Source organism: Lentzea sp. NPDC036949, from assembly GCF_055608075.1.
In genome coordinates this window covers 57,672-168,979 of the sequence record NZ_JBVJRA010000004.1, presented here as the reverse complement: position 1 = coordinate 168,979, position 111,308 = coordinate 57,672, and the positions used below count along the sequence as shown (strand labels likewise).

The following is a 111,308-nucleotide window of genomic DNA, read 5'->3' as shown; positions in this document are numbered from 1 at the left end:
GTCGGCCCCGTGCTCGGCCTTCGTGACCTCGTTGGTCTGCGAGTTCCACGACCAGGTGGTCTTGCCGTCGTTGACGATCGTCTGCTCGGACTGGCCCGTCGGCAGGGCGAGGCGGAACTTCTCGTCCCCGTCGGTCCAGATCCGCGCGGTGTGGTTGCCGTCGGCCAGCTGCGGGATCTCGGCGATCGCAGGCAACCCGAGCTTGTTCTCGGCCTGCACGGTGCCGCCGAACGCGGCCGGCTTCGTCGTCAGGACCTGCTCGACCAGCGCTTCCGGGGTGATGGGCGGAAGCGTCGGCGGCTGACCTGCGCCTGCGGGCATGGCGAGCAGGCTGAGGCCTGCCGCGCCGGTGACCACCGTGGCCGCTGCCGCGGCCAGGGTCACCTTTCGCTTGTTCATCGCTGTGGTCCCCTCCTCCATGGGCTTGTGGGACCAGCTTGCTGGGGGCGAGCTGAGATGGTGCTGAGACTAACGTCGTCGCTGGTCGGCGGCATCGGGACGCGGCGTCGCACCGTGCCCGGCACCGGTCCGCTGAGAGTCGGCTGAGACCGTGCGAGCGACCGGGGTGGCGTGGGTGCATGCTGATCTCGTGAAGCCTCGAGTGCTGGTCGTGGACGACGAAGCCGGCGTGCGCCGGGCGTTGGAGCGCGGGTTGTCGGCCGAGGGCATGGAAGTCGTCACGGCCGCGGACGGGCCGACGGCGTTGCGGGTCGCGTTGACCGGGGCGTTCGACGTGGTGCTGCTGGACATCATGTTGCCGGGGCTGTCGGGGTACCGGGTGCTGCAGCGGATGCGGGCCGACGGGGTGCGGACGCCGGTGCTGATGGTGTCGGCCAAGGACGGTGAGGTCGACCAGGCCGACGGGCTCGACCTCGGGGCGGACGGGTACCTGGTGAAGCCGTTCAGCTTCGTGGTGCTGGTGGCGCAGGTGCGCGCGTTGCTGCGCAGGGGCGGGGGTGCGCGCCGCAGGCTGACGCTGGGGGAGCTCGTCATCGACCGCGGGTTGCGGGAGGTGAGCTGGGCGGGGCAGGACGTGTCGCTGAGCCCGCGGGAGTACGCGGTGCTGGACGTGCTGGCGTCGCGGGCCGGGTCGGTGGTGACGAAGGACGAGCTGCTGCGGACCGTGTGGGGCGATGAGCAGGCGGCCACGCGCAACGCCGTTGAGGTGTACGTGGGGTACCTGCGGCGGAAGCTGGAGGCGGTCGGGGCCGGGGAGGTGGTGCGGACCGTGAGGGGGCACGGGTACATCGCGTCGACTCCGGACCTGGACAGCGCGCTGGGGAACAGGTGAACCCTCGTCGCTGGTGGTCGCGGCGCAGCCTGCGGTTCCGCATCACCGTGGTGGCGACGGGGGTGGCGCTGCTGTGCCTGCTGGCGCTCACGGGGCTGGCGCCGTCGTTGATCGGGCTGGTCCAGCTCACCGCGGTGGACCGGGAGCTGGCGCAGGAGCCGCCGCGGGTGCTGGACCTCGCGGGAACGCCGGTGGACGGCAAGCCGGAGCTGCCGCTGACCGGGCAGGACGTCCGCGCGTTGAAGGCGGGGGAACCGGTGCTGCGGCTCGACGGGGCGTCCGCGTACCGGTGGCGGGGGCAGGTGGTGTTCCTCGGCGACGGGACGCCGCGGCTCGAGGTCTACGGCGACAAGCTGCTGGGGTACGAGAACGCCAACACGGTCGGCACGCGGTGGCTCGCGGTCGCCGCCGTGCTGGTGGCCGGGCTGGTCGGCACCGCCACGTGGCTCGCGGTGCGGTCGTCGCTGCTGCCGGTGGAGCGGATGCGGGTGGCGGCGGGGGCGCTGCCGCACGGGGAGCGGTTGCCGGTGCCGCCGTCGCGCGACGAGCTGCAGGCGCTGGCGCAGGCGCTGAACGCGTTGCTGGCGCGGCGGGACGAGGCGTCGGACCGGTTGCGGCGGTTCACCGGGGACGCGGCGCACGAGCTGCGGTCGCCGGTGGCGTCGGTGCGGGCGCAGGCCGAGGTCGCGGTGGCGCACCCGGACCCGGACTTCTCCATCGAGGTGCTGGAGTCGGTGGTCGAGGAGTCGATCAGGCTCAGCCGGCTCGTCGACTCGCTGCTGATCCTCGCGCGGGCGGACACCGCGGCACCGGGACGGGCCGAGGCGGTCGACCTGGTGCTGGAGGCGGAGGCGGCGATCTCCCGGCTCGACACCGAGCTGCTGGTGCGGCTGAACGCGCCGCCCTCGGCGTGCCTGGTGTCGGCGACGCGGTCCGAGGTCGAGCTGGTGCTGGACAACCTGCTGCGCAACGCCGGGCGGTACGCGTACTCGACGGTCACCGTCACGCTGGCGCCGGTCGGGCGGGACGTGCGGCTCATCGTCGACGACGACGGGCACGGCATCCCCGCGGAGCACCGGGCGAAGGTGTTCGACCGGTTCTACCGGGTCGAGGAGGACCGCGGGCGGGCCTCCGGCGGCTTCGGGCTGGGGCTCGCGCTGGTCGCGCACCTCGTGCAGCGGCGCGGCGGGACCGTGCTCGCGGCCGAGTCACCGGCCGGTGGCGCGCGTTTGGAGATCCGCTGGCCGTCCTGGTAGTCAACGCGGGTGCCTGAGTTGCGAGCGTCGGCGTTGGTCGACGCGCCCGTCGCGGTGGTCGCCGGTGCCCTGCTGGACACCTCGTTGCTGACCGGTCTCGGTGTGAGGGTGCCGGGGCCGCTGCTGTGCACCGGGGACGTGCTCACCGGGCCGTTCGGGGTGAAGCTCACCGTCACGCGCGCCGACCTGTCCGGGGTGTCGGCGGCGGGGGCGTTCCTGGAGCTGCACACGGACCTCGTGGTCACCGGTGCCGGGACGATGGTGGTCGACCGGGTGGGCTGGACGACCGTCGGCGGCGCGGTCGGGCGGTTCGCCGACGTCGTGGTCGGGCGCGGGATGGCGTTGCGCCTGCTGGAGAAGCGGTCGGCGGCGCTGGCCAGGCGGTGCGCCGAGCTGGTGGCCGCGCGGGTCGTCGTCGGAGCGGCCGTCGTCCGGGGCGGACGGTTGCTCGCGCAGCAGCGGTCGTACCCGGAGGGCCAGGCGGGGCAGTGGGAACTGCCCGGTGGCCGGGTCGAGGACGGGGAACGGCCGGAGGACGCGCTGGTGCGCGAGTGCGTCGAGGAGCTCGGTGTGCCGGTCGTGGTCGGCGACCGGGTCGGACCGGACGTGCCGCTGAAGCGGGACCTCGTGCTGCGGATCCACGCCGCCCGGCTCGACCCCGCGGGCGGTGAGCCGGAGGCGTTGGAGCACAACGCCGTCCGGTGGCTCACCGCCGACGAGCTGCCGGGACTGCCCTGGCTGCCGGCGGACCGGGTGCTGGTGCCGGCCCTGCTGGACCTCCTCAGCTGAGCCCGGACAACCGCAGCGCCGCGTCGAGGCGGGGCTGCGCGCGTTCACGGGCCCGGTCGGCACCCGCGCGGCGGATGCGGTCCAGCTCCGCGGGGTCGGCGAGCAGCGCGAGCGTGCGGTCGCGGACCGGGCGCAGCTCCTCGACCACCGCCTCCGCCACGGCCTCCTTGAGCTCGGAGAACCGGCCCGTGAAGTCCTCCGGTTCCGCACCGGTGCACGAGGCGAGGACGTCGGTCAGGTTCGCGATGCCGTCGGTCGACGACACCGCGCGCCGGATCTTGCGCCGCACCAGGTCCGGTTCGTCGAGCACGAAGACCACGCCGGCCGAGCTCTGCGCCGACTTGTCCATCTTGCGCGCCGGGTCGGACAGGTCCTTGATCCGCGCGCCCACCTTCGGCACCACCGCGGTCGGCACGACGAACACGTCGCCGTAGGCGTGGTTGAACCGCCGGGCGAGCGCGCGGGCCAGCTCGACGTGCTGGAGCTGGTCCTCCCCGACCGGTACCTCCGCGGTGCCCTGCAGCAGGATGTCCGCCGCCATCAGCACCGGGTAGGTGAGCAGGCTCAGCCGCACCGACTCGCGGCCGAGCGACTTCTCCTTGAACTGGATCATCCGCGCGGCCTCGCCGTAGGTGCAGGTGCACTCCAGGACCCAGTTCAACGCCCCCAGCTCGCGGATCAGGTCGGACTGCACGCAGGTGCTCTCCGGTTCGATGCCGCACGCGATCAGCACCGCGAACTGCTCCCTGGTGAGCGATCGCAGCCGTTGCGCGTTGTGCGAGGACGTCATCGCGTGCAGGTCGCTGATGAAGTAGACGTCGTCCTTGGTGCCCTCACGCGCCCACGTGCGCAGCGCCCCCAGGTAGTTGCCCAGGTGCACCTGGCCGGACGGGGTGATGGCCGACAGCCTGATCATGGTCGGGTCCCTTCGAGGTTCGGGACCGCCCGCACGGAACGCATGAAAAAGCCGCCCCTGCCGGGCGGCCCGTGTTCGCGTCAGCGCACAGCTGTTACGGCCGCCTGGAAGCGGCCCGCCAGAACGCGTTCATCGTGCGCATGCCCGGCAGTATAGGACTACCGTTGCTCCATGTTCATAGTGTTGCTGGAGTACGCCGCGCCGCTGGAACAGATCGACTACGCCCTCCCCGACCACCGCGAGTGGGTCGAGGAGCAGTACGAGCGGGGGCTCTTCCTCGCGTCCGGGCGTCAGGTGCCGAGGACCGGGGGCGTGATCATCACACGCCCGATGCCCCGGGGCAGGCTCGAAGCGCTGCTCGCCACGGACCCGTGGGCCGAGCAGAAGTTGGTGAAGTACAAGATCATCGAGTTCGAGGCGACGCGGACCGCCGACGAGCTTGCCAAGCTGAACGAGGCCGTGCTGCCGGCCGGTTAGCCCGGCCGACCGGCCACCCACCCGATCGAGGCGTCGAGCACCCGGTCGCGGGTGCCGCTCGTGCCGGGAACGGCCTCGCGGAGTGAGCTTGCGCACGTGGAACGGCCCGTCCACGCGTGGACGGCAGGCGGTCTCACGCCGCCTTCTGGGCCTTCTTGGCGGCCTTCGCCGCCTTCTTCGCGGCCTTCTTCCTGGCCTTGTCGCGCTCCTTGAGCAGGAAGGGCACCGGGCAGCGCTTGCACTGCGGCTTCGACCTGCAGCACTTCTTCTTGAGCTTTTTACCCACGTGTTGAACTCCCCCTCACTCCTGCCGCTACAGTAGGTGAGGCTCACTTCACTGGCACTCTTGTGTGGTAATGCCGCCCCGGCCGGTACTCTGGTGTACGGCTGTGCGCATCGACGTGTCCGGCGCGAGCCCCCTCCACGACTTTCAAGCTCTAGGAGTTCTGCGTGCCCACGGCCACCGCGTCCGCCCTACAGACGCGCACTGACCTGCGCAACGTCGCTATCGTCGCGCACGTCGACCACGGCAAGACGACTCTCGTCGACGCCATGCTGCGCCAGTCCGGCGCCTTCTCCGCGCGGGCCGAGCTGGTCGACCGGGTCATGGACTCCGGCGAGCTCGAGCGCGAGAAGGGCATCACCATCCTCGCGAAGAACACCGCCGTGCGTCGTCACACGCCCGACGGTGACGTGATCATCAACGTCGTCGACACCCCCGGCCACGCCGACTTCGGCGGCGAGGTCGAGCGGGCGCTGTCGATGGTGGACGGCGTCGTGCTGCTCGTCGACGCGTCCGAGGGCCCGCTGCCCCAGACGCGCTTCGTGCTGCGCAAGACGCTGGCCGCCGGCCTGCCGGTGATCCTGCTGGTCAACAAGGTCGACCGCCCCGACGCCCGGATCTCCGAGGTCGTCGAGGAGGCCCACGACCTGCTGCTCGACCTGGCCACCGAGGTCGGCGCCGACGAGTCCGTGCTGGACCTGCCGGTCGTCTACGCCTCCGCGCGTGCCGGTCGCGCCTCGCTGACCCAGCCGGAGGACGGCGGCCTGCCGGACGAGGAGAACCTGGACACCCTGTTCCAGGTGCTGATGGAGCACATCCCCGCGCCGCACGTCGACGTGGACGGCCCGCTGCAGGCGCTGGTCACGAACCTCGACGCCTCGACGTTCCTCGGCCGCATCGCGCTGTGCCGCATCCACCAGGGCACGATGCGCAAGGGCGAGACCGTGGCGTGGTGCCGCGAGGACGGCGAGCCCGTCAAGGTCCGCATCACCGAGCTCCTCATCACCGAGGCGCTGGACCGCGTGCCCGCCGAGTCGGCCCGCGCGGGCGACCTGGTCGCCATCGCCGGCATCGCGGACATCACCATCGGTGACACGCTGGCCGACGCCGAGAACCCCGAGGCGCTGCCCCGGATCACGGTCGACCAGCCCGCCATCTCGATGACCGTCGGCGTGAACACCTCGCCCCTGGCCGGTCGCAACGGTGGCACCAAGCTCACCGCCCGCGTCCTCAAGGCGCGGCTCGACGCCGAGCTCGTCGGCAACGTGTCGGTGAAGGTCCTGCCGACCGAGCGCCCGGACACCTGGGAGGTGCAGGGCCGCGGTGAGCTGGCGCTGGCCATCCTGGTCGAGCAGATGCGCCGCGAGGGCTTCGAGCTGACCGTCGGCAAGCCCCAGGTGGTCACGCGCACGGTCGACGGCAAGGTCCACGAGCCGTTCGAGCGCCTGTCCGTCGACTGCCCGGAGGAGCACCTCGGCGCCGTCACGCAGCTGCTGGCCAACCGCAAGGGCCGCATGGAGAACATGTCGGGCCACGGCACCGGCCGCATCAAGCTCGACTACGTGGTCCCGTCGCGCGGCCTGATCGGCTTCCGCACCGAGTTCCTCACCGAGACCCGCGGCACCGGCATCGCCAACGCCGTCGCCGAGGGCTACGGCCCGTGGGCGGGCGAGATCCGCACCCGCCACAACGGCTCCCTGGTCGCCGACCGCGCCGGCTCCATCACCGCCTACGCGATGATCCAGCTGGCCGACCGCGGCACGTTCTTCGTCGAGCCGGGCGCGGACGCCTACGAGGGCATGGTCGTGGGCGAGAACCCGCGCGCCGAGGACCTCGACGTCAACGTCACCCGCGAGAAGAAGCTCACCAACATGCGGTCCTCCACGGCCGACGTGATGGAGACCCTGGCCCGTCCCCGCAAGCTCTCGCTGGAGGAGGCGCTGGAGTTCTGCGCCTCCGACGAGTGCGTGGAGGTCGCGCCGGAGGTCGTGCGCGTGCGCAAGGTGACGCTGGACGCCAACATGCGCGGCCGTGAGCGGTCGCGGCTGAAGCAGCGCGGCTGATCTTCGCCCGGTCGGTGGGCGGTCCGGCTCCTGCCGGGCCGCCCACCGGCGTTTGGCGGCCGGTCGGGCCCGCCTGACCGGTGAACCCGCCCGAACCGCCCACCGGGGTGAGCCGTACTACCCGGCAGCGACGCAACCCCGCCGCGGACCGGGACGTCCTCCCAGTGACGCGGGTGACAGGTACACCGGGTTGCCCGCACGCGTTCACACCACTTCTGGCAATGTGAGGACCCATGAGGCGTCTCGGGGGAGTGCTGGCAGCCGCCGTCCTGTGCGGCGCTGCGGCCTGCACGAACGCGCCTCCGCCACCGCTGGTCCCCAAGTCCGAGGCCCCGGTCATCACCACGACGGGACCGAAGGTCAAGGAGGTGGTGGTCGGCGTCGACGACGTGGCCGGCGGCTACAACCCGCACGCCACCGCGACGCAGAGCCAGATCACGACCGCGCTCAGCTCCCTGCTGCTGCCGTCGGTGTTCCGCAGCGGGCCGAACGGTGCGCCGGAGCTCGACCGGAACCTCATGGTGAGCGCGAGGGTCACCAAGGCCGAGCCGTTCACGGTCACGTACACGATCCGCAAGGACGCCTCGTGGTCGGACAGCGCGCCGATCGCGGCAGAGGACTTCTACTACCTCTGGCAGCGCATGCGCAGCGAGCCCGGCGTGGTGGACCCGGCCGGCTACCGGCTCATCGACAACATCAGCGCCCGCGAGGGCGGCAAGGTCGTCGAGGTCGCCTTCGGCACGCCGTACCCGGGGTGGCGCAGCCTGTTCGGCAACCTGTTGCCGGCGCACCTGCTCAAGGACGCTCCCGGCACGTGGTCGAACGTGCTCGCCACCAACTTCCCGGCCACCGCGGGGCCGTTCGCCGTGCGGAGCCTCGACGAGCCGCGCGGCGAGGTGATCCTGGAGCGCAGCGACCGGTACTGGGAGGTGCCGACCACGCTCGACCGGCTCGTGCTGCGGCGGGCCACGCACAGCGCGATGGCCGAGTCACTGTCCAAAGGCGACAACCAGGTGGTGTTGCTGCGAGCGGACGCCGCCGACGTCAACCTCATGAGGACGGTCGCCGGTCTCGACACGAAACCCGTGCCGCGCAACGAGGTCGTGCAGGTCCTGTTCAGGCCGGCCAGCCAGCAGCTCGCGGATCTCAAGGTGCGCAAGGCACTCGTGGCCGCCCTCGACCGGGACGCGTTGATCGCGAGCGGTGCGCAGAGCGGGCCGAGCGCGCAGCTGCGGGCCGACTCCTACGTCGTGCCGCCGAGCCGCGCCGGGTACCGGCCGGTCATCCAGGGCAACACGCTCGACCCGGCCGCGACCGAGCAGCTGCTCACCGAGGCGGGGTACGCCAAGGGCGCCGAGGGGTGGACCAAGGCGGGCAAGGCGCTGAAGCTGCGGATCGCGGCCGCGGACGGGATCGAGCCGTACGTGACCGTCGCGAACCAGGTCAAGGCGCAGCTCGGGGCCAGGGGGATCGCGGCCGAGGTGGTCACGCCCAAGGCCGACGAGCTCTTCACCGTCCAGCTGCTGCAGAAGGACGTCGACGTCGTCGTCGGGCCGCGCGTGGACGCGGGCGACTCGGCGGCCGGGCTCGCGAGCCAGTTCGGGTGCACCGGGGACGCGCCGGACGGTGCCACGCCGAACCCGGCCAACGCCGCCGGGTTCTGCGACCCGGTGCTGCAGGCCGAGATCGACGCGGCGCTGGGCGGCAAGGTGCTGCTGGCCGACGCGCTCACCCGGATCGAGCCGCAGCTGCAGGCCCAGGCGGTGGCGCTGCCGCTGTTCCAGGTGGCCGACCTGCTCGGGGTGCTGCCGACGGTGTCCGGCGTGGACACCGGAGCGCCGCTCGCGGGTGTGCTGAGCGGTGCGCCCGAGTGGCGCCGCCTCGACACCAAGTGACGGGCCGCCCGGCCGTCCGGCCACACCGCGCACGGGATCGTCGTCGAGCAGGTTCAACCGGTGGAGAAGTGGGCACCCTCGCTGCGGCCGCTGAGGAAGTCGATCTTCGAAACGGGCTCGTCGTGCCGGGAAAACGGCCGGGTGGGCCCAATTCCGCGTTGGTACGTTCGGTCGCCTTCGTTGACAGAATTCCCTGTGCCCGGTTAACGAACGCCTTCGCCCGGTAATCGGGCCATTGCATTGGGCTACAAGGCGTCACCATTGGGTCACGATCGCCCTCCCAGGTAGTGACCGCCGCCTCAACGGGTTCTTACGGTGCTGCCCACGATGTGCCGGTTCGGGGCGCGTATGGCACATCACGGTCACGGGTGTGCACACCGGATGAAGGTGCGGCCGCCCAGTGCTAGGAGGGCACGTGTCGATGAGGAAGACCAAAGCACTGCCGGCGATCGCGCTGATCTCCAGCGCGGCGCTCGTGCTGGGTGCGTGCGGTGGTGGTGGCGGCGGCAACACGGACGCGAACGGGAACGACGCGACCGTCGCCGAGATGGCGACCGCGCGCGGCGAGTCCGGAGACGGCTACACCGCACCGGACACGAAGTCCAGCGAGCAGGTCGTCGTGTCCACGGACAAGCCGTACACGACGTACAACAACGCGACGGAAGACGGCAACAACTCGTACAACACGTTCGCGCTGGTGCTGGTCCAGCCGGGTGCGCACATCCTGAACGGCAACAACAAGGTCATCCTGAACAAGGACGTCATGGACGGGGTCGAGCTCACCTCGAAGTCCCCGCAGACGGTGACCTGGAAGCTGAAGAAGGGCGTCACCTGGTCCGACGGCGAGGCGTGGGACTGCGACGACTTCTACCTGGCCTGGTTCTCGGCCAGCACGAAGGCCAAGAAGGCCGACGGCAGCAAGTACTTCAAGCCGGCCGGTACCACGGGCTACGACCTGATGACCGGTTCGTGCAAGGACGACCAGACGTTCGTGGGCACCTTCGACAGCCCGTACCCGGACTACGAGGGCCTGTTCAACAGCGACGTCCTGCCCGCGCACATCCTGGAGAAGGGTGCCGGCGTCGCGGACGTCACCAAGCTGACCGCGACGAGCGACCCCGCCGAGCTCGAGAAGGCCTCCGCTTTCTGGAACGAGAAGTGGAACGGCTTCGACAAGGCGCTCATGCCCGGTGCGGGCCCCTACATGCTGACGAGCTACGAGGCCAACCAGTCGGTCACGCTGGAGCGCAACCCGAAGTGGGCCGGCAAGCCCGGTGGTCCCGCCAAGATCATCCTGAAGGCGATCCCGGACCCCGTCGCGCAGGCGCAGGCGCTGGAGAACGGTGAGGTCTCCGTCAACTCCTTCGCGCAGCCGGACGCGAACGCGGCCACCAAGCTGAAGAGCCTGAACGCCCAGGGCGTCACGTTCGGCGCGGGCCCCGGCCTGTCGTTCGAGCACCTGGACATCCAGTTCAAGCACCCGGCGCTGTCCAAGGAGGAGATCCGCAAGGCCTTCTTCATGTGCGTCAAGCGCCAGGACATCATCGACAAGCTGATCTCCGAGGTCCAGGCCGACGCGAAGCCGCTCGGCAGCCTGATCTTCTTCCCGAAGGACGAGGGCTACAAGGACGTCTACGGCGAGAAGGCCAAGGGTGACGCGGCCGCCTCGAAGAAGATCCTCTCCGACGCGGGCTGGACGCAGGGTGCGGACGGCGTGTTCGCGAAGGACGGCGTCCGCGCCTCCTTCCGGATCAGCCACACCGACATCCCGCGGCGCAAGCAGACCGTCGAGCTGATCCAGGGCCAGTGCAAGGAAGCCGGCATCGAGGTCAAGGACGACACCGACCCGAACTTCCTCGACGAGCGCGTGTCCAACGGTGACTACGACGTCGCCCTGTTCGCGTGGTCCGGTGACCCGTTCAAGAGCTCCAAGAAGTCGATCTACGAGACCGGCGGTGGCCAGAACTGGCAGAACATGAGCGTCCCGGCCGCGGACGAGGCCCTCAAGACGGCCGTGTCCCAGACCTCGATCGCGGACTCGCTCAAGTACTTCCAGAAGGCCGACGAGGAGATCGCGAACGCGTACGGTTCGCTCCCGCTGTTCCAGATGCCGAACATGTGGGCGTTCAAGGGTCTCGACCGCGTGTACTTCCAGAGCTACTACGGCGCTCTCTGGAACGCCAACGAGTGGCAGCCCAAGAACTAGACGGGCCTGAGCAGTACACGAGGCTGAACTGAGGGGACGGGGCCGGGCCTACAGGTCCGGCCCCGTTCGCCTGGGTTCCCCGCACGCCACCACCGCGCGTACATTCCGCGCTGCGGGGTTCCCGTGCCCGGCCTCACCCCCCGGCAGCCGGGTGCCGCCCAACAGGAGCTTGTCGTGATTCGCTACATCATTCGTCGTTTGCTCATATCCATACCGATCCTGCTGATCGGTAGCTTCGCCTGCTACGTCCTCGTCGCCACGGCGGGCAACCCGCTGGCGGAGATGCGGTTCCGCCCCGGTGTCACCGAGGCCGACATCAGGGCCGCCGAGATCTCGCTCGGTCTCGACAAGCCGATCGTCGTCCGCTACTGGAACTGGCTCACCGACTTCCTGTCCGGTGACTGGGGACAGAGCATCGCACTCGGCCAGGCGAAGCAAGCGGTTTTCCCGGCGGTCACCGACGCGCTGTGGACCACCGGGCGGCTGGTCATCGGGGCCGAGCTCCTCGCGCTGACCCTCGGCGTCTCGGTGGGCGTGCTCGCCGCGGTGAAGCAGTACTCGATCTTCGACTACCTCGCCACCAGCACCGCGTTCCTCATGTTCTCGATGCCGATCTTCTGCGTCGCCGTGATCGTGAAGAACTACGGCATCCAGTTCAACAACGTCCTGGAGTCGATGGGGCTGGACCGCTGGCTCACCACCGCCGGTCCGCGGCCGGGTGGCTTCAGCGGCGACCTCGGCGACGTGATCTTCAAGTACACCGGCACGTTCCTGTTGCCGACGGTCGCGCTGATGCTGATCAGCTTCGCCGCCTACAGCCGGTTCGAGCGGGCCTCCATGCTGGAGATCCTGCACTCGGACTTCGTGCGCACGGCGCGGGCGAAGGGCATCTCGCAGAGCCGGGTGGTCTTCCGGCACGCGTTCCGCAACGCGCTCATCCCCGTCGCCACGCTGTTCTCGCTGAACTTCGGCGCGGTGCTCTCCGGCGCGATCATCACCGAGACCGTCTTCGGCTGGGCCGGCATGGGCACGCTGCTCGTGAACTCCGTGCGCCAGTTCGACCCGGCGATGCTCATGGGCTGGCTCGCGGTCACCGCGACCCTGATCGTGCTGTTCAACCTGGTTGCCGACGTCGTGTACGGCATCCTCGACCCGAGGATTCGCCTTGGCTAACATCAACCTGGCGTCCGAGGGCGGCGTGGTCAGCTCCGCGCCCGAGGCGGGCGCCCACGAGTTCGACTCGGCGAAGACCCGCACGCAGGGGCAGCTCGTCATCCGCCGCTTCCTGCGCCACCGGCTCGCCATGGTGAGCCTCGGCGTGTTCGTCTTCCTGGTGCTCTTCGCGTTCGTCGGCCCGTTCATCTGGACCTACGACTTCGAGGACGTCTCCAGCAGGTCCTACCAGCCGATGAGCGGCACCCACCCGCTCGGCACCACCCAGGTCGGCAAGGACATGCTCGCGCTGCTCATGCGCGGCACCGGCTACTCGCTGCAGATCGCGCTGATCGTGGCCGCGCTGGCCACCGCCATCGGCGTGACGTTCGGCGCGCTCGCCGGCTACCTGCGCGGGTTCGTCGACGCGGCGCTGATGCGCCTGGTCGACCTGCTGCTGATCATCCCGCAGATCGCGGTCGCCGCGATCGTGGTGAAGGGCTTCTCCGGCAGCTGGTACGTGGTCGCGCTGGTGCTCGCCGCGTTCGCGTGGATGCAGATCGCCCGCATCACCCGCGGTGAGACGCTCTCGCTCGCGCAGCGGGAGTTCGTCGAGGCGGCCCGCGCCTGCGGTGCCACCACCCCGCGCATCATCTTCAAGCACCTGGTGCCGAACATGATCGGCAGCATCACCGTGAACGCCACGCTGGCGATCGCGGCGGCAGTGCTCACCGAAGCCGCGCTGTCGTTCCTGGGACTGGGCGTCCAGCCCCCGGACACCTCGCTCGGCGTGATCGTGCTGGAGAACTACGGGCAGTTCCTGAACCGGCCCTGGCTGTTCTGGGGTCCGTTCATCGTGCTCGTGTCGCTCTCCCTCGCCGTCAACTTCATCGGTGACGGCCTGCGCGACGCGTTCGACCCGCGGCAGACGAAGGTGCGTGCCTGACCATGACCACTGTTCCCGAACTGACCGAGGACTTCCTGCCGGCCGACAACGGGTCCACCGCACCGCTGCTGTCGGTGAAGGACCTGTCGGTCACCTTCCCGACCGACGACGGCGACGTCCGCGCCGTGCGCAACGTCTCGTTCGACCTCAACGCCGGTGACGTGCTGGGCATCGTCGGCGAGTCGGGCTCCGGCAAGTCGGTGTCGTCCATGGCGATCATGGGCCTGCTGCCGGGCAGCGCGCGGATCGAGGGCTCCATCCGCTACCGCGGCCAGGAGCTCAACGGCCGCACCTACAAGCAGATGCAGCCGTTCCGCAGCAAGCACATCGCGATGATCTTCCAGGACCCGATGACGTCGCTGAACCCGGTCTACAGCGTCGGGTGGCAGCTCGCCGAGACCTACCGCGCGCACCACGACGTCTCGAAGAAGGCGGCGTGGGCGAAGGCGGTCGAGGCGCTGGAGCTCGTCGGCATCCCGCAGCCGGACAAGCGCGCGGCGCAGTACCCGCACGAGTTCTCCGGCGGCATGCGGCAGCGCGTGGTGATCGCGATGGCGATCATCAACGACCCCAGCGTGATCATCGCGGACGAGCCGACCACCGCGCTCGACGTGACGGTGCAGGCGCAGATCCTCGACACCATGCTGCGGCTGCAGGCCGAGACCGACGCGGCGATCATCATGATCACCCACGACCTCGGCGTCGTCGCCGGCATGGTCAACCGCGTCCAGGTCATGTACGGCGGCACCGTGGTGGAGTCCGGCCCGGTCGACGACGTGTTCGAACGGCCGCGGATGCCCTACACCGTGGGCCTGCTGGGCTCCGTGCCGAACCCGGCCTCGCTGGGCAAGCGGCTCACCCCGATCAAGGGCGCGCCGCCCTCGCTGGTGAACCTGCCGACCGGCTGCTCGTTCTCCCCGCGCTGCCCGCTCGTCACCGACGTGTGCCACGAGTGGGAACCGCACCTGGAGGAGGCGGGCCGGCCGGACCACCGCACGCGCTGCCACCGCTGGGAGCACCTGGCGGCCCACGAGCAGCCGCAGAGGCTGTTCCTGCACGACGAGATCGGCACCGTGGAGAACCCGGCGGTCTTCGCCGCGGCCAACCCCGACGAGTCGCTCGAAGTCACCGCCGTGCACGGAACCCTGCTGGACGAGGAGTCGAAGTGACCACCCCGCTGTTGGAGGTCACCGACCTCGTCAAGGAGTTCCCGGTGCGCGGCAAGGGGATCATCCCGCGCAACGTCGGCACCGTGCAGGCCGTGTCCGGTGTGTCGTTCACGCTGAGCCCCGGTGAGACGCTCGGCCTGGTCGGCGAGTCCGGTTGCGGCAAGTCCACGACCGGGCGCGCGATCCTGCAGCTGCACAAGCCCACCTCGGGCTCGGTGAAGTTCGAGGGCCGCGAGCTGACGTCGCTCAGCACCAAGCAGCTGCGGCCGCTGCGCAAGGACATCCAGATCGTCTTCCAGGACCCGTACGCGTCGCTGAACCCCAAGTGGCAGGTCAACGACATCATCGCGGAACCGCTGGTGATCCACGGGGTCGAGGGCGGCGTGCAGCGGCGGGTCAACGAGCTGATGGAGCTCGTCGGCCTGAACCCGGAGCACCGCAACCGGTACCCGCACGAGTTCTCCGGCGGTCAGCGGCAGCGCATCGGCATCGCCCGCGCGCTGGCGCTGAACCCGCGCTTCCTGGTGCTCGACGAGCCGGTGTCCGCGCTGGACGTGTCGGTGCAGGCCGGTGTCGTGAACCTGCTGGAGGAGCTGCAGGAACGGCTCGGGCTGGCCTACCTGTTCGTCGCGCACGACCTCTCGGTGGTGCGGCACATCTCGGACCGGGTCGCGGTGATGTACCTCGGCAAGATCATCGAGATCGGCGAGCGGGAGGCGATCTACACCCGCCCGATGCACCCGTACACGCAGGCGTTGCTGTCGGCGGTGCCGATGCCGGACCCCAAGCAGGAGCGCAAGCGTCAGCGGATCGTGCTGACCGGTGACGTGCCGTCGCCGGTGAACCCGCCGTCGGGCTGCCGGTTCCGCACGCGGTGCTGGAAGGCCCAGGACATCTGTGCCACCGAAGAACCGAAGCTGGAAAGGCGAGGTGCGCCGGACGGAACGTTGTCCGCCTGCCACTTCGCTGAGGAAAAAACGGTCGTGTGAGACCGATGTGAAGGCCACCTTCGTCCCTGGACAAAGGTGGCCTTTACTCTTTTCTGGTGACGCTGACTGCCCCACCACGGTTGCTCTTCGTGCACGCCCACCCAGACGACGAGAGTCTGTGGACGGGCGGCACCATCGCGCGCTACGCCTCGGCCGGCGCCCACGTCACGGTGATCACGTGCACGCTGGGGGAGGAGGGTGAGATCATCCCGCCCGCACTCGCCCACCTGGCCGCCGCGGAGGCCGACCAGCTCGGCGGCTACCGCGTCGGGGAGCTGAGGTCCGCCTGCGCGGCACTGGGCGTGACCGACCACCGGTTCCTCGGCGGCATCGGCAGGTGGCGCGACTCCGGCATGGTCGACGTGCCGTCCAACGCCCACCCGCGCGCGTTCGTCCAGGGCTCGGTGCAGGAGCAGGCCGCGCAGCTCACCGACGTGCTGCGCGAGGTGAAGCCGCAGGTCGTGGTGAGCTACGACGCGTTCGGCGGGTACGGGCACCCGGACCACATCCGCGCGCACGAGATCACGATGGCCGCCTGCGCGCAGGTCTCGGACGTCGAGCGGGTGTTCTACGCGGTGACCTCGCGCGACGCCACGGAGGCGGGCGTCGCGGCGCTGTCCGCGGTGCCGGAGGCGTTCCGGCTGCCGGAGCCCGGCGAGCTGCCGGTGACGCCGGACGAGGACATCACCACCGTGATCGACATCTCGGAGCACCTGATCGCGAAGCGCCGTGCGTTGCGCGCGCACTCCACGCAGGTCAGTGTGTGGGACGAGGGGTACGCGTTGTCGAACGGCATCGCCCAGCCGCTGGTCGGCAACGAGTACTACGTGCTCGCCAAGGGACCGGCGGACGGCGTCGCCGCGGATCTGTTCGGAGGACTGGGTGAGCGCTAGCTGGCGAGTGGTGTTGCTGCTGCTCCTGTGCGTCGAGGCAGCGGTGCTCGCTGTGCTGGAAGTGTTCTTCCTGCTCGTCCGGTTCGACGGGACGCTGCTGCCGGACCTCGGCGCGTGGCCGTTCCCGGTCATGGTCGTGGTGGCGGTGGTCACCACGCCCGTGCTGGTCATGTGGGCCGCGGCGCTGTCGGACCGGGTGTCCGCCGCCGCGGCGCCGCTGCTGGTGTGGTTCTTCACGATCTTCGCGCTCGCCTACCTGGAGCCCGGCCGGGTCGCCCGCGTCAGCTTCCTGCTGGGCGACTGGCGCACGCTGCTGCTGATCGCCGGCGGCGCGCTGCCGGGCGCGGTGGCCGTGAGCGCGGCGATGGCGCGCAACGCGGCCAACCGGCCCGGTCTCTACGACCCCGCGGGCACCCAGTAGCGGTAGCGGTGGTGCTCGGAGCAGCCGAGCTCCTCGTACAGCCGGATCGCCGCGGTGTTGTGCTCGGCGACCTGGAGCGCGCACGTCGTGGCGCCCTCGGCGAGACCCCACCCGGCCAGCTCGCCCATCAGGCGCGTGGCCAGACCGCGGCGGCGGTGCTCCGGCCGCACGGCGAGCCGGGCCACGTGCAGCACGTCCTCGACGACCGCCCCGCGCACGGCGGCGACCACGACCCCGTCCTCCTCGACGCCCGCGAAGCACACCCGGCCGGTGCCGAGCACGTGCCGCATCGCGGCGGTCACCTCGGATCCGGCCGTCAGTTCCCACCATCCGGGAAGATCGCGGCTTTCGGCGGCACCGTCGGCGAACTTCTCCAGCGGACCCGTCATGACCAGCGACTCCGCCCCGCCGGGGTGGTCGAGGTCCACCCGCCAGCCCGCGTCGGTGATCGCCCGCTCGTGACCGCTGCCGCGCACGACGTGAGCAGTGGGTTTGATGCCGTGCGCACGGGCGAACCTCTCGACGGCCGACAGCGCCGACGGAACCGGTGCACCGGGATCGCCGCAGGTGAGCGTGCTGTTCGCGCGGCCGGTGAAGCCGGCGGCCGCGCGCATCAACCAGTCTCCAAGCCGTTCTTCTGCCACCGCGGGCCATGCTCGCGCGCAGAGCGATTCCAGGTGATCCACTGTGTGCACGGGTCCATCCTCGTCTCAGGGAGCGAGCCGGGGTGGGTGGTGTGACGTGGCGCACCAGGCAGCTAAGGCAAGCCTGACCGGGTGATACTCGAACGTGCCGCGTACTCTCCGGCTTGCGCGGTGTGGACCAGTGAGAAGCAGGAGAGCGCAGTGACCTATGTGATCGCCCAGCCGTGCGTGGATCTGCTCGACAAGGCGTGCATCGAAGAGTGCCCCGTCGACTGCATCTACGAAGGCGACCGGATGCTCTACATCCACCCCGACGAGTGCGTGGACTGTGGCGCGTGCGAGCCGGTGTGCCCAGTGGAAGCCATCTACTACGAGGACGACGTCCCCGACGAGTGGAAGGACTACACCAAGGCGAACGTCGACTTCTTCAACGAGCTCGGCTCACCCGGTGGCGCCTCGAAGGTCGGCAAGGTCAGCGCCGACCCGGAGTTCGTGAAGGCACTCGCACCGCAGGCTGCTGAGGGGCATTGATCATCCAACGCCGAGGTCCGGGCCTGCCGGACTTCCCGTGGGACTCGCTGGCCGGCCACGCCGCCAAGGCGCGCAAGCACCCCGGCGGTGTGGTCGACCTGTCGGTCGGCACACCCGTCGACCCGGTTCCCGCGGTGATCCAGTCCGCGCTGTCGTCCGTCGCGGACGTTCCCGGCTACCCGACCACCCACGGCACGCCCGAGCTGCGCGCCGCCTTCGTGGCGGCCGTGCGGCGGCGCTACGGGATCACCGGCCTGTCCGCCGACGCGGTGCTGCCCACGATCGGCTCCAAGGAGCTGGTGGCGTGGCTGCCGACGTTGCTGGGCGTCGGTCCCGGTGACGTCGTGGCCGTGCCGTCGGTGGCGTACCCGACCTACGAGGTCGGCGCGCTGCTCGCCGGTGCCGAGGTCGTCCGGCTGGCCGACGACGAGCGGCCTCCGCCCGGCACGAAGCTGGTGTGGCTGAACTCGCCGTCGAACCCGACCGGCCGTGTCCTGTCGACCGAACAGCTGCGTTCCGCCGTCGCCGCCGCGCGCGAGGCCGGAGCCGTTGTCGCGTCGGACGAGTGCTACCTCGCACTGCCGTGGGACTCCGCGCCGGTGTCGGTGCTCCACCCGTCCGTCGTGGACGACTTCGACGGCGTCCTCGCCGTGCACTCGCTGTCGAAGTCGTCCTCGCTGGCCGGTTACCGGGCCGGGTTCGTCTTCGGCGACCCCGAGCTGGTCGCGGGCCTGCTGGAGCTGCGCAAGCACGCGGGCATGATCGTGCCGCGGCCGGTGCAGGAGGCCATGCGCGCCGCCCTGGAGGACGACGCGCACGTGGCCGAGCAGCGGGCCAGGTACCAGGCCCGGCGCGAGGTGCTCAAGCCCGCGCTGGAGGCGGCCGGGTTCACCGTGTCGCACTCCGAGGCGGGGCTGTACCTGTGGTCCTCGCGCGACGAGGACGCCTGGGAGACCATCGCCTGGCTGGCGGACCGGGGCATCCTGGCCGCACCGGGCACGTTCTACGGTCCCGCGGGTGCCCGGCACGTGCGGATCGCGCTGACGGCCACCGACGAACGGGTCGCGGCCGCCGCGGAGCGGTTGAAGGCCTGACCCGGCGTTGCCGGCGCGGCGTCAGGGCGTCAGGGGCGTCAGGGCTTCAGCGCCGACCACACCCGGCGGGTGAACTGGTTGGGCGGCACCGCGTCCGTGGTGAGCCGCACGCTCGTGCTGATCTCCTCGCCGCTCAGGCCGAGGCCCAGCACGAGGTGCCAGTGCAGGTCCCACAGGTCCTGGAAGGCGTCCAGCTCCACGTCGGTGTCCGCGCTGACGTGGAGCACGGCCGGTTCCGCGACCCGCACGACCCGTTCGACGGCCCGCACGTCCCTGCTGTTGGTGCGGAAGCTGAACCCGAGGTCGACGGTCTCGCTGTCCAGCCCGTACGTGACGTAGGAGTGGCAGCGGTGGTGCGGCAGGCTCAGCGGCTGGTTCGTCTCCAGGTAGAGGTCGCCCTCGAACCGCAGCGTCGGCGAGTGCTGGCTGAGCGTCGCGCGGGCGCTGACGAACTCCCAGCCCGGCATCTCCAGCCTGGGCAGCAGCAGTTCCAGGATCTCGCCGCGGCGTGCTGACCGCGTGCGTTCACCGGAACGCCACGGGATCTCCCGGCTGTAGGGCTCCTTCTTCGTGACGAACACGTACGGCGCGTTGTCGGTCTGCAGGGACAGCACGACGACCGTCCGGCGCGGAGCCCAGTCGAACGCGACGGTCGTGAGGCCGGGCGCGACGCCGTCGAAGTGGCTCTCCACCTTGGGCCACCAGCTCGACAGCTCCTCGGCCGGCGCGCCCTTGACGTAGCGGCCCTTCTCGTCGACACCGACCACCCACATCGCCTCGGAGCCCCTGGCGGCGTTGCAGAGGGCGGCGATCTGCCGTGCGGCCTTGCCGTGGTCGACCGGCCACTGCGTCTTGAACTCGACGAACGAGTCCTCCGACTGCGCACCCTGCAGGGCACGCTCGATGGCGGCGCGAGCGTTCAACTCGAGTCGCTGTTTCAGCACGTGCACCTCCTGCGGGTCGAGACGGCAAGGGCCCAGCCTGCCTGCGCAGACCGGGCCCCGGACACCTGGTTTCCGGTCAGTCGTTCGCGTGCAGCGCGGCGTTCAGCTCGACGCCGGTGCCCTTGCGCGGTTTCACCTTCACCACGCCGTCGGTGGAGTCGCGCAGGAACAGCAGGTTCGACTGCCCGCTGAGCTCCACGGCCTTGGTGACCGTGCCGTCGGGCAGCGTCACCTTCGTGCCGGCGGTGATGTAGAGCCCGGCCTCGACCACGCAGTCGTCGCCGAGCGAGATGCCCAGGCCGGCGTTGGCGCCCAGCAGGTTCCGCTCGCCGAGCGAGATGACCTGCTTGCCGCCGCCGGACAGCGTGCCCATGATCGACGCGCCGCCGCCGACGTCGGAGCCGTCGCCGACCACGACACCGCCGGAGATGCGGCCCTCGACCATCGAGCTGCCGAGCGTGCCGGCGTTGAAGTTCACGAAGCCCTCGTGCATGACCGTGGTGCCGGACGCGAGGTGCGCGCCGAGCCGCACCCGGTCCGCGTCACCGATGCGCACACCGGACGGGACCACGTAGTCGACCATGCGCGGGAACTTGTCGACGCCGTAGACCGTCACCGGCCCGCGGACGCGCAGGCGGGTGCGGGTCTGCTCGAAGCCCTCGACCGCGCACGGGCCGTGGTTCGTCCACACGACGTTGGTGAGCAGGCCGAAGATGCCGTCGAGGTTCGCGCCGTGCGGCTGGATCAACCGGTGGCTGAGCAGGTGCAGTCGCAGCCAGACGTCGTAGGTGTCGGCCGGGGCGGCGTCCAGGTCGACCGCCACGCGGACGCCGACCACCTCGACGCCGCGCTCGGGGTCCTCGCCGAGGAGCTTGGCCGCGGCCTCTCCGAGGGCTGCCGCGATCTCGGTGGAGGCCAGCCGGGTCGTGCCCAGGTCCGGCGTCTCCTCCAGGACGGGCGACGGGTACCAGGTGTCGAGGACGGTGCCGTCCGGGGTCACAGTGGCCAAGCCGATGCCGTATGCGGTGCTCACGGAGACCGAGCTTAGTCCTGGTGGGACGGGGCCGGGTTCCGCAGGTCACCGCCGGTGGCGGCGGTCGTGCTCAGTCGGGGACGTCGGCTGTGAAGTAGAGGGAACCGAGGTCGCCGCGCGTCGCGATCAGGGCCTCGTTGCACTTCCACTGCCGGGCGTCGGTGCTGGACACGTTGTCCACCGCCACCTCGCCGCAGCGGTTCGCCTCGAAGTCGCCGACCGAGGTCCTGAGGCGGGGCAGCACCTCGTTCACGCCGGGCTCGACCTCCTTGCCCTGCAACGACCGGTCGAGCGCGCGGGTCATGCCGCCGACCCGGGAGACCCACGCGGCACACTCGGCGGGGGTGCCGCTGTGCTGGGAGCCGCACGGGGCGGCGAACAGCGCCCTGATCTCGCCGCACTGCTGGTCGCACGCCGCGGGCGCCTCGCCGCAGCCGGTCGCCGTCAGCACGAGCGCGGTGACGAGGAGTGTGCGTTTGGTCACGCACCGCACGCTAGCGGCTGATCGGGCAGGCGCGAAACGCGCGGCGCTAGGGTGGCGGTCGTGTCCGACACCCTTGACCTGTTCGCCGACCCGATCGAGCTCACCACCGCGCTGGTGGATGTGCGCAGCGTGTCAGGGGAGGAGGACGAGATCGCCGATCTGGTCGAACGCTCGCTGCGGCTGCACGCGCCGCACCTGGAGATCACTCGATCGGGGAACGCCGTGCTGGCGCGGACGAACCTCGGCAAGGACAAGAGGATCGTGCTGGCCGGGCACCTGGACACCGTGCCGGTCAACCGGAACTTCCCCAGCCGCCGCGAGGGCGATGTGCTGCACGGGTGCGGCACCGTCGACATGAAGGGCGGCGACGCGGTCATGCTCGCGATCGCCGCACAGAGCCGGAACGCGCGCCACGACCTCACGTTCGTCTTCTACGACTGCGAGGAGATCGAGGCCGAGCGCAACGGGCTCACCCGCATCGAACGGGAGCTCGTCGAGTGGCTGAGGGGCGACCTCGCGATCGTGTGCGAGCCGTCGAACGGCACGGTCGAGGCCGGCTGCCAGGGCACCATGCGCATCGAGATCAGGACGACCGGCAAGCGCGCCCACACCGCGCGGGCGTGGATGGGGCAGAACGCCATCCACGGGCTCGGGGAGGCGTTGAACCGGCTCGCCGCCTACGAGCCGCGGCAGCCCGAGATCGATGGCTGCCGCTACCACGAGGGACTGCAGGCCGTGAAGATCAGCGGCGGGGTCGCGGGCAACGTCGTGCCGGACGAGGCGGTGCTGACGGTCAACCACCGGTTCGCGCCGGACCGGTCGGTGGAGCAGGCGGAGCAGCACCTGCGGGAGGTCTTCGCGGGTTACGACGTCACGGTCACGGACTTCTCGGGCGGCGCGTTGCCGGGGTTGCACGCCCCCGCCGCGCAGGAGCTGGTGGCCGCCGCGGGGGGCACGCCGGTGGCCAAGCTGGGGTGGACGGACGTGGCGCGGTTCGCGGCGCTGGGGATGCCCGCGGTGAACTTCGGGCCGGGTGACCCGACGCTCGCGCACACCCAGGAGGAGAACGTGCCGGTCGAACAGATCACCGGGTGTTTCACCGTGCTTCAGCGTTTTCTGCTGGCCTGATCATTAGGATCATCGGATGACGGAAGAGAAGAACAGCAACGGCGCGGTGGACGAGCATCCCAAGGAGAAGCAGCGCGGGCCGGTCGTGCTGCGCCGCGACCAGAAGGACGAGCTCACCACCACCGACCAGCGCCTGCTCGACTCGCGCGGGCCGTCGGACTGGGTGCACACCGACCCGTGGCGGGTGCTGCGCATCCAGGCCGAGTTCGTCGAGGGCTTCGGGGCGCTCGCCGAGGTGCCGAGCGCGGTGACCGTGTTCGGGTCGGCGCGGACCGGGCGGGACCACCCGGAGTACCAGCTCGGGCGCGACCTCGGGAAAGCGCTGGCGGAGGCCGGTTTCGCGGCGATCACCGGTGGCGGTCCCGGCGCCATGGAGGCGGTCAACCGCGGGTGTTCGGAGGCCGGCGGGTTCTCGGTCGGGCTGGGCATCGAGCTGCCGTTCGAGCAGGGGCTCAACCCGTGGGTCGACCTCGGCGTGAACTTCCGCTACTTCTTCGTCCGCAAGACGATGTTCATCAAGTACTCGCAGGCGTTCATCTGCCTGCCGGGTGGTTTCGGCACGCTCGACGAGCTGTTCGAGGCGCTCACCCTGGTGCAGACGAAGAAGGTCACGAAGTTCCCGGTCGTGCTGTTCGGCAAGAGCTACTGGCAGGGCCTGTACGACTGGATCCAGAGCTCGGTCCTGGAGGGCGGCAAGGTCGGCGAGAAGGACCTCGCGCTGCTGCACCTGACCGACGACATCGACGACGCGGTGCGCGTGGTCAAGGAAGCGCACAAGGCATGGGCGGACGCACACTGATGTACGTGGCTGTGTACTGCGGCAGTCTCGCCACCGTTCCCCAGAGCTACGTGGACGTCGCCGCCGAGGTGGGCAGGCAGATCGCCGCACGCGGCTGGAACCTCGTGTGGGGCGGCGGGCAGACCTCGATGATGGGCGCGGTCGCACGGGAGGCGCGCGCCGGCGGCGCGAGCACCTACGGCGTGATCCCGAAGGGCCTGGCCACCAGGGAGATCGCCGACACCGACTCGACCGAGCTGCACGTCGTCGACACCATGCGCGAGCGCAAGCGGATGATGGACGACAAGGCCGACGCGTTCCTCACGCTGCCCGGCGGCATCGGCACCGCGGAGGAGTTCTTCGAGGTGTGGACGGCCGGGGTGCTGAGGATGCACGACAAGCCGGTCGTGCTGCTCGACGTCGACGACCACTACAAGGGCCTCGTCGAGTGGCTGACCGAGCTGCGGGACAAGGGTTTCGTCTCGCCCGCCGCACTGGCCTCGCTGGTCGTGACCGGCGACGTGTCAGCGGCTCTCGACGCTTGCGTCCGCTAGTCCCCTGACCCTGGCCAGGAACTGGGCCTCCGGCAGGAGGTCCGGCAGCGGCCGGTACGGCGTGACCGCCACCGCGAACCGCTTGCCGGACACCACCCTGCCCTGCCAGGAGCCCGCGATCTCGCCGTCCACCAGCACGGCGCCGCGCCGGCCCAGCACGCGGAAGACGTCCTTCTGCGCGGCCTTGTCCGGCAGCAGCAGGTCGCGGTCGCGCGCCTGCAGGTAGGGGTCGGTCGGCGGCAGGAACCTGACCTCCGGCGGGTCGGCGGCGGCGATCTCCACACCCTCCGGCAGCCACGCCTGCTGCCCCTCCACGGCCACCTCGACGAGGTCGTCCGGCCACCTCTTCTTGACCTCGCGCACGGTCGTGCCGAAGTAGGAGGCCACTTCGGACGGTCCGGCCGGGCCGTGCAGCGCCAGGTAGCGGTGCACCAGCTCGTCGAACCCGGCGGTCTGCCGCGGCACCCCCGGCCAGCCGTGAATCCGTTCGAACGTGGCGGTCTTGCACTCGGGCAGGATTCGCAAACCCGCGGGCAGCGCGGCGAGCCGGAAGATCGGGTCGCTGACGTGCGCGGTCCCGCAGCCCCGGCAGTCCTCGACGGTCTGCTTCGGCGCCAACGGGGTCAGTGCCGCGCTGACGTCGCCCTTGGTCATCGGCTTCGTCACGATCGACCGCATGGCCGTGGCGACGTGCCGCAACGCCGCCAGCAGGTCGTCGACCTTCGGCCGGGAGGCGCGGGCACGGGCGTCGGCGTCGCTCCACGGCCACAGCGCGCGGGCGAACGCCTTCAGCTCACCGGCCCGGTGCAGGTGCGGGGCACCGCGCACCGACCACGTGACGGTGAAGTCGTCGGTGGCCGGCGCGGTGAGGCGTGCGGCGAGGCTGAGCAACGCCGAGCCGGCGGTGTTGTCCTGGACGCCCAGGGAGAACACCGCCAGCTCGGCCGCGTCGCCGACGCGCCGGTCCAGCTCGTGCTGGTGGATCCGGTGGAGGAGCACCTGCTGCCGGGTGAGGTCCACCCGGACATTCTTACGCCTTCGGCACGGTGAGGCTCGACGGTCCGAAGGTGACGGTCGAGCCGCGGGTCGACTCGCTGAGGTACCGCGGGTCCACGGTGTCGACCACCAGTGCCAGCCGGTTGCCCGCGCCGACGTTCCACACCGTCGGCTCCAGCGGCACGTCCAGCGTCTGCGTGCGGCCGGCACCGGTGACCTTCACCGGCTTGTGCGTGACCAGCGCGCCCAGTCCGAGCGGGCCGACCTCGTACAGGTACGCGAACAACGTGGTGACCTCCGCGCTCGGCGTCACCGTCAACCGCAGCTGCGGCGTGCCGGCGAGCGTGGCACCGGCCGGGTACTGCGGCCCGTACCAGACGCCGGCGACGTTGCGGTCGACGAACGGCAGCGAGACGCCGGTCGGGATGTTCAGGAACCCTTGCAGCGCACCGGAGAGCAGGATCGTGCCGCTGTCGGCGACGGTGTTCCAGCCGGCGTGGATCCGCTTGCCTTCGAGCTGCACCGTGTCGGCGGCCCCGTCCGGCCAGGCGCCGAACTTCCTCCACGTGCCGCCGTTGTTGGGCTTGAGCTGCACCGGCTGCTCGGCATCGATGCCGTTGGCCGTGCCCTTCACGTACCGGTCGAACCAGCGGCCGACCGACTCCCAGATCTCGTTGGGCAGACCGGCCGCGCCGAACAGCTCGGCGGTGGCGTGGTCACCGGGCGAGAGCATGAGCCGCTTCGGCCCGGTCAGCCGCGAGTAGAGGTCCGCGACCTGGCCGGGGGCGAAGATGCCGTCGTTCCAGGCGTTGCCGAGCAGCACGGCGGTGCCGTTGGCGTTGAGCTGCGCGATCTTCGAGGCGGCTGACCGGCCCGCGGAGATCGGCACGACCTCGTGGAACCGGCCGTCGCGGTAGGCGTCCTCGGCCTCCAGCAGAACGGGACCGGGGCGCCCGGTGGCGTGGCCCGCCGCCAGCAGGACCTCGACGGCCTGCTTGTTCACGGTGTCGTTGGGGTAGAGCGAGCGGGCCAGGTCGGTCCACGTGCTCAGCGCCGCTGCCGCCCTGATCCGCCGGTCGTTCGCGGCGGCGAGCAACGACTGCCCGGCACCGTAGGAGATCCCGGCCGCACCGACCTTCGTGCCGTCGGCACGGGCGTGGGCGATCGCCCAGTCGATGACCTTGCTGACGTCACCGACGGTCTCCGGACCGGCGATGTCGATCTCACCGCCGGAGTCCCAGAAGCCGCGGCTGGTGTAGCTCACGACGACGTAGCCGGACTCCTTGGCGAGCTTGGCCGCGGCACCGACGTACTCGATGTTCGGAACCGACCAGCTCGACGGCATCACGAGCAGCGGGAACGGCCCGTCACCCCGGCCGGTGGGCTCGATGACGAAGGCCTTCAGCGCGGTGCCGCCGACGCCGGGGATGGTGCGGTAGGTGATCTGGTGTCCCGGCGCCGCGATGGCCGCCGGTGCACCGAGCAGGGTGGTGAGGAGTGCCAGGAACAGAACAAGTGACCGGCGCACGCTGGTCCTCCTTGACCATGACGTAGATCACACAGGGTTGCTGTTCGGGAGTAAAGCAGATGGCTACTCGCGAGTAGCAAGAAGCTGTGAGTCAGGTCACTGTTTACGCTGGGTGGCGTGAACCGATTCCGCGTCAGTGAGCTGCCGAAAGACCGGGTGCTGGTCGTTGCGCATCTGACCAGCGCGAATGCCTTGGAGCAGGCGGTCGCCGACGGTGCCGACGTCGTCGAGTTCGACGGCGAGCTGGAGCTGCCGCCGCTCACCGGGACGCTGGACGTCGTGACCGTCCCCGCGGGCGACGAGGACTTCACCCTGGCGGCCGCGACGGTGGCCGCGCTGTCCGGAGCACGCGCCGTGCGGGCGTCCGACGTGCGGCAGGCGAGGAAGGTCGTGGAGATGGTCGCGAGCGTGGCGGGCACCCGTCCGCCGGCCCGAGCGGTGCGGGCGCTGGCCTGATGCTGCCCTCCGTCGAAGCCTGGTTCGGCACGCACACCTGGCAGCAGCCCCCGTGGACGGTCGACGAGCTGGTGGCGCTGAAGCGCGGGCGCACGGTGTCCGTGGTGCTGCCGGCGCTGGACGAGGAGGAGACCGTCGGCGCCGTCGTCGCGATCGTGCGGCCGCTGCTCGGCACGCTGGTCGACGAGCTGGTGGTGGTGGACTCCGGGTCGACCGACCGGACCGTCGCCGTGGCGGCGGAGGCCGGGGCGCGGGTGGTGCTGCGCGAGGACGTCGTGCCGTGGCTGGAACCGGTACCCGGCAAGGGCGAGGTGCTGTGGCGCTCGCTCGCGGCGACCACCGGCGACCTCGTCGTCTTCCTGGACTCCGACCTCGTGGACCCGGAGACCGCGTTCGTCACGGCATTGCTCGGGCCGTTGCTGCTCGACCCCGGCGTGCACCTGGTGAAGGGCTTCTACCGGCGGCCGCTGCGGCTGGAGAGCACCGGCGGCGGGCGCGTCACGGAGCTGGTGGCGCGGCCGTTGCTGAACACCCTGCGGCCGGAGCTGTCCGGTGTGGTGCAACCCCTCGGCGGCGAGTACGCGGCGACCCGCTCCTTCCTGGAGTCCGTGCCGTTCGCCGCCGGGTACGGCGTGGAGATCGGCCTGCTGCTGGACGTGCACCGCCTGCACGGGCTGGCCGGGCTGGCGCAGGTGAACCTGGGCGTGCGCAAGCACCGCAACCGGTCGCTGCTGCAGCTCGGCGTGATGTCCGCGCAGATCATGGGAACGGCGCTGGCCCGGTGCGGGGTGTCCGCGGACTCCGGGCCGTTGACGCAGTTCGTGCAGGTCGACGGCGAGTGGCTACCCGACTCGACCGACGTGGTCGTCGCGGACCGGCCCCCGATGGTGCACGTGGTCGAAGAGCGCTAGCTGCTCCTCGCGGTGCGTCACGACGAGCGCCGTTCCCCGGCAGTGGCCGAGCACCTTGCCGAGCACCCGGTCGGCCTGCTCGGGGTCGAGGCCCTCGGTCGGCTCGTCCAGCAGCAGCACCTCGGGTCGGGCGAGCACCGACCGGGCGAGCACGAGCCGTTGCCGCTGGCCGCCGGAGATCTCCTCACCGCGTTCGCCGACGACCCGGTCCCAGTCGAGGTCCAGCTCGGCGATCTCGGCGGCCCGGTCCAGTTCCTCTTGAGTGGCACCGGGTTTGGCCAGCAGGACGTTCGCGCGGACCGTGGTGTGGAAGACGTGGGCGTCGGCCAGCGCGCCCGCACTGGGTTCGAGCCGGCGCGCGACGGCGTTGAGCAGCGTGGTCTTGCCCGCCCCGCTCGGGCCGACGACCGCGGTCTTCCCCCGCAGCACCGGCACGTCGGCGGGTTCGGAGGGCTCGGGTTCGCCGGTCGGTTCGGGGGCGGGCCTGCTCAGCGCGGCCAGCGGGACGGTGATCTCGAACGTCGCGATGGCGGCCATGACCAGCCACGCGGGTTCGTGCTGCGCCAGCACCAGCAGCGCCGCGCCGAACTGGACGGCGATGGCGAGCGGGGTCAGGTCGCGGGCGCGTTCCTCGCGGGACAACGTCTTCGCCGTCCGGGCCGCCACCGCGAACCGGGCGTCGTAGAGGCCGTGGGCGATCAGCTCCTCACGGCTGTGCACCAGTTCGGTGGTCTGCTCGGTGAGCAGGGCGCGCAACGGCGTCAGGTCCTCCGCCCGCCGCGTGGCGAGCCAGGGGAGCAGGCCGAGGTTCACCAGCAGACCGGCGACCAGCGGCACCGAGAAGCCGGAGACGACCACCACGACCACGCCGGCGAGGACGGCGGTGCACCACGGCAACGTCGTGCGGAGCCGGGCGTCGAGCTGCTGGTCGACGTTCGTGACGATCCGGGTGAGCGCGGTGCCGGACGGGACGTGCCGGCGCGCCACCAGGTCGTCGTAGACCCGGCCGCGCAGCTCGACGGCCTCGCCGAGCACGGCCCGGTGGCTCGTGAGGCGTTCGAGGTAGCGCAGTGCGCCCTTGGCCAGCGCGAGCGCCCTGACCGCGACGATCGCGACGGTCAGCGCGTGCACCGGCGGGTGCTCGGCGGCCCGCAGCACGAGCCACGTGGCGGTCGCGGTGAGGCCGACGCCGGCGAGCTCGGCGAGGGTGCCGACGACGATCGCGAGCCTCACACCGCCACCACCCTCGTGACCTCGGCGAGCAGCGCCGGCCGGTGCGCCACGACCACGGCGGTGCGGCCCCTGGTGAACTCCCTGACCGCTGCGAGCACGAGCGCCTCCGTCTCCGCGTCGAGGTGCGCGGTCGGTTCGTCCAGCAGGAACAGCCCGGCGTGGCGCCGGTCGAGCGCGGTGGCGAGCGCGACCCGTTGCTGCTCGCCGGAGGAGAGGTCCTTCGGCACGAGCGTGGGGCGTTGCGGCACCCACGACAGCGCGGCGAGCCATTGCGCGTGGTCGATCTTCGCGAGGTCGACACCACCGACCAGCACGCGGCCCTCGTCGGGTCGCACGAACCCCAGCAGCAGCCCCAGGACCGTGCTCTTGCCGGCGCCGCTCGGGCCGACCAGCGCGATCCGCTCGCCGGGGGAGATCCGCAGCGAGAAGTTCCGCAGGCTGCGCACGCTCACGCCGTCCAGCACGATCTCGGCGCGGGCGAGGTCCGGCGGCGCCACCCCGGTGTGCTCGGCGCGGACCGGGACCCGGTCCAGCACCGCACGGCCCTGCGCGCCGGCGTGGTACTGCGCACCGGCCGCGCGCAACGGCAGGAACGCCTCCGGCGCCAGGAAGAGCACGAGCAGCGCGGTGTGCAGCGGCACGCCGCCGCCGAGCAGCCGCAGCCCGACCGGCACGGCGACCAGCGCCACCGCCATCGTGGCCACCAGCTCCAGCACGAACGCCGACAGGAACGCGACCCGCAGCGCCGACATCGTCTCGGTCAGGTGCCGGGCGGCCAGTGCGCGCACGGTCGCCGACTGAGCCCGCGCCCGCCCGAACGCCCGCAGCGTGCCGATGCCCTTGACGACGTCCAGGAAGTGCCCGCCGAGCGTCGCCAGCGCGTCCCACTGCCGTGCGGTCCGCTCACGGGTGTGCGCGCCGACCAGTGCGCCGAAGACCGGGACCAACGGCAGCGTGACGAGGATCGTGAGCGCCGCCGCGAGGTCCGCGAACGCCAGCCGGACGACCACCGCCAGCGGCACCACGACGGCGAGGACCTGCTGCGGCAGGTACCCGGTCACGTACGGCGTCACGTCGTGCACGCCGCGCGTGACCAGCGTCGCGACCTCGCCGGCCCTGGTGCCGGGGTCGCGCAGGAACGCCTCCCGCAGCCGGGTGCGGGTGCGTTCGGCGGCCCGGTGCGCCCACTCCCGGTGCCCCCACCACACCAGCACCCGCGCGCCGACGACCAGGCACAGCAGGGCGTACCCGGTGCCGCCTGCCAGCACCGACGCGAGCAGCTCCGCCTGCGCCAGCACCAGGAACGGGACCGGGATCAGCGCGAGGAGATGGCGACGATCGACCACTGCACAACCACCACCAGCGGGATGACCGGGACCGCGACCCACGCGAGCAGGCCGAGCGTGTCGGCGTGCGCCATGAGCCCGGTCGTGTCGACACGGGTGAACGCGAGCGGGATCGGCAGCGCGCACAGCAGTGCCGTCACCGGGAACAGCCGCCGGTGGCCGCTCTGGAACACCCACCCGTGCACCGCGAACAGCACCGGCATCACCAGCGCGACGGGCCACGGCGCGTCGAGCAGGTGCGCGAGGAACAGCCCCCACCCCACCGACACCGCCAGCGCGCCGGTGAACACCAGCCACCACCACAACCGCAGCTGCACCGCGGCCATGAACAGCACCAGCCCGGCCAGCACGAGCGTGAACACGCTGTGCGCACCGGACAACAGCTCGCCCTCCAGCCGCGGGAACGCCGCGAACAGCACCCCGACCGCGGCGACCAGCCACACCTCGTTGCCGAGGAAGAACGGCGTCATCCTCCGCAGCACCTCGTCCCGGCGGCGGAACGGCAGCAGCAGTCCGCTGCCGTAGTCGAAGCCCGCCAACGCGAAGTAGCCGGCCGTCAGCGTGCCGAGGACCGTCAGCCACAGCGCTTCCATCAGAGCGTCACCACCAACGGCGAGACAGGGGCGGGCGTCGTGTCCGGACCGCGGCGGACCGCGCGTGCGATCAGCGTCCAGTCGACGACGGCCAGCACGGCGAACAGGGACGTGAAGACGATGAGGGACAACAGGACCTGCCCGGCGTCCACGTGCGACACCGCGTCCTCGGTCCGCAGCAGCCCCTGGACGAGCCAGGGTTGCCGGCCGACCTCGCGGAAGACCCACCCGAAGACCGCCGCCGCGAACGGCAGCGGGATGCCGACCACCATGAGGTGCAGGGGGAAGCGCAGGCGGATCACCGCGTCCCGCAGGAGCAGCGGCAGCGTGAGCCAGCTGACCGCCGTCAGGACCATCCCGATGATGATCATGAACCCGAGTGGCGCGCCGAGCCACTGCGCCGCGTCGGCCTTGCCCGGCTGGTACCGCGCGATGACCGGGAACTGCGCGAACCCGGCGCCGATCAGCGACGGCGTGGCCAGCGCGGTGCTCACCACGCCCAGCCGCAGCGACCGCCGGAAGAAGTCGGTCTCGGTGGTGCGCCGGAGGAAGTGGCAGGCCGACACGCCGGTCACGAACACGCCGCCGGTGGTGATCGACGCGAAGACGACGTGCATCAGCGCGCTGGTGAACGTCGGGTTGGTGAGCAGGGCCGAGAAGTCGTCCAGCCGCAGCACGTTCCCCTCGACCCGGTAGCCGACGGGGTGCTGCAGGAACCCGTTCGCCGCCATGATCCAGAACGCCGACGCGAACGCCGTGAACGCCGTCAGCCAGAGCAGGCTCAGGTGCACCCACCGGTTGAGCCGGCCCCAGCCGAAGATCCACAGGCCGAGGAACGTCGACTCCAGGAAGAACGCGACGAGCGTCTCCAGCGCGAGCGGCGCCCCGAACACGTCGCCCGCGTAGGTCGCGAGCCCCGACCAGTTCAGGCCGAACTGGAACTCCATGACGATGCCCGTCACGATGCCCAGCGCGTAGTTGATGACGTAGACGCGGCCCCAGAACCGCGTCATCCGCTCGTGCACCGGGTTCCCGGTGACCGCGTACCGGGTCTGCATGACCACCAGCAGCGTCACGAGCCCGAGCGTGAGCAGCACGAACAGGAAGTGGAACGACGTCGTCAACGCGAACTGGAGACGGGCGAGGTCTGCTGCGCTCATGAGTAGGGACGCTATATGTAGCGTGCCTACAGCAAGGCGGATCTGCCGCAACATCAGGGACATCTCAGGGCTCCCCGGAGGCGGCGCATCAGTAGAGTCGCTACTCATGAAGCCCGACGCGCTGCGTGGCCACCTGGACGCGTTGCTGCTGGCCACGCTCGACGGCGAGCAGCTGCACGGCTACGCGATCATCGAGGCGTTGCAGCAGCTCAGCGGCGGTGCGCTGGACCTGCCCACCGGCACGGTCTACCCCGCGCTGCGCAGGCTGGAGCGGGCGGGCCACGTCACGAGCGACTGGAGCACGGTCGGCGGGCGCAAGCGGCGGACCTACCGGCTCACCTCGGCCGGCCAGCGGGCGCTGAGCGCCGAACGCACCGCGTGGCGGGAGTTCACTACGGTCATCGACGGGGTGCTGGGAGGTGGTGGCGGGTGGGCCCGGACGTGATCGACCACCGCGTGATCGACCGGTACGTGACCGACCTCGGGTCCCGGCTGCGTGGCTCGAAGCGGCAGGTCCGCGACCTCCTCGCGGAGACCCGCGACAGCCTGTCCGACGCCACCGAGGCCCACGTCGAGAGCGGTCTCACCGAGCAGGAGGCGCAGCGGCGCGCCGTCGCGGAGTTCGGGCCGGTCAAGGAGATCGCGAACGAGTACCAGGCCGAACTGGCCGTCGCGTACGGCACGCGGACGCTCATCTGGCTCGCGATCGTGCTGCCGTTGCTGCACATGGCGTGGGAGCTCGTCCGGATGCTGCTCATCGGGCCGTGGCAGGACTTCGGGACGGTGCCGCCGCAGTGGTACCTGTTCATCGCCAAGGCGAACGACCTGGCCGGCGGTGTCGCGTCCGGGATCGCGCTGGTGGCCCTCGTGCTCGGCCGGGTCCTCGCGCGCACGTGCGACACGAGGCTGCTCGCCCGGCTCGGCGCGGGCGTGGCGCTGGGCGCGGTCGGCATGGTGCTCGCGGGCAACCTCGCGATCATCGCGGCCACCGCGCACCTCGACCCGGCGCGGCTGCTGCAGTCGGTGCCGATGAGCGTCGCCAGCCTCATCACCTGGACCGTGATCGTCCGGCTCGGTCTGCTCGCTCGCCGCTGCCTGAGCTGTGCCACGATCGTCGCGTGACCAACGCCCTGATCTACCTGATCGTGATGGTGGCCGTCGCGGCAGTGGTGTTCCTGCTCGCGGCGTTGGTGTTCGGGCGCGGCGAGGAGCTCGCCCCGCTGCCGCCCGGCGCCTCGCCCACGCGGCTGCCGGCCGACGACATCACCGCGGAGGACGTCCGCGAGCTGAAGTTCCAGCAGGTGTTCCGCGGCTACAAGATGAGCGAGGTCGACTGGGCGTTGCAACGGCTCGCGACCGAGGTGGAGACGCTGCGGGCGCGCGTGCGGGAGCTGGAGCCGGAGAGCCATGAGCGAGCGTGAGCGTTGCCCGTGGGGCGGCTCCACGCCGGACTACGTCGACTACCACGACACCGAGTGGGGCGTCGAGCTGCACGGCACGAACGAGCTGTACGAGCGGATGTCGCTGGAGGCGTTCCAGTCCGGGCTGTCGTGGATCACGATCCTGCGCAAGCGGCCGGCGTTCCGCGCCGCGTTCGCCGGCTTCGACCCGGAGCTGGTCGCCGGTTTCGGACCGGCCGACGTCGAACGGCTGATGGCCGACGCCGGCATCGTCCGCAACCGGATGAAGATCGACGCGGTGGTCCACAACGCCCGCGTGATCACCGAGCAGGACCTCGACCTCGACGCGCTGCTGTGGTCGTTCGCGCCGCAGGACCACGTCCGCCCCGCCACGATCACCGACGTGCCCGCGATCACGCCCGAGTCCAAGGCGATGGCCAAGGAGCTCAAGCGCCGCGGCTTCAAGTTCCTCGGCCCCACCACGTGCTACGCGCTGATGCAGGCCACCGGCATGGTCGACGACCACATCGCGACCTGCTTCCGCGCCTCCTCCTGAGGGCATCTGCAAGTACTGCCAACTGCGAGTTGGTGGTACTTGCAGATGCCGGAACAAGCAGGGGTCAGCGGCCGGTGAACTTCGGGGCGCGCTTGGTCACGAACGCGTCCACGGCCTCGCGGTGGTCGGCGGTGGCGCCGCAGTCGGCCTGGGTGCGGCGCTCGGCCTCCAGCGCGTCCTCCAGCGTGCCGTCGGCGGCGGCCGCGAGGGCTTCCTTGATCTTCGCGTAGGCCGTCGTCGGACCGGCGGCGAGCTTCGCGGCGAGCAGGTGCGCGGTGGAGAGCAGCTCGGCGTCCGGCACGACCTGGTTGACCATGCCGATCCGCAGCGCCTCCTCGGCACCGACCGGCTGCGCCAGCAGCATCATCTCCATCGCCCGGCCGTGCCCGATCAGCCGCGGCAACGTCCACGAGGCACCCGAGTCCGCGGTCAGCCCGACGTTCGCGAACGCCATCAGGAACTTCGCCGACGCGCCCGCGATCCGCAGGTCGGCCGCGTAGGCGAACGACGCGCCCGCGCCGGCCGCGCTGCCGTTGACCGCCGCGATCACCGGCTTCGGCATGCCGATCAGCTCGCGCACGATCGGGTTGTAGTGCAGCTCCACGGTGTGCAGCGGCGCGGGGTCACCGGCCTGGAGCAACCCGATGTGCTCCTTGAGGTCCTGGCCCGCGCAGAACGCCCGGCCGGCGCCCGTGATCACCACCGCGCGCACCGAGGAGTCGGCAGCCGTCTCCTTCAACGCCTCCAGGAACGCCACCTTCAACGCGACGGTGAACGCGTTGAACGACTCCGGGCGGTTGAACGTGAACGTGCGCACTCCGTCAGCGTCGTCGACGAGGAGCTCGGACACTCGGGACCTCCATCAAGCAGTGGAAACGTTGCGGACCGGGCGCAGGCACTCGTCGACGAAGCGGCTCGTGCCCGGTGCCAGCCGCAGCGTCTGTTCGTCGAAGAACGACGCTGCCGCCCGGCCCGGCCAGTCCTGGGGCAACAGTTCAGCAGGAAGACCGGGATCGCGGAACAGGAACTTGCGCCACGCGTGCAGCAGCTGCTGGGAGGCGGCGAAGGCGGCCGCGTCGTCCGATTCGTCCACAACGGACACCACCGGTTGCCAGTGCGCGACGAACGCGGCGTAGTCGCGGCCCAGTCCGTCCAGGTCCCAGGCCCTCGCCGCGAGCTCGGCGTCCGCGCCGTCGTGTGAACCGTGAAAAGTTCGTGCGGGAACTTCTCCGGCGGCCAGCACGTCGGCCAGCTCCGGCGAGGGCCGGGGTGCGATCCACGTCACCGGGCCGAGGGCGCCGTAGCCCAGCAGCTGGAGCTCGGAGGCCAGGTGGTCGCGCGAGTCGCGGCCGGGCAGCTCCTCCAGTACCACGACGTGCCAGCGACCGTCCCAGGTGGACGGCCGGGTGCGGTAGATGCGGGCAGCGGCCTCGTCGAGCCGCCGTTCCCCGCGGGGTGTCATCGCGTAGCCGGGCCCGTCGGGCAGCCGCACGGGGTGCAGCCAGCCCTGCCGGACGGTGCGCGAGACCGCCGTCCGGACGGCGGGCGCGGCGAACCCCAGCGGCTCCAGCAGCCGGACGAGGGCGGCGATGGTGGCGGCACCACCGCGTTCGCGCAGGTGGCCGCCGTAGACGTCGAATAGCGCGGAACGGGCTCGCACCCTGTTGAGTCTGTCACGCCGCGCCGTGGAGTGCCGAAAGTGTTGCGCGGTCGTGAAACCGGGTACTGACCAGGGACAAGTGAAGATCCACAACTGTCACCCGGACTCGCCAAAAGATCGGTTCGGTTTCGCCCCTGAGTCGCGATAGGGGAGAATGGAGCAGATCCGGCCTGGCCGGACGGGGAAGAGTTGACGGAGGGAGCACGCGATGGCGGCCATGAAGCCCCGGACCGGCGACGGTCCCCTCGAGGTCACCAAGGAGGGACGCGGCATCGTCATGCGCGTGCCGCTCGAGGGTGGTGGGCGCCTCGTCGTCGAGATGTCGGCGGACGAGGCCAGCGCCTTGGGCGACGCGCTGAAGGCCGCCGCCGGCTGAGGCACCCGGCGAGAGAAGCACGTGAAGCCCCGGTTTCCACAGTGGAGACCGGGGCATCGCTTGTTGCAACCAGGGGCGGGGGCGAACGGCCGCGCCGCTGGGTGAGAATGAGCGGTCCCTGATGCACAACGAGAGGTCCAGGTCGTGGGGTCGACGGTTCCGGCAGTGCCAACCAAGCTCGTGGACGTCGAGGTGGCCGTGACGCCGCGGCGCAACGTGCCGGCGGTCGTGCTCGCGGGCACCGGTCCCGCGCTCGGTCCGGGTGGCGAGGGCATCGACACCGCCGACCTGACGGGCAAGGCCGGCGAGGCGGTCCGCCACCGGGCCACCGGCACGTGGACGCTCGGTGTGGGCACCGGAACGCTCAGCGACTACCGCACGGCCGGTGCGGCGCTCGTGCGCGCGTTGGGCGGTGACGACGCTCCCAAGACCGCCGACGTGCTGCTGACCGCCGACTTCGACGCCGACAAGGTGCGGGCGTTCGTGCTGGGCGCGGCGCTCGGCGGCTACCGCTTCAAGGTCACCGGCGAGGAGGCGCCCCGCCGGGTCGGCTCGCTCCGCCTGGTGACGCCCGACCAGGGCTTCGAGGAGGTCCTGACCTCCGCCGCGCTGAAGGCGCACGCGCTCGCGACGGCCACCGCGCTGACCCGCGACCTCGCGAACACACCGTCCAACGTCAAGGACCCGCGCTGGCTCGCGACCACCGCGGCCAAGCTCGCCGACCGGGTGCCCGGCCTGTCCGCCGTCGTGCGCGACGAGAAGTGGCTGGCACAGCAGGGCTTCGGCGGCGTCCTCGCCGTGGGCGGCGGCTCGTCCCGCCCGCCGCGGCTGGTCGAGCTGACCTACGACGGCGGCACCGGCCCGCACCTGGTCTTCGTCGGCAAGGGCATCACGTTCGACACCGGCGGCATCTCCGTGAAGCCGGCCGACGGCATGCACCTCATGCGCACCGACATGGCCGGTGGCGCCACGGTGATCTCCGCGCTGCTGGCCGTGGCCCGGCGCGGGTTGCCGATCAGGGTCACCGGTCTCGTGCCGTGCGCCGAGAACCACGTCTCCGGCTCGGCGTACCGGCCGGGCGACGTCGTGCGGCACTACGGCGGCGCCACCACCGAGGTGCAGAACACCGACGCCGAGGGCCGCATGGTGCTCGCCGACGCGATGGCGTACGCGGTGAAGACGCTCAAGCCGGACCTCGTCGTGGACGTGGCGACGCTGACCGGTGCCATGAAGGTGTCGCTCGGCCTGCGCACGGGCGGCCTGTTCACCGCTGACGACACGCTGGCCCGCACCGTGGTCGACGCGGGTGCGCGGGTGGGGGAGAAGTGGTGGCGGATGCCGCTGCTGGAGGAGCACGTCGAGGCCGTGACCAGCGAGATCGCCGACTACCGGCAGTGCCCGCCCGGTCCCGGCGGCATCACCGCGGCGCTGTTCCTGCAGAAGTTCGCGGGCGACGTGCCGTGGGCGCACCTCGACATCGCGGGTCCGGCGCGGTCGGAGAAGGTCTACGAGGAGGTCGTCGCGGGCGCCACGGGCTTCGGTGCGCGGACCCTCGTCGAAGTTGCTGAACATTTTTCGCGTTAGTAGCCGATCGGACCGTTCGAGACGGCGGTGCCTCACGGCATGATGTGAGCTCCTTCACAACGCCGTAGAGGAGCGCTCGTGTTACTCCGCCTGGCACTCGCCGTCTCGTTGCTCCTGACCGCGCTGACCCCCGCCGTGGCGAGCACGCCGTGGTGGGAGCCGGTGGCCCGGCCCGCGCAGGACTCGCAGATCGGGGTGACCGGCGAGCCGTTCCGCGGGACCGACGGCCAGGGCCGGGTGCGCGGCCTCGTCGACGCGCACAACCACCTGATGACCAGCGAGGCGTTCGGCGGCCGGCTGATCTGCGGCGCGCCGTTCGCCGAGGGTGGCGCGCCGGAGGCGTTGCGGGACTGCCCCGAGCACCACCCCGCCGGGCTCGGCGCGATCTTCGAGGCCGTGGTGACCTCGGACCTCGACGGCCACGACCCGGTGGGCTGGCCGACGTTCCGCGACTGGCCGTCGTACACGACCGTCTCGCACCAGCAGAACTACTACGCCTGGCTGGAGCGGGCGTGGCGCGGCGGCCAGCGAATCCTGGTGACGGACCTGACCAGCAACGCCGAGCTGTGCGTGATCTACCCGTTCAAGGACCGGCCGTGCGACGAGATGACGTCGGTGCGGCTGCAGGCCAAGCGCACGTACGAGCTGCAGGACCACGTCGACCGGATGTTCGGCGGCCCCGGCAAGGGCTGGTTCCGGATCGTGACGACGTCCGAGCAGGCGCGGTCGGTCGTGGAGCAGGGCAAGCTCGCCGTCGTCCTCGGCATCGAGACCTCGGAGCTGTTCGGCTGCCGCCAGCTCCTGGACCTCCCGCTGTGCGGCCGGGGTGACATCGACCGCGGTCTCGACGAGGTCTACGCGCTCGGCGTGCGCAGCGCGTTCCTGTGCCACAAGTTCGACAACGCCCTGTGCGGCGTCCGCTTCGACTCCGGCGTGCAGGGCGGCGTGCTCAACGCCGGCCAGTTCCTGCGCACCGGCACGTGGTGGCAGACCGAGCGGTGCAGGGGCCCGCAGCAGGACAACCCCATCGGCTTCGCCGGCCCGAACGCCCTGATCCCCGCCACCGTCGTCGCCCCGGCGTACGACCCGGACCGGCGCTGCAACGTGCGCGGCCTGACCGCGCTGGGCGAGTACGCGGTGCAGGGCATGATGCGCAGGCACATGATGATCGAGGTCGACCACATGAGCGTGAAGGCCGCCGGCCGCACGCTGGAGCTGGCCGCCGCCGCGCGCTACCCCGGTGTCCTGTCCAGCCACGGCTGGATGGACGCGCAGTGGACCGAGCAGGTCTACCGGCTCGGCGGGTTCATCGCGGGCTACGAGAACGACCCCGACAGCTACGTCGCCCAGGCCGCCGCCACCGAGGCCCTGCGCCGCAGGTACGACGTGGGCCTCGGCTTCGGCTCCGACTTCAACGGCGTCGGCTCCCACCCGGCTCCGCGCACCGGCGTGATCTACCCGTTCCGCAGCTACCCGGACGGCCCGCTGGTGGACCGGCAGCGCACCGGCGAACGCGTGTGGGACGTCAACACCGACGGCGGCGCGCACATCGGGCTGCTGCCGGACTGGGTCGAGCAGGTGCGGCAGCTCGGCGGCGACCAGGTCGTGGCGGACCTGCTGGGCGGGGCGGAGTCGTACCTGCGCACGTGGTCGGGGACTCAGCGCTGGACCTCGTGAGTGCGCAGGGCGTGCTCGCGGAACGCCCTGACCGCCGGTGGCAGCGGCTGGTCCGTCAGCCACGACAACCCGAACACCCGGCTCGACCGCGGCGTCAGCGGCAGCTCCCGCACGCCTGCCGGTGGCGTGAACTCGGGGTGGGGCAGCAACGCCACCCCGAGTCCCGCCGCCACCAGCCCGCGCACGGTCTCGGTCTCCTGCCCCTCGAAGGCGATGCGCGGCGTGAACCCGGCCGCCGCGCACAGGTCGTCGGTGATCTGCCGCAGCCCGTAGCCGTGCTCCAGGACGATGAAGTCCTCGTCCCGCAGGTCCGTCAGCCGCACCGCCCCGCGCGCGGCCAGCCGGTGCGCGGCGGGCACGACGACGATCAGCTCCTGCTCGAACAGCACCACCGAGGAGAACTCGGGGCCGGACGGCGGCGGGGCGACCAGCGCGAGGTCGATCTCGCCGGAGACGAGCTTGTCCACCACGCCCTGACGCGCGTCCTGGACCAGGCCGAACCGCACGTGCGGGTGCTCGGCGCGGAAGCCGCGGACCAGCTCCGGCACCACCGAGCGGCCGAGCATGTGCAGGAACCCGAGCACCACGCGGCCCTTCTCCGGGTCGAGCTCCTCCTCGACCTCGCGCAGGCCCGTCTCCAGCGCGGCCAGCGACCGGGTGGCGGCGTCGGCGAGCAGGCGGCCCGCGCGGGTCAGGCGGACGCGGCGGCCGGACCTGACCACGACGGGGGCGCCCAGTGCGTCACCGAGCTCGGCGAGCCAGCGGCTGACCGTGGGCTGCGGCAGGCCGAGGCGCTCCGCGGCACGGGTCACGTGCTCGTCGGCGGCAAGTGCTTTCAGCACGGCCAGCTTCGGAGCCAGCTCCAATTCGTCCACGGATTGATTCTGACGCATTTCCGTATTGGACGGATGCTTTAGCGTCGGAAGCATGACCAGGCTGACCGCGTCCATCGCCGCGTCCGGACTCGCGAGCTTCGCGCTGCTGTACGCGCCGCAGCCGCTGCTGCCGCTGATCGCGGACGAGTACGGGCTCGGGCCGGGCGGTGCGTCGCTGGCGATCTCGGCGTCCACGCTGGCGCTCGCGCTGGTGGTCGTGCCGGTCGCGGCGCTGTCCGAACGGATCGGGCGACGGTCGGTGATCGTCGCGAGCGTGCTGCTGGCCGGGCTGGTCGGGCTCGCGCTGCCGTTCGCGCCGAACTACGACGTGTTCCTGGTGCTGCGCGTGCTGCAGGGCGCGGCGGTCGCCGGGGTGCCCGCAGCGGCCATGGCGTACCTGGCCGACGAGCTCGACGGCGGCGGCGGCCTCGGCGCGGCGATGGGCGCGATGATCGCGGGCAACAGCGCGGGCGGCATGCTCGGCCGGCTCGCGTCCGGACTGACCGCGGACTGGCTGGGGTGGCGCGGCTCGCTGCTGGCGGCGGGGGTGTTCGGGCTGGTGGCTGCGGCCGTGGTGGTGTTCTTCCTGCCGCCGGCGCGCACCCGGCCGAAGCGGGCGCCGCGGGCGTTGAAGGCGGCGCTGCGCGACCCGGTGCTGCTGTCGCTCTACGCGGTGTCGGTGCTGCTGGTCGGGTCGTTCATCTCGTTCTACAACGTCGTCGGCTTCCAGCTCGGCGGGCCGACGTGGATCGAGTCGCTGGTCTTCCTCTTCTACGGCGTCGGCAGCGTGGCGTCGGCGTTCGCGGGCCGGTTCTCCGACCGGTTCGGCCGCGGCAGGGTGCTGCTCGCGTGCATCGGGGTCCTCGCGCTGGGCGCGCTCGCGAGCCTGGTGTGGGTGCCGCTCGGGCTGGCGGTCGTCACCGGCGGGTTCTTCGCCGCGCACGCCACGGCCAGCGCCTGGGTCGGTGCGCGCGCTCCGGAACACGCCCGCGGCCAGGCGTCCGGGCTGTACCTGCTCGGCTTCTACGTGGGCAGCAGCGTCGGCGGAACGGCGGGCAGCACGGCGTTCGGCGAGTGGGGCTGGGGCGGGCTGGTCGCCGTGGTCGTGGGCTGGCTGGCGCTCGCCGCGATGCTCGCTCAGAACTCCAGCGCGAGCGTGAGGCGCGCGTCGACCGGCACCAGCGCGACCTTGCCGAGCCGGGGCAGGTCGGGGTTGCCGTCGACCAGCCCCACCGAGACCGAGCGGGTGTCCGCCGGGATCTCCACCACGACCGCGAACGGCAGCGGGCCGCCGTCGTAGCGGGCACCGACCTGCGGTGCCGCCGAACCGTCCGGCAGGGTCACCGTGACCAGGTCCTTCGTCAGCAGGCCGCCCGCGGTGTCCGGCACGTCACCGGTGGCCTCCAGCCGGACCTCCAGCAGCGCCTTGTCGGGCGCGGAGGCCGTGGCGACGTCGTACTGGCTCGGACCGAGCTTCACCGGGCGCTGCCGGCCGAGCTTGACGCCGGTGACCTTCATGCCCATGGCGTTGCCGCCGAGCCGGAACTTCTGCGTCTGCTCGGCGAACTGCGCCGGACCGGCCGCGCGCAGCAGCACGGCGGGCGGGTTCTCGGCGCGCTTGCCGGACGGGACCTCGACCCGCTGCTCCAGCGACTTGGCGCCGAGCGTGCCCAGCGCGAGCGTCTCGGTGCCGGCCTGCGGGTCGGGCACGGTGTAGACGACGAACACCGAACCGTTGGCCGGCAGGCGGTCCTGCGGCAGCACCTGGCGCTTGCCGGGCAGCTCCAGCGCGAGCTCGGAGGGCTGCGGGGCGAAGCCCTGCCAGTTGGTGCGCAGGTAGCCGCTGTCGGTCTCGTTGAGCTTCTCGACCTTCATCCGCAGCACGCGCAGCCGGGAACCCGGCTCTGCGCGCACGGTGCCGTCGGAGGTGTGCCACAGGTCCGGGTTCGCCCAGCCGGTCACGGCCGTGGAGAGCAGGTCGTCGCGCACCCGCACGTCGACGTTGCCGAGCCCGAGGTCGGAGTTCGACCGCTTGCCGTCGTCGGGCAGCACGGCGAGGAAGTCCCTGCCCGCGGTCAGGTCCTGCTGCTTGGCCGGGTCGAACTGCTTGCCGTCGGTGCGGATCAGCGTGCCCACCGGGGAACTGCGGTTGCCGCTCTCGGGCACCTGCGGCGACTGGACCTCGAAGCGGACCTCGTCGTCGGTCTTGCCGACCTCCTTGAGCGGCACGGGCACCCAGTCGGTCGAGGCGCCGGTGCCGGGCACCTGCACCGGGCCGCACCACAGCCGCCGGTCCACCTCGGAGTCGACGCCGGTCTTGGCGAACCAGCAGCTGACCGCCGCGGCACCCGCCCGTGCCACGTAGCCGTACTCCAGCGTGAACGAGATCTGCGCCTCGGCCTCCGACTGCAGGTCGGAGGCGCCGGCGAGCTTCTTGCCGTCGACCGTGAGCGTGGGAGCGGGCGGGGCCGCCTTCGGTGCTGACGCACATCCGGCCGCCGCCAGGACGACCGCCAGACCCAGCACCGCACAACGCACAGTCCTCGCGCCCCTCACCAGTTGGAACCAAAAGTCACTACTGGTTAAAGGCGGCGTTCACACTTCAGGGTTGCCCCGGACGTGTGTGGCTCAAATCACACTGCGGTAGACCTCGACCGTCTGCTCCGCCATCGCGGCCCAGGAGAATTCCTGCTCAGCCCGCTTGCGGCCAGCCGCGCCGAACCGCTTGGCCCGCTCCGGGTCGGCGATGAGCGAGTTGATCGCCTCACTCAACTGCAGCCGGTAGGTCGACGGGTCGTGCTCGTCGTAGTGAACCAGGAGCCCGGTCTCACCGTCCGCGACGACCTCGGGGATGCCGCCGACGTCGGAGGCCACGACCGCCGTGCCGCACGCCATCGCCTCCAGGTTCACGATGCCGAGCGGCTCGTAGACCGACGGGCACACGAACACCGTCGCGTGGCTGAGGATCTGCCGGACCTCCGCGGGCTGCAGCATCTTCTGGATCCAGAACACGCCCTCGCGTGCCGCCGCGAGCTCGCTCACCGCGAGCCGGGTCTCCTCGGCGATCTCCGGGGTGTCCGGCGCGCCCGCGCACAGCACGATCTGCGCCTCCGGCGAGATCTGGTGCGCAGCGGCGACGAGGTGCCCGACGCCCTTCTGCCGGGTGATCCTCCCCACGAAAGCGACGATCGGCTTCGTGGGATCGATCCCACGGGACGTCAGGGCGTCCGTCTCGGAGACCGGGTGGTAGGCGACGGAGTCGATCCCGTTGCGGACGACGTGGACCTTCGCGGGGTCCAGCGCCGGGTAGGCGTCCAGGACGTCCGCGCGCATACCCTCGCTCACCGCGATGACCGCGTCGGCGTGCTCGTAGGCGGTGCGTTCCGCCCACGACGAGATCCGGTACCCGCCGCCGAGCTGTTCGGCCTTCCACGGCCGGCGCGGCTCCAGCGAATGCGCGGTCACCACGTGCGGCACCCCGTGCAGCAGCTTCGCGAGGTGGCCGCCCATGTTGGCGTACCAGGTGTGCGAGTGCACGAGGTTCGCCGTGGACACCGCCGCCGCCATTTCGAGGTCGACGGCAAGTGTGGTCAACGCCGCGTTTGCGTGCTCCAAAGAATGGGGAGGGTTGTGCGCCGTGGCGTCTCCCCTGGGCGCCCCGAAACAATGCACGTCGACATCGACCAGCTCTCTGAGGTGCGGCACGAGGAATCCCACGTGCACACCAGCGCCGCCGTAGACCTCCGGCGGGTACTCCCGCGTCATGAGCGCAACTCGCACGCACCCACCGTAGATCACAGCGCGACACGGTGGGACGAACTGCTTTGCGTCTGGTTCGCGGACGATCGCCCGGATAGGGTCACGTGTTGTGAAGGGGCAGCCGCACGTCCTCGGAATTGTGCTTGCCGGTGGTGAAGGCAAGCGCCTGTGGCCACTGACGGCAGACCGCGCGAAACCGGCCGTGCCCTTCGGGGGCAACTACCGGCTGGTCGACTTCGTGCTGTCGAACCTGGTCAACGCCGGGCTCGCGAAGCTCTGCGTGCTGACGCAGTACAAATCGCACTCACTGGACCGCCACATCTCGACGACGTGGCGCCTGTCCAATGTGCTCGGTCAGTACGTGACGCCGGTCCCGGCCCAGCAACGCCTGGGCCCGCGCTGGTACACCGGCTCGGCCGACGCGATCTTCCAGTCGCTGAACCTCGTCCACGACGAGAAGCCGGACCACGTCGTGATCTTCGGCGCGGACCACGTGTACCGGATGGACCCCGGCCAGATGATCTCGCAGCACGTCGAGTCGGGTGCCGCGGTGACCGTCGCCGGCATCCGCGTGCCGCGGACCGAGGCCAAGGCGTTCGGCTGCATCGACTCCGACGCCTCCGGCAAGATCACCCGCTTCCTGGAGAAGCCGTCGGAGCCGCCGCACGTGCCGGACGACCCGGACGTGACGTTCGCGTCGATGGGCAACTACGTCTTCACGACCGAGGCGCTGCTCGACGCGCTGCGCGGGGACGCGTTGAACCCGGACTCCGACCACGACATGGGCGGCGACATCATCCCGATGCTCGTCGACCGCGGCAAAGCGCACGTCTACGACTTCCAGGACAACGAGGTGCCGGGCGCAACGGACCGCGACCGCGGCTACTGGCGCGACGTGGGAACGATCGACGCCTACTACGACGCCCACATGGACCTGGTCTCCGTCCACCCGATCTTCAACCTCTACAACCAGCTGTGGCCCATCCGCACGGCGACGCCGCCGCTGCCGCCGGCCAAGTTCATCGCGGGAGGGTCCGCTGAGGACTCGATGGTCGGCCCCGGCGCGATCATCTCCGGCAAGATCCACGGCTCGGTGATCTCGTCGGACGTGGTGGTCGAGGTCGGCTCGGTCGTGCAGGGCTCGGTGCTGCTGCCGGGCGTGCGGATCGGCAAGGGCGCGGTGGTCCGGCGGGCGATCCTGGACAAGAACGTCGTGGTGCCCGACGGTGCGCTGATCGGCGTGGACGCCCCGATGGACCGTGAGCGCTACACCGTCTCAGCAGGCGGCGTCACAGTCCTAGGCAAGGGCGTCCGCGCTTACTAGCCCCACACCCTTCTTCTCTTACACACCCCTTGCATGCGCCGATAACCCGCGCACGCGCGGATCGCACGAAAGGTCCCCGCGTGCGACAGGAGCGCACGAAAGGGCCCCGCGTCCCCTTCCAAAAAGGCATGCGGGAGTCCCGCGTTCCCCTGGAGGGCACGTGGGGGCCCCGCGTGACCGTCCTAGGGGCGGCGGGCGGCGACCAGGAGGCCGTCGCCCAGCGGCAGGATGACTGGAACGAGGCGCGGGTCCTCCCGGCACGAGCGCGCGATCTCGCGCATGGCCAGGGTCGACTCGTCCTTGACCTTCGGGTCGACGACCTTGCCGTGCCAGAGGACGTTGTCGAACGCGATGACGCCGCCGGGCCGCAGCATCCGCACCCCGTGTTCGAGGTACTGCGGGTACTCGGGCTTGTACGCGTCGACGAAGACGAGGTCGTAGGCCGCGTCGGTGAGACGGGGGAGGACCTCCAGGGCCTTGCCCATGATCAGGCGGGTCCGCGACGGTGAGATGCCGGCGGCGGCGTACGCCTCGCGGGCGGCGCGCTGGTGTTCGGGGGCGACGTCGATGGACGTCAGCACGCCGGACCTCGGCATCCCCGACAGCAGGTAGAGGCCGCTGGTGCCGGCGCCGGTGCCGATCTCGACGACGGCCTTCGCCTGCAGGGCGGCCGCGAGGAACCTGAGAGCGGCTCCGCCACCCGCGCCGATGGGCACGCAGCCCAGTTCCTCACCGCGTGCGCGCGCGGCGAGGTGCACGTCGTCCTCGGGGAGGTACTGCTCGACGTACTCCCGCAGGGCCGATTCCGGTGTCACAAGGACGAAGGCTAGTGCCACTTGTGCCCAAAACGGGTGAACGCCGCCCGAACCGAGATTCTCAGGGTGCTCTCAGCCAGCTCTCACGATCGTTTAAACCGCGCGGGAGAAGGTACAGGGGCAAGAAGCCAGGCTCTGGTCGGGAACAAGCCGGACCCGCCGTCCGTTGAGCCGCACAAGGGTCGCCGGGCGGCCCACATGGAGGTGCCGAAACACCTGATGCGCACGCAGTCGAGTTCGCCGGAGGCCGTCGCGCCCATCGAGACGGCCGACTGGACGCCGCCCTCGTGGGACAGCATTGTCCGCGAGCACGCGGACAGGGTCTACCGGCTCGCGTACCGCCTGACCGGCAACCAGCACGACGCCGAGGACCTCACGCAGGAGACGTTCATCCGCGTCTTCCGCTCCCTGGCGTCGTACAAGCCGGGCACCTTCGAGGGGTGGCTGCACCGCATCACCACCAACCTCTTCCTGGACATGGCACGCCGGCGCAGCCGCGTGCGCATGGAGGCGCTGCCCGAGGACAACGACCGCCTCGAGGGTGACGACCTGTCCCCCGAGGAGATCTACGACGAGAACCACCTCGACCCGGACCTGCAGGCCGCGCTCGACGAGCTCCCCCCGGAGTTCAGGGCCGCCGTCGTGCTCTGTGACGTGGAAGGACTCTCCTACGAGGAGATCGGCGCCACTCTCGGGGTGAAGATGGGTACCGTGAGGAGCAGGATCCACCGGGGCCGCCAGGCCCTGAAGGTCGCTTTGGAACGCCGTCGTCGGGAATCGTTGCTGGAGGACTCTGCATGACCGACCTCCGTGGTTGGAGCCTGCCTGAGCAGCACCTGTTGCCGGATGCCGTGGTCGCGTTCGTGGACGGAGAGCTGTCCTCGGTCGCACACGAGCGAGCCTCTGCGCACATCCAGCGCTGCGGCTTCTGCGCGTTCGAGACCTACACGCAGCAGCAGGCGCGCGCAGCCGTGCGCACCGCGTCGGCGCCCACGGCGTCGGCCTCGCTGCTCGACCGGCTCGGCGCCATCCCGCAGGAGGTCGAGCTGCCGTCCGCACCGGACGGGCTCGCGATCACCGAGGACGGCCAGTTCGTCGCCGTTCAGCGCACCGACAAGCCCGCGTTCGGCTCCGGTCCCGTGCTGGGGTCGTCCAAGCCGCTGGGCAGCCAGGGCTGGTTCACCGGCCGCAGGGCCCGCCAGGGAGCGGGCGTCGTCGTGAGCGGCATGCTGCTCGGCGCGCTCGCGTTCGCCACCCCGGACGGCGAGCCGAAGCTGCCCGCGCAGCCGGCGCCCTTGATCCACCAAGACCTGACCGGCGCGCTCGTCGGCACCCGCTGACAGCTATTTCACCGCTCGTCAGGCAGGCTGTGGTTCAGCACTCCTAGCGGAAAACTCGGGGAGAGATGAGCCAGCAGTCGCCCAACGGCCAGACGCCCACACCTGTGTCCGGAGTGGACGACGGAGCACACCGCAGGCTGCGCCCGCGACCGCTCGTGCAGCCGCCGGTCGACCCCACCCACGCCACCGCCTTCGGCCGCCCCGCCGGTGTCGACGGCGCGTTCGCCGCGCGCACCGTGCAGGTTCCCCAGGTGCAGTCCGCGCCACCGCCACCCGAGTCGCTGGCCACCGCGTTCGGCCGCCAGGGCTCCGGTGAGCTGTTGCAGCGCCCGCCCGGCCACCAGCCGCACAGCACGCCCGACCCCGACGTCGACCCGGTCTTCTGGGACGGCAAGCCCGCCGCCGACCCGTGGCGCGACCCCGCCGCCGGTGCCGTCATCGGCCCGCCCGCCGTGGGCGAGGACCCGCCGGGAGAGCCGGAGAAGGCCCAGGAGCCCGGTCCCCAGCTGAGCGTCCCCGAGCTGCTGTTCGGCCGCCGCGTGAAGCCCACCGCCCTCGCCCTGCTGATGGTCGCCGCCCTGTTGGTCGGTTCCGTCGGCGGCCTCGTCGGCTGGCTGATCGGGCGCGCCGGCAACCCGCTGACCGACTCGACGGTCACCCTCGCCGAGGTCTCGGAGGGCAAGGAACGCCCGGCCGGCTCGGTGTCCGACATCGCCAAGCGCGTGACCCCGAGCGTCGTCTCCATCGAGTTCAAGGGTGCGAACGTCGCGGGCGTCGGTTCCGGCGTCGTCATCGAGAGCGGCGGCTACATCCTCACCAACGACCACGTCGTCGCCCCCGCCGCCGCGGACTCCTCGGCGAAGCTGAGCGCCGTGTTCACCGACGGCACCCGCGCCGCGGCCCGCGTCGTGGGCCGCGACCCGAAGACCGACCTCGCCGTCATCAAGGTCGAGGTGACGAACCCGACGGTGCTGCAGTTCGGCAACTCCGACGAGCTCCAGGTCGGTGACTCCGTGATCGCCGTCGGTTCGCCGCTGCAGTTGTCGAACACCGTCACCGAGGGCATCGTCTCCGCGCTGCACCGCCCCGTGACCGCCGCGGGCGAGAACGGCGGCCCCCAGGTCACCTACGACGCCATCCAGACCGACGCGGCCATCAACCCCGGCAACTCCGGTGGCGCACTGGTCGACTCGCGCGGTGCCCTCGTCGGCATCAACTCGTCGATCCGCACCGAGACCGGCGGTTCGGTCGGCCTCGGCTTCGCCATCTCCGGCAACCAGGCCCGCAAGATCGGCCAGGAGCTCATCCGCAGCGGCTCGGTCAAGCACGCCGACATGAACGTCAACGTCAAGTCGGTCTCCGCCGAGACCTCCGAGGGCGCCCAGGTGCAGAACGTCCCCGCCGGTGGGGCCGCGGCCACCGCCGGCATCCAGGAGGGCGACGTCATCACGAAGGTCGGCGACCGGATGGTCCGCAACGCCGCCGAACTGGTCGTAGCGGTCAGGGAACACGAAATCGGCGAAACCGTGCAGGTCGTGCTGGCGCGGCAGGGCCGTGAGCTGAAAATCGACGTCACGCTCAAGTCCGACTGACAAGTAGGCTGGGACCCGTGTTCGACAGCATCGGATGGGTCGAGATCCTCATCATCGTCGTCGCGGGTCTCTTCATCCTGGGCCCCGAACGCCTGCCGTCCGCGGCGGCCTGGCTGGGCAAGACGGTCCGCCAGGTCCGTGAGTACGCGACCGGCGCACGCGAGCAGCTCAAGCAGGAGATGGGCCCGGAGTTCGAACAGCTCCGCAAACCCCTGGAGGACCTGCGGGAGCTGCGCAACTTCGATCCGAAGCGCGCGGTGACGAAGCACCTCTTCGACGACCCGGAGCCGACGACGAAGGCGAACGGCTACCCGACGCCGCCCACTCCTCCCACCCCTGAGCAGCGCCCTCTGGCCCCCGGCGAACGCCCGCCGTTCGACCCGGACGCCACCTGACCCGAGAACGAACGAGGGGCCCCGCGTCACCGGTCCGGTGACGCGGGGCCCCTCGTCCTCGTTCTGCTACCGCCCGGCGGGCGAGACGTTCAGCAGGCGGCCGGCCAGGCCGCGGGAGCGGACCGAAAGCTTCGTCGCCACCTCGGTGAGGACCTGCGCGGCCGCCGAGTCCGGCACGGCCTGCACGATCGGGGTGCCCGCGTCACCGTTCTCCCGCAGCCGCGGGTCCAACGGGATCTGGCCGAGCAACGGCACGTCGGAGCCCACCGCACGGGTCAGCGACTCGGCGACGGCCGCACCGCCGCCCGCGCCGAAGACCTCCATGCGGGAGCCGTCGGGCATCTCCAGCCACGACATGTTCTCGATCACGCCCGCGACCCGCTGCCGGGTCTGCAACGCGATGGAACCGGCGCGTTCGGCCACCTCGGCGGCGGCGGTCTGCGGGGTCGTGACGACCAGGATCTCGGCGTTCGGCACGAGCTGGGCCACGGAGATGGCCACGTCACCGGTGCCCGGCGGGAGGTCGAGGAGCAGGACGTCGAGGTCGCCCCAGAACACGTCGGCCAGGAACTGCTGCAGCGCGCGGTGCAGCATCGGGCCGCGCCACACCACCGGGGTGTTGCCGGGGGTGAACATGCCGATCGAGATGACCTTCACGCCGTGCGCCTGCGGCGGCATGATCATCTTCTCGACCTGGGTGGGACGGCCGTCCGCGCCGAGCATGCGGGGGATCGAGTGGCCGTAGATGTCGGCGTCGACGATGCCGACGGACAGGCCGCGCGCGGCCATGGCGACGGCCAGGTTCACGGTGACCGAGGACTTGCCGACACCGCCCTTGCCGGACGCGACGCAGTACACGCGGGTCAGCGAGCCGGGCTGGGCGAACGGGATGACCGGTTCCTCGGTGCCGCCGCGCAGGGTCTTGCGCAGCTCGGTGCGCTGGGCGTCGCTCATCACGTCGAGGTCGACGCGCACCGACGAGACGCCTTCCAGCGCGGACACGGCCGCGGTGACGTCGGCGGTGATCTTGTCGCGCATCGGGCAGCCGGCGACCGTCAGGTAGACCCCGACCACGACCGAGCCGTCCGCGGCCACCTCGACGTCCTTGACCATGCCGATCTCGGTGATCGGACGGCGGATTTCGGGGTCCTGCACACCGGAGAGCGCCTTGCGGACGTCCTCCGCGGTGGGGAGGGGCTGCGTGGTGGTCACCGATCCATGCTACGTCCGGTTCACGCCCGTCCTACCGGCCGGTCACTTTCCAGCGCAGGCCCAGGTCGTAGCGGGAGGAGCGCTGTCCGTAACATCGACGTCCGTGCCGGAATCGGGTAGTTCCCGATTGCCCACCCGCGTCGAGCTCGGGGTGTGGCGATCGTTCCTCCGCGCGCATGCACGGATCACGCGGGTCCTCGAGACCGAACTGATTGCTGAGCAGCGCCTTTCTCTCGCGGCGTACGACGTGCTGGTTCAACTGGCCGAGTCGCCCTCCACGCGCATGCGCATGACCGAGCTCGCCGACGCCGTCCTGCTGTCCCGCTCCGGCGTGACCCGGCTCGTGGACCGGCTGGAACGCGCGGGGCTCGTCGGGCGGGAACGCGCCGACGGTGACGGACGCGGCATCGTGGCCGTGCTCACACCGCTCGGTGCCGAACGCCTCCGCAGCGCCTCCACCACCCACCTGGCGGGCGTCGCCGAGCACTTCGGCGAGAGCTTCGGACCCGGTGAGCTGGAGGCCTTCGGACGCACCTGCGACCGGCTGGCCGCGGACGACGTCTTCCCGTGATCACCGTCGTGGGACTCGTGCACGTCGAGGCCGGCCGCCTCCTCGTTGTGCGCTCACGCAACAAGAAGGCCTTCTACCTCCCCGGCGGCAAGATCGAACCCGGCGAGACCCCGGCCGAGGCGCTGCGCAGGGAGGTCCGCGAGGAGCTCGGCATCGACCTCGACCGCCCCGAGGTCCTTCAGCGCTACGTCGCCCCCGCGTACGGCGAGGGAGAGGGCGCGATCGTCGACATGACCTGCTTCACGGCGGAGCTGCTCGGCACACCGCAGCCGACGAGCGAGATCGCCGAGCTCACCTACGTCACCCGCGACGAGTACCGCGCGCACGCCGAGACGGCACCCGCGATCCACGACGTGCTGGCCGACCTGGTCGAGGCCGGGCACGTCAGGCCGTGAGCAGCGGCTGGTCCCGGTCGGTCGTCACGGCCTGACCTTCTTGCGGTTGTCCTGCTCCTTCACCAGCTTCTCCAGCTCACCGCGGATGAAGTCGCGCGTCGCCACCTCGCCGAGGGCCAGTCGCACCGCGGCCAGTTCGCGCGCCAGGTACTCGGTGTCCGCCTTCGTCTGCGCCGCCCGCTTGCGGTCCTCCTCCAGCGACACCCGGTCCCGGTCGTCCTGCCGGTTCTGCGCGAGCAGGATCAGCGGTGCGGCGTAGGCGGCCTGGGTCGAGAACGCCAGGTTCAGCAGGATGAACGGGTACGGGTCCCACCGCAACGACACCGCGACGAGGTTCACCGTGATCCAGACGACGACGATCAGCGTCTGCCAGAACAGGAACTTGCCGGTGCCGAGGAAGCGCGCGAGCCGCTCGGAGAGCTGTCCGAACGTGTCGGGGTCGATCGAGAACCGGAAACCCCTCGGTTCGCGCGGCTGGTCGAGCCTGCGGCGGGGCAGTACTTCAGGCATGGCTCAGTCCCGTCTCGCGCCAGTTGTCCGGCAGCAGGTGGTCCAGCACGTCGTCGACGGTGACCGCGCCGAGCAGGTGCTCGGTGTCGTCGATCACCGGTGCGCACACCAGGTTGTAGGTGGCGAAGTAACGGGTCACGTCGCTCAGCGAGGCGTTCGGCGACAACCGGGCCAGGTCGGTGTCGAGCACGCCGGCGACGAGGTCGAACGGTGGTTCGCGCAGCAGCCGCTGGATGTGCACGCAGCCGAGGTAGCGGCCCGTCGGCGTCGCGGAGGGGGAGCGGCAGACGAAGACCATCGACGCCAGCGCCGGCGTGAGGTCGGGGTTGCGCACCCGTGCCAGCGCCTCCGCGATCGTCGCGTCCGGCGTCAGGATGATCGGTTCCGGCGTCATCAGACCGCCCGCGGTGTCGAACGAGTACTCCAGCAGGCGGCGGACCGGTTCGGACTCCTCGGGTTCCATGAGGTCGAGCAGCCGGTCCTTCGTCACCTCGGACAGCTCGGCGAGCAGGTCGGCCGCGTCGTCCGGGTTCATCGCCTCCAGGACGTCCGCGGCGCGTTCCTCGTCCAGGTGCGACAGGACGTCCTTCTGGTCCTCTTCGGACAGTTCTTCGATGACGTCCGCGAGCCGTTCGTCGTCGAGGGCGTCCGCGACCTCGTGGCGGCGCTTGGGCGGCAGCTCGTGGAGGGCGTGGGCCACGTCGGCCGCGCGCATGCCCTCGAACACCGCGACGAGCTGCTGCGCACCCTGCGGCTGGCCGGCGAGCTGGTTCACGCTCAGACCGCTGACGTCCTCCCACCGCCACACCTGCACCGGTCCGCGCCGGCCGAGGCGTCCGGAGCGCCGGCGGACCGCGACCTTGACCATCCGCCAGTCACGGGTGCGGGTCAGCTCCATCGCGGCGTCGGTGACGGTCGCGGACGAACCGTCCTCCAGCTCCACCGTGGCGTCCAGCACCTCGCCGATCACCAGGACCTCGTTGACCCGCTGGTGGAACGGCCGCAGGTTCACCGACCCGGTCGCGAGCGTCACCGCGTTCGGCTCGACCGTGGTGACCCGCAGCATCGGCACGAAGATCCGCCGGCGGGTGGCGAGCTCGACGACCATGCCGAGCACCCGCGGTGGCTGCCGGTCGATGCGGAGGCTGATCACGACGTCCCTGGCCTTGCCGATGGGTTCGCCATCGGGGCCGAAGACGGGGAGTCCGGCCAACTGCGCGATGTAGACCCTGTTCACAGCCACCACGACAGCGAGCCTAGATCAGGACCTGACCGCCCACTCGGCGATCTCGGCGCAGATGGCCGCTTGGTCCGGCAGGTCCTCCTCCAGGCACCAGATCCAGTTCGCCACCGCGCGCTGCAACGTCCAGTCGCGGGCCTTCGCCACGTCCAGCTCGCCCGCGTCGCACAGCGCGAGGAACCGGCCGGTCAGCCCCCTGCGCCCGTCCAGCTCGCCGAACCTGTTCCACAGCAACGGGATCATGCAGTACTCGGGGTCACCGGACAGCGGCTTCGGGTCGATCACGAGCCACGGTTCCCGGTCGCCGCGCAGCACGTTCCGGTAGTGCAGGTCCTCGTTGACGAGCGTCGTGCCCATCGGCCGGGTGCCCGCTTCCCCGGCCGCGTCGAGCAGCCTGCGGGGAACGGCCGGGTGCTCCTTCAGCGTGTCCGTGAACCGGCGGAAGCCCGCGGGCGCTTCGAGGTGCCGGTGGCGGCGCAGCAGGTCGCCGATCACGCCGACGGCGAGGTCGGTCGGTTCGTCGTCGAGCGAGTGCTGGTCGAGGCGTTCCAGCAGCAACGCGCCGAGTTCCGCGTCGTGGCCGAGCAACCGGACCGCGCCGTTGCCGTCGTAGAGCCGCAACGCGATCGGCTCGTGCTCGGTCTCGCGGTCGACCCACGTCAGCTTCAGCACGGCCGGGTGCCCGTCCGGCCGGCGCACCGGGAGCACTACGGCGCAGAACCCGTTCATCAGCGCGCCGTCCGGGGTGAGCCGCCAGCGCGCGCACGCCTTCGTGGCCAGTGAAGGCAGCTTCGCGACCCACTCCGGCGCGCCCTCGCCGAGCTCGAGCCCGAAGCCCTCCGGCACGGTGATCACGCGCCGAACTCCAGCCGGTACACCGCGTCCCACTCGGGTTTCGTGTTGAGCCGCGCGGTCTTCAGCGCCTGGGCCGTCTCGTCGTCCGGTTCCACGAGCCGGGCTGTGGCCTGCGCGTCGACGAGGTGCGAGTGCGTGCTGGGGGAGCGGACGGTGACGGTGACCTCGGCGCCGTCGGCCAGTCCGGGCACCTGCTGTTCCGTGCCGCCGGTGATCACCCACAACGCGTCGTCGCGCCAGTGGGCGTGCACCAGCTTCGGTTCGCGGCCGGGTGAGGTGATCCACACGGCGGCCGCTTTCCGCAGCGCCGCGTCGAGGATGCGCGTGATCTCCACCGGTTCAGACTGCCAGGGGCTGTGAGACGGGACTCAGCGGACATGCGCCCCGCAGCGATGCGTGCCACTGTGGCCCACATAGTTACCGGCCGGTACGAGGAGGTACTCCAGTGGTCGACCAGCAGCGTCCCCGTCGCTCGTGTCTGGCGGTCCCCGGCTCGAGCCAGAAGATGATCGACAAGGCCCGCACGCTGCCGGCGGACCAGGTGTTCCTGGACCTGGAGGACGCCTGCGCGCCCCTGGCCAAGCCGGACGCCCGCAAGACCATCGTCGCGTCCCTCAACGAGGGCGGCTGGGACGGCAAGGCCCGCGTCGTGCGCGTCAACGACTGGACGACGGAGTGGACCTACCGCGACGTCACCGAGGTCGTCGAGGGCGCGGGCGCGAACCTCGACTGCATCATGCTGCCGAAGGTCCAGACGCCGGAGCAGGTCGTGGCACTCGACCTCCTGCTCACCCAGATCGAGAAGACCATGGGCCACGAGGTCGGCAAGATCGGCATCGAGGCGCAGATCGAGAACGCCCTGGGTCTCAACAACGTCAACGCGATCGCCACCGCGTCCCCGCGCGTCGAGACGATCATCTTCGGCCCCGCGGACTTCATGGCGTCGATCAACATGAAGTCGCTGGTCGTCGGCGAGCAGCCGCCCGGCTACGACGTGGGCGACGCCTACCACTACATCCTGATGCGGATCCTGATGGCCGCGCGCGCCCACGACAAGCAGGCCATCGACGGCCCGTACCTGCAGATCCGCGACGTCGAGGGCTACAAGCGCGTCGCCGGCCGGTCCGCGGCACTGGGCTTCGACGGCAAGTGGGTGCTGCACCCCGGCCAGATCGAGGCGGCCAACGAGGTCTTCAGCCCCAAGCAGGACGACTACGACCACGCCGAGAACATCCTCGACGCCTACGAGTACTACACGTCCGAGGCGGGCGGGAAGCGCGGCGCCGTGATGCTCGGCGACGAGATGATCGACGAGGCGTCGCGGAAGATGGCGCTCGTGATCTCCGGCAAGGGACGCGCCGCGGGCATGTCGCGTGCGAACGTGTGGACGCCCCCGGAGGACTGAGTTCCGTCACGGGTTGTGCGCCATTTCACCCCTGATGTCACTGGACGTGGCCGACCGTCACGGGTTGCGTTCAAAACGGGTGAGGTGACGCACAATCCGTGACCGGGGTTTGCGATCTCGCCCCGGTGCGGGTGCATGCTCTGGGGCATGTCACGTTCGAGTAACGGCAAGGCGGGCAGGCGCCTGCGGCTCTTCAAGCGCCGCGAGGACGACCTGCTCGAGCGCAGCTTCCGCAGCTGCCCTGGATGCGATGCCGACGTCCACGTGTTCGCCGACGTGTGCCGCCACTGCGGTGGTGCGCTGGAGATCGCCCTCGCGGGCTGAGCTCACCGCTAGTACGTGCTGCCCTGCTTGGCCGCCGCGATGATCGCGATGATGACGATCGCGAAGTACAGCAGGTAACCGGCGATGACCAGGTACCCGACGATGAGGCCCGCGAGCGCCAGGCCACGGCCGTCCTCCTCGCCCCGCTTGATCCGCCCCATCGCGATGTGGCCGAAGATGACGCCGATGATGGACGTCACGCCGCAGGTCGCGATGCCCACGCAGGACAGCACGAGCGCGAGGATCGCGTTCGTCTGCGGCTTCGGCACGGGCGGCGGGTAGCCGTAGCCGTACATCGGCTGCGCGCCGTACGGGCCGGGTTGCTGGCCGTAGGGCTGGCCGGGCTGCTGGCCGTACGGGTCCTGCTTCGGGTTGTACGGGTCGTAGGTCATCGCTGGTCCCCCTAGGTGTGGTGAGGCGGGATCTTAAGTCCGCACTGTTCATTCGCCGCGCATGGGTGCGCGATCACACCTGTTGGGGAAGCTGTTTCGGTACAGCCGCCATGGCTGTGTTGCGGAGAGCACACCACGGTCGCGAACGAGCGTTAACCGGTCCATACTCGCCGGTAACTCTTGCTTCGGAAGGGAAGTGCGATGGCGCGCCTCGCCCAGACCGCGGGTCTCACGGACATCCAGGAAGAAATCCTCGCGACCGTTCGCACGTTCGTGGACAAGGAGATCATCCCGCACGCGCAGGCGCTGGAGCACGGCGACACCTACCCCGCCGACATCGTCGAGGGCATGAAGGAGATGGGCCTGTTCGGCCTGACGATCCCGGAGGAGTTCGGCGGGCTCGGCGAGTCGCTGCTGACCTACGCGCTCGTCGTCGAGCAGATCGCGCGCGGCTGGATGAGCGTCTCCGGTGTCATCAACACCCACTTCATCGTGGCGCACATGCTCAAGCAGCACGGCACGCAGGAGCAGAAGGAGAAGTACCTGCCGCGAATGGCCGCGGGCGAGGTGCGCGGCTCGTTCTCGATGTCGGAGCCCGAGCTGGGCTCGGACGTGGCCGCGATCCGCACGAAGGCCGTCAAGGGCGCGGACGGCTACACGATCAACGGCCAGAAGATGTGGCTGACCAACGGCGGCACGTCGAACCTGACCGCCGTGCTCGTGAAGACCGACGAGGGCGCGGACAAGCCGCACCAGAACCTCACGACGTTCCTGGTGGAGAAGCCGGAGGGCTACGGGGAGGTCCTGCCCGGCCTCACGATCCCCGGCAAGATCGACAAGATGGGCTACAAGGGCGTCGACACCACCGAGATGGTGTTCGACGGCTTCGAGATCTCCGCCGACCAGGTCCTCGGCGGCGCCACCGGCCAGGGCTTCCGGCACATGATGGACGGCGTCGAGGTGGGCCGCGTGAACGTGGCCGCCCGCGCGTGCGGCATCGCGCTCCGCGCCTTCGAGCTCGCGATCGAGTACTCGCAGCAGCGCAGGACGTTCGGCAAGGCCATCGCCGAGCACCAGGCCATCGCGTTCAAGCTCGCCGAGATGGCCACCAAGGTCGAGGCGGCGCACCTGATGATGGTCAACGCGGCGCGCCTGAAGGACTCCGGTCAGCGCAACGACGTCGAGGCCGGCATGGCCAAGCTCATCGCCTCGGAGTACTGCGCGGAGGTGACGCAGGAGGCGTTCCGCATCCACGGCGGCTACGGCTACTCCAAGGAGTACGAGATCGAGCGCCTGATGCGCGAGGCGCCGTTCCTGCTGATCGGCGAGGGCACCTCGGAGATCCAGAAGACGATCATCTCCCGGGGTCTGCTGCGGGAGTACCAGAGCCGGGGTTAGCCCGTTGGGGGTCGCTCTTTCACGGGAGTGGCCCCTGACGCTCCCCGTCCGGCCCGCACCGGGACTGCGCCAGGTCGCCGCGCTCGTTGGCGTGCAACGGGTTCTCGCCACCGCACCCCGTCGTGCCGTCGAACACCTCGGCGGTGGCCGGATCCTGTTGCAGCTCACCGAACACCTCGACGAGGTGCCGCCGGAGCTGACGACGTTCCTCCGCCCGTGCCGCACTGAAACCCGGTTGCCCGCAGGTCCACACTCGAACCACACGTTCGACGATGCTCTGGTGACCTCATGACGCACCCCCTGGCCGGCCCGACCCGCCGCCTCGCCCTGCCCGCCTCCGCCCAGCGCGCTCATCTGGAGTCGATCGGCACCGCTCCGTCCACCGACGAGCTCGCCCTGGAGTTCGACGACGTCCGCCGGCACCCGGTCCCGCCGGCCGCCGGCCCGTTCGTCGACCGCATCGACACCCTGCTGGAGACGATGAGCGGTCCCGGCCCGGTGTGGCACGTCACCTCACTGGCCACTGCCGCGCAGTGGGCCGAGCTCCGCCTGCTCGCCGCCGAGCTCCTGCGCCACCTCCCGGCCCACCCGCGCCCACTGGCCCCGTCCGAACGCGAACTGCTGGCTCTCCTGCTCACCGACTTCCCCGGCCTGCACGCCCAGCTCGACCACGTCCAGGTGCGCGCACCGTGGTACGACGGATCGGCCAGCCTCGACCTCGACACCTCCGGCCCCGCTGCTGACGTGCCCGACGGCGTGCTGCCGGTCAGCGCCGAGGTGCACTCGAACGGCGAGCACATCGGCGAACTGCTGCTGTGGGTCGCCAACGGCCGGTTGTCCGCCATCGAGTACGCCTGGGTCACCGACGAACCCCCGCACACCCTGCCTCCCGCGGCCGCGGTGACCACCCGGCGCTGACCGCTCGCTGCTCGGCTTCGACCGGCCGCGCACGCTGGCGATCACCCACGTCGTCGACGGCGACCTCGGCAAGGCCGCCGCGGTGATCGAGGAGGAGCGGGAGCGGGTGGGGGCGGGCAAGGACGCCTACGCGCGCGCCCACCGTGCGTTCGTGCACCGGTTCGGGCTGGTCTTCGCCTAAGTTCGAGGGCGGCAAGTGGCCCACGGATCGTGTGGGCAGTCGTCGGATCATCACCGGAGAAGCTTCTATGTTTGTCGGACGGCTCGATGAGTTGCTGGGCAGTGCGATCGCCAAGGTCAGACGCGTCAACTACGTGCGTCCCGGCGGCCACCGCGAGGCCGAGGAGGGACCGATCGAGCTCACCCTGGAGAACGGTGCGGTCCTCCTCTTCGAGTCGGGCTCCGATGGTGAGTCGCTCCGCCTGTCCACCGGTGAATGGGCTGACCCGTTCGCTGGTCCGCTGTCCCCCGAGAACCAGGACTTCGTGGCCCGCTCGGGGAAGTGGACCGCCTTCGACGTGTCGTCCGAGGGGGACTACCGAGAACTCGTAGGACGTCGGGTCGAGGACATCTCGCTGGTGGTCGAGAACGGTAAGACGACCGGTGTGGAGCTCTCGGTCGGATCGGTGCTCGTGCGGGCGGTGGTCGTCGCTGACGAGCTCACGGTCGTCCTCGGCGAGGTAGCAGGGCGTCCTTCGAATCAGGAGGAGTCGTGAAGGTGGTCGTCGACGGAAAGTCGATCACGGGGGAGCACAGGTTCGTCGTCTGGTTCGAGTAGCGCGCTGTGGGCGTCGTGGTCAGTGGAGCAATCCGGCAAAACACCCGTAGGCGTCTCAGCACGGCGCACCGGGCACTGGCAGGATGGGACGATCAGCGCGTCCGACAGAGGTGGTCCCCTGTGACGAGTCCGTTCGCCAACCCGAACCGACCCGGTGTCCCGCCACGCCTGCCCACGCCGCCGACGGGGTGGCCGGTCGGGTCGTACGCCACCTACGAGGAGGCGCAGCGGGCGGTCGACTTCCTGGCGCTCGAGGACTTCCCGGTGCAGGACGTGACGATCGTCGGCGTGGACCTGATGCTGGTCGAGCGGGTCACCGGGAAGCTCACCTGGGGGCGCGTCCTCATGACCGGTGCCGCCAGCGGTGCGTGGTTCGGTCTGTTCGTCGGCCTGCTGCTGACCCTCTTCAGCCCGGAACCGGGGGTGACGGTCGGGCCGGTGCTCACGGGTCTGATCACCGGTGTGTTCTTCGGGCTCGTGTTCGCCGCGGTCGGCTACGGGTCGGCGCGGGGCAAGCGGGACTTCCAGTCGGCGAGCCAGCTGGTGGCAGGGCGGTACGACGTGCTGTGCCACCCGAAATCGGCGGAGAAGGGCCGTGACCTGCTGGCCAGGCTGGCCATGCGCCCTTCAAACCCCTAGCTGTTGAGACATGAAGAACAGCTATTGGTTCTGAATCGTTGCCTCTCTTGGTTGCGGCTCCTGATCACCAGGCCTAGGTTCGGTGCACCGGTCCGCCGGGTGCGGCCGGTGGCACGACGAGGTGCCGGGCATTGCGGTCTGGCTCCTCCGTGCAGTCGGGAAGGAGGCAGGGCCGATGGGTGCGAACCGACGCCATCGACTCGCCGCCGGTGTGGGGGTCGCGTTGCTCGCGGCATCAACCGTCACGGCGTGCGGGTCGAGCGACGACGGCATCACCGTCAACGTCTACAAATACCCCCAGGAGAACTTCCAGGCGATCGTCGACAACTGCAATGCCAAGGCCGCGGGGCGCTACAAGATCGTCTACAACAAGCTGCCGCGGGAAGCGGACGGTCAGCGCGAGCAGATGGTGCGCAGACTCGCCGCCGAGGACGACAGCATGGACGTCCTCGGTCTTGACGTCACGTGGACGGCCGAGCTCGCGGAGGCGGGCTGGCTCAAGGAGTTCACCGGGTCCGTCAAGTCGCAGGTGGAGAGCGGCACGCTGAGGACGCCGCTGGAGACCGCCACCTACGAGGGCAAGCTCTACGCGGCCCCGGACAACACGAACGTCCAGCTCCTCTGGTACCGCTCGGACCTCGTGCCGAAGGCGCCGACGACGTGGGACGAGATGATCACGATGGCCGAGGACCTGGTCGCACGGGGCAAACCCGGCCGGATCGTGGGGCAGGGCAAGCAGTACGAGGGGCTCGTCGTGCTGTACAACACCTTGGTCAACTCCAACGGTGGCAAGATCATCGACGAGAGCGGCACCAAGGCCGTGGTCGACGACAAGGCCGTGGAAGCGTTGGCGGCGCTGAAGAAGCTCGCCACGTCCAAGGCGATCGACCCGTCGTTCTCCAACGCCGCGGAGGACAACGCGCGCCTGGCCATGGAGAACGGCAACGCCGCGTTCCAGCTCAACTGGCCGTACGTCTACGCGGCGGCGCAGAAGAAGCCGGACTTCGCGAAGAACTTCAAGTGGGCGCCGTACCCCGCGTTCGGCGGTGACAAGTCGAAGGTCACCGTCGGTGGCATCAACTTCGCCGTCAGCGCGTACACCAGGCACCCGGACGAGTCGTTCGAGGCGGTGCTGTGCCTGCGCAGCGCGGAGAACCAGAAGCTCGCCGCGCTCAAGGACGGTGTGCCGCCGACCATCGAGGCCGTCTACGACGAGCCCGAGATGGCCGAGGCGTACCCGATGCGCGACACCATCAAGGAGACGCTGAAGAACGCGAGTGTGCGGCCGCGCACGCCCGCCTACCAGAACGCGTCGACCGTGATCGCCACGGTCCTGTCGCCGCCGGCGAGCATCGACCCCAAGGCGACCGGTGACCGGCTGCGCCAGGAACTCCAGGACGCACTCGACTCCAAGGGGGTGCTGCCGTGAGCCACGCGACTGCGGAGAAGACCGGGGCAGCGACAGCGGAGCCCGTCGCTCCCAAGAAGAAGGTGGCGCTCAGCGAGGGCAAGAAGGCCGAGCGCAGGCTCGGCTGGCTGCTCTGCGCGCCGGCCGCGCTCACCATGGTCGCGGTGACCGGCTGGCCGATCCTCTACTCGCTGCTGCTGTCGATGCAGAAGTTCGACCTGAAGTTCCCCGACCGCACCGAGTGGGTGTGGTTCGACAACTACGTCGCCGTGCTCAGCAGCCCGTACTGGTGGAACGCGGTGTGGGTGACGGTCGTGCTGACCGTCGTCACGGTCGCGATCGAGCTGGTGCTGGGCATGTCGCTCGCCCTGATCATGCACCGCGCGCTGGTCGGCCGGGGCATCGTCCGCACGACGACGTTGATCCCGTACGGCATCGTGACGGTCGTGGCCGCGTTCTCCTGGCGCTTCGCCTGGACGCCCGGCACCGGCTACCTCGCGGAGGCCCTCGGCGGTGAGCCGGTGCTGACCGAGAAGATCCCCGCGCTCATGGTCGTGGGCCTCGCGGAGATCTGGAAGACCACGCCGTTCATGGCCCTGCTGCTGATGGCCGGTCTGGCACTGGTGCCGGACGACCTGCTCAAGGCCGCCGCGATGGACGGCGCGAGCGGGTGGCAGCGGTTCATCAAGATCACCGTGCCGATCATGAAGCCGGCGATCCTGGTGGCACTGCTGTTCCGCACGCTCGACGCGTTCCGCATCTTCGACAACCTCTTCGTGCTCACCGCGGGCTCGCAGGGCACGTCGTCGGTGTCGATGCTGACCTACAACAACCTGATCAAGGGCTTGAACCTCGGCATCGGATCGACCATGTCCGTGCTGATCTTCATCATGGTCGCGATCATCGCGTTCGTGTTCATCAAGCTCTTCGGCACCGCTGCCCCCGGCAGTGACGACGGGGGGAAGCGCTGATGGCTGGAATCGGAGGAGCGGAGACCACCGGCAAGAAGGTCGGCTGGGGCCTGCTCAACGCCGTCGTGGTGATCTACGCGCTGTTGCCGGTGCTGTGGATCGTGTCGTTGTCGTTCAAGTCGTCGGCGACGCTGGCGGACGGCAACTTCATCCCGCGCGAGTGGAGTCTGGAGAACTACCGCAACATCTTCTCGACGTCCGAGTTCACGCGGGCGCTGATCAACTCCATCGGCATCGCGCTCATCGCGACCGCGATCGCCGTGGTGTTCGGCACCATGGCCGCCTACGCCATCGCCCGGCTCGACTTCCCCGGGAAGAACCTGCTGGTCGGCGTCTCGCTGCTGATCGCGATGTTCCCGCAGGTCTCGCTCGTGTCGCCGTTGTTCGAGATCGAGCGCTCGCTCGGCCTCTTCGACACGTGGCCCGGCCTGATCCTGCCGTACATCACGTTCGCGCTGCCGCTCGCGATCTACACCCTGTCGGCGTTCTTCCGCGAGATCCCCTGGGAGCTCGAGAAGGCGGCCAAGATGGACGGTGCGACGCCGGGGCAGGCGTTCCGTCGCGTCATCGCGCCGCTGGCCGCGCCGGGTGTGTTCACGACGGCGATCCTGGTGTTCATCTTCTGCTGGAACGACTTCCTCTTCGCGATCTCGCTCACCTCGACCGAGCAGTCGCGGACCGTGCCGGTGGCGCTGTCGTTCTTCACCGGCAGCTCGCAGTTCGAGGACCCGGCCGGGTCGATCGCGGCGGCCGCCGTCGTGATCACCATCCCGATCATCCTCTTCGTGTTGTTCTTCCAGCGCCGGATCGTCGCCGGCCTGACCTCCGGCGCCGTCAAGGGGTGAGTTGACCAATGGCAGAGATCGTTCTGGACAAGGTGACGAAGAGGTACCCCGACGGCGCGCTGGCCGTCCAGGAGGTCAACCTCGAGATCGCCGACGGCGAGTTCATCATCCTGGTCGGACCGTCCGGCTGCGGGAAGTCCACCACGCTCAACATGATCGCGGGCCTGGAGGACATCACCGACGGCGAGCTGCGCATCGGCGGGCAGCGCGTCAACGAGAAGGCGCCCAAGGACCGCGACATCGCGATGGTGTTCCAGTCCTACGCGCTGTACCCGCACATGACGGTGAAGGAGAACATGGCCTTCCCGTTGCGGCTGGCCAAGGTCGACAACGCCACGGTCGAGAAGAAGGTCAAGGAGGCCGCGGAGATCCTCGACCTGTCGCAGCACCTCGACCGCAAGCCGTCCAACCTGTCCGGTGGCCAGCGGCAGCGCGTGGCCATGGGCCGCGCGATCGTGCGCAGCCCCAAGGCGTTCCTCATGGACGAGCCGCTGTCCAACCTGGACGCCAAGCTGCGCGTGCAGATGCGCACCTCGGTGTCGCGCCTGCAGAAGCAGCTCGGCACGACCACGGTGTACGTGACGCACGACCAGACCGAGGCCATGACCCTCGGCGACCGGGTCGTCGTCATGCGCGGCGGGATCGTGCAGCAGATCGGCGCGCCGCAGTTCCTCTACGACAACCCGGCCAACCTCTTCGTCGCGGGCTTCATCGGCTCGCCGTCGATGAACTTCGTGCCGGCGTCGCTGGAGAACGGCGGCCTGCGCTCGGCGCTCGGCGACGTGACGCTGACCGACCGGGTGCGGCAGCTGCTGGAGGGTGCCGACGCGCCCCGCGAGGTGATCATGGGCATCCGCCCGGAGCACTTCGAGGACGCGGCGCTGGTGGACGGCGCGGTGCTGTCCTCCGGCGGCAAGTTCACGTCCAACGTGGACGTGCTGGAGTCGATGGGCTCGGACAAGTACGCCTACTTCAACCTCAAGGGCGAGCAGGTCACCTCGGCCGACCTGCAGGACCTCGCGGCGGACATGGGCGCGGACGACGTGCCGGGTGACGGCATCTCGCTCGTCACGCGGCTGTCGTCGGCGTCGGGTGCCACCGCGGGCTCCCCCGCGGAGATCTGGTTCGACGCCGACAAGATCCAGCTCTTCGACCCGTCCAGCGGCAAGAACCTGACCTACACGGACCGGTGAACTGTCGAATTCAGGGCCGCCTCCCCCAGCGGGAGGCGGCCCTTTTCGATGCTTTCGGGGACCATTTGGGTGTTTTCCTCGCAATTTGTCACTCGAACAGGTGAGGGCAAAAGCCCGGGGTACCACCGGGCCGATCAGTCGGGGTCATCTGCCGGGGTGAACTCGCTGCGCCATTGGGCGCTCGGCAGCGTCACCTCAACGAAACGTGGTGAGCACCGCTTCGGTTGGTCCGCACGCTTGTCGAAGGCGGGTACAGGGCCACAGGGGGGTCAGGGGAACCACCGCCGAGAACCGAAAGAGAGCGTGCAATGGGGATCCTGGACGGAAAAGCCGTCGTCATCACAGGGGCGGGCCGAGGACTCGGCGAGGCCTACGCGATGCACGCGGCGCTGGCGGGCGCCTCGGTGGTGGTCAACGACAACGACGGTGACCTGGCCGAGAACGTGGCGGAGCACATCCGCGGCTACGGCGGCCGCGCGGTCGCCTCCAACCACACGGTGGCGGACCCGAGCGAGGCCGCGAAGATCGTGGACCTGTGCGTCGACGAGTTCGGCCGCATCGACGGCCTGGTCAACAACGCGGGCCTGAACTACGAGACGCTGCCGTGGGAGGACGACCCGGAGACCATCCGGGAGGTCGTCGAGGTGAACGTGCTCGGCGTCATCTACGTCGGAATCGCCGCCATGCGCGCAATGCGCGGGTCCGGCGGCGGCTCGATCATCAACATTTCCTCCGGCGCCTCCTTCGGCCAGCGCAAACTCGGCACCTATTCCGCGACCAAGGGCGCGGTCGCGTCGCTGAGCTACTCGTGGGCGCTCGACCTGGAGTCCGAGGGCATCCGCGTGAACGCCGTCTGTCCCGTCGCCCACACGCGAATGGTGTGGAAGTCCGAACGTTCCCTGCGCGCCATTCCGGCCGACCGCACACCGGGCAAGGTGGCGCCGCTGGTGCTGTTCCTGCTGTCGGACCGTTCCGAGGGCATCACCGGGCAGGTCGTGCGGTGCAACGGCAGGCAGCTGCACATCGTGGGGCAGCCGTACTTCAAGCAACCGATCCTGGAGAGCGACAACTGGGACACCGCCTCCGTGGAGCGGGCGTTCACGGGCGTGCTGCAGGCCCACCTCGAACCGTACGGGCTGGAGAAGAGGATGCCTCCCCGGCTCCGCGCACTGGTGGAGCCGTCGCAGACCGCCTGAGCCCGCGGCGGCCGCGCGGACCTGCCGTCACGGTCCGCTTCCAGGGCATGTGATCACCGATTGAGGCGCTCGGGTGACGTTTCCGCACGTCACACGGATGGCTGCGGAAATTGTCAGTGGTGCCTGTCACCATCGGTCCATGGCCGATCGCAAACCCAGAGTCACCGACTGGCGACTCGTCGTGCAGTCCCGGTTGGACCGGGTCCGCGCGGATCTGGCTGCGCTCGGCCCGTCCGACCCGGTCGACCCGGAGGGCGACGTCTGGCGCCGCACGGCCGAGGAGCAGGCCGCCGTGGTGGAGGCGATGCTGACCGACCGCGAGCCGTGGTGGCGCATGGTGCCGTCGTGGTGGTCGGGCTGGTACATCGAGCGGGCCTGGCGCGCGCTGCACGAGGCCGAGGTGGCGACGATCTCGGCGGAGCGCGGTTTCCTCGGCCGGCTGCCGGGCCTGCAGGCGCGCGTGGCGCAGTACCTGGACGACGACGACCCCCGCCGCCGCGCCCTGGAGTCGTTGCGGCCGGGGGAGTTCACGCCCGCGGTGGAACGCGCGATCGTGGTCGACGCCCTGCGGGCGGCGTACGACAACTCGGACTTCGCCCACGCGGGCTCGCGGGCGTTGCGCAACAAGCTGATCGCGGCGTCACTGGTGCTGTTCGTCATCAACACCGTGCTCGGCGTCGTGAGCATCGTGAAGCCGGGCATCATCCCGCTGTGCGTGGACCCGAAGGAGAACGCGCTGCCGACGGTCTGCCCCGGCGGCACCGCCAAGGCGTCCGGAGTGGACGTCTGGCTCGTGCAGGTGCTCGGCGCGTTCGGCGCGGTGCTGGCCGCCGTGGTCCTGCTCTTGCGCCGCCGGCCATCGCTCTCGCCGTACGTGATGATCGGCTACCAGGCGCTGATCAAGATCATGCTCGGCGCGGCACTGGCGGTGGTCGGCATCCTGGCCCTGGGAGCGGGCGTGACGAGCGGCCTGATCGGCATCCCCTCGGCCGCGGCACTGCTGCTGTGGGCGGTCATCTTCGGCTACGCGCAGCAGATCGGCACGCGGCTGCTGGACAAGTACACCGACGAGGTGCTGGACCAGGCCCGCCCCCTGCCGGACGCGGACAGCCCCCGCGTCGCACCGCGCTGACCGGCAGGACGAACGCGCCGACCGGTCGACGGCTGCCCGGTGCGGGGCGGGTGGTCCTGCGTGCCCATGACAGCGGCGGGCCGTTCGTTCGCCGTGCCGCGCCGAGTGGTCGGCCGAACGGTCGCGCACCGACCAGCCGCGCTGGTTGCCGGTTACCGTCGCGGTCATGAACGCGTCAGAGCGGGTGGCCGCGCGGGTGCGAGCCGACTTCCGCCCCGAGGAAGCGGGCGAAGCCCTGCGGGAGCTGGCCGGCACCGAAACCGGCAACCAGGACGTCGAACGGGTGCACGCCGCCGTGGTGCTGGCGGCAGGAGGGAGCCTTGGGCAGCTGAGGAAGCTCGTGGAGCTGAGCCACGTCGACTGGCGGGACGTGCTGATGGCGGGCGGGCTTGCCGACGGCACCTGGCCGGAGGTGGTGGAGCGGGAGTTCGGCGGCTGACGGCGGGCGGCTGGCAGTGGGCGGGTGACGGTGGGCGGCTGACAGCGAGCGGCTGGCAGGGGCGGCTGGCAGAGGGCGGGTGACGGCGGGCGTCGGTCCGCGATCCGCCTCAGCCGCGACCCGCTGGTCGCGATCAGCGTCGGCCCGTGAGCCGTGGTCGGCGCACGGCCTGCCCGCGTCCCGCCTGCTCGCGTCCCGCCGGTCCGCGACGGGCGCCGGTCTGCGGTTGGCGCCGGTCTGCGGTCGGCGTGGGCCGCGATCTGCCTCATCCGCGACCCGCTTGGCCGCGACCCGCTTGGCCGCGACCCGCGTCGCCCGCGAGCCGTGTCCGGCACGCGGGCAGCGTTGGCGGTGTGCTCGGCCGCGACCGCCAGCCCGTGACCCGCCAGCCCGCCACCCGCCAGCCCGCCAGCCCGCCACCCGCCAGCCCGCCACCCGCCAGCCCGCCACCCGCCAGCCCGCCACCCGCCCGGCCCGCAAGCCATTAGCCCGCAACCCAGCACCCCACGCCCCGCCCGCGCCCCCACACTCCCAGCCCGCTACCCGCGCGTCGGCCGGCCGGGCGGTCGTGCCTCCGCGCGGACGGCGTTGATCACCTCCGGGTCCCAGCGGTGCGTCCTGATCAGGCGGTACCGCTCCGCCGCCACCCACAGGTAGGCCTCGGCCTCGGTGCGGTCGCCGATCATGTCGGCCTGCCGCAGCAGTGCGACGACCGGCCGGTACTCCTCGGTGTACCAGCGGCGGGCGACCGTGGCGCGGTCCAGGAACTCGCCCTCGTCCTGCGACAGGCGGAAGCCCCACGCCTCCACGCACTCGCCGAGCTCGGCGTAGTCCCACGGGTCGGACAGGACGACGTCCGCACGGGCCTCCCCGGTCAGCGGCACGCGGTCCAGGAACAGGCGGCGGTAGTCCTTCACGATCAGGTCGCCGCGGTAGCGGATGCCGGCCGCGTTGATCCGGGTGATCACCTGCGTCACGTAGGCGTCGATCGTGGACAGGCCCATGGCGTGCGCGACGGACACGCGGTGGTGGCCGTCGATGATGAAGTGCAGCTCGCCGATGCGGTACACCTCGATCGGCGGGACGTTCTCGCCGCGCCGGGCGGCCAGGGCGAGGCGTTGCCAGCGTTCGCGCACGCGGCCGGAGGTCGGGCGGAAGCGGCGGTCGAAGTCGCGGCCGCGGTCGACGCTGCCGACGATCGAGTCGAGGCGGATGTTCTGCAGGCCGAGGCGTTTCTCCGAGACCATGCCGAGGGCGTCCACGACCTCGTGGAACGGCAGCATGATGTTCACGTCGTCCGGCTCGCGGCGCAGCCAGGCCGCCAGGCGGGACATCACCTGGCGGCGGCGGGCGCGGGTGAAGTCGTTCTCGGCGTCGGCGAGGGGGAAACCGGTGTCACGTCTCATCGAGGGCTCCGGGGATCGTCAGCACCTTGTGCCCGACGACGTTGACCACGCGCGTGCCGCCCAGCAGGCGGTCGGGGCGAGGGACGCCGTGCGGGTGGATGTGGCCGTGCAGCAGGAAGCCCGGCTGCAGGCGGGAGACCAGGTCGTGCAGGCAGGAGAAGCCGCGGTGGGGTGCATCGGGCTCGTCGCCGCAGCCGAGCGGCGGTGAGTGGGTCAGCAGCACGTCCACGCCACGTCCGTCCCGCAGCCTGCGCCACCCGGCCAGCCGGGAGACCCGGCGGGCGCGGCGGGCCTGCTGCCGTTCCGTCCACTGGTTCGGACCCCTGTTGTAGCGGATCGAACCACCGAGGCCCGCGATCCGCAGGCCGGCGACGTCGACCACGCGTTCGTCCGCGTTCACCGCACCGGGTGGACCTGGCCAGCGGACCGGCACACCCGCCTTGGTCCACAGGCCGCGCACGTTCGAGTAGCCGGACAGGTCGGCGTCGTGGTTGCCGGGGACGAACACCAGCGGCTTGTCCAGGGCGTTGGCCAGGAACTCCAGGTAGTCGAACGGCAGGTCGCCCGCCGCCAGGACGAGGTCGACGTCCGAGTGCTGGTGCACCTGATCGGTCCACAGCTGTTCGACCACTTCGTCGGCCACCGCCAGGATTCGAGGCATTCCAGCAGCGTAATGACGCTGCGCCGGGATGACGCGGGACAGCGCTGCCACTAGCGTCGACGGCGTGCTTGCCGAGCTGTTCGCCGCGGCCGCCCACGGGTGCCGCGACCGCAGTCCGCTGACCCAGCGACTCCTCACCGACGCCGCCGAGGACCTCCGGCGCGGCGGCGTCACCGCGCGGGTCATGGCCGGTGCCGAACGCGACCGCGAGGGCAGCGTGCCCGGCCTGCGGTTCGCGGGCGCCGTGCACCGGCTCGTCCTCGAAGGACGCGCGCCCGCGCTCGCGAAGCACTACCCGTCCGTCGGCGGCCGGCCCGACCTGCCGCGGCTGTGGGAGGACGCGCTGCCCGCCCTCGACGAGCACGCCGACCTGCTGCGGCGGCGGGTCGGCGCCACGGTCGTGCAGACGAACGAACCCGGCCGCAGCGCGCCCCTCTACGGCGGCCTGCTGGTCGCGGCGCAGGAGGCGGCCAGGGCGGCGGGCCGGCACGTGCCGTTCTGCGTGCGGCTGCTGGAGGTCGGTGCGAGCGGCGGGCTCAACCTGCGCCCGCACCACGTCGGCTACCGGCTGCCGGACCGGGTGCTCGGCGACCCCGGCAGCACCCTCGTGCTCGACCCGGAGTGGACCGGCCGCCCGCCCGCCGACCTCGGCCACCGGCTGCGCGTCGTCGGGCGCGCCGGCTGCGACCTCGACCCGGTCGACGTGTCCACCGAGGACGGCCGGCTGCACCTGAGCTCGTTCGTCTGGGCCGACCAGCCGCTGCGGTGGAACCGGCTGCGCGCCGCGCTCGACCTCGCCGCGGCGGACCCGGTGCGGGTCGACCGGTCGGCCGGCCCGGAGTGGCTCGCGCGGCAGCTGGCCCGCGCCGAACGCGACGTGCTCACCGTCGTGTGGCACTCGGTGGTCTGGCAGTACGTCTCACCGGCCGACCGGGCGATGGGCAGGGCCGTGCTCGCCGACGCGGCGGCGAGGGCGACGCCCACGGCACCGTTGGCGCTGCTGGTGTTCGAACCGCGCCGCGAGATCGACTACAGGTTCGCGCTGATGCTCAAGCTCTGGCCGGCCGGGATCTCGCTGTGCCTGGGCGTCGGCGAGGGCCACGGCATCCCGTTCACCTGGAACGTCACCCCGTGGGAGTGACCACCAGGTTCACGACGTACCGGCCGTCCCTCTCCTCGACGGGCGCCGTGAACTCCGACCGCGTGCCGTAACGGGTGTACTGCACGACGACGGCGCCGTCGCGGTAGAACCCGCCGTCCACGCGCGCGGTCGCGAAGTGCTCGACCGTCGACTTCGCCACGTCCTCGCCGCCGACGGCGAGCAACGGCTGGAGCCGGTGGAAGTCGTTGGCGCGCAACGCACTCGTCACCTCCGCCGCCAGCTCCTCCGGCGTGTCCTCACCGGGTTCGGACCAGGTCGCGATGGAGACGAACACCATCGCGAGCCAGCCCACGGCGAAGACGAGGATCCAGAAGCGCAGGTTGCGCAGCCGGTCGTGCACGTCAGGGCGTTCCGGAGATCAGCACGAACACGGTGGTGATCCAGCAGAGCAGGAACGCGAGGATCCAGAACCGGATGTTGGTCAGCAGCCTGGTCATGACGGGGCCCTTCTACAACGAAGAATGCGTGCGAAATCAGGACTCACAGCCAGCGATTTCGGCGCAGTATTCGGTAGAGCGTCAGGCAGGCGATGAGGACCAGGCTCATCACCAGGGGGTAGCCGAACTTCCACTTGAGCTCGGGCATGTAGTCGAAGTTCATGCCGTACACGCCGACGACCATGGTGGGCACGGAGATGATCGCGACCCACGAGGTGATCTTGCGCATGTCGGTGTTCTGCTGCAGCGTGATCTTCGCGAGCGTCGCGTCGACCAGCGTGGTCAGCAGCTCGTCGAACGCCGTGACGCGTTCGGAGACCTCGGTGAGGTGGTCGTCGACGTCGCGGAAGAACGCCCGCACCTGCTCGGGGATGAGCGGCGTGTAGCCCTCCGCCAAGCGCCGCAACGGGTTCGCGAGCGGCATGACCGCGCGGCGCAGCTCGACGACCTCGCGCTTGAACATGTAGATCTGCTCGGCGCTCACCTCGGTGCGCGGCGCGAAGACCCGCTCCTCCATGCGGTCGATGTCGTCCTCGATGTGATCGGTGACCTCGAGGTAGTTGTCGACGACCTGGTCGGCGATCGCGTGCATCACCGCGGCGGGGCCGATCTCCAGCCGCTCCGGGTCGTCCTCCAGCACGTGGCGCAGCCGGGAGAGGCCGGAGTGGTTGCCGTGCCGCACGGTGATGACGAAGTCCTTGCCCAGGAACACCATGATCTCGCCGGACTCGACGATCTCGTTGGCGGTGTCGGGCGACTCGTTCGTCACGTAGCGCACGGTCTTGAAGACCATGAAGAGCGTGTTGTCGTAGCGCTCCAGCTTCGGGCGCTGGTGCGCGTGCACCGCGTCCTCGACGGCGAGCTCGTGCAGCCCGAACGTCTCGGCGATGCCCTCGATCTGCTCGGCGTCCGGCTCGTGCAGGCCGATCCAGACGAACCCGTCCTTGCGCTTGCGGACCTCCTTCACCGCGTCGGTGTGGGTCCAGCGGCCGGGCAGGCGCTTGCCGTCGACGTAGACCGCGCAGTCGACCACGTAGTGCGACAACGGCACGGAGATGTGCGGCGGTGCGGGGCGCTGCTGCGCACCGCGGCCGCGGATCGAGGGCAGGCTGGGCATGGTGAGTTCCTCCAGGGCCACACGTCGTCGAAGATCGTGAACACGACGGGCGTCCTGACCGGGAAAGCTCGAACCGCCTAGAACTGGAACGATCTAGCGGGCCACCTCGGTGAGGACGCGCTTGGTACTGGCAGGGTGGGGGTCCTTGCTCATTTAGGGGTCCTCACCTCCTCGGGGCGAAGTCGTCGGTGGTGGAAATCCTCACACACCGGTTGCCGAGACTACTCCCCCTCCCATAACACTGTCTCCCCACCTGGGACAGATCTCGATCACACGTAGTTGGAGGCGCGGTGCAGTTCGGTCGGTACTACGAGGAGTTCGAGGTCGGAGCGGTCTACAAGCACTGGCCCGGCAAGACGGTGACGGAATACGACGACCACCTCTTCTGCCTGCTCACGATGAATCACCACCCGCTCCACATGGACGCGAACTACGCGGAGAACACGACGGACTTCGGCAAGAACGTCGTCGTCGGCAACTACGTCTACTCGTTGCTGCTGGGCATGTCCGTGCCCGACGTCTCCGGCAAGGCGATCGCGAACCTGGAGATCGAGTCGCTGCGGCACGTGAAGCCGACGTTCCACGGCGACACGATCTACGGTGAGACCGAGGTGCTCGACAAGACGCCGTCCAAGTCGAAGGACGACAGGGGCGTGGTCTACGTGGAAACTCGCGGCTACAAGCAGGACGGCACGGTCGTGTGCATCTTCAGGCGCAAGGTCATGGTGCCGAAGCAGTCCTACGGCGAGGCCCGCGGTGGCGAGCAGCCCGGGCGCCCTGAACCTGCGGCGGACTGATTGTGGGGTAGTGAAGTGACTTCTCTGGACCTGGCACGACAGCGCCTGCGCGAGTTCGCCCTGGAGGCGGCGGCGACCTCGCCGCTCTACGAGCACCTCGCGTCGCGCGCCGCCGAGGATCCGGAGGTCGCCGACCTGCTGACCGCCGCCGGCGAGGAGCACGCCACGGGCGAGCTCCTCCTGGCGGCGGCGCACCGGCTCGTGCAGGCCGAGCCGTTCCACCGGCTCTCGAACTACTACCCGTCGCTGGGCGGCACCTACGGCGCGGACGAGAGCACGTGGCCGCTCTTCCGGGACTTCCTGCTGGAGCGTTCCGAACGCGTGCGCGCGTTGGTCTCCACCCAGGTGGTCCAGACGAACGAGGTGCGCCGAGCCGCGTTGCTCTACCCGGCGGTGGCCGCCGCGGCCAAGCAGGCCGGCGGGCCGATCGGGCTCGTCGAGGCCGCCACGACCGCGGGCCTGCTGCTCGGGCTCGACCAGTACTCCTACCGCTACCAGACAGCCGAGGCCGGCCAGGTCGTCGCCGGGCCCGCCAAGGCCGCGCTGGGCCTGCACTGCGCGCTGGAGCTCGCGCCCGGTGCCGTCCTGCCGAAGCTGCCCAAGGCGGTCAAGGTGGCCGCGAAGGCGGGGATCGGGGTCTCGCCCGCCGACCTGGCCGACGAGGACGCCTACGCGTGGCTGGAGGCCTGCGTGTGGGCCGACCAGCCGGAGCGGCTGCGGCTCTTCGGCGTCGCGTCGGGGGTGTTGCGCAAGAACCCGCCCCGCCTGGTCGCCGGCGACCCGGTGACCGACCTCGCGAAGGCGGCCGACCCGATCGACGCGCCGCTCGTGGTCGTCACCAGCGGGTCGGGACTCGACCTGGTGCCCGCTTTGTCTACTTTGGGCAGGGACTCCTGGTGGGCGGCGCACGAGGAGGGTGAGGTGCGCCTCATCCGGGTGCGTGACGGCGAACCCTCCAGTGCGACCCTGGCGACGACCGAGGCGCACGGGCAACGTCTCGTTTGGCGCTGAAGGCCGCCGCCCGTTCGTGTGAACCCCGATCAGGTCCTGGGCAGGCAGTTCCAGCCGGAGAGCGTTTCCACGAGCCCTTCGGCGGTCCGAAGTGTGGCCAAGGTCGCACTGTCCACCCAAGCGACCTCCGAGGCGTCATCGCCCGCTCGGAGCACACCCGACCTGACCTGGCACTCGTAGTCGTGGATGAGGAAAACCCCGTTCGGGGCCGGTCGCTCGACGCTGCCGACGAGGTGACCAACCGTGACCACCAAACCGGTCTCCTCCAGCAGTTCCCTGGTCACAGCAGCCTCATCCGCCTCACCCGGCTCCACGCGCCCACCCGGTGTCGACCACAGGCCCTCACCTGGTGCGTTGGCCCGTCGCACGAGCAGCAGTCGCCCGTTCGAGTCATGCACGACGCCGCCGACACACCGGATCATGCCCCCGCTGCTCCCCGTCATGATCACGAAGCGTAGTCACACCGGAACGGCGGTGCGGTGGACTACCCCAGCTGCGGTACAAATCTCCCAAGGCGATCGGTCGTGCTGTACAACGGTCACGAACGGCGCCAAACGGGTGCGAACGCGGACGGGGTGGACACCGTGAACTTGAAGAAGATCCTCACTTTCGCCGGTATTGCCTTGCTGCTGTTCTTCCTCATCGCGGAGCCCCAGCAAGCAGCGCAGCTGGTGCAGAACATCCTCAACTCGCTCCGCACTGCGGCTGAGGCCCTGATCACCTTCGTGCGACAATTGTTCTAGGCTCCCCGGCTCCCGCTGGGAGGCCAGGAGCAGGGCAGACAGGGCACTGGCTGGTACCAGGAAGGGCTGGTAGCGCATGTTCGCACCACGTGATCCAGACGACTACCTGCTGTCGAGTGAGCGTCGGGTCATCCGGGTGCGCAGGCACTGGTCGTACCTGATCTGGGACGTGCTCGAAGCGGCGGCGCTGCTCGCCGGCTTCATGATGATCTCGTACCTGCTCCCGGCCAACGCCGGAGTGATCCAGAACGTGCTGTGGTACGGCGCGCTGCTGGTGCTCCTGCGGCTCGCCTACTTCATCATCGAGTGGTGGGTCGAGCGCATCGTCGTGACCGACAAGCGGTTCATGCTGACGTCGGGCGTCTTCGAGACCAAGGTCGCGATGATGCCCATCGGCAAGGTCACCGACCTCACCTACGAGCGCACGGTGGCCGGCCGCATGTTCGGCTACGGCACGCTGATCGTCGAGTCGGCCGGTCAGATCCAGGCGTTGAACCGCCTGGAGTTCCTGCCCGACCCGGAGGACGTCTACGACGCCATCTCGGAGCTGACCTTCGGCGACAAGAAGGCGCAGGCCGAGCGGTTCTCGATGATCAAGGCGCAGCGGGCTGCCCGCGGGAAGAAGATGGTCCCGTAACACGGGCTGTGCACCACGTCGTCCACACTGGACGACGTGGTCATCGATCTGCACACCCATTCGTCCGAGTCCGACGGCACCGACAGCCCCGCCGAGCTGGTGAGGGCGGCGGCCAGAGCCGGGCTCGACGCGGTGGCCATCACCGACCACGACACCTCGGCCGGCTGGGCGGAGGCCACGGCGGCGCTGCCACCCGGCCTGCGGCTGGTGCGCGGCGCCGAGCTGTCGTGCGAGTGCCCTGACGGCTACGGCCGCACGATCACGGTCCACCTGCTGGCCTACCTCTACGACCCGACGCACGCGGCGTTGATGGTCGAGCAGTCGCGGCTGCGCCAGGAGCGCAGGCAGCGGCTGCAGAAGATGGCCGAGATGATGCAGGCCGACGGCTTCCCGGTCGACCCGGTCGACCTGATGCAGCGGCTGCCGTTCGACGCGCCGGCCGGTCGCCCGCACCTCGCGCAGGCGCTGATCCGCGCCGGGGTCGTGGCGTCGGTCGACGAGGCGTTCGCGACGTTCCTCACCGGCGGCGCCTACTACGTGGGCCGCACGGACACCCCCGTCGAGCGCGCGATCGAGATGATCACCGAGGCGGGCGGCGTGACAGTGCTGGCCCACCCCTTCGCCCGGTCGCGCGGCCCGGTCGTGGCGCCCTCGGTGGTCGAGTGGCTGGCCTCGATCGGCCTGACCGGTGTCGAGGTCGACCACCCCGACCACGACCAGGAGACGCGGGCGGCGCTGCGGTCGCTGGCCGGGTCACTGGGGCTGCTCGTCACCGGGTCGAGTGACTACCACGGCACGAACAAGACCGTCCGGCTCGGCGCGGAGACGACGGCGCCGGAGGTGCTGGATGCTCTGGCCGAACGGGCGACGGGCGGCAAGATCCTCGTGGGGTAGGTGACTCGTGTTCAACGTGCGGCTCTTCATCGAGGCCACGATCACGCTGCTGGTGATCATGGACCCGCCCGGCACCGTGCCGGTGTTCCTGGGGCTGGTCGGCCGCAAGTCTCGCGACGCCCGCAAACGCGCCGCACGGCAGGGCGTGCTGGTGTCGTTCCTGGTGATCACGCTGTTCGCCGTCGCGGGCAACTCGATCCTGGCCTACATGCACATCGGCATCCCCGCCCTGCAGGGCGCGGGCGGGCTGCTGTTGCTGCTCATCGCACTCGACCTGCTCACCGGCAAGGGCGCGACGAACCACCCCGAGGTCGAGGACGTCAACATCGCCCTGGTGCCGCTGGGCACGCCGCTGCTGGCCGGGCCGGGTGCGATCGCGGCGACCATCGTGTTCGTCCGGCAGGCCGACGGGGCGGTGGGCTCCTACCTGGCGCTGGCCGCGGCGATCGTGGCCGTCCACCTCGTGCTGCTCGGGACGCTGCGGTCGGCCGGGCTGCTGATCAAGGTGTTCAAGGAGAGCGGAATCCTGCTGATGGCCAAGATCGCCGGTCTGCTGCTGGCCGCGATCGCCGTGCAGCTCGTCGCGTCGTCCGTGCAGGGTTTCATCACGTCGGGCGTCTAGCGCTTCTACCGTTCGATGTGCGCCTTGTCGCCGTCGATGAGGATCGGGCGCTCGATCAGGCTCGGGTTGGCGACCATGTGCTCGATCCACTTCACGCGGTCGTGCTCCAGGGTGGCGGGGTAGGCCGGTTCCTTGGTGCGCGCGATCTCCCACGGCTCCTTGCCCAGCAGCGTGAGGACGTGGTCGAGCTCCTCCGCGGTGGGGGCGTCGTCGAGGTAGCGGCGTTCGGTGTACTCGACGCCCTCGTCGTCGAGGCGCTGCTTGGCGGCGCGGCTCTTGGAGCAGCGCGGGTTGTGCCAGATCTCCATGCCGTTCATCTTCCGCGAACGCACCGCCGCCCGCGAAGCAGGGGCAATCCAAAAATGTCAGGGTGACTGAGTAACTTGGTTGGGGTGGAACAACTCGGCTTCGACTTCGGCACCGCGGCACCACGCCGGCTCGTGCGCGTCACGCCCGCGAAGCTCTCGACGTGGACGAGCTGCCGGCGCCGTTACCGGATGACGTACCTGGACCGGCCCACTCCACCGAGGGGCGGGGCCTGGGCGCACAACACGCTCGGCGCGGTCGTGCACAACGCGTTGAAGGCGTTGTTCGACCTGCCCGCCGAGAAGCGCACGCCGGACCAGGCCGTGGCGCTGGTGAACCGGCAGTGGAAGTCGGAGGGCTTCCGCGACGCCGAGCAGGCCGCTGAGTACCGGGCCCGCGCCGGCGGGTGGGTGCACGACTACGTGGCGGGGCTGGACGTCGACTTCGAGCCGCTGGGCGTGGAGCGGTGGGTGTCGTCGCCGACCGAGCGGATCGTGGCCGAGGGGCGGGTCGACCGGATCGACCACCGCGACGGCGAGCTGGTGATCGTCGACTACAAGACCGGGCGGCACGTCCTGGACGCCGACGACGCCCGCGGCTCGCAGGCGCTGGCGCTGTACGCGCTGGCCGCGCGCCGCACGCTGCGCAAGCCGTGCCGCCGCGTCGAGCTGCACCACCTGCCGTCGGGGTCGGTGGCGGTGTGGGAGCACACGGAGGAGTCGCTGGCCCGGCACGTGCGGCGGGCCGAGGAGGCGGCGGACGAGATCGACCTGGCCGCGGAGACGTTGAAGGCGGGCGGTGACGAGGACGTCCTGTTCCCGCCGCAGACCGGAAGGCAGTGCCAGTGGTGCGACTTCCGGCGCAGCTGCCCGGAGGGGCAGGCGGCGGCACCGGCCATCGAGCCGTGGTCGCTGCTGGCGCCGTGAGACCGCCGGCGGCCCTCCGGCCGCGGGTGATCGGGGACCCGTAGGGTGGCTGAGGTGGAAGTCGAAGCAAAGCGGCCGGCGCGGATGAGCGGAGTCCTGCGCGCCGTGAGCGGGGTGCTCGCGGTGGGCCTGGTGCTGCTCGCCCTGGGGAACATCGGCGTCCAGTTCTACGCGAACTCCCGCGACCTGCCGGGCCCCGGCGGACTCTCGGTGACCGCGCACGTGGTGGCCGCGGTGCTCGTCATCGCGGGCCAGATCGTGGCCGACCGCTACGCCGACTGGCGCGCACCGGTGGCCTCGCTCGCGGTGCTGGCGGTGTCGGGGGCGACGCTGTGGACGTTCTGGTGGGCGTAGGGGGCTGGGCTCGGGCCTGAGAGCTTGAGCGTCGGCGAGGAGCACGGCGGGTGCGCGGACTGGGCGGCGCTGCTCGCGTTCGTCCTCTCGGCGGCATCGCGAGCGGCGGCACCTGCCGCGAGGGCCCGGTCTGCTCCGGTGGGTTCGAGACCGTCACGCTCGACGTGACGGCCACCGACCGCGCGTTCCGGCTGGCCTTGTGCTCGTCACGGGGCCAGCCAGGCCCGCCAGGTCGGCAGCAGCGTGGCGATGAGCTCGTGCGGTGCCTCGGTGTTCGGGGAGTGCATCACGCCCGGCAGCACCGCGAAGTCCGCGTCCAGCCGCTCGGCCATGTCCCGCTGGACGGCCGGGCTCCACGCGTCGTCGGCGTCACCGCACACCACCAGCGCCGGCACACCGGACGACCGCAGCGCCCGCGACAGCTTCGCGACCTGGTCCGGTTCGGAACGCAGCCCGTTGCCCATGCCGAGCAACGCGGCGGCCGGCGACCTGAGGAAGCGGTTGCGGTAGAAGTCCTTCAGCTCCTGCGGCAGCGCGGCCCACGCCGGGTTCCGCGACGACCGCAGCTCGTTCAGCCGCTGCGTGCCCTCGACGCCCTGCTCGGCCAGCACGTGCTCGCCGACCTCCAGCACCGAACGGCGTTCCCCGGCGGGCAGTTCGGCCGGACCGGACGACATCAGCGTGAGCCCCGCGACCGGTGCGCCCGCGAACACCGCCGCGCGCGCCACCAGACCGCCGTAGGAGTGGCCGAGCAGCAGCACCCGGCGGCCCTCCGCGGCGATCTTCTCGACCAGCTCCGCCACGACCGCGCCCAGCGGGCCCGGCCGGTACAGCGCCTCGTCGTCGGGACCGGCGGAGTCCTGCTGGCCGGGCAGGTCGATGGCGACCACCTCGAACCCGGCGTCCGCGATGGGGTCGAGGATCGGGCAGAAGTCCTCTTTGGACCCCGTGTACCCCGGCACCAGCAGTGCCGTCACCCGCAGCGCGTCGTCGACCGCCGGCGCGCGCAACGCCGCGATCGTGCCGTAGCGGCCGGGGAGGTCGACGCGTGCTGCCCGGTGCGGGCTGATCTGCGAGTACACCTCACGAACTATCGCAGCGCCACCAGGGTTTCGCCACGCTGCTCGAGGACCACGGGTCCGGCTGTGGCGAGCTGCACAGGGCCGGTCCAGCCGTCGCGGTTCACCCGGATCGTGCCGACCAGTGCGCCCGTGGCCTGCTCGTACACCCGCAGGCCCTCGCGCACCGGGACCAACGCGCGCCCCGCGAGCGTGGTGCCGGCACCGGACGTGGCGTCCGCGGTCCACTGTGGAGTGAGCGAGTCCTGCGCCAGCGCGACCGTCTTGGAGCCGCTGAACCAGAACACGTTCGTGGCCGTCGTGAACGACCGCGCCACGTGGCGCGGCGGGTCGGTGAAGTCGGTGGAGGGGAGGTCGACCGGCGCCTCGGAGACCTGCGAGCCGGTCTCGGCGTCGAACACGACGATGCGGCCCGGGTCGGGCAGCGCGACCGCGACCAGCCGGTCGGTGACGGCGACGACCTGGGCGTTCTTGCCGCCGGTCAGCACGCTCGCGAACACCTTGGGCTCGTCGGACTTGTCCGGGTTCGGCTTGAGGACCGTGATCCGGTCGGAGCCGTCGTCCGGGCAGCGCTCCACCAGCGCCACCCGGCCGGACGTGACGGCCATCGAGCCGTAGGAGCAGCCGACCCGCGGCTGCTTGCCCGGGTTCACGATCGCCCGCAGCGCGCCGTACTCCATCGAGCGCACCAGGTCGTCGCGGCGGTAGACCTCGACGAACCGGTCGCCGGTCGTGATGAGGTGCGAGCCCTCGTTCAGCAGCGCGGCACCCGGTTCGGCGTCACCCGTGCGCTGCGCCTTCCGCTCACCGCTCACCCCGTCGAGCGAGGTGAGCTCGGAGCAGTTGGTGCCCTTGGAGTACAGCGCCATCGCGCGGCCCCAGCCCGTGCCCACCACGCACAGCGGCAGGTCACGGGTGTAGCTCCAGCGCGCGTCACCCGTCAGCGGGTCGCGCCCGGTGACCTCGCCGCCGTCGCCGGTCACGACCGTCGACGGCTTCTCCTCGCCCGTCTCCTTGAGCTGGGTCTGGACGACCACCGGCCACGGCGTCGCACCGCTCTTCGCGCGCCAGACCTCGCCGAGCGTCGGCGGCAGGGCGGCCACCTCGGGCAGCTGCGGCCAGGTGGACGGCCCGGTGACCGACGTCGTGGCCCGTGCATCACTGAACGCCCAGGTCAGCACGGACGCGACAACCGCGGCGACCGCGATCAGCGCGACCGCGACGAAGTCGGCGCGGGTGCGCCAGGACCTGGCACGCGGACGTTCCTCGACGGGCGCCGGGTCGTGCTCGGGCTCGTCGAGGACGTCCTCGACATCGGTGACGTCGGAACCGGGGGTGGACATGGTGATCAGTCTGCCGAAGGAGCGGCCTGTTCGGCAGAGGTTCGACGACGACGGCGCCGGCGCGGCTTGTCCGACGCGGAGCTCTCGGCGGCCTCGGCGGGTGCCTGCGCCTCGGTCTGCTCGCCCGCGAGCGACACGCCACCGCGGCTGCGGGTGCGCGACCGGGACCGCTTCGGCCTGGTCTCCTCGGCCGCCTCGGGTGCGGCCTGCTCGCCCGCGCCCTTGGTGCCGGTGCGGCGACGGCGCTTGCGCTTGCCGTCGTCGAGCTTCTCCTCCTCCTCGGCGTCCAGACCGGCCCGCGTGCGGTGGCTGAGCGGCAGCCGGCCCGTGGAACCGGACGGGATGCCCAGGTCCGCGAACAGGTGGTCGCTCGTGGAGTAGGTCTCCAGCGGCTCGTCCTGGCCCAGGTTCAGCAGGTCGTTGACCGACTTCCAGCGCGCGGTCTCGTCCCAGTCGACGAACGTGACGGCGACACCCTCGCGACCGGCGCGACCCGTGCGGCCGATGCGGTGGACGTAGGTCTTCTCGTCCTCGGGGCACTGGTAGTTGATGACGTGCGTCACGTCGTCGATGTCGATGCCGCGGGCGGCGACGTCGGTGGCCACCAGCACGTCGACCTTGCCGCTGCGGAACGCCCGCAGCGCCTTCTCGCGCGCACCTTGGCCCAGGTCACCGTGCACGGCGGCCGCGGCGAACCCGCGCTCGGTCAGGTCGTCGGCGACCTTCTGGGCGGTCCGCTTGGTCCGCGCGAAGATCATCGACAGGCCGCGGTCGCGCGCCTGCAGCACGCGGGCCAGCATCTCCGGCTTGTCCATCGAGTGCGCCCGGTACACGAACTGCTTGGTGCGCTCGTGCGTCTGACCGGCGTCGTTCTCCTCGGCGCGGATGTGCGTCGGCTGCGTCAGGAACGTGCGGGCCAGCGTGATGATCGGGCCCGGCATGGTCGCGCTGAACAGCATCGTCTGGCGCTGGTCGGGGACCATGTTCAGGATGCGCTCGATGTCGGGGAGGAACCCCAGGTCGAGCATCTCGTCGGCCTCGTCGAGCACCAGCATCCCGACCTTGCCGAGCACCAGGTGGCGCTGTTCGGCCAGGTCGAGCAGGCGGCCCGGCGTGCCGATGACCACGTCGACGCCCTTGCGCAGCTGTGCGATCTGCCGCTCGTAGGGGATGCCGCCGTAGATCGCGGTCACGCGCACGCCCAGGTGCTTCGCCGCGGCGGTGAGGTCCTGCGTCACCTGGAGACACAGCTCACGGGTGGGGACGACCACGAGGGCCTGCGGGGTGCCGTCGCCGGGCGTGTCGAGGCGGTGCAGCAGCGGCACGCCGAACCCGAGGGTCTTGCCGGTGCCGGTGCGCGCCTGACCGATGACGTCGTCACCGGCGAGCGCGATGGGGAGCGTCAGCTCCTGGATGGCGAACGTGCGCTCGATGCCGGCCTCGCCGAGCGCCTTGACGATCTCGTCGCGCACGCCGAGCTCGGCGAACGTGGGGGAGTCGGTGCGCACCGGGGCGTCGGCCTGCAGCGGGTGCGACGTGTCTTCGACGGGGACGGTCTCGCTGTGCTCCAGGAGAACCGGGTCCAGATGTGCTTCTACTTCAGCGGTCAGGGTGATCAGCCTCTCTCGTACCAGCGCGCACTCAGCCCTGGCCGGGCCTCTCGACCGCGCTCTCCGATGGAGCTGCGGGAAAGGTGTGCACGCACCCATTCGCGGCGCCTGCCCAGGAACGACAGGGGTCACAGCGTGGTCGTCACACTCGTCACGCCGGGCGCCTGTTGCACATTCTACCTGGAAAGACGCCTTTGACCACCTGCTACGCCGAACACGACCGGCACCGGGGCCCGCCGGGACCGCTCCCACGCCTGACGAGCACGTGCTGGGGGCACGCGGCGGGTGTGTTCGGAGCAGGCCGAGCGCGTGACGGGCGGCGTGACGGGCGGTGGGCACCGGTCGCGCCACTAGAGTTCGGGCCATGGGTGTTGCGGAGGGTGTTGTTGATCTTCTTGGAGCGCTGGCCTACGGCGAGCTCTCCGCCTTCGACCGGATGACGGAGGACTCCCGCTCGGCGCCGACGCTGTCCGGGCGTGCCGCGCTCGCGCAGATGGCCGCCGCGGAGATCGGGCACTTCACGTTGCTGCAGAAGCACCTGGCCGAGCACGACCTCAGGGTCGAGGACGCGATGGCGCCGTTCGTCACCGGGTTCGACGCCTTCCACGAGTCGACGAGCCCCAAGTCGTGGCTGGAGTCGCTGGTGAAGGCGTACGTGGGCGACGGCCTCGCCGCGGACTTCTACCGCGAGGTCGCGGCGTGGCTCGACGACGAGCCGACCCGCGAGCTGGTGCTCGCCGTGCTCGCCGACACGGGTCACTCGGCGTTCGCTGAGCGCGAAGTCCGGGCCGCCGTGGAGTCGGATCCGCGGGTGCGCGACCGGCTCGCGCTGTGGGGCCGCCGGCTGCTCGGAGAGGCGTTGACGCAGGCCCAGTACGTGGTGGCGGAGCGGGACGGGCTCTCGGAGCTGATCATCAGGGGGTCGGGGGACCTCGCTGGGATCGGTCAGCTGTTCCGCCGTCTCCAGCAGTCGCACGCGCGGCGCATGACGCAGCTGGGTCTGGGCTAGGTAGGCTCGGCCGTAGATTTTTCTCTTGAGCACGGAGGTCAGCGTGGAGGTCAGGATCGGCGTCGCGGACAGCCCGCGGGAACTCGTCGTGACCAGTGAGCTCAACCCGTCCGAGGTCGAGGCTCTGGTGGCGGACGCGGTGTCCGGCAAGTCCAGCGTGCTGTCGCTGGTGGACGCCAAGGGTGCGCGGTTCGTCGTGCCCGCTGGCCGCGTCGCGTACGTGGAGATCGGCCCGCAGGACTCGCGCAAGGTCGGGTTCGGCGCCTGAAGCACGGTCGACGAGAAGGGCCCCGGTCATCGCGACCGGGGCCCTTCTCGCTGTTCGGCGTCAGTGCCCGGCGGGCTCTTCGACCCGGTAGGGCGGCGTGGAGGTGCCGCCGACCCGGTACCGGCCCCACGGGTCCTGGTCGGTGAGCGTCCCCTCCGCCTGCCCGGTGGGGGTGCGCAGCAGCGCGGTCCGCGCGCCCGCTTCGACCCGGTTCGTGACCTCGTCGTTCTTCTTCACGCGGCCGTACCAGTGGTAGCGGCCGTCGATCGGCTGGAAGTAGCCGCGCAGCTCGACCTCGACCGCGACCTCCTCCTCCCCGAAGACGAGCGTGGCCGCGCCGGTGTAACCCTCTTCGTCGTGGTCGTGCTCGCTCATCAGTCCACCAATCGCAGCTGGGTGAGGGGCTGTTCGGGGTCGATCTGGATGCCGCCCGCGCGCAGCAGGCCGTCGATGGCGTGCCAGATGATCGTGGCGAGGTAGTCGCTGAGGTTCGCGCGGGACATGGTCTGCCGTTCGAGCCACCAGTCGCCCGCGTTCTGCACCATGCCGACGAGGCCGTGCGCCCACGGCTCGGCACCGCCGGAGTCCATGTCGAACGCGCGCAGGTAGTCGCCGAGGATTCGGGCCAGCGTCGCGGCGATGAGGTTCTTGTCCTCCTGCGCGACGTCCTTCTCCACCGGGCGGTCCACGAACGAGCCCTTGACGACGAACCGGTAGAGGTTCGGGTTCTCCTCGATGACCGACAGGTAGGCGTCGACGATCCGCTCGATGCGGGCGCGGATCGGGCCGTCGGCGGCGAGCGCGGGCCCCATCCGCTCCATCAGCAGCTCGGTGGCCTTCTGGCCGACCGCGAGGTACAGGTCCGACTTGTCGGTGAAGTGCCGGTACAGCACGGGCTTGCTGACGCCCGCCTCCGCGGCGACGTCCTCCATGCCGACGTCGGGGCCCTTCTTGGCCACGACGGCGATCGTGGCCTCCACGAACTCCGCCCTGCGCTGCTCGCGATGCCCCTTCCACCGCTCACGTCGCGCGTCCGGCCCCTTGACAGTGCGTGCCATGTGACGCACGCTACCAGAAGTAACCGTTACCTCAAGTAACACTTACCGGGGAGGGCAACCGATGAGGGTCGCCGATCGGGAGAAGACGGCGGAGAGGCTGCTGAAGTCGTCCGCGGAGAAGTTCTACGACCCGGAGGTGGACATCGACTGGTCCGCACCGCTGGTCGACGGTCTCTTCTACATCCCTGAGCAGCGCATCTCGCTCTACGGCACACCCCTGTACGACTCGCTGACGCACGAGCAGCGCATCGAGCTCTCGAAGCACGAGCTGGCCTCGATCGCGTCCGTCGGCCTGTGGTTCGAGCTGCTGCTGATGCAGATGCTGGTGAAGGTCGTCTACAACTCCGACCCCACGACCCGGCACGCCCAGTACGCCCTGACCGAGGTGGCCGACGAGTGCCGCCACTCCACGATGTTCGCGCGCCTGGTCGAACGCGTCGGCTGCCCGCCGTACGGCCCGGTCAAGCACACCCACCGCCTGGGCAAGCTGCTGCCGGCGATCGGCTACGGCCCCGCGATGTACGGCTCGATCCTGGTCGCCGAGGAGATCCTCGACCGCCTGCAGCGCGAGGCGATGAACGACGAGACCGTGCAGCCGCTCGTGCGGATGGTGAACCGCATCCACGTGCTGGAGGAGGCCCGCCACGTCCGGTTCGCCCGCGAGGAGCTGCTGCGCGGCATGGAGGGCCTGCGCGGCTTCGAGAAGCCGTACCAGAAGTGGCTCATCGGCTACGTCTCGATGATGATCACCCGCACGATCGTCAACCCGGACGTCTACGCGGCCGTGGGCCTGGACGTGCGCGAGGCCCGCCGCCAGGCGCTCGCCAACCCCCGCTTCCAGGAGACCATCCGCTGGTCCGGTGAGCGGATCATGTCGTTCCTGCAGGAGGCCGGACTCGTCGGAAAGCCGGGGATGCGCTCGTGGCGCCGCTCGTTCTTGATCGCCTGAACGTCGTCACGTCGGGGCCCTCGTCCGCCGGCGTGACCGCCGTCCTGCTGCACGGCTGGACCATGGACCTCACGACGTGGGACCGCGTCGCCGGGGCGTTGCCGGGCCGGGTCGTCCGCTACGACGTGCGCGGCCACGGCCGTTCCCCCGGCGAGGGCCCGTCCCCGACCCTGGCGGAACTGGCCGACGACCTCGCCGCCGTGCTGGCGGAGCACGCCCCCACGGGCCGGATCGTGCTGGCCGGCCACTCGCTGGGCGGCATGACCATCATGGCGCTCGCCGAGTCCCACCCAGAACTGTTCGCGCGCGTCACGGGGGTGGCGCTGATCGCCACGTCGTGCGGGAACCTCCCCGCGGTGAGCGCCGTCGAGCGCTTGGCGGCGAAGTGGCTGGTCACACGCCCGAAGATCGGGTTCGGCCGCGTGCTCGCGCCTGGTCTGCGCGTGACCTTCGGGCGCCGTCCCCGGTGGTCCGACGTGCGCGCCGCCGCGGCCATGGCGGGGAACACGACCGGGACCGCGTTCGTCGGCCTCCGCGAGGAGCTCACCCGGCACCAGCGCCGGGAAGCGCTCGCGGTGCTGTCGTCCGTGCCGACCGTGGTGATGGCCGGGGCCTGGGACCTGCTGACGCCGATGCGGCACGCGCGGGCCATCGCCGAGGCGCTGCCGTCGGCGGAGTTCGTGATCTACCCGAAGACCGGGCACATGCTGCCGCTGGAACGGTCGGAGGACGTGGCGAGACGCATCGCCGCGCTGATGTGAGCTTCGCGCTCGGTCGAACGGCCCCTCGCCCGCGTGGGTGAGGGGCCGTTCGGTGTCACGTCAGTGCTGCAGCGGGAACCCGCCACCGATCCCGCGCCACGCCAGGTTGGAGATCAACGCCACCGCGTCCTCCTTCGGCACCCGGCGGTTGTCCGCGAGCCACGACCGGGCTGTGACCTGCGACAACCCGACGAGACCCACGGCCAGCAGCCGTGCGCGCTCCGGGTCGAGGCCCGCGTCGGCCGTGATGGTGTCCGTGATGGCGTCGACCGAGTCGGTGGTGGCGCGTTCGACCGCGGACTGGACCGCCGGTTCGGAGCGCAGGTCCGACTCGAAGACCATGCGGAAGGCCTGGCCCTCGCCGTCGACGAAGTCGTAGAACGCGGCCACGGCGGCGCGGACGCGGAGCTTGTTGTCCGTCGTGGAGCCGATGGCGGTGCGCACGCGGCCGACCAGCTCGTCCACGTGGGACTCGAGCAGGGCCATGTACAGCTCCAGCTTGCCCGGGAAGTGCTGGTACAGCACCGGCTTGGACACGCCCGCGCGTTCCGCGATCTCGTCCATCGCCGCGGCGTGGTAGCCGTTGGTGACGAACACGTCCTGCGCCGCTGCCAGCAGTTGCGCGCGGCGTGCGGTGCGCGGCAGTCGAACGCCCCTGCCTGCGGGTGCGCTCTGCGCCGTCTCCGTCATGGTGCCTCCAGCACTGGTCATCACTGCCGTCGGGTCGAGCGCCGGCCGACCGCGGCGTGGCCAACCTTACTCGCTGGTAGCCCACTTGAGGGAACCATCTCCCGCCCGGTTCCCGCATCCTGGGGAGATGAGCACGCTGATCCCCGCCCCGCTGTCCACGGCCGAGCTGCCGCCGCTGGACACCGACCAGACGCCCTGGCCGGGTGAGTTCTGCCGGATCGACGACCACGAGGTGCACGTCAGGGTCACGCCGGGGAACGGGCCGCCCGCGGTCTACGTGCACGGGCTCGGTGGGAGCGCGACCAACTGGACGGACCTCGCGGCGCAGCTGCGGGACCACGTCAGCGGCTCCTCGATCGACCTGCCCGGTTTCGGGCGGTCGGAGCCGATCCCCGGCTACGACTTCAGCCTCGCCACGCACGCCCGCACGGTCATCGGCTACCTGGAGACCCGCGGCGAGCCCGCGCACCTGTTCGGCAACTCCATGGGCGGTGCGATCTCGGTCATCGTCGCCGCGACCAGGCCGGACCTGGTCCGCACGCTCACGCTGGTCTCGCCGGCCGTGCCCGACCTGCGGCCGCGCCTGGACCGCATGTCCGACCCGCGGATGGCGCTCGCCGTGCTGCCGGTCATCGGCGCGAGGGTGCGCCGCGAACTCGCGAAGCTGACCCCGCACGACCGCACCCGGCAGATGCTCCAGCTCTGCTTCGCGGACCCGAGCATCGTGCCCGACAACCGGATCGAGGAGTCGATCGCGGAGAACGAGGAACGCGCGCGGCAGCGGTGGGCCGGCCGGGCGCTCAACCGCAGCACCGTCGGGTTGATGACGCACTGGCTCACGCCGGGTGCGAAGTCGCTGTGGCGGTTGTTGCCGCAGGTCCAGGCGCCGACGCTGGTGCTGTGGGGCGAGCACGACCGGCTGGTCAGCGTCCGCAAGGGACCCCGCACTGCGCAGCTGCTGCCCAAGGGACGACTGCTCGTGCTGCCCAACACCGGGCACGTCGCCCAGATGGAACGGCCCGCCACCGTCGCGAGGGCGGTGCTGGGCATGTGGGAGGCGGTCGACCGGCACTCGTGGTGACGAACGACGGCCATACAGGGGGTGTGGGACCCTGGGCGACGTGAATCGCGCCCCCGAGCGAGGACGAAGTGCTCCGCCCGCAGACCGCTACCGCCGTGGCGCGCGGCGGACCAGCGCGGAACCGCTCGCCGCCGCCTGGGAGCCGGAGGGCACCGGGCGGCTGCAGCGACCCCGCAGGCCCGGTGGCGTGAAGCGGCTCGTCTCCCACTACGGCTGGCGGATCTACGCGATCCCGGTGCTGGTCGTGCTCACCGCGCTCGTGGTGCTCGACACGGTCCAGCCGAAGACGCCGACCGGCGACGCCGGGGGCACCAACGCCGCCGAGACGCCGGTCAACCCCGTCGAGCCGCCCGCGACCGAGGTGCAGGGGCAGAAGCCGCAGCTCAACATCCCCACCGCCGAGCTGCCGCCGGGCCCGGACTTCTCGCAGGACGGCGTCGGCACGTTCAAGGCCGTGCCGGGCAGCGGCCCGCGCGTCGGCGAGGCGAACGCGGCCAAGTTCCGCCGGTACGCGATCGCCATCGAGGACGGCGTGCGGCCCGCGGACTACAACGACGACGCGGCGGCGTTCGGGCGCACGGTCGAGGGCTTCCTGTCCGACCCGCGCAGCTGGATCGGCACGAAGACGGTCGCGCTGCAACGGGTCGAGGCGAACCAGAACCCCGACTTCACGATCATCCTGACCAGCACGAAGACGACGCACGCGATCTGCGGCAAGGAGATCCCGTTCGAGACGTCGTGCTACGACAACCAGAGCAAGCGCGTGATCATCAACGTGGCCCGCTGGGTGCGCGGCGCCATGGTCTACAGCCGCGACCTGTCCGGGTACCGCAACTACGTGATCAACCACGAGGTCGGTCACGCCCTGGGCAGCGGCCACGCGGCCTGCCAGGAGACCGACGCGCCGGCCCCGGTGATGATGCAGCAGACGTTCGGCGTCTCGAACGACTTCGTCGCCCAGCTCAACGCCGGTCTGGACGTGGTGCCCGCCGACGGCAAGGTGTGCAAGCCGAACGCGTTTCCCGCTGGGTGAGACGGCTTTCCAACGGGGAAGAGTCGAGGCAGGGTAGACGTTGTCTCGGACACGGAGACATTCGTCGAGGAGGACCAGCATGGCGCTTCCGCCGCTCGTTGAGCCAGCCGCGGAGCTGACCAAGGAAGAAGTCGCGCGCTACAGCCGGCACCTGATCATCCCGGACGTCGGGGTGGACGGGCAGAAGCGGCTGAAGAACGCGAAGGTGCTCGTCGTCGGCGCGGGCGGCCTGGGCAGCCCGGCACTGCTGTACCTGGCCGCGGCCGGGGTCGGCACGCTCGGCGTCGTCGACTTCGACGTCGTGGACGAGTCGAACCTGCAGCGCCAGGTCATCCACGGCCAGTCCGACGTCGGCCGCCCCAAGGCCGAGTCCGCGCGCGACTCGGTCGCGGAGATCAACCCGTTCGTCAAGGTCGTGCTCCACCAGGCGCACCTGAACTCCGAGAACGCGCTGGAGATCTTCCGCGACTACGACCTGATCCTCGACGGCACGGACAACTTCGCCACGCGGTACCTGGTGAACGACGCCGCGGTGCTGCTGGGCAAGCCGTACGTGTGGGGCTCGATCTTCCGGTTCGAGGGCCAGGTCAGCGTCTTCTGGGAGGACGCGCCGAACGGTCAGGGCCTCAACTACCGCGACCTCTACCCGGAGCCGCCGCCTCCCGGCATGGTCCCCTCGTGCGCCGAGGGCGGCGTGCTGGGCGTGCTGTGCGCGTCGATCGGCTCGATCATGGTCACCGAGGCGATCAAGCTGCTCACGGGCATCGGTGACCCGCTGCTGGGCCGCCTGATGGTCTACGACGCGCTGGAGATGTCCTACCGGACCATCAAGATCCGCAAGGACCCGGAGTCGCCGAAGATCACCGAGCTGATCGACTACGAGGCGTTCTGCGGTGTCGTGTCCACGGACGCGCAGCAGGCCGCCGCGGGCAACACGATCACGCCGCTCGAGCTCAAGCACAAGCAGGAGTCCGGCGAGGACTTCCTGCTGGTGGACGTCCGCGAGCCGCACGAGTACGAGATCGTGAAGATCCCGGGCTCGGTGCTCATCCCGAAGGACAAGATCCTTTCGGGTGAGGCGTTCTCGGAGCTGCCGCAGGACAAGCCGCTGGTGCTGCACTGCAAGTCCGGCGCCCGGTCCGCGGAGGCGCTCGCGGCGCTGCACAAGGCGGGTTTCTCCGACGCCGTGCACGTCGGCGGCGGTGTGCTGGCGTGGGCCCGCGAGGTCGACCCGAGCCTGCCGACGTACTGATCCCTCCTCGCTCGACGGCGTCTGCAAGTACTGCCAACCACCCTGTCGGTGGTACTTGCAGACGCCGGAGCAGGGGACCCGAACGTGGTGACGTGAAAATCGGTCGTGTCGTGGTCCACCACCCGGACGGTCCAGCCAGGTAGCGTGCCCAGCCGTGACCCGCAGTCCCGAACCGCCCCCAGCGCACGTGCGTGCGGCGTTCGGGGCACGTGACGCCGAACCAGAGCTCATCGACGGCGGCCCCGCGTGGCGGTGTGGCGACGCCACGATCCGCCCGGCGCCCAGGCCCGCCGAGGCCACCTGGATCGCCAAGACCCTCGACAACCTCGACGTGCCGAACCTCAGGATCGGCCGCCCGCTGCGGTCCACCGACGGCCGCTACGTCGTCGGCGGCTGGTCGGCCACCAAGTTCCTCGCCGGCCGCGCCGAGGCACGCCACGACGAGGTGATCGCCGTCGCCCAGCGCCTGCACCAGGCCACGGCGGACCTGCCCAGACCCCGGTTCCTCGACGCGCGCACCGACGTGTTCGCCGTCGCCGACCGCCTGGCGTGGGGCGAGGAGGACGTGCCGCTCGACGCCGACCTCGGCGGCCGGCTGTTCGAGCTGCTCGCCGAGGTGCAGAAGCCGATCAACCTCAAGCCGCAGGTCGTGCACGGCGACCTGTTCGGCAACGTGCTGTTCGCCGGCACCGCGCCGCCCGCGGTCATCGACTTCGCCGCGTACTGGCGGCCGGCCGAGTGGGCTGCGGCCGTGGTCGCGGTGGACGCCGTCGCGTGGGGTGGCGCGGACGCCGGCCTGTTCCACCGGTGGAGCCACCAGGCCGAGTGGGAGCAGGCGCTGGTGCGGGCGGTGCTGTACCGGCTGGCCGTGCACGCGCTGCACCCGTTGTCAACGCCGCGGTCGTTTGCGGGCTTGGAACGAGCTGCTCACCACGTGACCGAGCTGCTCTGAGCGGGCCATTTTCCCGGCCTGAAACATTGCGGAGCTTCGGGTTAACGCGCGCTTCTTAGCGTCAGCGGCGTGACCCATTGCCCGTACTGCGCGCTCCAGTGCGCCATGAGCGTCATCGACGGCCAGGTGGCCCCCGGCCCCGGTGGGCTGTGCCAGAAGGGCTGGACGGCGGGGGAGCTGCTGCGCCATCCAGGCCGCCTCACCACGCCGTTGGTCCACGGCGAACCCGCCTCGTGGGACGAGGCGATGGACTACGTGGTCAACAGGATCAGGACTTGCGAACCCGACGAGGTCGCCGTGTTCGGTGGCGGCGGGCTGACCAACGAGAAGGCGTACCTGCTGGGCAAGTTCGCCAGGGTCGCGCTGAAGACCTCGCAGATCGACTACAACGGCCGGTTCTGCATGTCGTCGGCCGCGGCGGCGGGCAACAGGGCGTTCGGGCTGGACCGGGGCATGCCGTTCCCGCTCACCGACCTGCGGACCGCCGACACGGTGCTGCTCGCGGGCTCCAACCCGGCCGAGACCATGCCGCCGTTCCTGCGGCACCTCGAAGGCGCCCGGCTGATCGTCATCGACCCGCGCCGCACGGCCACGGCCGAACGCGCCACGCTGCACCTGCAGCCCGCACCGGGCACGGACCTGGCGCTGGCACTGGGACTGCTGCACACCGCGGTGATCGAGGGCTTGGTCGACGAGGAGTACATCGCCGAGCGCACCACCGGGTTCGACGACGCCTGGCGGATCGCCGCGCAGTGGTGGCCGGAGCAGACCGAACGCGTCACGGGCGTGTCCGCCGCCGACCAGCGCGCGGCCGTGCAGATGCTGGCCGGGAGCTCGTACGTCCTCACCGGGCGGGGCACCGAGCAGCACGCGTCGGGCACCGACACCGTCTCCGCGTGGATCAACCTGGCGCTCGCGCTGGGCCTGCCGGGCAGGACCGGTTCCGGCTACGGCTGCCTGACCGGGCAGGGCAACGGCCAGGGCGGTCGCGAGCACGGTCAGAAGGCCGACCAGCTGCCCGGTTACCGCAAGATCGACGACCCGGCGGCCCGCGCGCACGTCATGGACGTCTGGGGCGTCGACGAGCTGCCGGGTCCCGGCCGCAGCGCCTACGAGCTGCTCACCGCCGACGACCTGAAGGCGATGCTCGTGTTCGGCAGCAACCCGGTCGTCTCGGCGCCGCGCGCGGCCCACGTCACCGAGCGGATGAAGGCGCTGGACCTGCTGGTGGTCGCCGACTTCGTCCTGTCGGAGACCGCCGCGATGGCGGACGTCGTGTTCCCGGTCACGCAGTGGGCAGAGGAGGACGGCACGATGACGAACCTCGAAGGCCGGGTCATCCGCCGCCGCAAGGCGCTCGACCCGCCGCCGGGTGTCCGCAGCGACCTGGAGCTGATCAACGGCCTGGCCGCGCGCCTCGGCGTGCCGACGGGGTTCCCGACGTCGCCGCGCGAGGCGTTCGAGGAGCTGCGGAAGGCCTCGCAGGGCGGCCTGTCCGACTACTCCGGCATCACCTACGAGCGGCTCGACGCCGAGCAGCTGCACTGGCCGGTGCCCTCGACCGACCACCCCGGCACCCCCAGGTTGTTCCTGGACCGGTTCGCCCACGCCGACGGTCTGGCGCGGTTCGTCCCGGTCGACCACACCGGCCCGGCGGAACCGCCGGACGCCGAGTTCCCGTTGCAGGCCACCACCGGGCGGGTCTTGCAGCACTACCAGTCGGGTGCGCAGACGCGGCGGATCGGGGAGCTGGCCGCGGCCGTTCCCGGGACGTACGTCGAGGTGCACCCCGACACGGCCGCGCGGGCGGGACTCGTTCCCGGCGAGCCCGCGCACGTCGTGTCCAGAAGAGGTCGTGTCACGGCCACCGTGCGCTGCGTGCCGAGCATGCGCGTCGACGCGGTGTTCCTGCCGTTCCACTTCCCCGGTGACGGGCGGGCGAACCTGCTCACCAACCCCGCGCTCGACCCCACGAGCCGGATGCCCGAGTTCAAGGTCTGCGCGGTGCGATTGGAGCGGGCATGCGACGAGTCGTGATCGTCGGGTACGGCATGGCGGGCGCACGGCTGGCGGACGAGCTCCGCCGCCGTGACCAGGACATCTCCATCACCGTCATCGGAGCCGAGCCGCACGCGGCGTACAACCGCGTGCTGCTCTCAACCGTGGTCGCCGGGACCATGATTCCCTCAGCGACCCGCCTCCACGACGAATCCTGGGCCGCCACCCACAACATCGACCTGCGCCTCTCCCACGAGGTCGTCTCCCTCGACCGCGTCACCCGAACGGTGGACGTCAGGTGTACGCGGGGCGCTTTCGTACCCTCAGAGAGCACGGAAGGGCCCCGCGTGCACGTTCCCCTGGATGTCACGCGGGAGTCCCGTGTTCCCCTGGGGGGAACGCGGGGGCCCCGCGTGACTGTTGCGTACGACGCGTTGGTGTTGGCGACGGGGAGTGTGCCGTGGGTGCCGCCGGCCGAAGGGCTCGTCGAGGACGGGAAGCTCGCCGACGGGGTGGTTGCCTTCCGGACGTTGGACGACTGCGCGCGGATCGAGGCCAAGGCGCAGAAGGGCATGCCGGTCGCGGTCCTGGGCGGCGGCCTGCTGGGCATCGAGGCGGCACGCGGCCTGGCCGGACGCGGCTGCCTGGTCACGGTCGTGCACCCGGTCGGGCACCTGATGGAACGCCAGCTCGACCCCGGCGCCGGCGGTGTCCTCGCGCGCACCCTCGGCAAGCTCGGCATCGAGTTCCGGCTGAACGCGCGGGCCGCCAAGTACCTGCCCGGTGACGGCCTGGTCCTCGACGACGGCACGCACGTGCCCGCAGAGCTGGTGGTCGTCTCCGCCGGTGTGCGGGCGGAGACCGGGCTGGCGGTGCGGGCGGGACTGGACGTGGACCGCGGCATCGTCGTGGACGACGCGCTGCGCACCAGCGACCCGCGCGTCCACGCGATCGGCGACTGCGCCCAGCACCCCGGCACCGTCTCCGGTCTCGTGCAGCCCGCGTGGGACCAGGCCGCCGTGCTCGCCGACCGGCTGACCGGCGCGAACCCGGCCGCGCGCTACAGCGGCACGTCCGTCGTGACCCGGTTGAAGGCCCGCGACGTGGACCTCGCGGCACTGGGTGACGTGCACACCGACGTGGACTGCCCCGACTCGGAGGTCCTGTGCTTCCAGGAACCCTCCCGCGGCCGCTACGCCAAGCTGGTGCTGCGCGACGACCGGGTCACCGGCGCGATCATGCTGGGCGCACCGGACGCGGCCGCCACGATCACCCAGCTCTACGACCGCGGCATCCCCGCGCCGACCGACCGGCTGGCGCTGCTGCTGGGCCGGGCGCTGCCCGCGGAGGCCGCGTCACCGGCGGACCTGCCGTCCAGCGCGGTGATCTGCCGCTGCAACACCGTCTCCAAAGGACAGATCGTGTCCGCGTGGCGTGCGGGCGCGGAGTCGTTGCCGCAGCTCGCGGAGGCCACGCGGGCGACCACGGGCTGCGGTGGCTGCAAGGACGCCGTGTGCGGGCTGCTCGACTGGCTCGGGGCCTCACAACCGGCCACCGCGTGATGTGCGGCGGAGTTGCCGCCGCCGTCATCGACCAGAACCCCCTGGTAACGCGCGGTTCCTAGGTTTCTCGGCAATCGCCGACCCCGCGGAGGACGTACATGAGCTGGATCGACCACTGGGAGCCGGAGAAGCCCGAGTTCTGGGAGTCCACCGGCAAGCGGATCGCACGCAAGAACCTCGCGCTCTCCATCTTCGCGGAGAACCTCGGGTTCAGCGTCTGGGTGCTGATGAGCATCGTGGTGGTGAGCCTCGGCCCGGTCGGGTTCGACTTCAGCGTCGGCCAGCAGTTCTGGCTGCTGATCGTGCCGAACCTGGTGGGCGCGGTGCTGCGGGTGCCCTACACGTTCGCGGTGCCGCGGTTCGGCGGGAGGGTCTGGACGACGATCAGCGCGGGACTCCTGCTGATCCCCTGCACGATGCTCGCCCACGCGGTGTCCACGCCCGGCACGCCGTACTGGTTCTTCCTGCTCACCTCGGCCGCCATGGGCCTGGGCGGCGGCAACTTCTCGTCGTCGATGGCGAACATCTCGTTCTTCTACCCGGAGGGCAAGAAGGGCCTCGCGCTCGGCATGAACGCCGCCGGCGGCAACCTCGGCGTCGCGATCACGCAGCTCATCGTGCCGGTCGTCATCACGCTCGGCACCGGCATCCACCTGGCCTACGCGGCGCTGATCTGGATGCCGTTCATCGTGGTCGCCACGCTGTGCGCCTGGTTCTTCATGGACAGCCTCACCCAGGCCAAGCCGGACGGCCAGTCGTACAAGCTGGCGCTGTCCAACAAGCACACCTGGGTGATGTCGTTCCTGTACATCGGGACGTTCGGGTCGTTCATCGGCTACTCGTTCGCGTTCCCGTCGCTGATCAAGCTCAGCTTCGTGGACCACAGGGGCTGGGTGGCGCTCGCGTTCCTCGGCGCGCTGATCGGCTCGGTCGCCCGGCCCGCCGGCGGGTGGCTCGCCGACCGGGTCGGTGGCGCGAAGGTGACGCTGGGCACGTTCGTGGGGCTCGGCGTCGGCACGATCGGCGTGATCATCAGCGTCGACACGAAGAACTTCGCGCTGTTCTTCGGCTCGTTCATCGCGCTGTTCGTGCTGGCCGGCGTCGGCAACGGCTCGACGTACCGGATGATCCCGGCGATCTTCCGCACGCAGTCGGACGACGACAAGTCCGCCAAGCGCCAGGCCGCCGCCGTGGTCGGCATCGCGGGCGCGGTCGGCGCGGCCGGTGGCGTGCTGGTGAACCTGGTCTTCAAGTTCTCGCTGGAGGGCTCGAAGACGCTGACGCCCGCGCTGACCGCGATCCTCGTGTTCTACGCGCTCTGCCTGGGCACCACGTGGTGGTTCTACCTGCGGCGCACCGTCTTCGCGGCGCGGCCGTCCCTGGCCTACGCGGGCGTGTAACAGCTCGGACACACAGCTGACCTCGGCACGACACACCGCCCGGTGACGATTCCGGGTGGAAGGAGGGACTCCGATGACTCGAACCCTGGTCGTGATCGGCCACGGCATGGTCGGCCACCGGCTCACCGAACTCCTGCACGACTCCGGGTGGCGGATCGTCGTGTTCGGCGAGGAGTCCCGCCCCGCCTACGACCGGGTCGCCCTGTCGTCCTATGTGGACACGTGGAGCTCCGCCGGCCTGGAGCTGCCCGCGCTGAGCGGGTGCGAGCTCCGCCTCGGCGAGAAAGCGGTCTCCGTCGACCGGGAACGCCGGGTCGTCGTGGGCGCCTCCGGTGTCGAGGTCGGCTACGACGCGCTGGTGCTGGCCACCGGCTCCGTGCCGTTCGTGCCGCCCGTCCCCGGCCGGGACCTGCCCGGCTGCCACGTCTACCGGACCATCGACGACCTGGACGAGATCCGGGCGACGGTCCAGGCCGCCGACCGGCCGGGCCGGCACTCCGGCATGGTGCTCGGCGGTGGCCTCCTCGGCCTGGAGGCGGCCAACGCGCTGCGCGGCATGGGGGTCTCGCCGCACGTCGTGGAGCTCGCACCCCGGCTGATGCCGATCCAGGTCGACGACGGCGGCGCCGGACTGCTGAAGCGGCTGGTCGAGAAGCTCGACCTGACCGTGCACACCGGCACCTCCGCCTCCTCGATCGAACGCGACGGGTCGCGGTTGATCGCCAAGCTGGCCAGCGGTCTGGAGCTCGACCTCGACGTCGTGGTGTTCAGCGCCGGCATCCGGCCCCGCACCGACCTGGACCTCGGGCTGGAGCTGGGACCGCGCGGCGGGTACCTGGTCGACGGTTCCTGCCGCACCGCCGACCCGCACGTGTTCGCGATCGGCGAGTGCGCGGCGGTCGAGGGCGTCACGTACGGGCTGGTGGCGCCCGGTTACGCGATGGCCGAGGTGGTCGCGGACCAGCTCTCCGGTGGCACGAAGGTGTTCCCCGGTGCGGACGTGTCGACGAAGCTGAAGCTGCTCGGCGTGGACGTGGCGTCGTTCGGTGACGCGCACGCCACGACCGAGGGTGCGCTGGAAGTCGTCGTGAACAACGCCGTCGCGGGCACGTACAGCAAGCTCGTGGTGTCCGACGACGCGAAGACCCTGCTCGGCGGCGTGCTGGTCGGTGACGCGTCGGCCTACCCGTCGCTGCGCCCGCTGGTGGGCAAGGAGGTCCCCGCGGCCCTGTTGCAGCCGGGTGCGGCCGTCGACGTGGACATGCCGGCGGACGCCCAGGTCTGCTCGTGCCACGCCGTCACCAAGCAGACGATCACCGACGCCATCGGGTCCGGTGTGGCGTGCGACGTCGCCGAGCTGAAGGCGTGCACCAAGGCGGGCACGGGCTGCGGTTCGTGCGTGCCGATGCTGAAGAAGCTGCTGACCGACTGCGGCGTCGAGCAGTCCAAGGCGCTGTGCGAGCACTTCACCCACTCGCGCGCGGAGCTGTTCGAAATCGTCCGCGCGACCCGGATCACGACGTTCACCGCGCTGGTCGAGAAGCACGGCAGCGGGCGCGGGTGCGACATCTGCAAGCCCGCCGTGGCCTCGATCCTGGCGTCGCTGAACAACGGGCACATCCTCGGCGAGGCACAGGTTTCGTTGCAGGACACCAACGACCGGTTCCTCGCGAACATGCAGCGCAACGGCACCTACTCGGTCGTGCCGCGCATCCCCGGCGGCGAGATCACGCCGGAGAAGCTCATCGTGATCGGCGAGGTCGCCCGCGACTTCGGGCTCTACACGAAGATCACCGGCGGGCAGCGGATCGACCTGTTCGGCGCGACGGTCGACCAGCTGCCGCAGATCTGGCGCCGCCTGGTCGACGCCGGCTTCGAGTCCGGGCACGCGTACGGCAAGGCGCTGCGCACGGTGAAGTCCTGCGTCGGCACGACCTGGTGCCGCTACGGCGTGCAGGACTCCGTCGGGCTCGCGATCGACCTGGAGCTGCGCTACCGCGGCCTGCGGTCGCCGCACAAGCTCAAGTCCGCGGTGTCGGGGTGTGCGCGCGAGTGCGCGGAGGCCCGCAGCAAGGACTTCGGCATCATCGCGACCGAGAACGGCTGGAACCTCTACGTCGGCGGCAACGGCGGCTTCACACCCCGCCACGCCGACCTGCTGGTGTCCGATGTGGACACGGAGACGCTCATCCGCACCATCGACCGGTTCCTGATGTTCTACATCCGCACCGCGGACCGGTTGCAGCGCACTTCGGCGTGGCTGGAGGGCCTCGACGGCGGCCTCGACCACCTGCGCGAGGTGGTCGTGGACGACGAGCTCGGCATCTGCGCCGACCTGGAGGCCGCGATGGACGCCCACGTCGGTTCGTACGCCGACGAGTGGAAGGGCGTGCTGGAGGACCCGGAGAAGCTGGCGCGCTTCACGTCGTTCGTCAACGCCCCCGGCACCCCCGACCCGTCGATCTCGTTCCGCGCCGAACGCGGTCAGCGCGTTCCCGTCCAGCTCGGCATCCCGGAGGTCGTGCGATGACGAAGGTCTGTGACTTCGCCCTGCTGCGCCCGGAACAGGGCGTCGCGGCCCTGCTCCCCGACGGCTCGCAGGTGGCCGTGTTCCTGACCGCGGAGGGCACCCTGCACGCGCTGGACAACGTCGACCCGTTCAGCGGCGCCGCGGTGCTCTCCCGCGGCATCCTCGGTGACCGCGGCGGCGTGCCCGTGGTCGTGTCCCCGGTCTACAAGCAGGCCTTCGAGCTGGCCACGGGCAAGTGCCTCGACTCGCCCGAGGTGTCGGTCGCCGTGCACGGGGTGCGTGTGCGTGACGGTGTGGTGGAGCTGACGTGACCGGTCCGCTGGCCGGGTTCACCATCGGCGTCACCGCCGCCCGCCGTGCCGACGAGCTCATCGCGCTGCTCGAACGCAAGGGCGCCGCGGTCCTGCACGGCCCGGCCATCCGCATCGTGCCGTTGCCGGACGACACCTCGTTGCTGGCCGCGACGTCCGCCCTGCTGTCGGCGCCGGTCGACGTGGTCGTGGCGACCACCGCGATCGGTTTCCGCGGCTGGTTCGAGGCCGCGGAGGGCTGGGGCCTGGGCGCGCGCCTGCACCGCGCCCTGTCGTCGGCCGTGGTGCTGCCGCGCGGCCCGAAGGCGAAGGGCGCGGTGCGGGCCGCCGGCCTGACCGAGACGTGGTCGCCGTCGTCCGAGTCGAACGCCGAGCTGCTGCAGTACCTGCTGCGGATGGGCGTCTCCGGCAAACGCGTGGCCGTGCAGCTGCACGGCGAACCGCTGCCGGACTTCGTCGGCACCCTCCAGGCCGCGGGCGCCGACGTCGTCGAGATCCCGGTCTACCGCTGGGAACCGCCCGCCGACCCCGGCCCGCTGGAGCGGCTGATCGACGCGGTGCTCGACGGCCAGGTGGACGCGCTGACGTTCACCAGCGCCCCGGCCGCCTCGTCGGTGCTGCGCACGGCCGGAGACCGCCGCGCCGACCTGGTGGAGGCCCTGCGCCGCACCGTGCTGGTGGTCGGCGTCGGCGCGATCACCGCAGGTCCCCTGGTGGCCGCAGGAATCCCGGTGGTGCAGCCGGCCCGCTCGCGCATCGGCTCGATGGTGCGCGAACTGGCCGTCGAGCTGCCCGCGCGGGCGACCCGGCTGCGGATCGCTTCGCTGGACATGGAGATGCGCGCCCAGGCCGTGGTGATCGACGGCGAGCTGCGCCCCGTCGCACCGGCGCCGATGGCGGTGCTGCGCACCCTCGTCGCCGCCCGCGGACGGGTGGTGTCCCGGCAGGAGCTGCTGGCCGCCCTGCCCTCCGGCGGCGAGGAACACGCCGTGGAGACGGCGATCGGACGGCTGCGGACGGCACTGGGGGCGCCGCAGATGGTGTGCACCGTGGTCAAGCGCGGATACCGACTCGCGATGGAGCCCGCATGAAGCTCGTCCTGGCCTTCCACGGCACGCGGAACCCGCGCGGGGTCGCGGTGTGCGAGGAGATCGCGGCCCTGGTGCGCGCCGCGGTGGACGCACCCGTCGCGGTCGCGTACGCCGACGTGCTCCAGCCGGACGTCCGGTCCGTTGTGGACGGTCCGTGCGTCGTCGTGCCGGTGTTCCTGGCGGCCGGGTACCACGTGCGGGTGGACATCCCGGAGCAGATCGGGTCACGCCCCGGGGTCGTGGTGACCGAGCCGCTGGGCGTGGCCGCGGTGCCGGCGGTGGTGGACCGGTTGCGCGAGGCCGGGGTCCGGCGCGGCGACCTGGTGGTGCTCGGCGCGGCCGGTTCGTCGGACGCGCGGGCGCTGGCGGACGTGCGGCGGGCCGCGGTGCTGGTGGGGGCGGAGGCCGTCGGGTACGTCGCCACGGCCACGCCCCGGATCGCGGACGTGGTGGCCTCGGTCCGCCACGGCGGGCGGCGGGTCGTGGTGGCGTCGTGGTTGCTGGCGCCCGGTGTCTTCCAGGGCGGCCTGGCCGCGTGCGGGGCGGACGTGGTGGCGGAACCGGTCGGGGCGCATCCGCTGGTGGTCGAGGCGTTGGTGCGGAAGTACCGGGAGGGCGTTGCGGGGGTGCGCAGGTCGGCGTGAGCGCGAGGCCGGTCGCCGACCTGCGCGCCGCCTACCAGAGCCCGGGGAGCTCCTCTTCGCGCGCGTCCTCCCACCGGTACTCCCGCAGGTTGACCTTCCCGTCGAGGTTCGGCACCCCTTCCTCGTGCAGCATCTGCAGCTGGGTGTCGCGCAGGTGCGGGGCGCAGGTGCCGTCCGCCTTCAGGACGCGTTGCCAGGGCAGGTCGTGGCCGTCCTCGTTCAGGATGCGGCCGACCAGCCGGGGCGACGGTGCCTTGGCGAGATCGGCGATGTCGCCGTAGGTGGCGACGCGGCCGCGGGGGATCGCCTTGATGGTGTCGCGGATCCGCTCGTGGATCTCTTCGTCCATGCGCCGAGTCTAGGGTCAGATCCGCACCGCCCAGGAGGCGACGGCCGCGCGGTGACCGGTCGGTCCCGGCGGCGTCGCTGCGGAGGCGCCCGTGAACGTGTTCCGGTACGCTGAAGTAGGTCGTAAGGGTTAAAACCACTCCAAGGAGTGGCGCTTTCACACTGTTGGCGCAACGGACGCCGACTCGTGGTGGGTAAACTGCCGGGCACTCTTCAACCCATACAGGGCAACGGGAATGACGAAACCGAGCCGTAGACCCGATGCCGCTCCACCTGCGGGCACCGCCACCGCCCGCGCGCGGGAAGCCTTGGCGCGCAAGTGGAGCTACCTGCTCAGCAGCGTCGTGATGGTCGCGTTGAGCCGGGACGAGCTGGACGCCGAACTGGGCGACCAGCTCGACGCGTTGTGCACGGCGTTGCACAGCGAGCCGTTCGACCCCGCTCCGTTCGAGCAGGTGGGCGAGCGGCTCGCCGGCGTCGGCTACGTCAACGAGCCCGGGCTGCGCCGCACCGTCGACGTGCTCGGCAAGGGCCTGCTGGGCCTGGACGAGTTCAGCGGGAGCAAGCAGCACGTCGTGCGCGTCGTCGGCGGCATGGGCGCGCTGATGTGCGCCTTCAGCGCGGCGCGGGCACGTTCCATCCTGGACCAGCAGGAGAGCATGCAGCTCGCGCTGCTCAAGGCCGCCCGTGACGCGCAGCGGGACCAGCGGCGCAGCGAGGCCAGGTTCGCCGGCATCGCGACGTCGTCGACCAGCGGCATCTTCGTCGTCGGCCTCGACGGCAAGGTGGTGTGGGTCAACGACGCCGTCGGCGACGTCCTGGGCCACAAGCCCGATCCGGGCACCCGGCTCATGGACTTCGTCGCGCCGGGGTCGGTCGTCGTGTTCCGCGAGATGGTCGAACGCGTGCTGGCCGAACGCCGTGAGTTCGAACGGGAACCGCTGCACCTGTTGCGCGGCGAGGACGACGTGGCCAAGGTGACGCTGACGGCGTCACTGCTGCGCGACGGCGACAACAAGCCCAGCCACGTGCTGGTGGTCGCCGACGACGCCACGGAACTCGCGCTGCTGCAAGGAGAACTGCGCAGGCAGTCGTTGCACGACGTGCTGACCAGCCTGCCCAACCGGCAGTTCTTCACCACCCACCTGGAGACCGTGCTGCGCAGGGCCGACCCCGTGCTCGGCGTGACGGTGTTCCACCTCGACCTCGACGCGTTCGGCCTGGTGTGCAACAGCCTCGGCGGCCGGGTCGGCGAGCGGCTGCTGCAGCACGTGGCCCGCAGGCTGCGCGCGTTGCTGTCGCGCGAACAGGCGATGGTCGCCCGGTTCGACGGTGACGAGTTCGGCGTCGTCGTCGAGAACTCCGCCGCCACACCGGACATCGCGACGATGATGACCACGATCAACGCCGACCTGGCCGAACCGGTGTTCGTCGACGAGCACGGGCTCGCGGTGTCGGTGAGCGCGGGCGTCGTGCACCGGCCCTCGCCGGACGTCGACCCGGTCGAGCTGCTGCGCATGGCCGACCTCGCGTTGCGGCAGGCCAAGAAGGACCAGCGCGGCCAGTGGGAGTTGTTCCACAGCAACCAGGACACCGAACGGCGCCGTGACCACGCGCTGGCCGTCGTGATGCCGGGCGCGTGGGAACAGGGTGACATCGGCGTCTGCTACCGGCCGGTGCGCGCGCTCGCGACCGGTGAGCTGGCGGGCGTGGAGGCCGTGCTGCACTGGGACCTCACCGACCGCTGCGCCGAGCTCGCCGACGCCACGGGCATGATCCTGCCGATGGGCGAGTGGCTGATCCGGATCGTCGCCGGTCAGGCTCAGTGGTGGCGGCACCGCGGTGAGCTCGACGCGCAGTTCGGCGTCCGGCTCACCCGCCACCAGTCGACCGACGGCGACCTCGTGTCCCGCGTGGCGCGGGTGATCGAGGAGACCGGCCTGCCGCACGAGCGGCTGACGCTGAGCATGCCGGTCGGCGTGCTGGACGTGGCCTGCGCGGCGGAGAACCTGGGCACGCTGGCGGCCAGGGGAGTGCGGATCGCGCTGGAGGACTTCGCTCTCGGCCCGCGCGACCTGAACTGGCTCTCGGAGCTGCCGATCGCGTCCGTGCTGGTGCCGGGGGACCTGGTGCGCAAGCAGGACGAGCGGTGCGCCGCGCTCATCCCCGCCGTGCACGAGCTGGGCGTGAACATCTGCGTGGACGGCGTCGAGACCGCCGCCCAGGCCGAGTGGTGGGCGCGAGCGGGCGCCGACCTCGCGATCGGCACCCACTTCGGCGTTCCACGCGACGCAGGCGAGTTCCTGCAGAAGCTCTAGCCCCCTTGCAGATGCCGTCAGACGCTGCGCTGCCAGGTGACGACGGCCGTGTGGTAGGCGTCAGCGGCCGTCACCGAGAAGTTGAAGCAGTGGCCGTACCCGTTGACCACGAAGGCGTCCAGCCGCGGTGCGCGCGGGTAGAACGGCCGCTCGGAGCGGGCCAGTGCCGCGGACGACGAGCAGTCGGCGCCGAGCGGCGGGGTGCCGCAGAAGTAGTCGGCCGAGGTCTGCACGGTCATCACCGGCACGTCGATGGCACCGCTCGCGGGGAGCACGATGTTCGACATCAGCGCGGTCGTGACGAACTCACCGGCCGACACGACGTCCTTGGTGGACTCGTCGAGGTTCACCACGTCGGTGACCTTCGGGCCCGGTGCGTGGAACATGGTGTAACGGGTGCCGGGTGCCGTGGTCAGGTAGCCGAGGTCGAGACCGCGCAGGCTCAGCTTCGCGTCGAGCACGGCGGGGATCAGGTTCGTCAGCGCGGGCACGGCCCGGACGTAGTCCCACTGGTGGGTCATGCCGGTGACCAGCACGCCGTCGACGTCGCGGTACCGGCCGGCCTCGGCCATCGCGATCGCGGAACCGATGGAGTGCCCGCCGATCAGCACCTTCGCGAACCGCTGCCGCAGGCGCTCGACGATCTGGTGCACCGCTTCGGCCTGGTTGGGGACGTCGACCAGGATGCTGAGCGGCTTGGTGCTCTTGCCGGTGCCGATCCGGTCCACCGCCATGGTGGCGATGCCGGCGCTGTTCATGGCGCGCACGACCGACCGGGCCTCGGGACCGACCGGGATGTCCCAGTAGCCGCTGGTGTAGGTGCCACCGGGGACGAGCACCTGGACCGCCCTGGCCCCGCGGGGGACGCAGAGGCGGCCGTACATCGTCTGCTTGACCAGTCCGAACTGGACGGGCGTGTACACGTCCTCACAGGTGGTCTGGGCGGCGTTCGCCTGCGCGGGCACCGGTAAGAGCGCGGCGAGCAGCACGGCGGCACAGAGCCGACGGAAACGCATGGGGGAACAAACCTCCAACTAGCGGGGGACGACCTTCATCATCAGGTCGTTGGGGTAGGCCGCATTGGTGAACGTGGTGCGCACGGGCCGGTCCGGGACCAGCCGGTAGCGCGAGCAGACCGCCGCCACGACGACGGCGATCTCGGTCAGCGCGAAGTGGTTGCCGATGCACTGGTGGATACCGCCGCCGAACGGGACGAACGCGCCCTTCGGCAGCTGCCGGACGCGCTCGGGCGTCCAGCGGTCCGGGTCGAAGCGCTCGGGGTCGGGGAACTGCGCGGGGTCGTGGTGCAGGGTGTGCGGGCTGAGGATCACCTCGGTGCCCGGTGGCAGGCGGACGCCGCCGAGGTCGACCTCCTCGGCGGTGCGGCGCATGACGAGCCACAGCGGGTACTTCCGCAGCACCTCGCTCGCCACCTGGCCGACGTAGGTCAGCCTCGGCACGTCGTCGACCGTGACCGCGCGCCCGGCGAGCACCTCGTCGACCTCGGCCACGACCCGCCGCTGCACGTCGGGGTTCGCGGCGATCTCGTGGAAGATCCACGCCAGTGCGAGCGCGGTGGTCTCGATCCCGGCCGTCAGCAGCGTGATGACCTCGTCGAAGACCTGCTCGTCGGTCATCGGCTCGCCGGTCTCGGCGTCCCTGGCGGCCAGCATGGTCGACAGCAGGTCGCCGTGGTCGGCCGGGTCGTCGCGGCGGGCCGCGATGACCTCCTGCACGATCGCCCGCATCCGGTCGACCGCCTCGTCGAACTCGCGGTTCGCCGGGATGGGCAGCTTCTCCACGAACCCCGGTGACAACGCGCGCAGGATGCCGTTGCGGATGATCACGAAGACGGACCGCCGGGCCTCGTCGATCGCCCGCTGACCGATCTCGGTGGAGAACAGCGCCTCACCGACGATCGTGACGGCGAGGCCCTGCATGTCGGCCTCCAGCTGCCGCACCTCGCCCGGCCGCCAGCCGTCGACGACCTCGCGCGCCGCGCGGGCCATGACGGTGACGTAGCCCGCGATCCGGTCGCGGTGGAACGCCGGCTGCACCATCCGGCGCTGGCGCAGGTGGAACGACCCGCTGGACACCGCGAGCCCGTTGCCCACGAACGGGCGGAACTTGTCGTACATCCGGCCCTTGTGGAACTTCGGCGCGTCGGTGACCAGCACCTGGTGCGTCAACCGCGGGCTGGTGACGAAATAGGTGCGCATCGGACCCAGGTGGACTTCCACCAGATCACCGCGACCACGCAAATTCCCGGTGAAGGCGAATCTTTTCCTGAGCATTGGCAACGTGTGCCCGAGAAATGGCAGCCGACCGGGTGCCACCGGGACGGACATCATCGCTCCTCGCGACGTGGAAAGGATGGACCACCTTATGAGTCGTTCGGGTGAGGATGACAGTGCCCGTTCGGGTGGCGTGTGTTCACACTTGCGGCCTAATCGAGTGCGCTTCGTGCATGACTAAGCTTGTGCGTCCGCAACCTCAAGAGGGTGGTCGCCGTGGCCGACGAGAACTGGATCCCGCAGAGCGTGGACGTGTCCGTGCCCAGTGCGGCGCGGGTCTACGACTACCTGCTCGGCGGCGCGCACAACTTCGCGGTCGACCGCGTGATGGGCGACAAGGCCGAGGAGATGATGCCGCACTCGCGCAGCGCGGCCCGCCTCAACCGGGCCTTCCTGCGCCGTGCCGTGCGGTTCATGACCGAGCAGGGGGTGCGGCAGTTCCTCGACATCGGCTCCGGCATCCCGACCGTGGCGAACGTGCACGAGGTCGCGCAGGAGCAGGCCCCGGAGTGCCGGGTCGTCTACGTGGACCGCGATCCCGTCGCCGTGGCGCACGGTGAGCTGATCGTCGCGGGCAACGACCGCGTCGGCGTGCTGCAGGCCGACATGCGCGACCCGGAGAGCATCCTGAGCAGCGGCGAGGTCAGGCGGCTGCTCGACTTCGACCAGCCGGTCGGGCTGCTGCTGCTGTTCATGGTCCACTGGGTGCCGGACGACGCCGACCCGCAGGGGCTGCTCAAGCGCTACCGCGAGGCGTTGCCCGCCGGGAGCTACCTCGCGATCTCGCACATGGCCGGCGACCACGTCAACGACGAGGCCAGGGCCGTCACCGACCGGATGAGCAAGGCCGGCGGCGGTGACGTCGCCTATCGCGACCGCGCCGAGATCGAAGCCTTCTTCGGTGATTTCGAGCTGGTCGAACCGGGACTGGTCAAGTACGCCGAATGGCGACCTTCCGGTCCTGGTGACATCTCCGACGACCCGGCGGTGAACCGGATCGCCTTCGCAGGGGTCGGTCGTAAGTCATAGCCGATACCGATACGGTGATGTCGATTCACGTCGCCGGTTGAGGTGGGACCGACGGTGCGTGGCTAAACTGCCGGACACTCCGAGCCCGTGACGAGGCAGCCCCGAATGCCGAAGCCGAGTCGTGCACGTGACGCAACCCCGTCGCCCGAGGACGCCGTCCGGGCGCGGCTGACGCTCGCGCGCAAGTGGTCCTACCGGCTGCTCGGCACCGTCGTCATCCCGCGCGGCAGCCAGGAGCTCGACGAGGAGCTGAGCGGCCGGCTCGACGCGTTGTGCGCCCTGCTGCACGAGGAACCGTTCCGCGCGACGGCGGTCGAGCAGCTGGGCGCCGACCTGGTGGGCCTGGGCCACCTCGGGAAGGCCGGTCTGCGCTGCACCACCGAGGTGCTGGGCAAGGGCCTGCTCGCGCTGCCGGAGTTCCAGCCCGTCGAGCGGTACGCGGAACGGGTCGCGCTCGCCGTGGGCGCCCTCGGCGTCGGGTTCACCGCCGCCAGCACCGAGTCCGTGCTCTCCCAGCAGGAGGGCATGCAGAAGTCGTTGCTCAAGGCGGTCCGCGACGCGAACTGGAACCTCAGGGAGAGCGAGGCCCGCTTCAACGAGGTGGTCACCTCCTCGACCAACGGCGTGCTGATCGTCGACCTCGACGGCCGGTTGCTCCAGGTCAACGCCGCGATCGGGCAGATCCTCGGCAGCACCTCCGACGAGCTCACCGGTGTGCCGCTGCTCGACCTGATCCAGCCCGGTTTCACCGACATGCTGCGGGAGGCGCTCGCCGACCTGGCCGCCGGCGCCACCGAGCGGGTCCGGCAGTCGCAGCGGTTGCTGCGCAAGGACGGCGAGTCGGCGCGGGTGACGCTGACGGCGTCGTTGCTGCGCGGCGCCGACGACAAGCCGATGCACTTCGTCGTGGTGGTCGAGGACGGCACGGAGCTGGCGCTGCTGCAGGGCGAGCTCAAGCGGCAGGCGCTGCACGACGTGCTCACCGGCCTGCCGAACCGGCAGTTCTTCACGACCCAGCTGGAGATCGCGCTGCGCAAGTGCGACCCCGAGCACGGCATCACGGTGTTCCACCTCGACCTCGACGCGTTCGGCATGCTGCGCGACACCTTCGGCGGCCGGGTCGTCGAACGCCTGCTGCAGCACGTCACGCAGCGGCTGAAGGCGTTGCTGGCGGACGAGAAGGTCATGATCGCCCGGTTCGGCGGCGACGAGTTCGGCGTGCTGGTCGAGAACACCGCGACCACGCCGGGCATCGACGCCGTCATGCGCGGCATCAACGACGACCTCGGGCTGGAACCGACCTATGTGGACGGTCACGGGCTGGCGGTGTCGGTCAGCGCGGGCGTCGTGCACCGGCCGGCCGCCGACAGCGAGCCGCTCGACGTGCTGCGCTCGGCGGAACGCGCGCTGCGCAGGGCCAAGAAGGGCCGCCGCGGCCAGTGGGAGCTGTTCCACGCGGGCCAGGACGCCGAGGAACGCCGTGACGACGCGCTGGCCGTGGCGATGCCGAGCGCGTGGGAGGACGGCGAGATCACCGTGCGGTACCGGCCGGTCGTCGACCTGGTCGGCGGGGTGGTCAGCGGTGTCGAGGCCGCGCTGCACTGGGACCGGCCGGACGCGGGCGAGCTGGGCCACGACCGGTGCGCGGAGCTGGCCGAGCAGACCGGGCTGATCCTGCCGCTCGGCGAGTGGGCGCTGCGGGTCGCCGCCGGCCAGTCGGTGTGGTGGCGCCAGCGCGGCCAGTTCGACCGCGCGCTCGCGATGCGGCTCACCGCGCACCAGTCGGCCGACGCGGACCTGGTCTCGCGGGTCGTGGGCGTGCTCGACCAGGTGGGGCTGCCCACCGACCAGTTGATGATCAGCGTGCCCGGCTCGGTGCTGCCGATGGCCGACGCCGCGGACAACGTCGCCGTCCTGACCCGCATGGGCGTGCTGACGGCGATCGACGACTTCGGCCTGGGACCGCTGGACTTCGGCCTGCTCGCTTCCGACCTGCCGGTCCGCGCGGTGCGGGTGGCCCGCGGCCTGGTGGAGAACCGGTCGCCGTACGTCGCGGCGCTGCTGCCGTTGCTGCGGGAACGCGGTGTGTCGGTGGCGGTCGACGGGATCACCAGCGCCGAGCAGGCCGAGTGGTGGCGTGCGGCGGGGGCGAGCTTCGCGACCGGCGACCACTTCGGCGTGGCCCGTGCGGCCGGGGAGTTCCTGGAGGGCCTGCAGCCCCGGTGACCGGACGGGGTCGGGGTCACGTCCGATCGCCGGGGGAGTTCGTCCGAACCGGCTGCGCAGTGGCAAGGCTCACAACACCGTCAAAACGGGCTGAACCACCGCTCGCCGTCGAGGAGGTGGACGGCAGCGGTGGGTGCTCCGATCGGCGGGCGGGACTGATCTTGTCGGTGCAGCGTGGTGAAATCGAGGCGTGGCACTTCCACCCCAGCTGGTCCGCAGGAGACCGGAGACGCGTCCGCGTCCCCGGTGGGACGCCGCTGCGCAGCGGGTCTTCGCGCACGAGGGCTTCGTGCGCGTCCTCGGCGGCCCCGGCACGGGCAAGACGACGCTGCTGGCCGAGCTGGCCGCGCACGTGGTGCTGGAGCACGGCGCCGACCCGGAGAACGTGCTGGTGCTCACGGCGAACCGGCGCGCGTCCGTGGCGTTGCGCGCCCACGTCACGCGGCTGCTGACCGGGCGGTTCCCGACGGTCCGCGAGCCGCTGGTGCGCACCGTGCACTCGTACGCGTTCGCGGTGCTGCGCAACCAGGCGGTGCTGCTCGGCGAGCCGCCGCCGCGGTTGCTGTCCGGGCCGGAGCAGGACGCGATGGTGCGCGACCTGCTCGCCGGTGACGTCGAGTTGGGCGCTGCGCACTGGCCGGAGCGGTTGCGGCCGGCGCTGGAGCTGCCCGGGTTCGCGCACGAGCTGCGGGACCTGCTGCTGCGCGCCGCCGAACGCGGGCTGGGCCCGGAGGACCTGGTCGAGCTGGGCGAGCGGCACGGGCGCGACGAGTGGGTGGCGGCCGGGCGGTTCGGGCAGCAGTACGAGGAGGTGAACCTGCTGTCGGGGATGGACTCCGCGACGGCGTTCGCCCCCGCGCTGGACGCGGCCGAGCTGGTGGCGATGGCCTACGCGGCGTTCGCGACGGACGAGGACCTGCTGTGGGCCGAGCGGCGGCGGGTGCGGTACCTGCTGGTCGACGACGCGCAGCACCTCGACCCGATGCAGTACTCGCTGATCAGGACGCTGGGGTCGGGTGCGGCGCGGTTCGTTCTCGCCGGTGACCCCGACCAGGCGATCTTCACGTTCCGCGGCGCCGACCCGGACATCCTGCGGGACGTGCCGGGCGAGACGGTGGTGCTGGCGCAGTCGCACCGGATGCTGCCCGAGGTGCGCGACGCGGTGGCGCGGCTGGCCGCCCGGTTGCCCGGTGCGTCGCCGACGCGGTCGGTGCTGCCGGTCGACGGCGAGGGGACGGTGCAGGTGCGGCTGCTCGCCTCGGCCGCGCAGGAGGCCACGTGGGTGGCGGACCAGCTGCGGCGGTCCCACCTGGCCGATGAGGTGCCGTGGTCGCAGATGGCCGTGATCGTGCGGTCGGCCACGTTGTCGTTGCCGGTGTTGCAGCGCGCGCTGCTCGCCGCGGGCGTACCGGTGGCGGTGCCGTCGGACGAGCTGCCGTTGGCGCAACAGCCGTCCGTGCGCCCGTTGCTGGCCTTGGTGCGTGCGGCGGCCTCACCGTCCGTGTTGGACGAGGACGCGGCGGCGATGCTGCTGTCGTCGTCGTACGGTGGCGCGGACCCGTTGGCGCTGCGGCGGTTGCGGCGTGGTCTGCGGCGGCTGGAGATGGCCGCCGGCGGTGACCGGCCGAGCGGGGAGCTGCTGGTCGAGGTGCTGCTGACCGACGACCGGCTGGCCGCGCTGGAGGACGTCGAGTCGCTGCCCGCCCGCCGGATCTCGCACCTGCTGTCGTTGGCGCGCAAGGCGATCGGCCGCGGTGCGACGGTCGAGTCGGTGCTGTGGGAGCTGTGGACGGCCACCGGGCTGCAGGAGCGGTGGGTCACGCAGTCGGCGCGCCGCGGCGTGACCGGCATGCAGGCCGACCGCGACCTCGACGCGATCGTGGCGTTGTTCGAGGCGGCCGCGAAGTACGTCGACCGGTTGCCGGGCTCCGGTGTGGCCGGTTTCGCGGACTACCTGGAGTCGCAGCGGATCGTCGGCGACACGCTGGCCGCCGCCGCACCCGTCGGCGAGGCCGTGGCGGTGCTGACCGCGCACGCCGCCGCCGGCCGGGAGTGGGAGGTCGTCG

At 70.9% G+C, this 111,308-nt stretch carries 116 protein-coding genes (2 of these 116 cut by a window edge); 76 read left to right on the top strand and 40 right to left on the bottom strand.

The window, feature by feature from the left end; all coding sequences use genetic code 11:
- Positions 1-399: the 5' end (the start) of a LolA family protein gene (locus ACZ7CD_RS13235; RefSeq protein WP_458429319.1), read on the bottom strand. The gene continues 669 nt to the left of window position 1, outside the view; 399 of the gene's 1,068 nt are visible here — the first part of the coding sequence; it begins with the start codon at positions 397-399; its stop codon lies beyond the left edge, outside the window.
- Positions 400-589: 190 nt separating this feature from the next.
- Between ACZ7CD_RS13235 and ACZ7CD_RS13230 the strand changes: the two genes are divergently transcribed.
- Genes ACZ7CD_RS13230 through ACZ7CD_RS13220 form a run of 3 tightly spaced genes read left to right on the top strand, consistent with a single transcriptional unit; the run spans position 590 to position 3,336 of the window.
- Positions 590-1,291, top strand: a complete 702-nt coding sequence (locus ACZ7CD_RS13230) for a response regulator transcription factor (RefSeq protein WP_360386101.1) — start codon at positions 590-592, stop codon at positions 1,289-1,291.
- On the top strand, positions 1,288-2,547 hold the full coding sequence (locus ACZ7CD_RS13225; RefSeq protein ID WP_360386104.1) for a sensor histidine kinase: 1,260 nt from the start codon (positions 1,288-1,290) through the stop codon (positions 2,545-2,547). The genes ACZ7CD_RS13230 and ACZ7CD_RS13225 overlap by 4 nt, the downstream gene beginning before the upstream one ends.
- 9 nt (positions 2,548-2,556) lie before the next feature.
- Positions 2,557-3,336 carry a (deoxy)nucleoside triphosphate pyrophosphohydrolase gene (locus ACZ7CD_RS13220; RefSeq protein ID WP_360386107.1) on the top strand — a complete coding sequence of 260 codons (780 nt, stop codon included), beginning with the start codon at positions 2,557-2,559 and terminating at the stop codon, positions 3,334-3,336.
- Here ACZ7CD_RS13220 and trpS read toward each other — a convergent pair.
- The gene (gene trpS / locus ACZ7CD_RS13215; RefSeq protein ID WP_360386110.1) at positions 3,329-4,252 is read right to left on the bottom strand and encodes a tryptophan--tRNA ligase; all 924 of its coding nucleotides are present in this window, start codon (positions 4,250-4,252) and stop codon (positions 3,329-3,331) included. The two genes, ACZ7CD_RS13220 and trpS, sit on opposite strands and share 8 nt — an antisense overlap.
- Before the next feature lie 171 nt (positions 4,253-4,423).
- Here trpS and ACZ7CD_RS13210 point away from each other — a divergent pair, with 171 nt between their 5' ends.
- Positions 4,424-4,729, top strand: coding sequence for a YciI family protein (locus tag ACZ7CD_RS13210; protein ID WP_470378953.1), 306 nt, complete (start codon positions 4,424-4,426; stop codon positions 4,727-4,729).
- A gap of 133 nt (positions 4,730-4,862) precedes the next feature.
- On the opposite strand, the gene ACZ7CD_RS13205 is transcribed toward ACZ7CD_RS13210, so the two are convergent.
- Positions 4,863-5,015 carry a hypothetical protein gene (locus tag ACZ7CD_RS13205; protein WP_360386115.1) on the bottom strand — a complete coding sequence of 51 codons (153 nt, stop codon included), beginning with the start codon at positions 5,013-5,015 and terminating at the stop codon, positions 4,863-4,865.
- A 164-nt stretch (positions 5,016-5,179) separates the two neighbouring features.
- Here ACZ7CD_RS13205 and typA point away from each other — a divergent pair, with 164 nt between their 5' ends.
- The 9 genes from typA to ACZ7CD_RS13160 all read left to right on the top strand — a co-directional run bounded on the left by typA (position 5,180) and on the right by ACZ7CD_RS13160 (position 16,746).
- The gene (gene typA / locus ACZ7CD_RS13200; RefSeq protein ID WP_360386117.1) at positions 5,180-7,075 is read left to right on the top strand and encodes a translational GTPase TypA; all 1,896 of its coding nucleotides are present in this window, start codon (positions 5,180-5,182) and stop codon (positions 7,073-7,075) included.
- 233 nt (positions 7,076-7,308) lie between these two features.
- Positions 7,309-8,970 (top strand): ABC transporter family substrate-binding protein, encoded by a 1,662-nt coding sequence (locus tag ACZ7CD_RS13195; RefSeq protein WP_360386119.1) that lies wholly within the window; start codon positions 7,309-7,311, stop codon positions 8,968-8,970.
- Between the two features lie 421 nt (positions 8,971-9,391).
- A complete protein-coding gene (locus ACZ7CD_RS13190) occupies positions 9,392-11,176 on the top strand; it encodes an ABC transporter family substrate-binding protein (RefSeq protein ID WP_470369409.1) in 1,785 nt (594 codons plus the stop codon).
- A gap of 174 nt (positions 11,177-11,350) precedes the next feature.
- Entirely contained in the window at positions 11,351-12,349 is a 999-nt protein-coding gene (locus ACZ7CD_RS13185; RefSeq protein WP_360386125.1) for an ABC transporter permease, read from the top strand.
- Complete coding sequence (locus ACZ7CD_RS13180; RefSeq protein ID WP_458429314.1) at positions 12,342-13,274, top strand: ABC transporter permease; 933 nt, start codon at positions 12,342-12,344, stop codon at positions 13,272-13,274. The genes ACZ7CD_RS13185 and ACZ7CD_RS13180 overlap by 8 nt, the downstream gene beginning before the upstream one ends.
- A 2-nt stretch (positions 13,275-13,276) precedes the next feature.
- A complete protein-coding gene (locus ACZ7CD_RS13175) occupies positions 13,277-14,443 on the top strand; it encodes an ABC transporter ATP-binding protein (protein ID WP_360386128.1) in 1,167 nt (388 codons plus the stop codon).
- Entirely contained in the window at positions 14,440-15,432 is a 993-nt protein-coding gene (locus ACZ7CD_RS13170; protein ID WP_360386131.1) for an ABC transporter ATP-binding protein, read from the top strand. Before ACZ7CD_RS13175 ends, ACZ7CD_RS13170 begins: the two co-directional genes overlap by 4 nt.
- A gap of 56 nt (positions 15,433-15,488) precedes the next feature.
- On the top strand, positions 15,489-16,325 hold the full coding sequence (gene mshB, locus ACZ7CD_RS13165; protein WP_470378952.1) for an N-acetyl-1-D-myo-inositol-2-amino-2-deoxy-alpha-D-glucopyranoside deacetylase: 837 nt from the start codon (positions 15,489-15,491) through the stop codon (positions 16,323-16,325).
- On the top strand, positions 16,315-16,746 hold the full coding sequence (locus ACZ7CD_RS13160) for a hypothetical protein (protein WP_360386137.1): 432 nt from the start codon (positions 16,315-16,317) through the stop codon (positions 16,744-16,746). Before mshB ends, ACZ7CD_RS13160 begins: the two co-directional genes overlap by 11 nt.
- On the opposite strand, the gene ACZ7CD_RS13155 is transcribed toward ACZ7CD_RS13160, so the two are convergent.
- The gene (locus tag ACZ7CD_RS13155; RefSeq protein ID WP_470378951.1) at positions 16,722-17,390 is read right to left on the bottom strand and encodes a GNAT family N-acetyltransferase; all 669 of its coding nucleotides are present in this window, start codon (positions 17,388-17,390) and stop codon (positions 16,722-16,724) included. The two genes, ACZ7CD_RS13160 and ACZ7CD_RS13155, sit on opposite strands and share 25 nt — an antisense overlap.
- Before the next feature lie 201 nt (positions 17,391-17,591).
- Here ACZ7CD_RS13155 and fdxA point away from each other — a divergent pair, with 201 nt between their 5' ends.
- Entirely contained in the window at positions 17,592-17,921 is a 330-nt protein-coding gene (gene fdxA / locus ACZ7CD_RS13150) for a ferredoxin (RefSeq protein ID WP_218130387.1), read from the top strand.
- Positions 17,922-17,923: 2 nt separating this feature from the next.
- A complete protein-coding gene (gene dapC / locus ACZ7CD_RS13145; RefSeq protein ID WP_360386687.1) occupies positions 17,924-19,015 on the top strand; it encodes a succinyldiaminopimelate transaminase in 1,092 nt (363 codons plus the stop codon).
- Between the two features lie 38 nt (positions 19,016-19,053).
- Here the strand turns inward: dapC and ACZ7CD_RS13140 are convergent, their stop codons facing one another.
- The 3 genes from ACZ7CD_RS13140 to ACZ7CD_RS13130 all read right to left on the bottom strand — a co-directional run bounded on the left by ACZ7CD_RS13140 (position 19,054) and on the right by ACZ7CD_RS13130 (position 21,476).
- Complete coding sequence (locus ACZ7CD_RS13140) at positions 19,054-19,959, bottom strand: hypothetical protein (protein ID WP_360386142.1); 906 nt, start codon at positions 19,957-19,959, stop codon at positions 19,054-19,056.
- A 76-nt stretch (positions 19,960-20,035) separates the two neighbouring features.
- Complete coding sequence (dapD, locus tag ACZ7CD_RS13135) at positions 20,036-20,992, bottom strand: 2,3,4,5-tetrahydropyridine-2,6-dicarboxylate N-succinyltransferase (protein ID WP_360386145.1); 957 nt, start codon at positions 20,990-20,992, stop codon at positions 20,036-20,038.
- A gap of 70 nt (positions 20,993-21,062) precedes the next feature.
- Complete coding sequence (locus ACZ7CD_RS13130) at positions 21,063-21,476, bottom strand: hypothetical protein (RefSeq protein WP_470378950.1); 414 nt, start codon at positions 21,474-21,476, stop codon at positions 21,063-21,065.
- A gap of 60 nt (positions 21,477-21,536) precedes the next feature.
- Between ACZ7CD_RS13130 and dapE the strand changes: the two genes are divergently transcribed.
- The 3 genes from dapE to ACZ7CD_RS13115 are packed head-to-tail and all read left to right on the top strand — an operon-like array spanning position 21,537 to position 23,936.
- Positions 21,537-22,604: a succinyl-diaminopimelate desuccinylase gene (gene dapE / locus ACZ7CD_RS13125; RefSeq protein WP_470369405.1), complete on the top strand. Its 1,068-nt coding sequence runs from the start codon at positions 21,537-21,539 to the stop codon at positions 22,602-22,604.
- 16 nt (positions 22,605-22,620) lie between these two features.
- Positions 22,621-23,403, top strand: coding sequence for an LOG family protein (locus ACZ7CD_RS13120; RefSeq protein WP_360386154.1), 783 nt, complete (start codon positions 22,621-22,623; stop codon positions 23,401-23,403).
- A complete protein-coding gene (locus ACZ7CD_RS13115) occupies positions 23,403-23,936 on the top strand; it encodes an LOG family protein (protein ID WP_360386689.1) in 534 nt (177 codons plus the stop codon). The genes ACZ7CD_RS13120 and ACZ7CD_RS13115 overlap by 1 nt, the downstream gene beginning before the upstream one ends.
- Here ACZ7CD_RS13115 and ACZ7CD_RS13110 read toward each other — a convergent pair.
- Positions 23,907-24,956, bottom strand: coding sequence for a winged helix DNA-binding domain-containing protein (locus tag ACZ7CD_RS13110; protein WP_470378949.1), 1,050 nt, complete (start codon positions 24,954-24,956; stop codon positions 23,907-23,909). The two genes, ACZ7CD_RS13115 and ACZ7CD_RS13110, sit on opposite strands and share 30 nt — an antisense overlap.
- 10 nt (positions 24,957-24,966) lie before the next feature.
- Positions 24,967-26,460, bottom strand: coding sequence for a CocE/NonD family hydrolase (locus tag ACZ7CD_RS13105; protein ID WP_470378948.1), 1,494 nt, complete (start codon positions 26,458-26,460; stop codon positions 24,967-24,969).
- A gap of 117 nt (positions 26,461-26,577) precedes the next feature.
- Between ACZ7CD_RS13105 and ACZ7CD_RS13100 the strand changes: the two genes are divergently transcribed.
- Positions 26,578-26,916: a hypothetical protein gene (locus ACZ7CD_RS13100; RefSeq protein ID WP_458429308.1), complete on the top strand. Its 339-nt coding sequence runs from the start codon at positions 26,578-26,580 to the stop codon at positions 26,914-26,916.
- On the top strand, positions 26,916-27,827 hold the full coding sequence (locus ACZ7CD_RS13095; RefSeq protein WP_458429307.1) for a glucosyl-3-phosphoglycerate synthase: 912 nt from the start codon (positions 26,916-26,918) through the stop codon (positions 27,825-27,827). The genes ACZ7CD_RS13100 and ACZ7CD_RS13095 overlap by 1 nt, the downstream gene beginning before the upstream one ends.
- Here ACZ7CD_RS13095 and ACZ7CD_RS13090 read toward each other — a convergent pair.
- The 4 genes from ACZ7CD_RS13090 to ACZ7CD_RS13075 are packed head-to-tail and all read right to left on the bottom strand — an operon-like array spanning position 27,759 to position 32,159.
- The gene (locus ACZ7CD_RS13090; RefSeq protein WP_470378947.1) at positions 27,759-29,060 is read right to left on the bottom strand and encodes an amino acid ABC transporter ATP-binding/permease protein; all 1,302 of its coding nucleotides are present in this window, start codon (positions 29,058-29,060) and stop codon (positions 27,759-27,761) included. The two genes, ACZ7CD_RS13095 and ACZ7CD_RS13090, sit on opposite strands and share 69 nt — an antisense overlap.
- Positions 29,057-30,406 carry an ABC transporter ATP-binding protein/permease gene (locus ACZ7CD_RS13085; protein WP_470378946.1) on the bottom strand — a complete coding sequence of 450 codons (1,350 nt, stop codon included), beginning with the start codon at positions 30,404-30,406 and terminating at the stop codon, positions 29,057-29,059. The genes ACZ7CD_RS13090 and ACZ7CD_RS13085 overlap by 4 nt, the downstream gene beginning before the upstream one ends.
- Positions 30,376-30,999, bottom strand: a complete 624-nt coding sequence (locus ACZ7CD_RS13080; RefSeq protein ID WP_360386174.1) for a cytochrome d ubiquinol oxidase subunit II — start codon at positions 30,997-30,999, stop codon at positions 30,376-30,378. The genes ACZ7CD_RS13085 and ACZ7CD_RS13080 overlap by 31 nt, the downstream gene beginning before the upstream one ends.
- Positions 30,999-32,159: a cytochrome ubiquinol oxidase subunit I gene (locus ACZ7CD_RS13075; RefSeq protein ID WP_470378945.1), complete on the bottom strand. Its 1,161-nt coding sequence runs from the start codon at positions 32,157-32,159 to the stop codon at positions 30,999-31,001. Before ACZ7CD_RS13075 ends, ACZ7CD_RS13080 begins: the two co-directional genes overlap by 1 nt.
- A 106-nt stretch (positions 32,160-32,265) precedes the next feature.
- Here ACZ7CD_RS13075 and ACZ7CD_RS13070 point away from each other — a divergent pair, with 106 nt between their 5' ends.
- Genes ACZ7CD_RS13070 through ACZ7CD_RS13055 form a run of 4 tightly spaced genes read left to right on the top strand, consistent with a single transcriptional unit; the run spans position 32,266 to position 34,115 of the window.
- The gene (locus ACZ7CD_RS13070; protein WP_360386180.1) at positions 32,266-32,604 is read left to right on the top strand and encodes a PadR family transcriptional regulator; all 339 of its coding nucleotides are present in this window, start codon (positions 32,266-32,268) and stop codon (positions 32,602-32,604) included.
- Positions 32,589-33,281, top strand: a complete 693-nt coding sequence (locus ACZ7CD_RS13065) for a permease prefix domain 1-containing protein (protein WP_470369397.1) — start codon at positions 32,589-32,591, stop codon at positions 33,279-33,281. The genes ACZ7CD_RS13070 and ACZ7CD_RS13065 overlap by 16 nt, the downstream gene beginning before the upstream one ends.
- Positions 33,278-33,580 carry a DivIVA domain-containing protein gene (locus ACZ7CD_RS13060; protein WP_360386186.1) on the top strand — a complete coding sequence of 101 codons (303 nt, stop codon included), beginning with the start codon at positions 33,278-33,280 and terminating at the stop codon, positions 33,578-33,580. The genes ACZ7CD_RS13065 and ACZ7CD_RS13060 overlap by 4 nt, the downstream gene beginning before the upstream one ends.
- Positions 33,567-34,115, top strand: a complete 549-nt coding sequence (locus ACZ7CD_RS13055; protein ID WP_470369396.1) for a DNA-3-methyladenine glycosylase I — start codon at positions 33,567-33,569, stop codon at positions 34,113-34,115. Before ACZ7CD_RS13060 ends, ACZ7CD_RS13055 begins: the two co-directional genes overlap by 14 nt.
- Before the next feature lie 64 nt (positions 34,116-34,179).
- Here the strand turns inward: ACZ7CD_RS13055 and ACZ7CD_RS13050 are convergent, their stop codons facing one another.
- Together ACZ7CD_RS13050 and ACZ7CD_RS13045 are read right to left on the bottom strand one after the other, a co-directional pair.
- A complete protein-coding gene (locus ACZ7CD_RS13050) occupies positions 34,180-34,965 on the bottom strand; it encodes an enoyl-CoA hydratase-related protein (RefSeq protein WP_360386192.1) in 786 nt (261 codons plus the stop codon).
- A gap of 12 nt (positions 34,966-34,977) precedes the next feature.
- Positions 34,978-35,775, bottom strand: coding sequence for a PaaX family transcriptional regulator (locus ACZ7CD_RS13045; RefSeq protein WP_360386194.1), 798 nt, complete (start codon positions 35,773-35,775; stop codon positions 34,978-34,980).
- A gap of 208 nt (positions 35,776-35,983) precedes the next feature.
- Here ACZ7CD_RS13045 and ACZ7CD_RS13040 point away from each other — a divergent pair, with 208 nt between their 5' ends.
- The 3 genes from ACZ7CD_RS13040 (at position 35,984) to ACZ7CD_RS13030 (ending at position 39,412) form a co-directional block, all read left to right on the top strand.
- Positions 35,984-36,151 carry a DUF3117 domain-containing protein gene (locus ACZ7CD_RS13040; protein WP_065914675.1) on the top strand — a complete coding sequence of 56 codons (168 nt, stop codon included), beginning with the start codon at positions 35,984-35,986 and terminating at the stop codon, positions 36,149-36,151.
- Positions 36,152-36,316: 165 nt separating this feature from the next.
- Positions 36,317-37,735, top strand: coding sequence for a leucyl aminopeptidase family protein (locus ACZ7CD_RS13035; protein WP_470378944.1), 1,419 nt, complete (start codon positions 36,317-36,319; stop codon positions 37,733-37,735).
- A gap of 78 nt (positions 37,736-37,813) precedes the next feature.
- Entirely contained in the window at positions 37,814-39,412 is a 1,599-nt protein-coding gene (locus ACZ7CD_RS13030; RefSeq protein WP_470378943.1) for a hypothetical protein, read from the top strand.
- Here ACZ7CD_RS13030 and ACZ7CD_RS13025 read toward each other — a convergent pair.
- Complete coding sequence (locus ACZ7CD_RS13025; protein ID WP_458429297.1) at positions 39,394-40,287, bottom strand: LysR family transcriptional regulator; 894 nt, start codon at positions 40,285-40,287, stop codon at positions 39,394-39,396. The genes ACZ7CD_RS13030 and ACZ7CD_RS13025 overlap by 19 nt on opposite strands.
- Before the next feature lie 52 nt (positions 40,288-40,339).
- Here ACZ7CD_RS13025 and ACZ7CD_RS13020 point away from each other — a divergent pair, with 52 nt between their 5' ends.
- Positions 40,340-41,587: an MFS transporter gene (locus ACZ7CD_RS13020; protein ID WP_470378942.1), complete on the top strand. Its 1,248-nt coding sequence runs from the start codon at positions 40,340-40,342 to the stop codon at positions 41,585-41,587.
- Between the two features lie 1,328 nt (positions 41,588-42,915).
- Here ACZ7CD_RS13020 and glgA read toward each other — a convergent pair.
- Positions 42,916-44,067, bottom strand: coding sequence for a glycogen synthase (gene glgA, locus ACZ7CD_RS13015; RefSeq protein ID WP_470378941.1), 1,152 nt, complete (start codon positions 44,065-44,067; stop codon positions 42,916-42,918).
- A gap of 88 nt (positions 44,068-44,155) precedes the next feature.
- Here glgA and glgC point away from each other — a divergent pair, with 88 nt between their 5' ends.
- The gene (glgC, locus tag ACZ7CD_RS13010; RefSeq protein WP_360386208.1) at positions 44,156-45,370 is read left to right on the top strand and encodes a glucose-1-phosphate adenylyltransferase; all 1,215 of its coding nucleotides are present in this window, start codon (positions 44,156-44,158) and stop codon (positions 45,368-45,370) included.
- A 182-nt stretch (positions 45,371-45,552) separates the two neighbouring features.
- On the opposite strand, the gene ACZ7CD_RS13005 is transcribed toward glgC, so the two are convergent.
- Positions 45,553-46,185, bottom strand: coding sequence for an O-methyltransferase (locus ACZ7CD_RS13005; RefSeq protein WP_360386211.1), 633 nt, complete (start codon positions 46,183-46,185; stop codon positions 45,553-45,555).
- A 198-nt stretch (positions 46,186-46,383) separates the two neighbouring features.
- Here ACZ7CD_RS13005 and sigE point away from each other — a divergent pair, with 198 nt between their 5' ends.
- From sigE to tatB, 4 genes are all read left to right on the top strand, one after another.
- Positions 46,384-46,986 (top strand): RNA polymerase sigma factor SigE, encoded by a 603-nt coding sequence (gene sigE, locus ACZ7CD_RS13000; RefSeq protein ID WP_045312713.1) that lies wholly within the window; start codon positions 46,384-46,386, stop codon positions 46,984-46,986.
- Positions 46,983-47,525 (top strand): anti-sigma factor, encoded by a 543-nt coding sequence (locus ACZ7CD_RS12995; RefSeq protein WP_360386214.1) that lies wholly within the window; start codon positions 46,983-46,985, stop codon positions 47,523-47,525. The genes sigE and ACZ7CD_RS12995 overlap by 4 nt, the downstream gene beginning before the upstream one ends.
- A gap of 65 nt (positions 47,526-47,590) precedes the next feature.
- On the top strand, positions 47,591-49,117 hold the full coding sequence (locus ACZ7CD_RS12990) for a S1C family serine protease (RefSeq protein ID WP_360386217.1): 1,527 nt from the start codon (positions 47,591-47,593) through the stop codon (positions 49,115-49,117).
- A gap of 17 nt (positions 49,118-49,134) precedes the next feature.
- Positions 49,135-49,512 (top strand): Sec-independent protein translocase protein TatB, encoded by a 378-nt coding sequence (gene tatB, locus ACZ7CD_RS12985; RefSeq protein WP_360386219.1) that lies wholly within the window; start codon positions 49,135-49,137, stop codon positions 49,510-49,512.
- A gap of 66 nt (positions 49,513-49,578) precedes the next feature.
- Here tatB and ACZ7CD_RS12980 read toward each other — a convergent pair whose 3' ends face one another.
- Positions 49,579-50,724, bottom strand: a complete 1,146-nt coding sequence (locus ACZ7CD_RS12980; protein ID WP_360386221.1) for an Mrp/NBP35 family ATP-binding protein — start codon at positions 50,722-50,724, stop codon at positions 49,579-49,581.
- A gap of 103 nt (positions 50,725-50,827) precedes the next feature.
- Here ACZ7CD_RS12980 and ACZ7CD_RS12975 point away from each other — a divergent pair, with 103 nt between their 5' ends.
- The gene (locus ACZ7CD_RS12975; RefSeq protein WP_360386224.1) at positions 50,828-51,295 is read left to right on the top strand and encodes a MarR family winged helix-turn-helix transcriptional regulator; all 468 of its coding nucleotides are present in this window, start codon (positions 50,828-50,830) and stop codon (positions 51,293-51,295) included.
- Positions 51,292-51,690: an NUDIX hydrolase gene (locus tag ACZ7CD_RS12970; RefSeq protein WP_470378940.1), complete on the top strand. Its 399-nt coding sequence runs from the start codon at positions 51,292-51,294 to the stop codon at positions 51,688-51,690. Before ACZ7CD_RS12975 ends, ACZ7CD_RS12970 begins: the two co-directional genes overlap by 4 nt.
- Positions 51,691-51,714: 24 nt before the next feature.
- Here ACZ7CD_RS12970 and ACZ7CD_RS12965 read toward each other — a convergent pair whose 3' ends face one another.
- From ACZ7CD_RS12965 to ACZ7CD_RS12950, 4 genes are read right to left on the bottom strand one after another with little or no spacing between them, the layout of a single operon-like run.
- Complete coding sequence (locus ACZ7CD_RS12965; protein ID WP_360386229.1) at positions 51,715-52,200, bottom strand: DUF1003 domain-containing protein; 486 nt, start codon at positions 52,198-52,200, stop codon at positions 51,715-51,717.
- Entirely contained in the window at positions 52,193-53,446 is a 1,254-nt protein-coding gene (locus tag ACZ7CD_RS12960; protein ID WP_360386232.1) for a magnesium transporter MgtE N-terminal domain-containing protein, read from the bottom strand. The genes ACZ7CD_RS12965 and ACZ7CD_RS12960 overlap by 8 nt, the downstream gene beginning before the upstream one ends.
- A 15-nt stretch (positions 53,447-53,461) precedes the next feature.
- The gene (locus ACZ7CD_RS12955) at positions 53,462-54,295 is read right to left on the bottom strand and encodes an aminoglycoside phosphotransferase family protein (protein ID WP_470378939.1); all 834 of its coding nucleotides are present in this window, start codon (positions 54,293-54,295) and stop codon (positions 53,462-53,464) included.
- Positions 54,292-54,630, bottom strand: a complete 339-nt coding sequence (locus tag ACZ7CD_RS12950; RefSeq protein WP_360386237.1) for a hypothetical protein — start codon at positions 54,628-54,630, stop codon at positions 54,292-54,294. Before ACZ7CD_RS12950 ends, ACZ7CD_RS12955 begins: the two co-directional genes overlap by 4 nt.
- Positions 54,631-54,740: 110 nt before the next feature.
- On the opposite strand from ACZ7CD_RS12950, the gene ACZ7CD_RS12945 reads away from it, so the two are divergent.
- A complete protein-coding gene (locus ACZ7CD_RS12945) occupies positions 54,741-55,700 on the top strand; it encodes an HpcH/HpaI aldolase/citrate lyase family protein (protein ID WP_360386239.1) in 960 nt (319 codons plus the stop codon).
- A 147-nt stretch (positions 55,701-55,847) separates the two neighbouring features.
- On the top strand, positions 55,848-56,024 hold the full coding sequence (locus ACZ7CD_RS12940; RefSeq protein WP_360386241.1) for a hypothetical protein: 177 nt from the start codon (positions 55,848-55,850) through the stop codon (positions 56,022-56,024).
- Between the two features lie 8 nt (positions 56,025-56,032).
- Here ACZ7CD_RS12940 and ACZ7CD_RS12935 read toward each other — a convergent pair whose 3' ends face one another.
- Positions 56,033-56,416 carry a DUF4190 domain-containing protein gene (locus tag ACZ7CD_RS12935; protein WP_458429294.1) on the bottom strand — a complete coding sequence of 128 codons (384 nt, stop codon included), beginning with the start codon at positions 56,414-56,416 and terminating at the stop codon, positions 56,033-56,035.
- A 201-nt stretch (positions 56,417-56,617) separates the two neighbouring features.
- Here ACZ7CD_RS12935 and ACZ7CD_RS12930 point away from each other — a divergent pair, with 201 nt between their 5' ends.
- A complete protein-coding gene (locus ACZ7CD_RS12930) occupies positions 56,618-57,814 on the top strand; it encodes an acyl-CoA dehydrogenase family protein (RefSeq protein ID WP_360386246.1) in 1,197 nt (398 codons plus the stop codon).
- Positions 57,815-57,833: 19 nt separating this feature from the next.
- Here ACZ7CD_RS12930 and ACZ7CD_RS12925 read toward each other — a convergent pair whose 3' ends face one another.
- A complete protein-coding gene (locus ACZ7CD_RS12925) occupies positions 57,834-58,076 on the bottom strand; it encodes a hypothetical protein (RefSeq protein WP_360386248.1) in 243 nt (80 codons plus the stop codon).
- Positions 58,077-58,102: 26 nt separating this feature from the next.
- On the opposite strand from ACZ7CD_RS12925, the gene ACZ7CD_RS12920 reads away from it, so the two are divergent.
- The 10 genes from ACZ7CD_RS12920 (at position 58,103) to ACZ7CD_RS12875 (ending at position 67,333) form a co-directional block, all read left to right on the top strand.
- A complete protein-coding gene (locus ACZ7CD_RS12920; RefSeq protein WP_360386250.1) occupies positions 58,103-58,732 on the top strand; it encodes a hypothetical protein in 630 nt (209 codons plus the stop codon).
- 212 nt (positions 58,733-58,944) lie between these two features.
- Entirely contained in the window at positions 58,945-59,448 is a 504-nt protein-coding gene (locus tag ACZ7CD_RS12915) for a hypothetical protein (protein WP_470378938.1), read from the top strand.
- A gap of 182 nt (positions 59,449-59,630) precedes the next feature.
- Positions 59,631-60,149, top strand: a complete 519-nt coding sequence (locus tag ACZ7CD_RS12910; protein ID WP_360386258.1) for a YflT domain-containing protein — start codon at positions 59,631-59,633, stop codon at positions 60,147-60,149.
- 175 nt (positions 60,150-60,324) lie between these two features.
- Complete coding sequence (locus tag ACZ7CD_RS12905; protein WP_470378937.1) at positions 60,325-61,578, top strand: ABC transporter substrate-binding protein; 1,254 nt, start codon at positions 60,325-60,327, stop codon at positions 61,576-61,578.
- Positions 61,575-62,528, top strand: a complete 954-nt coding sequence (locus tag ACZ7CD_RS12900) for a carbohydrate ABC transporter permease (RefSeq protein WP_360386262.1) — start codon at positions 61,575-61,577, stop codon at positions 62,526-62,528. The genes ACZ7CD_RS12905 and ACZ7CD_RS12900 overlap by 4 nt, the downstream gene beginning before the upstream one ends.
- Positions 62,528-63,373 (top strand): carbohydrate ABC transporter permease, encoded by an 846-nt coding sequence (locus ACZ7CD_RS12895; RefSeq protein WP_360386265.1) that lies wholly within the window; start codon positions 62,528-62,530, stop codon positions 63,371-63,373. Before ACZ7CD_RS12900 ends, ACZ7CD_RS12895 begins: the two co-directional genes overlap by 1 nt.
- 8 nt (positions 63,374-63,381) lie before the next feature.
- Positions 63,382-64,566, top strand: coding sequence for an ABC transporter ATP-binding protein (locus ACZ7CD_RS12890; RefSeq protein ID WP_360386268.1), 1,185 nt, complete (start codon positions 63,382-63,384; stop codon positions 64,564-64,566).
- A 308-nt stretch (positions 64,567-64,874) separates the two neighbouring features.
- A complete protein-coding gene (locus ACZ7CD_RS12885; RefSeq protein ID WP_360386271.1) occupies positions 64,875-65,762 on the top strand; it encodes an SDR family NAD(P)-dependent oxidoreductase in 888 nt (295 codons plus the stop codon).
- 139 nt (positions 65,763-65,901) lie between these two features.
- Positions 65,902-66,894 (top strand): hypothetical protein, encoded by a 993-nt coding sequence (locus ACZ7CD_RS12880; protein ID WP_360386274.1) that lies wholly within the window; start codon positions 65,902-65,904, stop codon positions 66,892-66,894.
- A 166-nt stretch (positions 66,895-67,060) separates the two neighbouring features.
- Positions 67,061-67,333: a hypothetical protein gene (locus ACZ7CD_RS12875; RefSeq protein ID WP_360386276.1), complete on the top strand. Its 273-nt coding sequence runs from the start codon at positions 67,061-67,063 to the stop codon at positions 67,331-67,333.
- Between the two features lie 539 nt (positions 67,334-67,872).
- Here the strand turns inward: ACZ7CD_RS12875 and ACZ7CD_RS12870 are convergent.
- Together ACZ7CD_RS12870 and ACZ7CD_RS12865 are read right to left on the bottom strand one after the other, a co-directional pair.
- Positions 67,873-68,739: a ParB N-terminal domain-containing protein gene (locus ACZ7CD_RS12870; protein ID WP_360386279.1), complete on the bottom strand. Its 867-nt coding sequence runs from the start codon at positions 68,737-68,739 to the stop codon at positions 67,873-67,875.
- Positions 68,729-69,400, bottom strand: a complete 672-nt coding sequence (locus tag ACZ7CD_RS12865; RefSeq protein ID WP_470378936.1) for a metallophosphoesterase family protein — start codon at positions 69,398-69,400, stop codon at positions 68,729-68,731. Before ACZ7CD_RS12865 ends, ACZ7CD_RS12870 begins: the two co-directional genes overlap by 11 nt.
- Positions 69,401-69,464: 64 nt before the next feature.
- Between ACZ7CD_RS12865 and ACZ7CD_RS12860 the strand changes: the two genes are divergently transcribed.
- A complete protein-coding gene (locus ACZ7CD_RS12860; RefSeq protein ID WP_470378935.1) occupies positions 69,465-70,541 on the top strand; it encodes a DUF2332 domain-containing protein in 1,077 nt (358 codons plus the stop codon).
- Here ACZ7CD_RS12860 and ACZ7CD_RS12855 read toward each other — a convergent pair.
- Positions 70,525-70,902 (bottom strand): hypothetical protein, encoded by a 378-nt coding sequence (locus ACZ7CD_RS12855; protein ID WP_470378934.1) that lies wholly within the window; start codon positions 70,900-70,902, stop codon positions 70,525-70,527. The genes ACZ7CD_RS12860 and ACZ7CD_RS12855 overlap by 17 nt on opposite strands.
- A gap of 140 nt (positions 70,903-71,042) precedes the next feature.
- A complete protein-coding gene (corA, locus tag ACZ7CD_RS12850; RefSeq protein WP_360386290.1) occupies positions 71,043-72,116 on the bottom strand; it encodes a magnesium/cobalt transporter CorA in 1,074 nt (357 codons plus the stop codon).
- A gap of 290 nt (positions 72,117-72,406) precedes the next feature.
- Between corA and ACZ7CD_RS12845 the strand changes: the two genes are divergently transcribed.
- The gene (locus ACZ7CD_RS12845; RefSeq protein ID WP_360386292.1) at positions 72,407-72,913 is read left to right on the top strand and encodes a MaoC family dehydratase; all 507 of its coding nucleotides are present in this window, start codon (positions 72,407-72,409) and stop codon (positions 72,911-72,913) included.
- Positions 72,914-72,928: 15 nt separating this feature from the next.
- Positions 72,929-73,924: a DUF2332 domain-containing protein gene (locus ACZ7CD_RS12840; protein WP_470369385.1), complete on the top strand. Its 996-nt coding sequence runs from the start codon at positions 72,929-72,931 to the stop codon at positions 73,922-73,924.
- 29 nt (positions 73,925-73,953) lie between these two features.
- Here ACZ7CD_RS12840 and ACZ7CD_RS12835 read toward each other — a convergent pair whose 3' ends face one another.
- Positions 73,954-74,367, bottom strand: a complete 414-nt coding sequence (locus tag ACZ7CD_RS12835) for an NUDIX hydrolase (protein WP_470378933.1) — start codon at positions 74,365-74,367, stop codon at positions 73,954-73,956.
- 141 nt (positions 74,368-74,508) lie between these two features.
- Between ACZ7CD_RS12835 and ACZ7CD_RS12830 the strand changes: the two genes are divergently transcribed.
- The 4 genes from ACZ7CD_RS12830 (at position 74,509) to ACZ7CD_RS12815 (ending at position 76,820) form a co-directional block, all read left to right on the top strand.
- A complete protein-coding gene (locus ACZ7CD_RS12830) occupies positions 74,509-74,667 on the top strand; it encodes a hypothetical protein (protein ID WP_170067890.1) in 159 nt (52 codons plus the stop codon).
- Between the two features lie 76 nt (positions 74,668-74,743).
- The gene (locus ACZ7CD_RS12825) at positions 74,744-75,304 is read left to right on the top strand and encodes a PH domain-containing protein (RefSeq protein WP_360386300.1); all 561 of its coding nucleotides are present in this window, start codon (positions 74,744-74,746) and stop codon (positions 75,302-75,304) included.
- Between the two features lie 36 nt (positions 75,305-75,340).
- Positions 75,341-76,198, top strand: coding sequence for a PHP domain-containing protein (locus ACZ7CD_RS12820; protein ID WP_360386303.1), 858 nt, complete (start codon positions 75,341-75,343; stop codon positions 76,196-76,198).
- Positions 76,199-76,205: 7 nt separating this feature from the next.
- On the top strand, positions 76,206-76,820 hold the full coding sequence (locus ACZ7CD_RS12815) for a MarC family protein (protein WP_360386305.1): 615 nt from the start codon (positions 76,206-76,208) through the stop codon (positions 76,818-76,820).
- 5 nt (positions 76,821-76,825) lie between these two features.
- Here the strand turns inward: ACZ7CD_RS12815 and ACZ7CD_RS12810 are convergent, their stop codons facing one another.
- Positions 76,826-77,128 (bottom strand): ArsC/Spx/MgsR family protein, encoded by a 303-nt coding sequence (locus tag ACZ7CD_RS12810; RefSeq protein WP_360386308.1) that lies wholly within the window; start codon positions 77,126-77,128, stop codon positions 76,826-76,828.
- Positions 77,129-77,212: 84 nt separating this feature from the next.
- Between ACZ7CD_RS12810 and ACZ7CD_RS12805 the strand changes: the two genes are divergently transcribed.
- A complete protein-coding gene (locus tag ACZ7CD_RS12805) occupies positions 77,213-78,052 on the top strand; it encodes a RecB family exonuclease (protein ID WP_360386310.1) in 840 nt (279 codons plus the stop codon).
- A 54-nt stretch (positions 78,053-78,106) separates the two neighbouring features.
- Entirely contained in the window at positions 78,107-78,406 is a 300-nt protein-coding gene (locus tag ACZ7CD_RS12800; RefSeq protein ID WP_360386312.1) for a hypothetical protein, read from the top strand.
- A gap of 206 nt (positions 78,407-78,612) precedes the next feature.
- On the opposite strand, the gene ACZ7CD_RS12795 is transcribed toward ACZ7CD_RS12800, so the two are convergent.
- From ACZ7CD_RS12795 to ACZ7CD_RS12785, 3 genes are read right to left on the bottom strand one after another with little or no spacing between them, the layout of a single operon-like run.
- Positions 78,613-79,488 carry an alpha/beta fold hydrolase gene (locus ACZ7CD_RS12795; protein WP_360386315.1) on the bottom strand — a complete coding sequence of 292 codons (876 nt, stop codon included), beginning with the start codon at positions 79,486-79,488 and terminating at the stop codon, positions 78,613-78,615.
- Positions 79,489-79,496: 8 nt separating this feature from the next.
- Positions 79,497-80,828 (bottom strand): Rv3212 family protein, encoded by a 1,332-nt coding sequence (locus tag ACZ7CD_RS12790; protein ID WP_360386318.1) that lies wholly within the window; start codon positions 80,826-80,828, stop codon positions 79,497-79,499.
- 5 nt (positions 80,829-80,833) lie between these two features.
- The gene (locus tag ACZ7CD_RS12785; RefSeq protein ID WP_360386320.1) at positions 80,834-82,537 is read right to left on the bottom strand and encodes a DEAD/DEAH box helicase; all 1,704 of its coding nucleotides are present in this window, start codon (positions 82,535-82,537) and stop codon (positions 80,834-80,836) included.
- A gap of 265 nt (positions 82,538-82,802) precedes the next feature.
- On the opposite strand from ACZ7CD_RS12785, the gene ACZ7CD_RS12780 reads away from it, so the two are divergent.
- Positions 82,803-83,447 (top strand): ferritin-like fold-containing protein, encoded by a 645-nt coding sequence (locus ACZ7CD_RS12780; RefSeq protein WP_360386323.1) that lies wholly within the window; start codon positions 82,803-82,805, stop codon positions 83,445-83,447.
- 43 nt (positions 83,448-83,490) lie between these two features.
- Positions 83,491-83,715 carry a DUF3107 domain-containing protein gene (locus tag ACZ7CD_RS12775; protein WP_053739329.1) on the top strand — a complete coding sequence of 75 codons (225 nt, stop codon included), beginning with the start codon at positions 83,491-83,493 and terminating at the stop codon, positions 83,713-83,715.
- A gap of 60 nt (positions 83,716-83,775) precedes the next feature.
- Here ACZ7CD_RS12775 and ACZ7CD_RS12770 read toward each other — a convergent pair whose 3' ends face one another.
- On the bottom strand, positions 83,776-84,090 hold the full coding sequence (locus ACZ7CD_RS12770) for a DUF4873 domain-containing protein (protein ID WP_360386325.1): 315 nt from the start codon (positions 84,088-84,090) through the stop codon (positions 83,776-83,778).
- Entirely contained in the window at positions 84,090-84,773 is a 684-nt protein-coding gene (locus ACZ7CD_RS12765; RefSeq protein WP_360386328.1) for a TetR/AcrR family transcriptional regulator, read from the bottom strand. Before ACZ7CD_RS12765 ends, ACZ7CD_RS12770 begins: the two co-directional genes overlap by 1 nt.
- A gap of 61 nt (positions 84,774-84,834) precedes the next feature.
- Between ACZ7CD_RS12765 and ACZ7CD_RS12760 the strand changes: the two genes are divergently transcribed.
- Together ACZ7CD_RS12760 and ACZ7CD_RS12755 are read left to right on the top strand one after the other, a co-directional pair.
- Complete coding sequence (locus ACZ7CD_RS12760) at positions 84,835-85,722, top strand: AurF N-oxygenase family protein (RefSeq protein ID WP_360386331.1); 888 nt, start codon at positions 84,835-84,837, stop codon at positions 85,720-85,722.
- Complete coding sequence (locus ACZ7CD_RS12755) at positions 85,695-86,483, top strand: alpha/beta fold hydrolase (RefSeq protein ID WP_470378932.1); 789 nt, start codon at positions 85,695-85,697, stop codon at positions 86,481-86,483. Before ACZ7CD_RS12760 ends, ACZ7CD_RS12755 begins: the two co-directional genes overlap by 28 nt.
- A 60-nt stretch (positions 86,484-86,543) precedes the next feature.
- Here the strand turns inward: ACZ7CD_RS12755 and ACZ7CD_RS12750 are convergent, their stop codons facing one another.
- Positions 86,544-87,173 carry a TetR/AcrR family transcriptional regulator gene (locus tag ACZ7CD_RS12750; RefSeq protein ID WP_360386336.1) on the bottom strand — a complete coding sequence of 210 codons (630 nt, stop codon included), beginning with the start codon at positions 87,171-87,173 and terminating at the stop codon, positions 86,544-86,546.
- 127 nt (positions 87,174-87,300) lie between these two features.
- On the opposite strand from ACZ7CD_RS12750, the gene ACZ7CD_RS12745 reads away from it, so the two are divergent.
- The 11 genes from ACZ7CD_RS12745 to ACZ7CD_RS12695 all read left to right on the top strand — a co-directional run bounded on the left by ACZ7CD_RS12745 (position 87,301) and on the right by ACZ7CD_RS12695 (position 101,027).
- Entirely contained in the window at positions 87,301-88,254 is a 954-nt protein-coding gene (locus ACZ7CD_RS12745; RefSeq protein ID WP_470378931.1) for an alpha/beta fold hydrolase, read from the top strand.
- A gap of 40 nt (positions 88,255-88,294) precedes the next feature.
- Positions 88,295-89,287, top strand: coding sequence for a DUF3152 domain-containing protein (locus tag ACZ7CD_RS12740; protein ID WP_470369377.1), 993 nt, complete (start codon positions 88,295-88,297; stop codon positions 89,285-89,287).
- 79 nt (positions 89,288-89,366) lie between these two features.
- Positions 89,367-90,539: an adenylyltransferase/sulfurtransferase MoeZ gene (gene moeZ, locus ACZ7CD_RS12735; protein WP_360386343.1), complete on the top strand. Its 1,173-nt coding sequence runs from the start codon at positions 89,367-89,369 to the stop codon at positions 90,537-90,539.
- A gap of 154 nt (positions 90,540-90,693) precedes the next feature.
- On the top strand, positions 90,694-91,491 hold the full coding sequence (locus tag ACZ7CD_RS12730; protein WP_360386346.1) for a TIGR02569 family protein: 798 nt from the start codon (positions 90,694-90,696) through the stop codon (positions 91,489-91,491).
- 105 nt (positions 91,492-91,596) lie between these two features.
- Complete coding sequence (locus tag ACZ7CD_RS12725) at positions 91,597-93,528, top strand: molybdopterin oxidoreductase family protein (protein WP_470379112.1); 1,932 nt, start codon at positions 91,597-91,599, stop codon at positions 93,526-93,528.
- Positions 93,513-95,051 carry an FAD-dependent oxidoreductase gene (locus ACZ7CD_RS12720; RefSeq protein ID WP_470378930.1) on the top strand — a complete coding sequence of 513 codons (1,539 nt, stop codon included), beginning with the start codon at positions 93,513-93,515 and terminating at the stop codon, positions 95,049-95,051. Before ACZ7CD_RS12725 ends, ACZ7CD_RS12720 begins: the two co-directional genes overlap by 16 nt.
- Before the next feature lie 98 nt (positions 95,052-95,149).
- Positions 95,150-96,451, top strand: a complete 1,302-nt coding sequence (locus ACZ7CD_RS12715; protein ID WP_470369375.1) for an MFS transporter — start codon at positions 95,150-95,152, stop codon at positions 96,449-96,451.
- 73 nt (positions 96,452-96,524) lie between these two features.
- A complete protein-coding gene (nirB, locus tag ACZ7CD_RS12710) occupies positions 96,525-98,981 on the top strand; it encodes a nitrite reductase large subunit NirB (RefSeq protein WP_470369374.1) in 2,457 nt (818 codons plus the stop codon).
- Positions 98,978-99,292, top strand: coding sequence for a nitrite reductase small subunit NirD (gene nirD / locus ACZ7CD_RS12705; protein WP_360386357.1), 315 nt, complete (start codon positions 98,978-98,980; stop codon positions 99,290-99,292). Before nirB ends, nirD begins: the two co-directional genes overlap by 4 nt.
- The gene (locus ACZ7CD_RS12700; RefSeq protein WP_360386359.1) at positions 99,289-100,383 is read left to right on the top strand and encodes a uroporphyrinogen-III synthase; all 1,095 of its coding nucleotides are present in this window, start codon (positions 99,289-99,291) and stop codon (positions 100,381-100,383) included. Before nirD ends, ACZ7CD_RS12700 begins: the two co-directional genes overlap by 4 nt.
- Entirely contained in the window at positions 100,380-101,027 is a 648-nt protein-coding gene (locus tag ACZ7CD_RS12695; RefSeq protein WP_360386361.1) for a sirohydrochlorin chelatase, read from the top strand. The genes ACZ7CD_RS12700 and ACZ7CD_RS12695 overlap by 4 nt, the downstream gene beginning before the upstream one ends.
- Before the next feature lie 31 nt (positions 101,028-101,058).
- On the opposite strand, the gene ACZ7CD_RS12690 is transcribed toward ACZ7CD_RS12695, so the two are convergent.
- A complete protein-coding gene (locus ACZ7CD_RS12690; protein WP_360386363.1) occupies positions 101,059-101,376 on the bottom strand; it encodes an MGMT family protein in 318 nt (105 codons plus the stop codon).
- A gap of 235 nt (positions 101,377-101,611) precedes the next feature.
- Between ACZ7CD_RS12690 and ACZ7CD_RS12685 the strand changes: the two genes are divergently transcribed.
- The gene (locus ACZ7CD_RS12685; RefSeq protein WP_470378929.1) at positions 101,612-103,693 is read left to right on the top strand and encodes a putative bifunctional diguanylate cyclase/phosphodiesterase; all 2,082 of its coding nucleotides are present in this window, start codon (positions 101,612-101,614) and stop codon (positions 103,691-103,693) included.
- A 17-nt stretch (positions 103,694-103,710) separates the two neighbouring features.
- Here the strand turns inward: ACZ7CD_RS12685 and ACZ7CD_RS12680 are convergent, their stop codons facing one another.
- Complete coding sequence (locus tag ACZ7CD_RS12680; protein WP_360386369.1) at positions 103,711-104,709, bottom strand: alpha/beta hydrolase; 999 nt, start codon at positions 104,707-104,709, stop codon at positions 103,711-103,713.
- An 18-nt stretch (positions 104,710-104,727) separates the two neighbouring features.
- A complete protein-coding gene (locus tag ACZ7CD_RS12675) occupies positions 104,728-106,041 on the bottom strand; it encodes a cytochrome P450 (RefSeq protein WP_458429273.1) in 1,314 nt (437 codons plus the stop codon).
- Positions 106,042-106,203: 162 nt separating this feature from the next.
- Between ACZ7CD_RS12675 and ACZ7CD_RS12670 the strand changes: the two genes are divergently transcribed.
- The 3 genes from ACZ7CD_RS12670 to ACZ7CD_RS12660 all read left to right on the top strand — a co-directional run.
- The gene (locus ACZ7CD_RS12670; protein ID WP_360386375.1) at positions 106,204-107,016 is read left to right on the top strand and encodes an SAM-dependent methyltransferase; all 813 of its coding nucleotides are present in this window, start codon (positions 106,204-106,206) and stop codon (positions 107,014-107,016) included.
- A gap of 105 nt (positions 107,017-107,121) precedes the next feature.
- Entirely contained in the window at positions 107,122-109,242 is a 2,121-nt protein-coding gene (locus tag ACZ7CD_RS12665; RefSeq protein WP_470374404.1) for a putative bifunctional diguanylate cyclase/phosphodiesterase, read from the top strand.
- A gap of 190 nt (positions 109,243-109,432) precedes the next feature.
- On the top strand, positions 109,433-111,308 hold the 5' portion of the coding sequence (locus ACZ7CD_RS12660; RefSeq protein ID WP_470378928.1) for an ATP-dependent helicase. Its footprint extends 1,262 nt past the window's final position; 1,876 of the gene's 3,138 nt are visible here — the first part of the coding sequence; the start codon lies at positions 109,433-109,435; its stop codon lies off the right edge, out of view.

Coding starts and splice junctions, on each gene's coding strand:
- ACZ7CD_RS12720 (WP_470378930.1), top strand. CDS start 93,513: ATGCGACGAGTCGTGATCGTCGGGTACGGCATGGCGGGCGCACGGCTG.
- ACZ7CD_RS13055 (WP_470369396.1), top strand. CDS start 33,567: ATGAGCGAGCGTGAGCGTTGCCCGTGGGGCGGCTCCACGCCGGACTAC.
- ACZ7CD_RS12835 (WP_470378933.1), bottom strand. CDS start 74,367: ATGACGGGGAGCAGCGGGGGCATGATCCGGTGTGTCGGCGGCGTCGTG.
- ACZ7CD_RS13080 (WP_360386174.1), bottom strand. CDS start 30,999: ATGGAAGCGCTGTGGCTGACGGTCCTCGGCACGCTGACGGCCGGCTAC.
- ACZ7CD_RS12770 (WP_360386325.1), bottom strand. CDS start 84,090: ATGAGCGAGCACGACCACGACGAAGAGGGTTACACCGGCGCGGCCACG.
- ACZ7CD_RS12790 (WP_360386318.1), bottom strand. CDS start 80,828: ATGTCCACCCCCGGTTCCGACGTCACCGATGTCGAGGACGTCCTCGAC.
- moeZ (WP_360386343.1), top strand. CDS start 89,367: ATGGCGCTTCCGCCGCTCGTTGAGCCAGCCGCGGAGCTGACCAAGGAA.
- ACZ7CD_RS13120 (WP_360386154.1), top strand. CDS start 22,621: ATGACGGAAGAGAAGAACAGCAACGGCGCGGTGGACGAGCATCCCAAG.
- ACZ7CD_RS13175 (WP_360386128.1), top strand. CDS start 13,277: ATGACCACTGTTCCCGAACTGACCGAGGACTTCCTGCCGGCCGACAAC.
- ACZ7CD_RS12810 (WP_360386308.1), bottom strand. CDS start 77,128: ATGGAGATCTGGCACAACCCGCGCTGCTCCAAGAGCCGCGCCGCCAAG.
- ACZ7CD_RS12875 (WP_360386276.1), top strand. CDS start 67,061: ATGAACGCGTCAGAGCGGGTGGCCGCGCGGGTGCGAGCCGACTTCCGC.
- ACZ7CD_RS13040 (WP_065914675.1), top strand. CDS start 35,984: ATGGCGGCCATGAAGCCCCGGACCGGCGACGGTCCCCTCGAGGTCACC.
- ACZ7CD_RS12905 (WP_470378937.1), top strand. CDS start 60,325: ATGGGTGCGAACCGACGCCATCGACTCGCCGCCGGTGTGGGGGTCGCG.
- ACZ7CD_RS12765 (WP_360386328.1), bottom strand. CDS start 84,773: ATGGCACGCACTGTCAAGGGGCCGGACGCGCGACGTGAGCGGTGGAAG.
- ACZ7CD_RS12750 (WP_360386336.1), bottom strand. CDS start 87,173: ATGACGGAGACGGCGCAGAGCGCACCCGCAGGCAGGGGCGTTCGACTG.
- ACZ7CD_RS12870 (WP_360386279.1), bottom strand. CDS start 68,739: ATGAGACGTGACACCGGTTTCCCCCTCGCCGACGCCGAGAACGACTTC.
- ACZ7CD_RS13075 (WP_470378945.1), bottom strand. CDS start 32,159: ATGAGCGCAGCAGACCTCGCCCGTCTCCAGTTCGCGTTGACGACGTCG.
- sigE (WP_045312713.1), top strand. CDS start 46,384: ATGGAGGTGCCGAAACACCTGATGCGCACGCAGTCGAGTTCGCCGGAG.
- ACZ7CD_RS13190 (WP_470369409.1), top strand. CDS start 9,392: ATGAGGAAGACCAAAGCACTGCCGGCGATCGCGCTGATCTCCAGCGCG.
- ACZ7CD_RS12675 (WP_458429273.1), bottom strand. CDS start 106,041: ATGTCCGTCCCGGTGGCACCCGGTCGGCTGCCATTTCTCGGGCACACG.
- ACZ7CD_RS12920 (WP_360386250.1), top strand. CDS start 58,103: ATGACGCACCCCCTGGCCGGCCCGACCCGCCGCCTCGCCCTGCCCGCC.
- ACZ7CD_RS12665 (WP_470374404.1), top strand. CDS start 107,122: ATGCCGAAGCCGAGTCGTGCACGTGACGCAACCCCGTCGCCCGAGGAC.
- ACZ7CD_RS12990 (WP_360386217.1), top strand. CDS start 47,591: ATGAGCCAGCAGTCGCCCAACGGCCAGACGCCCACACCTGTGTCCGGA.
- nirD (WP_360386357.1), top strand. CDS start 98,978: ATGACGAAGGTCTGTGACTTCGCCCTGCTGCGCCCGGAACAGGGCGTC.
- ACZ7CD_RS12780 (WP_360386323.1), top strand. CDS start 82,803: ATGGGTGTTGCGGAGGGTGTTGTTGATCTTCTTGGAGCGCTGGCCTAC.
- ACZ7CD_RS12965 (WP_360386229.1), bottom strand. CDS start 52,200: ATGCCTGAAGTACTGCCCCGCCGCAGGCTCGACCAGCCGCGCGAACCG.
- ACZ7CD_RS12725 (WP_470379112.1), top strand. CDS start 91,597: ATGAGCGTCATCGACGGCCAGGTGGCCCCCGGCCCCGGTGGGCTGTGC.
- ACZ7CD_RS12930 (WP_360386246.1), top strand. CDS start 56,618: ATGGCGCGCCTCGCCCAGACCGCGGGTCTCACGGACATCCAGGAAGAA.
- ACZ7CD_RS12880 (WP_360386274.1), top strand. CDS start 65,902: ATGGCCGATCGCAAACCCAGAGTCACCGACTGGCGACTCGTCGTGCAG.
- ACZ7CD_RS13095 (WP_458429307.1), top strand. CDS start 26,916: ATGCTGCCCTCCGTCGAAGCCTGGTTCGGCACGCACACCTGGCAGCAG.
- ACZ7CD_RS12890 (WP_360386268.1), top strand. CDS start 63,382: ATGGCAGAGATCGTTCTGGACAAGGTGACGAAGAGGTACCCCGACGGC.
- ACZ7CD_RS13210 (WP_470378953.1), top strand. CDS start 4,424: ATGTTCATAGTGTTGCTGGAGTACGCCGCGCCGCTGGAACAGATCGAC.
- ACZ7CD_RS12695 (WP_360386361.1), top strand. CDS start 100,380: ATGAAGCTCGTCCTGGCCTTCCACGGCACGCGGAACCCGCGCGGGGTC.
- ACZ7CD_RS12895 (WP_360386265.1), top strand. CDS start 62,528: ATGGCTGGAATCGGAGGAGCGGAGACCACCGGCAAGAAGGTCGGCTGG.
- ACZ7CD_RS12865 (WP_470378936.1), bottom strand. CDS start 69,400: ATGCCTCGAATCCTGGCGGTGGCCGACGAAGTGGTCGAACAGCTGTGG.
- ACZ7CD_RS13070 (WP_360386180.1), top strand. CDS start 32,266: ATGAAGCCCGACGCGCTGCGTGGCCACCTGGACGCGTTGCTGCTGGCC.
- ACZ7CD_RS12715 (WP_470369375.1), top strand. CDS start 95,150: ATGAGCTGGATCGACCACTGGGAGCCGGAGAAGCCCGAGTTCTGGGAG.
- ACZ7CD_RS12745 (WP_470378931.1), top strand. CDS start 87,301: ATGAGCACGCTGATCCCCGCCCCGCTGTCCACGGCCGAGCTGCCGCCG.
- nirB (WP_470369374.1), top strand. CDS start 96,525: ATGACTCGAACCCTGGTCGTGATCGGCCACGGCATGGTCGGCCACCGG.
- corA (WP_360386290.1), bottom strand. CDS start 72,116: ATGCCCAGCCTGCCCTCGATCCGCGGCCGCGGTGCGCAGCAGCGCCCC.
- ACZ7CD_RS12685 (WP_470378929.1), top strand. CDS start 101,612: ATGACGAAACCGAGCCGTAGACCCGATGCCGCTCCACCTGCGGGCACC.
- ACZ7CD_RS12680 (WP_360386369.1), bottom strand. CDS start 104,709: ATGCGTTTCCGTCGGCTCTGTGCCGCCGTGCTGCTCGCCGCGCTCTTA.
- ACZ7CD_RS13115 (WP_360386689.1), top strand. CDS start 23,403: ATGTACGTGGCTGTGTACTGCGGCAGTCTCGCCACCGTTCCCCAGAGC.
- ACZ7CD_RS12760 (WP_360386331.1), top strand. CDS start 84,835: ATGAGGGTCGCCGATCGGGAGAAGACGGCGGAGAGGCTGCTGAAGTCG.
- ACZ7CD_RS12935 (WP_458429294.1), bottom strand. CDS start 56,416: ATGACCTACGACCCGTACAACCCGAAGCAGGACCCGTACGGCCAGCAG.
- ACZ7CD_RS12995 (WP_360386214.1), top strand. CDS start 46,983: ATGACCGACCTCCGTGGTTGGAGCCTGCCTGAGCAGCACCTGTTGCCG.
- ACZ7CD_RS12940 (WP_360386241.1), top strand. CDS start 55,848: ATGTCACGTTCGAGTAACGGCAAGGCGGGCAGGCGCCTGCGGCTCTTC.
- ACZ7CD_RS12785 (WP_360386320.1), bottom strand. CDS start 82,537: ATGGGTGCGTGCACACCTTTCCCGCAGCTCCATCGGAGAGCGCGGTCG.
- ACZ7CD_RS12825 (WP_360386300.1), top strand. CDS start 74,744: ATGTTCGCACCACGTGATCCAGACGACTACCTGCTGTCGAGTGAGCGT.
- ACZ7CD_RS13020 (WP_470378942.1), top strand. CDS start 40,340: ATGACCAGGCTGACCGCGTCCATCGCCGCGTCCGGACTCGCGAGCTTC.
- trpS (WP_360386110.1), bottom strand. CDS start 4,252: ATGATCAGGCTGTCGGCCATCACCCCGTCCGGCCAGGTGCACCTGGGC.
- ACZ7CD_RS12690 (WP_360386363.1), bottom strand. CDS start 101,376: ATGGACGAAGAGATCCACGAGCGGATCCGCGACACCATCAAGGCGATC.
- ACZ7CD_RS12885 (WP_360386271.1), top strand. CDS start 64,875: ATGGGGATCCTGGACGGAAAAGCCGTCGTCATCACAGGGGCGGGCCGA.
- ACZ7CD_RS13195 (WP_360386119.1), top strand. CDS start 7,309: ATGAGGCGTCTCGGGGGAGTGCTGGCAGCCGCCGTCCTGTGCGGCGCT.